Origin of the sequence: Acidovorax sp. A1169, assembly GCF_030704685.1 — a bacterium.
Taxonomy (GTDB): Bacteria; Pseudomonadota; Gammaproteobacteria; order Burkholderiales; family Burkholderiaceae_C; genus Acidovorax.
In genome coordinates this window covers 225,284-331,526 of record NZ_JAUZDX010000003.1, presented here as the reverse complement: position 1 = coordinate 331,526, position 106,243 = coordinate 225,284, and the positions used below count along the sequence as shown (strand labels likewise).

127 protein-coding genes and 1 pseudogene (1 of these 128 only partly in view) are annotated in these 106,243 nt (G+C 66.5%); 71 read left to right on the top strand and 57 right to left on the bottom strand.

Going from position 1 to position 106,243, the window contains the following annotated elements:
* The first annotated feature begins 153 nt into the window (after positions 1-153).
* A complete protein-coding gene (locus tag QYL93_RS07690) occupies positions 154-1,149 on the top strand; it encodes a Bug family tripartite tricarboxylate transporter substrate binding protein (protein WP_305743101.1) in 996 nt (331 codons plus the stop codon).
* 39 nt (positions 1,150-1,188) lie between these two features.
* Here QYL93_RS07690 and QYL93_RS07685 read toward each other — a convergent pair whose 3' ends face one another.
* Entirely contained in the window at positions 1,189-1,764 is a 576-nt protein-coding gene (locus QYL93_RS07685; protein ID WP_305743100.1) for a hypothetical protein, read from the bottom strand.
* Between the two features lie 245 nt (positions 1,765-2,009).
* On the opposite strand from QYL93_RS07685, the gene QYL93_RS07680 reads away from it, so the two are divergent.
* A complete protein-coding gene (locus QYL93_RS07680; RefSeq protein WP_305743099.1) occupies positions 2,010-2,546 on the top strand; it encodes a pyridoxamine 5'-phosphate oxidase family protein in 537 nt (178 codons plus the stop codon).
* A gap of 85 nt (positions 2,547-2,631) precedes the next feature.
* Entirely contained in the window at positions 2,632-3,486 is an 855-nt protein-coding gene (locus QYL93_RS07675) for a YihY/virulence factor BrkB family protein (protein WP_305743098.1), read from the top strand.
* Positions 3,487-3,558: 72 nt separating this feature from the next.
* Here the strand turns inward: QYL93_RS07675 and QYL93_RS07670 are convergent, their stop codons facing one another.
* A complete protein-coding gene (locus QYL93_RS07670; RefSeq protein ID WP_305743097.1) occupies positions 3,559-3,744 on the bottom strand; it encodes a CsbD family protein in 186 nt (61 codons plus the stop codon).
* 400 nt (positions 3,745-4,144) lie between these two features.
* Between QYL93_RS07670 and QYL93_RS07665 the strand changes: the two genes are divergently transcribed.
* Positions 4,145-6,616, top strand: coding sequence for a hypothetical protein (locus QYL93_RS07665; protein WP_305743096.1), 2,472 nt, complete (start codon positions 4,145-4,147; stop codon positions 6,614-6,616).
* A gap of 70 nt (positions 6,617-6,686) precedes the next feature.
* Here the strand turns inward: QYL93_RS07665 and QYL93_RS07660 are convergent, their stop codons facing one another.
* From QYL93_RS07660 to QYL93_RS07650, 3 genes are read right to left on the bottom strand one after another with little or no spacing between them, the layout of a single operon-like run.
* Complete coding sequence (locus tag QYL93_RS07660; protein ID WP_305743095.1) at positions 6,687-7,076, bottom strand: DUF3703 domain-containing protein; 390 nt, start codon at positions 7,074-7,076, stop codon at positions 6,687-6,689.
* On the bottom strand, positions 7,073-7,681 hold the full coding sequence (locus tag QYL93_RS07655) for a hypothetical protein (protein ID WP_305743094.1): 609 nt from the start codon (positions 7,679-7,681) through the stop codon (positions 7,073-7,075). The genes QYL93_RS07660 and QYL93_RS07655 overlap by 4 nt, the downstream gene beginning before the upstream one ends.
* Positions 7,678-9,828 (bottom strand): heavy metal translocating P-type ATPase, encoded by a 2,151-nt coding sequence (locus tag QYL93_RS07650; RefSeq protein ID WP_305743093.1) that lies wholly within the window; start codon positions 9,826-9,828, stop codon positions 7,678-7,680. The genes QYL93_RS07655 and QYL93_RS07650 overlap by 4 nt, the downstream gene beginning before the upstream one ends.
* A gap of 80 nt (positions 9,829-9,908) precedes the next feature.
* Between QYL93_RS07650 and QYL93_RS07645 the strand changes: the two genes are divergently transcribed.
* Positions 9,909-10,370 (top strand): MerR family transcriptional regulator, encoded by a 462-nt coding sequence (locus QYL93_RS07645; RefSeq protein WP_305743092.1) that lies wholly within the window; start codon positions 9,909-9,911, stop codon positions 10,368-10,370.
* Positions 10,371-10,390: 20 nt separating this feature from the next.
* Here QYL93_RS07645 and QYL93_RS07640 read toward each other — a convergent pair whose 3' ends face one another.
* On the bottom strand, positions 10,391-11,536 hold the full coding sequence (locus tag QYL93_RS07640; RefSeq protein ID WP_305743091.1) for a hypothetical protein: 1,146 nt from the start codon (positions 11,534-11,536) through the stop codon (positions 10,391-10,393).
* 136 nt (positions 11,537-11,672) lie between these two features.
* A complete protein-coding gene (locus QYL93_RS07635; RefSeq protein ID WP_305743090.1) occupies positions 11,673-12,092 on the bottom strand; it encodes a hypothetical protein in 420 nt (139 codons plus the stop codon).
* Between the two features lie 310 nt (positions 12,093-12,402).
* On the opposite strand from QYL93_RS07635, the gene xylF reads away from it, so the two are divergent.
* From xylF to QYL93_RS07580, 11 genes are all read left to right on the top strand, one after another.
* Positions 12,403-13,422, top strand: coding sequence for a D-xylose ABC transporter substrate-binding protein (gene xylF / locus QYL93_RS07630; RefSeq protein ID WP_305743089.1), 1,020 nt, complete (start codon positions 12,403-12,405; stop codon positions 13,420-13,422).
* A 145-nt stretch (positions 13,423-13,567) separates the two neighbouring features.
* The gene (locus QYL93_RS07625; protein ID WP_370876951.1) at positions 13,568-14,701 is read left to right on the top strand and encodes a sugar ABC transporter permease; all 1,134 of its coding nucleotides are present in this window, start codon (positions 13,568-13,570) and stop codon (positions 14,699-14,701) included.
* Positions 14,698-15,462 (top strand): ATP-binding cassette domain-containing protein, encoded by a 765-nt coding sequence (locus QYL93_RS07620; RefSeq protein WP_305743087.1) that lies wholly within the window; start codon positions 14,698-14,700, stop codon positions 15,460-15,462. Before QYL93_RS07625 ends, QYL93_RS07620 begins: the two co-directional genes overlap by 4 nt.
* 25 nt (positions 15,463-15,487) lie before the next feature.
* Positions 15,488-16,663, top strand: coding sequence for an ROK family transcriptional regulator (locus tag QYL93_RS07615; protein WP_305743086.1), 1,176 nt, complete (start codon positions 15,488-15,490; stop codon positions 16,661-16,663).
* Positions 16,664-16,679: 16 nt separating this feature from the next.
* A complete protein-coding gene (gene xylB, locus QYL93_RS07610; RefSeq protein WP_305743085.1) occupies positions 16,680-18,128 on the top strand; it encodes a xylulokinase in 1,449 nt (482 codons plus the stop codon).
* 20 nt (positions 18,129-18,148) lie between these two features.
* Complete coding sequence (xylA, locus tag QYL93_RS07605; protein WP_305743084.1) at positions 18,149-19,465, top strand: xylose isomerase; 1,317 nt, start codon at positions 18,149-18,151, stop codon at positions 19,463-19,465.
* A gap of 26 nt (positions 19,466-19,491) precedes the next feature.
* Positions 19,492-20,496, top strand: a complete 1,005-nt coding sequence (locus QYL93_RS07600) for a Gfo/Idh/MocA family protein (protein ID WP_305743083.1) — start codon at positions 19,492-19,494, stop codon at positions 20,494-20,496.
* Positions 20,497-20,679: 183 nt separating this feature from the next.
* The gene (locus QYL93_RS07595; protein ID WP_305743239.1) at positions 20,680-21,480 is read left to right on the top strand and encodes an ABC transporter permease; all 801 of its coding nucleotides are present in this window, start codon (positions 20,680-20,682) and stop codon (positions 21,478-21,480) included.
* Positions 21,481-21,499: 19 nt separating this feature from the next.
* On the top strand, positions 21,500-22,510 hold the full coding sequence (locus QYL93_RS07590; RefSeq protein WP_305743082.1) for an MlaD family protein: 1,011 nt from the start codon (positions 21,500-21,502) through the stop codon (positions 22,508-22,510).
* A complete protein-coding gene (locus tag QYL93_RS07585; protein ID WP_370876949.1) occupies positions 22,507-23,193 on the top strand; it encodes a hypothetical protein in 687 nt (228 codons plus the stop codon). Before QYL93_RS07590 ends, QYL93_RS07585 begins: the two co-directional genes overlap by 4 nt.
* 413 nt (positions 23,194-23,606) lie before the next feature.
* The gene (locus tag QYL93_RS07580; RefSeq protein ID WP_305743081.1) at positions 23,607-23,738 is read left to right on the top strand and encodes a hypothetical protein; all 132 of its coding nucleotides are present in this window, start codon (positions 23,607-23,609) and stop codon (positions 23,736-23,738) included.
* A gap of 86 nt (positions 23,739-23,824) precedes the next feature.
* Here the strand turns inward: QYL93_RS07580 and QYL93_RS07575 are convergent, their stop codons facing one another.
* Positions 23,825-25,111: an arsenic transporter gene (locus QYL93_RS07575; protein ID WP_305743080.1), complete on the bottom strand. Its 1,287-nt coding sequence runs from the start codon at positions 25,109-25,111 to the stop codon at positions 23,825-23,827.
* A gap of 112 nt (positions 25,112-25,223) precedes the next feature.
* On the opposite strand from QYL93_RS07575, the gene arsC reads away from it, so the two are divergent.
* The 12 genes from arsC (at position 25,224) to QYL93_RS07515 (ending at position 35,525) form a co-directional block, all read left to right on the top strand.
* Positions 25,224-25,655 (top strand): arsenate reductase (glutaredoxin), encoded by a 432-nt coding sequence (gene arsC, locus QYL93_RS07570; RefSeq protein ID WP_305743079.1) that lies wholly within the window; start codon positions 25,224-25,226, stop codon positions 25,653-25,655.
* A 46-nt stretch (positions 25,656-25,701) separates the two neighbouring features.
* The gene (locus tag QYL93_RS07565) at positions 25,702-26,079 is read left to right on the top strand and encodes a helix-turn-helix transcriptional regulator (protein WP_305743078.1); all 378 of its coding nucleotides are present in this window, start codon (positions 25,702-25,704) and stop codon (positions 26,077-26,079) included.
* Between the two features lie 109 nt (positions 26,080-26,188).
* A complete protein-coding gene (locus QYL93_RS07560) occupies positions 26,189-26,683 on the top strand; it encodes an arsenate reductase ArsC (protein WP_305743077.1) in 495 nt (164 codons plus the stop codon).
* 43 nt (positions 26,684-26,726) lie between these two features.
* Positions 26,727-27,221 carry an arsenate reductase ArsC gene (locus QYL93_RS07555; RefSeq protein ID WP_305743076.1) on the top strand — a complete coding sequence of 165 codons (495 nt, stop codon included), beginning with the start codon at positions 26,727-26,729 and terminating at the stop codon, positions 27,219-27,221.
* Positions 27,222-27,253: 32 nt separating this feature from the next.
* Positions 27,254-27,967: an arsenical resistance protein ArsH gene (arsH, locus tag QYL93_RS07550; RefSeq protein WP_305743075.1), complete on the top strand. Its 714-nt coding sequence runs from the start codon at positions 27,254-27,256 to the stop codon at positions 27,965-27,967.
* Between the two features lie 97 nt (positions 27,968-28,064).
* Positions 28,065-28,544, top strand: a complete 480-nt coding sequence (locus QYL93_RS07545; protein WP_305743074.1) for a MarR family winged helix-turn-helix transcriptional regulator — start codon at positions 28,065-28,067, stop codon at positions 28,542-28,544.
* A gap of 46 nt (positions 28,545-28,590) precedes the next feature.
* On the top strand, positions 28,591-29,151 hold the full coding sequence (locus QYL93_RS07540) for an arsinothricin resistance N-acetyltransferase ArsN1 family B (protein WP_305743073.1): 561 nt from the start codon (positions 28,591-28,593) through the stop codon (positions 29,149-29,151).
* A gap of 17 nt (positions 29,152-29,168) precedes the next feature.
* Positions 29,169-30,059: a sterol desaturase family protein gene (locus QYL93_RS07535; protein ID WP_305743072.1), complete on the top strand. Its 891-nt coding sequence runs from the start codon at positions 29,169-29,171 to the stop codon at positions 30,057-30,059.
* Positions 30,060-30,366: 307 nt separating this feature from the next.
* A complete protein-coding gene (arsA, locus tag QYL93_RS07530) occupies positions 30,367-32,355 on the top strand; it encodes an arsenical pump-driving ATPase (RefSeq protein ID WP_305743071.1) in 1,989 nt (662 codons plus the stop codon).
* 73 nt (positions 32,356-32,428) lie between these two features.
* Positions 32,429-32,746 carry a helix-turn-helix transcriptional regulator gene (locus QYL93_RS07525; protein WP_305743070.1) on the top strand — a complete coding sequence of 106 codons (318 nt, stop codon included), beginning with the start codon at positions 32,429-32,431 and terminating at the stop codon, positions 32,744-32,746.
* A gap of 66 nt (positions 32,747-32,812) precedes the next feature.
* Positions 32,813-33,226, top strand: coding sequence for an FAD-dependent oxidoreductase (locus QYL93_RS31930; protein ID WP_370876948.1), 414 nt, complete (start codon positions 32,813-32,815; stop codon positions 33,224-33,226).
* 1,096 nt (positions 33,227-34,322) lie between these two features.
* A complete protein-coding gene (locus tag QYL93_RS07515; RefSeq protein ID WP_305743069.1) occupies positions 34,323-35,525 on the top strand; it encodes an MFS transporter in 1,203 nt (400 codons plus the stop codon).
* Here the strand turns inward: QYL93_RS07515 and QYL93_RS07510 are convergent.
* The 4 genes from QYL93_RS07510 to hemP form a co-directional block, all read right to left on the bottom strand.
* A complete protein-coding gene (locus QYL93_RS07510; protein ID WP_305743068.1) occupies positions 35,522-35,923 on the bottom strand; it encodes a VOC family protein in 402 nt (133 codons plus the stop codon). The genes QYL93_RS07515 and QYL93_RS07510 overlap by 4 nt on opposite strands.
* 91 nt (positions 35,924-36,014) lie before the next feature.
* Positions 36,015-36,386 carry a hypothetical protein gene (locus QYL93_RS07505; protein ID WP_082604201.1) on the bottom strand — a complete coding sequence of 124 codons (372 nt, stop codon included), beginning with the start codon at positions 36,384-36,386 and terminating at the stop codon, positions 36,015-36,017.
* A gap of 292 nt (positions 36,387-36,678) precedes the next feature.
* Positions 36,679-36,861 (bottom strand): hypothetical protein, encoded by a 183-nt coding sequence (locus QYL93_RS07500; protein ID WP_305743067.1) that lies wholly within the window; start codon positions 36,859-36,861, stop codon positions 36,679-36,681.
* Positions 36,862-37,496: 635 nt separating this feature from the next.
* Positions 37,497-37,739, bottom strand: coding sequence for a hemin uptake protein HemP (gene hemP / locus QYL93_RS07495; protein WP_082604200.1), 243 nt, complete (start codon positions 37,737-37,739; stop codon positions 37,497-37,499).
* Positions 37,740-38,405: 666 nt separating this feature from the next.
* Between hemP and QYL93_RS07490 the strand changes: the two genes are divergently transcribed.
* A complete protein-coding gene (locus tag QYL93_RS07490; RefSeq protein ID WP_305743066.1) occupies positions 38,406-38,993 on the top strand; it encodes a hypothetical protein in 588 nt (195 codons plus the stop codon).
* A 49-nt stretch (positions 38,994-39,042) separates the two neighbouring features.
* On the opposite strand, the gene QYL93_RS07485 is transcribed toward QYL93_RS07490, so the two are convergent.
* The 7 genes from QYL93_RS07485 to lptF all read right to left on the bottom strand — a co-directional run bounded on the left by QYL93_RS07485 (position 39,043) and on the right by lptF (position 44,958).
* Complete coding sequence (locus QYL93_RS07485; RefSeq protein ID WP_305743065.1) at positions 39,043-39,186, bottom strand: hypothetical protein; 144 nt, start codon at positions 39,184-39,186, stop codon at positions 39,043-39,045.
* Between the two features lie 47 nt (positions 39,187-39,233).
* Positions 39,234-40,406, bottom strand: coding sequence for a pyridoxal phosphate-dependent aminotransferase (locus tag QYL93_RS07480; protein ID WP_305743064.1), 1,173 nt, complete (start codon positions 40,404-40,406; stop codon positions 39,234-39,236).
* Positions 40,407-40,436: 30 nt separating this feature from the next.
* Positions 40,437-41,345 (bottom strand): class I SAM-dependent methyltransferase, encoded by a 909-nt coding sequence (locus QYL93_RS07475; RefSeq protein WP_305743063.1) that lies wholly within the window; start codon positions 41,343-41,345, stop codon positions 40,437-40,439.
* Positions 41,346-41,361: 16 nt separating this feature from the next.
* Positions 41,362-42,303, bottom strand: coding sequence for a CysB family HTH-type transcriptional regulator (locus QYL93_RS07470; protein ID WP_057203169.1), 942 nt, complete (start codon positions 42,301-42,303; stop codon positions 41,362-41,364).
* A 74-nt stretch (positions 42,304-42,377) separates the two neighbouring features.
* Positions 42,378-42,752, bottom strand: coding sequence for a sirohydrochlorin chelatase (locus tag QYL93_RS07465; RefSeq protein ID WP_305743062.1), 375 nt, complete (start codon positions 42,750-42,752; stop codon positions 42,378-42,380).
* A gap of 8 nt (positions 42,753-42,760) precedes the next feature.
* Positions 42,761-43,867 (bottom strand): LPS export ABC transporter permease LptG, encoded by a 1,107-nt coding sequence (lptG, locus tag QYL93_RS07460; RefSeq protein ID WP_305743061.1) that lies wholly within the window; start codon positions 43,865-43,867, stop codon positions 42,761-42,763.
* Positions 43,864-44,958 carry an LPS export ABC transporter permease LptF gene (gene lptF / locus QYL93_RS07455; protein ID WP_057267762.1) on the bottom strand — a complete coding sequence of 365 codons (1,095 nt, stop codon included), beginning with the start codon at positions 44,956-44,958 and terminating at the stop codon, positions 43,864-43,866. The genes lptG and lptF overlap by 4 nt, the downstream gene beginning before the upstream one ends.
* 23 nt (positions 44,959-44,981) lie before the next feature.
* On the opposite strand from lptF, the gene QYL93_RS07450 reads away from it, so the two are divergent.
* The 4 genes from QYL93_RS07450 (at position 44,982) to QYL93_RS07435 (ending at position 48,968) form a co-directional block, all read left to right on the top strand.
* Positions 44,982-46,499, top strand: coding sequence for a leucyl aminopeptidase (locus tag QYL93_RS07450; RefSeq protein WP_305743060.1), 1,518 nt, complete (start codon positions 44,982-44,984; stop codon positions 46,497-46,499).
* Between the two features lie 5 nt (positions 46,500-46,504).
* Positions 46,505-46,939 (top strand): DNA polymerase III subunit chi, encoded by a 435-nt coding sequence (locus QYL93_RS07445; protein WP_007858761.1) that lies wholly within the window; start codon positions 46,505-46,507, stop codon positions 46,937-46,939.
* 35 nt (positions 46,940-46,974) lie between these two features.
* Positions 46,975-47,706 carry a hypothetical protein gene (locus tag QYL93_RS07440; protein WP_305743059.1) on the top strand — a complete coding sequence of 244 codons (732 nt, stop codon included), beginning with the start codon at positions 46,975-46,977 and terminating at the stop codon, positions 47,704-47,706.
* 131 nt (positions 47,707-47,837) lie between these two features.
* The gene (locus QYL93_RS07435) at positions 47,838-48,968 is read left to right on the top strand and encodes a branched-chain amino acid ABC transporter substrate-binding protein (protein ID WP_179680469.1); all 1,131 of its coding nucleotides are present in this window, start codon (positions 47,838-47,840) and stop codon (positions 48,966-48,968) included.
* Between the two features lie 102 nt (positions 48,969-49,070).
* On the opposite strand, the gene QYL93_RS07430 is transcribed toward QYL93_RS07435, so the two are convergent.
* The 3 genes from QYL93_RS07430 to lexA all read right to left on the bottom strand — a co-directional run bounded on the left by QYL93_RS07430 (position 49,071) and on the right by lexA (position 51,557).
* Complete coding sequence (locus QYL93_RS07430; protein WP_305743058.1) at positions 49,071-50,078, bottom strand: D-2-hydroxyacid dehydrogenase family protein; 1,008 nt, start codon at positions 50,076-50,078, stop codon at positions 49,071-49,073.
* A 212-nt stretch (positions 50,079-50,290) separates the two neighbouring features.
* Complete coding sequence (locus QYL93_RS07425) at positions 50,291-50,695, bottom strand: hypothetical protein (protein ID WP_305743057.1); 405 nt, start codon at positions 50,693-50,695, stop codon at positions 50,291-50,293.
* Positions 50,696-50,882: 187 nt separating this feature from the next.
* A complete protein-coding gene (lexA, locus tag QYL93_RS07420) occupies positions 50,883-51,557 on the bottom strand; it encodes a transcriptional repressor LexA (RefSeq protein WP_057203161.1) in 675 nt (224 codons plus the stop codon).
* Positions 51,558-51,640: 83 nt separating this feature from the next.
* On the opposite strand from lexA, the gene QYL93_RS07415 reads away from it, so the two are divergent.
* The 4 genes from QYL93_RS07415 to QYL93_RS07400 all read left to right on the top strand — a co-directional run bounded on the left by QYL93_RS07415 (position 51,641) and on the right by QYL93_RS07400 (position 54,158).
* Positions 51,641-52,594 carry an asparaginase gene (locus tag QYL93_RS07415; protein ID WP_305743056.1) on the top strand — a complete coding sequence of 318 codons (954 nt, stop codon included), beginning with the start codon at positions 51,641-51,643 and terminating at the stop codon, positions 52,592-52,594.
* 22 nt (positions 52,595-52,616) lie between these two features.
* A complete protein-coding gene (locus QYL93_RS07410; RefSeq protein ID WP_305743055.1) occupies positions 52,617-53,036 on the top strand; it encodes a hypothetical protein in 420 nt (139 codons plus the stop codon).
* 20 nt (positions 53,037-53,056) lie between these two features.
* Positions 53,057-53,536 carry a DUF6152 family protein gene (locus tag QYL93_RS07405; protein ID WP_305743054.1) on the top strand — a complete coding sequence of 160 codons (480 nt, stop codon included), beginning with the start codon at positions 53,057-53,059 and terminating at the stop codon, positions 53,534-53,536.
* 133 nt (positions 53,537-53,669) lie between these two features.
* On the top strand, positions 53,670-54,158 hold the full coding sequence (locus QYL93_RS07400; RefSeq protein ID WP_305743053.1) for a DUF3617 family protein: 489 nt from the start codon (positions 53,670-53,672) through the stop codon (positions 54,156-54,158).
* A gap of 101 nt (positions 54,159-54,259) precedes the next feature.
* Here the strand turns inward: QYL93_RS07400 and adk are convergent, their stop codons facing one another.
* From adk to QYL93_RS07370, 6 genes are all read right to left on the bottom strand, one after another.
* Complete coding sequence (gene adk / locus QYL93_RS07395) at positions 54,260-54,916, bottom strand: adenylate kinase (protein WP_305743052.1); 657 nt, start codon at positions 54,914-54,916, stop codon at positions 54,260-54,262.
* A gap of 323 nt (positions 54,917-55,239) precedes the next feature.
* Complete coding sequence (kdsB, locus tag QYL93_RS07390) at positions 55,240-56,031, bottom strand: 3-deoxy-manno-octulosonate cytidylyltransferase (RefSeq protein ID WP_305743051.1); 792 nt, start codon at positions 56,029-56,031, stop codon at positions 55,240-55,242.
* Positions 56,028-56,210 carry a Trm112 family protein gene (locus QYL93_RS07385; RefSeq protein WP_057203154.1) on the bottom strand — a complete coding sequence of 61 codons (183 nt, stop codon included), beginning with the start codon at positions 56,208-56,210 and terminating at the stop codon, positions 56,028-56,030. Before QYL93_RS07385 ends, kdsB begins: the two co-directional genes overlap by 4 nt.
* 157 nt (positions 56,211-56,367) lie before the next feature.
* Positions 56,368-57,426, bottom strand: a complete 1,059-nt coding sequence (lpxK, locus tag QYL93_RS07380; protein WP_305743050.1) for a tetraacyldisaccharide 4'-kinase — start codon at positions 57,424-57,426, stop codon at positions 56,368-56,370.
* Positions 57,427-57,431: 5 nt separating this feature from the next.
* Complete coding sequence (locus QYL93_RS07375; RefSeq protein ID WP_179680460.1) at positions 57,432-57,875, bottom strand: biopolymer transporter ExbD; 444 nt, start codon at positions 57,873-57,875, stop codon at positions 57,432-57,434.
* A gap of 136 nt (positions 57,876-58,011) precedes the next feature.
* A complete protein-coding gene (locus QYL93_RS07370; RefSeq protein WP_179680459.1) occupies positions 58,012-58,653 on the bottom strand; it encodes a MotA/TolQ/ExbB proton channel family protein in 642 nt (213 codons plus the stop codon).
* Positions 58,654-59,006: 353 nt separating this feature from the next.
* On the opposite strand from QYL93_RS07370, the gene xseA reads away from it, so the two are divergent.
* Together xseA and QYL93_RS07360 are read left to right on the top strand one after the other, a co-directional pair.
* Positions 59,007-60,320 carry an exodeoxyribonuclease VII large subunit gene (gene xseA, locus QYL93_RS07365; RefSeq protein ID WP_305743049.1) on the top strand — a complete coding sequence of 438 codons (1,314 nt, stop codon included), beginning with the start codon at positions 59,007-59,009 and terminating at the stop codon, positions 60,318-60,320.
* A gap of 159 nt (positions 60,321-60,479) precedes the next feature.
* On the top strand, positions 60,480-61,061 hold the full coding sequence (locus tag QYL93_RS07360) for a superoxide dismutase (protein WP_305743048.1): 582 nt from the start codon (positions 60,480-60,482) through the stop codon (positions 61,059-61,061).
* Positions 61,062-61,143: 82 nt separating this feature from the next.
* Here the strand turns inward: QYL93_RS07360 and QYL93_RS07355 are convergent, their stop codons facing one another.
* Complete coding sequence (locus QYL93_RS07355; RefSeq protein WP_305743047.1) at positions 61,144-61,644, bottom strand: DUF192 domain-containing protein; 501 nt, start codon at positions 61,642-61,644, stop codon at positions 61,144-61,146.
* Between the two features lie 130 nt (positions 61,645-61,774).
* Positions 61,775-61,984, bottom strand: a complete 210-nt coding sequence (locus QYL93_RS07350) for a hypothetical protein (protein WP_305743046.1) — start codon at positions 61,982-61,984, stop codon at positions 61,775-61,777.
* A 197-nt stretch (positions 61,985-62,181) separates the two neighbouring features.
* On the opposite strand from QYL93_RS07350, the gene icd reads away from it, so the two are divergent.
* Together icd and QYL93_RS07340 are read left to right on the top strand one after the other, a co-directional pair.
* On the top strand, positions 62,182-63,441 hold the full coding sequence (icd, locus tag QYL93_RS07345; protein WP_305743045.1) for an NADP-dependent isocitrate dehydrogenase: 1,260 nt from the start codon (positions 62,182-62,184) through the stop codon (positions 63,439-63,441).
* 176 nt (positions 63,442-63,617) lie between these two features.
* Positions 63,618-64,880, top strand: a complete 1,263-nt coding sequence (locus QYL93_RS07340) for a tyrosine-type recombinase/integrase (protein WP_305743044.1) — start codon at positions 63,618-63,620, stop codon at positions 64,878-64,880.
* Here QYL93_RS07340 and QYL93_RS07335 read toward each other — a convergent pair.
* The 22 genes from QYL93_RS07335 to QYL93_RS07230 form a co-directional block, all read right to left on the bottom strand.
* The gene (locus QYL93_RS07335; protein WP_305743043.1) at positions 64,822-65,085 is read right to left on the bottom strand and encodes an AlpA family transcriptional regulator; all 264 of its coding nucleotides are present in this window, start codon (positions 65,083-65,085) and stop codon (positions 64,822-64,824) included. The genes QYL93_RS07340 and QYL93_RS07335 overlap by 59 nt on opposite strands.
* Positions 65,082-65,330, bottom strand: coding sequence for a hypothetical protein (locus QYL93_RS07330; RefSeq protein WP_305743042.1), 249 nt, complete (start codon positions 65,328-65,330; stop codon positions 65,082-65,084). Before QYL93_RS07330 ends, QYL93_RS07335 begins: the two co-directional genes overlap by 4 nt.
* Complete coding sequence (locus tag QYL93_RS07325; RefSeq protein WP_305743041.1) at positions 65,317-65,799, bottom strand: hypothetical protein; 483 nt, start codon at positions 65,797-65,799, stop codon at positions 65,317-65,319. The genes QYL93_RS07330 and QYL93_RS07325 overlap by 14 nt, the downstream gene beginning before the upstream one ends.
* Complete coding sequence (locus tag QYL93_RS07320) at positions 65,796-66,350, bottom strand: hypothetical protein (RefSeq protein ID WP_305743040.1); 555 nt, start codon at positions 66,348-66,350, stop codon at positions 65,796-65,798. Before QYL93_RS07320 ends, QYL93_RS07325 begins: the two co-directional genes overlap by 4 nt.
* On the bottom strand, positions 66,343-67,323 hold the full coding sequence (locus QYL93_RS07315; RefSeq protein WP_305743039.1) for an NADAR family protein: 981 nt from the start codon (positions 67,321-67,323) through the stop codon (positions 66,343-66,345). The genes QYL93_RS07320 and QYL93_RS07315 overlap by 8 nt, the downstream gene beginning before the upstream one ends.
* Positions 67,320-67,898, bottom strand: coding sequence for a hypothetical protein (locus QYL93_RS07310; RefSeq protein WP_305743038.1), 579 nt, complete (start codon positions 67,896-67,898; stop codon positions 67,320-67,322). The genes QYL93_RS07315 and QYL93_RS07310 overlap by 4 nt, the downstream gene beginning before the upstream one ends.
* On the bottom strand, positions 67,895-68,809 hold the full coding sequence (locus tag QYL93_RS07305) for a DNA cytosine methyltransferase (protein ID WP_305743037.1): 915 nt from the start codon (positions 68,807-68,809) through the stop codon (positions 67,895-67,897). Before QYL93_RS07305 ends, QYL93_RS07310 begins: the two co-directional genes overlap by 4 nt.
* Positions 68,806-69,681, bottom strand: coding sequence for a DNA adenine methylase (locus QYL93_RS07300; RefSeq protein WP_305743036.1), 876 nt, complete (start codon positions 69,679-69,681; stop codon positions 68,806-68,808). Before QYL93_RS07300 ends, QYL93_RS07305 begins: the two co-directional genes overlap by 4 nt.
* A complete protein-coding gene (locus tag QYL93_RS07295; protein ID WP_305743035.1) occupies positions 69,678-70,181 on the bottom strand; it encodes a hypothetical protein in 504 nt (167 codons plus the stop codon). The genes QYL93_RS07300 and QYL93_RS07295 overlap by 4 nt, the downstream gene beginning before the upstream one ends.
* Positions 70,178-70,687, bottom strand: coding sequence for a hypothetical protein (locus QYL93_RS07290; protein WP_305743034.1), 510 nt, complete (start codon positions 70,685-70,687; stop codon positions 70,178-70,180). The genes QYL93_RS07295 and QYL93_RS07290 overlap by 4 nt, the downstream gene beginning before the upstream one ends.
* On the bottom strand, positions 70,684-71,667 hold the full coding sequence (locus QYL93_RS07285) for a phosphoadenosine phosphosulfate reductase family protein (RefSeq protein ID WP_305743033.1): 984 nt from the start codon (positions 71,665-71,667) through the stop codon (positions 70,684-70,686). The genes QYL93_RS07290 and QYL93_RS07285 overlap by 4 nt, the downstream gene beginning before the upstream one ends.
* On the bottom strand, positions 71,664-71,933 hold the full coding sequence (locus QYL93_RS07280; RefSeq protein WP_305743032.1) for a hypothetical protein: 270 nt from the start codon (positions 71,931-71,933) through the stop codon (positions 71,664-71,666). Before QYL93_RS07280 ends, QYL93_RS07285 begins: the two co-directional genes overlap by 4 nt.
* Complete coding sequence (locus QYL93_RS07275) at positions 71,930-72,586, bottom strand: hypothetical protein (RefSeq protein ID WP_305743031.1); 657 nt, start codon at positions 72,584-72,586, stop codon at positions 71,930-71,932. The genes QYL93_RS07280 and QYL93_RS07275 overlap by 4 nt, the downstream gene beginning before the upstream one ends.
* The gene (locus QYL93_RS07270; RefSeq protein ID WP_305743030.1) at positions 72,583-72,954 is read right to left on the bottom strand and encodes a hypothetical protein; all 372 of its coding nucleotides are present in this window, start codon (positions 72,952-72,954) and stop codon (positions 72,583-72,585) included. The genes QYL93_RS07275 and QYL93_RS07270 overlap by 4 nt, the downstream gene beginning before the upstream one ends.
* A 16-nt stretch (positions 72,955-72,970) precedes the next feature.
* Complete coding sequence (locus tag QYL93_RS07265) at positions 72,971-73,435, bottom strand: DUF6378 domain-containing protein (protein WP_305743029.1); 465 nt, start codon at positions 73,433-73,435, stop codon at positions 72,971-72,973.
* Between the two features lie 22 nt (positions 73,436-73,457).
* Positions 73,458-73,793: a hypothetical protein gene (locus tag QYL93_RS07260; RefSeq protein ID WP_305743028.1), complete on the bottom strand. Its 336-nt coding sequence runs from the start codon at positions 73,791-73,793 to the stop codon at positions 73,458-73,460.
* A gap of 40 nt (positions 73,794-73,833) precedes the next feature.
* Positions 73,834-74,748, bottom strand: a complete 915-nt coding sequence (locus QYL93_RS07255) for a DUF2303 family protein (protein ID WP_305743027.1) — start codon at positions 74,746-74,748, stop codon at positions 73,834-73,836.
* Positions 74,749-74,805: 57 nt separating this feature from the next.
* Positions 74,806-75,216 carry a hypothetical protein gene (locus QYL93_RS07250; protein ID WP_305743026.1) on the bottom strand — a complete coding sequence of 137 codons (411 nt, stop codon included), beginning with the start codon at positions 75,214-75,216 and terminating at the stop codon, positions 74,806-74,808.
* Positions 75,213-75,908, bottom strand: coding sequence for a hypothetical protein (locus QYL93_RS07245; protein ID WP_305743025.1), 696 nt, complete (start codon positions 75,906-75,908; stop codon positions 75,213-75,215). The genes QYL93_RS07250 and QYL93_RS07245 overlap by 4 nt, the downstream gene beginning before the upstream one ends.
* On the bottom strand, positions 75,905-76,138 hold the full coding sequence (locus QYL93_RS07240) for a hypothetical protein (RefSeq protein ID WP_305743024.1): 234 nt from the start codon (positions 76,136-76,138) through the stop codon (positions 75,905-75,907). The genes QYL93_RS07245 and QYL93_RS07240 overlap by 4 nt, the downstream gene beginning before the upstream one ends.
* 145 nt (positions 76,139-76,283) lie before the next feature.
* The gene (locus tag QYL93_RS07235) at positions 76,284-76,415 is read right to left on the bottom strand and encodes a hypothetical protein (RefSeq protein ID WP_305743023.1); all 132 of its coding nucleotides are present in this window, start codon (positions 76,413-76,415) and stop codon (positions 76,284-76,286) included.
* A complete protein-coding gene (locus QYL93_RS07230) occupies positions 76,415-76,705 on the bottom strand; it encodes a hypothetical protein (protein ID WP_305743022.1) in 291 nt (96 codons plus the stop codon). The genes QYL93_RS07235 and QYL93_RS07230 overlap by 1 nt, the downstream gene beginning before the upstream one ends.
* A gap of 198 nt (positions 76,706-76,903) precedes the next feature.
* Here QYL93_RS07230 and QYL93_RS07225 point away from each other — a divergent pair, with 198 nt between their 5' ends.
* Positions 76,904-78,193 (top strand): WYL domain-containing protein, encoded by a 1,290-nt coding sequence (locus QYL93_RS07225; protein ID WP_305743021.1) that lies wholly within the window; start codon positions 76,904-76,906, stop codon positions 78,191-78,193.
* 99 nt (positions 78,194-78,292) lie between these two features.
* Here the strand turns inward: QYL93_RS07225 and QYL93_RS07220 are convergent, their stop codons facing one another.
* Positions 78,293-78,790 (bottom strand): hypothetical protein, encoded by a 498-nt coding sequence (locus QYL93_RS07220; protein WP_305743020.1) that lies wholly within the window; start codon positions 78,788-78,790, stop codon positions 78,293-78,295.
* 87 nt (positions 78,791-78,877) lie between these two features.
* Here QYL93_RS07220 and QYL93_RS07215 point away from each other — a divergent pair, with 87 nt between their 5' ends.
* Positions 78,878-79,168 (top strand): Cro/Cl family transcriptional regulator, encoded by a 291-nt coding sequence (locus QYL93_RS07215; protein ID WP_305743019.1) that lies wholly within the window; start codon positions 78,878-78,880, stop codon positions 79,166-79,168.
* A gap of 215 nt (positions 79,169-79,383) precedes the next feature.
* On the opposite strand, the gene QYL93_RS07210 is transcribed toward QYL93_RS07215, so the two are convergent.
* Both QYL93_RS07210 and QYL93_RS07205 read right to left on the bottom strand, forming a co-directional pair.
* Positions 79,384-79,914 carry a hypothetical protein gene (locus tag QYL93_RS07210; protein ID WP_305743018.1) on the bottom strand — a complete coding sequence of 177 codons (531 nt, stop codon included), beginning with the start codon at positions 79,912-79,914 and terminating at the stop codon, positions 79,384-79,386.
* Between the two features lie 75 nt (positions 79,915-79,989).
* On the bottom strand, positions 79,990-80,244 hold the full coding sequence (locus tag QYL93_RS07205; RefSeq protein WP_305743017.1) for a hypothetical protein: 255 nt from the start codon (positions 80,242-80,244) through the stop codon (positions 79,990-79,992).
* A gap of 188 nt (positions 80,245-80,432) precedes the next feature.
* Between QYL93_RS07205 and QYL93_RS07200 the strand changes: the two genes are divergently transcribed.
* From QYL93_RS07200 to QYL93_RS07065, 28 genes and pseudogenes are all read left to right on the top strand, one after another.
* Entirely contained in the window at positions 80,433-80,951 is a 519-nt protein-coding gene (locus tag QYL93_RS07200; RefSeq protein WP_305743016.1) for a phage regulatory CII family protein, read from the top strand.
* Complete coding sequence (locus QYL93_RS07195) at positions 80,951-81,727, top strand: hypothetical protein (RefSeq protein ID WP_305743015.1); 777 nt, start codon at positions 80,951-80,953, stop codon at positions 81,725-81,727. The genes QYL93_RS07200 and QYL93_RS07195 overlap by 1 nt, the downstream gene beginning before the upstream one ends.
* A pseudogene (locus QYL93_RS07190) lies at positions 81,724-81,927 on the top strand (DUF1376 domain-containing protein); the annotation flags it as partial. The gene QYL93_RS07195 and the pseudogene QYL93_RS07190, both read left to right, overlap by 4 nt.
* Before the next feature lie 456 nt (positions 81,928-82,383).
* The gene (locus tag QYL93_RS07185; protein ID WP_305743242.1) at positions 82,384-82,794 is read left to right on the top strand and encodes a hypothetical protein; all 411 of its coding nucleotides are present in this window, start codon (positions 82,384-82,386) and stop codon (positions 82,792-82,794) included.
* Positions 82,795-82,934: 140 nt separating this feature from the next.
* Positions 82,935-83,432 carry a terminase small subunit gene (locus tag QYL93_RS07180; RefSeq protein ID WP_305743014.1) on the top strand — a complete coding sequence of 166 codons (498 nt, stop codon included), beginning with the start codon at positions 82,935-82,937 and terminating at the stop codon, positions 83,430-83,432.
* Positions 83,429-85,594, top strand: coding sequence for a phage terminase large subunit family protein (locus tag QYL93_RS07175; RefSeq protein ID WP_305743013.1), 2,166 nt, complete (start codon positions 83,429-83,431; stop codon positions 85,592-85,594). Before QYL93_RS07180 ends, QYL93_RS07175 begins: the two co-directional genes overlap by 4 nt.
* Entirely contained in the window at positions 85,591-86,016 is a 426-nt protein-coding gene (locus QYL93_RS07170) for a hypothetical protein (protein ID WP_305743012.1), read from the top strand. The genes QYL93_RS07175 and QYL93_RS07170 overlap by 4 nt, the downstream gene beginning before the upstream one ends.
* Before the next feature lie 36 nt (positions 86,017-86,052).
* Positions 86,053-86,271, top strand: coding sequence for a phage head-tail joining protein (locus tag QYL93_RS07165; protein WP_305743011.1), 219 nt, complete (start codon positions 86,053-86,055; stop codon positions 86,269-86,271).
* A 15-nt stretch (positions 86,272-86,286) separates the two neighbouring features.
* Entirely contained in the window at positions 86,287-87,813 is a 1,527-nt protein-coding gene (locus tag QYL93_RS07160; protein WP_305743010.1) for a phage portal protein, read from the top strand.
* A 98-nt stretch (positions 87,814-87,911) separates the two neighbouring features.
* On the top strand, positions 87,912-90,080 hold the full coding sequence (locus QYL93_RS07155; protein ID WP_305743009.1) for a ClpP-like prohead protease/major capsid protein fusion protein: 2,169 nt from the start codon (positions 87,912-87,914) through the stop codon (positions 90,078-90,080).
* Positions 90,081-90,119: 39 nt separating this feature from the next.
* On the top strand, positions 90,120-90,488 hold the full coding sequence (locus tag QYL93_RS07150) for a DUF2190 family protein (protein WP_305743008.1): 369 nt from the start codon (positions 90,120-90,122) through the stop codon (positions 90,486-90,488).
* A 22-nt stretch (positions 90,489-90,510) separates the two neighbouring features.
* Positions 90,511-90,822: a hypothetical protein gene (locus QYL93_RS07145; protein ID WP_305743007.1), complete on the top strand. Its 312-nt coding sequence runs from the start codon at positions 90,511-90,513 to the stop codon at positions 90,820-90,822.
* A 2-nt stretch (positions 90,823-90,824) separates the two neighbouring features.
* A complete protein-coding gene (locus QYL93_RS07140) occupies positions 90,825-91,238 on the top strand; it encodes a hypothetical protein (protein WP_305743006.1) in 414 nt (137 codons plus the stop codon).
* A gap of 26 nt (positions 91,239-91,264) precedes the next feature.
* Positions 91,265-92,053 (top strand): hypothetical protein, encoded by a 789-nt coding sequence (locus tag QYL93_RS07135; protein ID WP_305743005.1) that lies wholly within the window; start codon positions 91,265-91,267, stop codon positions 92,051-92,053.
* Positions 92,054-92,175: 122 nt separating this feature from the next.
* Positions 92,176-94,938 (top strand): phage tail tape measure protein, encoded by a 2,763-nt coding sequence (locus tag QYL93_RS07130; protein WP_305743004.1) that lies wholly within the window; start codon positions 92,176-92,178, stop codon positions 94,936-94,938.
* Positions 94,935-95,336: a hypothetical protein gene (locus tag QYL93_RS07125; protein ID WP_305743003.1), complete on the top strand. Its 402-nt coding sequence runs from the start codon at positions 94,935-94,937 to the stop codon at positions 95,334-95,336. The genes QYL93_RS07130 and QYL93_RS07125 overlap by 4 nt, the downstream gene beginning before the upstream one ends.
* 7 nt (positions 95,337-95,343) lie before the next feature.
* Positions 95,344-98,979: a hypothetical protein gene (locus tag QYL93_RS07120; protein ID WP_305743002.1), complete on the top strand. Its 3,636-nt coding sequence runs from the start codon at positions 95,344-95,346 to the stop codon at positions 98,977-98,979.
* Positions 98,980-98,992: 13 nt separating this feature from the next.
* Positions 98,993-99,406, top strand: a complete 414-nt coding sequence (locus QYL93_RS07115; protein WP_305743001.1) for a hypothetical protein — start codon at positions 98,993-98,995, stop codon at positions 99,404-99,406.
* Positions 99,406-100,170 carry a hypothetical protein gene (locus QYL93_RS07110; RefSeq protein WP_305743000.1) on the top strand — a complete coding sequence of 255 codons (765 nt, stop codon included), beginning with the start codon at positions 99,406-99,408 and terminating at the stop codon, positions 100,168-100,170. The genes QYL93_RS07115 and QYL93_RS07110 overlap by 1 nt, the downstream gene beginning before the upstream one ends.
* Positions 100,167-100,721 carry a hypothetical protein gene (locus QYL93_RS07105; protein ID WP_305742999.1) on the top strand — a complete coding sequence of 185 codons (555 nt, stop codon included), beginning with the start codon at positions 100,167-100,169 and terminating at the stop codon, positions 100,719-100,721. The genes QYL93_RS07110 and QYL93_RS07105 overlap by 4 nt, the downstream gene beginning before the upstream one ends.
* Positions 100,718-102,385: a hypothetical protein gene (locus QYL93_RS07100; protein ID WP_305742998.1), complete on the top strand. Its 1,668-nt coding sequence runs from the start codon at positions 100,718-100,720 to the stop codon at positions 102,383-102,385. Before QYL93_RS07105 ends, QYL93_RS07100 begins: the two co-directional genes overlap by 4 nt.
* Before the next feature lie 16 nt (positions 102,386-102,401).
* Positions 102,402-102,626 carry a hypothetical protein gene (locus tag QYL93_RS07095; RefSeq protein ID WP_305742997.1) on the top strand — a complete coding sequence of 75 codons (225 nt, stop codon included), beginning with the start codon at positions 102,402-102,404 and terminating at the stop codon, positions 102,624-102,626.
* 33 nt (positions 102,627-102,659) lie between these two features.
* A complete protein-coding gene (locus QYL93_RS07090) occupies positions 102,660-102,977 on the top strand; it encodes a hypothetical protein (protein ID WP_305742996.1) in 318 nt (105 codons plus the stop codon).
* A 12-nt stretch (positions 102,978-102,989) separates the two neighbouring features.
* Entirely contained in the window at positions 102,990-103,415 is a 426-nt protein-coding gene (locus QYL93_RS07085; RefSeq protein ID WP_305742995.1) for a hypothetical protein, read from the top strand.
* Positions 103,412-103,693, top strand: a complete 282-nt coding sequence (locus QYL93_RS07080) for a hypothetical protein (RefSeq protein ID WP_305742994.1) — start codon at positions 103,412-103,414, stop codon at positions 103,691-103,693. Before QYL93_RS07085 ends, QYL93_RS07080 begins: the two co-directional genes overlap by 4 nt.
* 2 nt (positions 103,694-103,695) lie before the next feature.
* Positions 103,696-104,178, top strand: a complete 483-nt coding sequence (locus QYL93_RS07075) for a glycoside hydrolase family 108 protein (RefSeq protein ID WP_305742993.1) — start codon at positions 103,696-103,698, stop codon at positions 104,176-104,178.
* Positions 104,179-104,180: 2 nt separating this feature from the next.
* Complete coding sequence (locus tag QYL93_RS07070; RefSeq protein WP_305742992.1) at positions 104,181-104,618, top strand: DUF1353 domain-containing protein; 438 nt, start codon at positions 104,181-104,183, stop codon at positions 104,616-104,618.
* Complete coding sequence (locus QYL93_RS07065; protein WP_305742991.1) at positions 104,615-104,749, top strand: hypothetical protein; 135 nt, start codon at positions 104,615-104,617, stop codon at positions 104,747-104,749. Before QYL93_RS07070 ends, QYL93_RS07065 begins: the two co-directional genes overlap by 4 nt.
* A gap of 50 nt (positions 104,750-104,799) precedes the next feature.
* Here the strand turns inward: QYL93_RS07065 and QYL93_RS07060 are convergent, their stop codons facing one another.
* Positions 104,800-105,105, bottom strand: a complete 306-nt coding sequence (locus QYL93_RS07060) for a DUF3892 domain-containing protein (protein WP_305742990.1) — start codon at positions 105,103-105,105, stop codon at positions 104,800-104,802.
* Between the two features lie 79 nt (positions 105,106-105,184).
* Positions 105,185-106,243: the 3' portion of a Y-family DNA polymerase gene (locus QYL93_RS07055; RefSeq protein ID WP_305742989.1), read on the bottom strand. 240 nt of this gene lie beyond the right edge of the window; only the last 1,059 of its 1,299 coding nucleotides appear in the window; its start codon lies beyond the right edge, outside the window; its stop codon occupies positions 105,185-105,187.

Genomic DNA, 106,243 nt, shown 5'->3' with positions numbered 1-106,243 from the left:
CCCTGGGCAACGATCTGTTCCCAAACTGTTCTGGGCCGCAGTGCACCGGGCGGGTCTGAAACCCGGTGACCTGGTGCAGGCGCAGCCGTAAACTATGGGCGCCCGGCGCTGCCATCGTGCTGCATGTATTTCACAACGAGGAGGAGACAAACCATGACCCTTTCCACATCCCTGTCGCGCCGCGACGCCCTGCAATGGGCCCTGGCCGGCGCAGCGGGCAGCATGCCCTTCCTGGCACAGGCCCAGGCGCTCGACACCGTGAAGATCCTCGCCGGCTTCGCCGCCGGCGGCACGGTGGACACCCTGGCGCGCCGCGTGGCGACCCAGATCACGGGTGGCTATGCCAAGTCGGCCGTGGTGGAGAACAAGACCGGCGCGGGCGGGCAGATCGCCATCACCACGCTCAAGGCCGCCCCGGCGGATGGCGCCACGCTGCTGGCCACGCCCATGTCCATGCTGGGCATCTACCCCCACACCTACAAGAAGCTGCCCTACGACCCGGTGGCCGACGTGACCCCCGTCTCGCTGGGCGTGGTGTTCGACATGGGCTTTGCCGTGGGCCCGCAGGTGCCCGCCTCGGTGAAGACGGTGCCCGAGTTCCTCGAGTGGTGCAAGGCCAACCCCACGGGCGCCAACTTCGGCTCGCCCGCGCCGGGCTCGGTGCCGCACTTCGTGGGCGAGCTGATCAGCCGCGCCGGCAAGGTGGACATGCGCCACGTGGGCTTTCGCGGCTCGCAGCCGGCCATCCTGGACCTGCTGGGCGGGCAGATCGCCGCCGTCTCGGCCCCGGTGGGTGAATTCTTGCCGCACCTCTCAGGCGGCAAGATCCGCGTGCTGGCCACTTCGGGTGCCACGCGCAACAAGTTCATGCCCAATGTCAGCACGCTGACCGAGCAGGGCTTCAAGGACATGGCCTACAACGAATGGTTCGGCTTCTTCCTGCCCGGCAAGGCGCCGGCCGATGTGGTGGCCAAGGCCAATGCCGCCCTGCGCACCGCGCTGGCAGACAAGGACGTGGTCGCCGGGCTGGCTGCCATGGGGCTGGAGGCGCGTTCTTCCACTCCCGCTGAGCTGGCGGCGCTGCTCAAGGCCGACGGGGAGCGCTGGGGGCCGATCGTCAAGGCCATCGGCTTCACCGCAGAATCCTGAGAGCCCACCGCAATCGGGGTCTGCCCGTGCCCCAGCCGGTCAGTTTTTCCCCGGCGGAACAGGGGCCAGTTGCAGCACGGCCAGCGCGTTGCTCAGCTCGCTGCGCCTGCGGGCTGCTTCTTCCTCGCGGATGGGGGCGTTGGCGCGCTGGTGTTCTCCGCGCGCGTTGTTGCGCCGGCTCTTCATCTCGGTGTCGAGCGCGATGCGCTCGGTGAGAAACCGCCCATAGCCCGCCTGGCCCGCATACAGCTGCGAGAGCAGCACGGTGAAGCGCGCGTTCTCTTCCTCCACCAGGTCGGCGTAGGCAGGCGGGGCATTCTTCAACCGGAACTCCGCCCCGGCGTTCACGCAATCCCGGCGCAGGCCCACCCAGGACTGGATGGCCTTCTTTTCGTCGGCACTGGGGACAGCGGTGCTGGTCAGCAGGTCTGGCGTCGCTGTTTGCACATTCGCAGCGCTTCCAATCCGGGGCCTGAGCACTGCCAGCGCGCTGTGCTTGTCCATCCCGGCAAAGCAGATGGCGCTGGGGTCGTCTGCGGCGCTGCGCTGTACCGGCGGGCCTGCCTGGCATCCGGCAAGGACAAGGCAGACGGTTGCGATGTGAAGCATCTTCATTTTTTTGCCTTTCGTTCAAACGGTGCGCCGCCACCTCGGGCATGCGGCGTGCGGTTCGTTTCACTCTACCCAGATTGGACACACACCGGAGCGAAGGGCCGGGCGGACGCGCTGTCCTCCTACACAAGCCCCTGTTGAAGCCCCGCACGTCGCAATGGATGGCGCAGGCCGTTGGTCGCCTCCTACAGGGGCTCGCGCGGGCCGCAGTTCCAATCTCTGGTGCCATCCATCAACCGGAGAGACCCGTGGACTCGATCAACAACAACCAGGCAGAAGAGACACACAAGCATCTCGCAGGCGGCGATGCTGCCAGGCGCATCCAGGACATGGCGCAGGACGCTGGCTCCTGCTTCTTTTGCACCAATGCCCCCGATGGCGAAACGCAGGGCACGCGGCCCATGAGCATCGAGAAGGCGGACGAGGCCGGTCACCTGTGGTTCCTGAGCGCGTCCGACAGCCACAAGAACCGCGAGATCGAAGTCGACCCGCAGGTGCGCATCTTCCTGCAAGGCGCCAAGCACTCGGGTTTTCTGGTGCTGGAAGGTACCGCCACCATCCACCGCGACAAGGCCTTGATCGACGAACTGTGGAACCCGGTCATGAAGACCTGGTTCACCGAGGGCAAGGACGATCCGCGCATCACCGTGATCCAGGTCGTGCCCGCATCCGGCTACTACTGGGACAACAAGCACGGGGGCTTGGTGGCCGCCACCAAGATGGTGATCGGCGCAGCCATCGGCAAGACGCTGGACGACTCCATCGAGGGGCAGCTTCGCCCATGATGCGCCTGGCTGCTTCTTGGTGACGACGGCCATGCAGGGTTTGCGGCGTCTTGGCGAGGCGTTCATACGCATGCCGGTGCTAGGGGTGCTAATCTTGGCGGTGCGCAACTATGTGCTGCACCAGAGCGCCAACCAGGCCGGCAGCCTGGCGTTCTCGTCGGTGCTGGCCATGTTCCCGCTGTTGATCCTGCTGTCCGCCGCTGCCGGTTATTTCGGCCAGCCGGGAGACGCGGCGGCGCTGGCCGAGCGGGTGATGGGCTACGCACCCCAGGTGGTGCGCGAGGCCATGCAGCCGGTGATCCACCAGGTCCTGGCCCAGCGCAACCAGGCGCTGCTGACCGTCGGCCTGATCGTGACGCTGTGGACGGGATCGTCGGGCATGCAGGCCGTGCGCTCGGCGCTGAACCGCTCTTACGGCATCACGCGCGGCCTGCCGTTCTGGAAGGCGCGCATCAAGGTCACGCTGTTCACGGTGATCGTGGGCTTTGGCGTGCTGGTGACCTTCAGCTCCGTCATCATCATGCCGCGCATCTGGCAGTTCGTCGTGTCCAGCGTGGAGGGGGCGAACGAGGTGGTCTGGCTGTACGACAGCGTGCGCTATGGCGCGGCCTGCATCACCCTCACGATGCTCTACGCGCTGCTGTACGGCTGGTTGCCCGACATTCCCCAACGCATCGGCACAGTGCTGCCGGGCGCCCTGGTGGGCGCCGTGCTGTGGGCGCTGGCCGCCGCCACGCTGTCGTACTCGCTGCGCAGCGCCGGCAAGCTCGCCCTGGTTTATGGCAGCTTCGCGGGCGTGGTGGCGACCCTGGTGTTCCTCTACATCAGCGCCACCACGCTGATCTTTGGAGCCGAAGTCAATGCAGTGCTGCGCGAGAAGCACCAGGCGCCATTGCCCGCAGGTGAAGCGTCTGAAGCTGCACAAGGCCATGCAGGCTAAGGATCCGCGGATCCAGTAGCCCAGGCGCAAAAAAAAAAGCGGCCGAAGCCGCTTGTTCTGTGCAGCGCACATTCAAGCCTTGTCGATGGCCTTCTTCACTGCTTCCTTGGCATCACCCACCTTGGCCTGGGTCTTGCCCACGGCTTGGTCGGCCAGGCCTTCGCCCTGCAGCTTTTCGCTGCCCACGAGCTTGCCTGTGGCTTCCTTGACCTTGCCCTTCAGATCGGTGGCGTGGCCGGCAACTTGGTCTTTATTCATGGTTCGCTTTCTGTCGTTGGTTGGCACCGCGAAACGTGCGGTAAGGCAAGGATGAACCTTGCGGCCATGCGCCGCTGTAAGAATGCAACCCATCCAGGTGTCGGCGAAGCCGGTGCGGGGCAAAGGGCATTTCGAAGGACTGGACAACCAGTGTCAGTGTTCGCGTGCAAAACAGGAATTGGTGTCCGGTACGTACTGCACTAAGATATTTGACTGTTGCAAATTTTTGCTTTCGTAACGACATTTTTACCCGAAGAACAGTTTTTCTGAACGTGTCACTGCATGCGCACCCTTGCCAGACAGCCATTGGCCAACGAGGCTGTCAGGAAGGTGCGTTTACCCGCTTCCCATTTTTTAAGTCATGACCACTCCTTCCATTGCTGAACTTCTTGGATCTTCCATGACAGGTCCAGCCGGGCCGCAACTGATCACGCGCGCCATCCTGACGCTGTATGGCAATGTAGGGAGCAATCTGGATACGCGGGACTGGACGGTCATCATGCAGAGCAGCAACCCCCTGGAGGCTGCGGAGAGGGCGCTTGTGCGCCAGTACCAGGACAAGGACTACCTGCTGCGCAACCTGCAGCTGTACAGCGCGCGCGGGGCCCGGCCCGAGCAGGCGGAGTACACCTACCGGCAGCTGGCCGAGCGCATGGGCTTCACGTACGACGCCAACTGGTCCGTCGGTACGCCGTACGAGTACCTGCGGCTGAAGTCCACGGCAGAACTGGCGGGGATTCTCGAACCCATCCTCGATCGCACCATCACGACCACCGCGGGCGGTACATTCAGCGGGCTGGTCGGGGCCACGGACGTGTTCAAGTCCACCATTCCAGCCCTCAACGGGACGACCATCACCGGCGATGCCTCGGACAACGATGTCCTGACCCTGACCACCGCCGGCACGGTCACCATCAACAACGGCAGCACCGGCGGCACCATCAGTGGCATCAAGGTACTGAATCTGGCCGATGGCACCAACACCATCACCTACAACACCTCTGCGGGCTTCACCACCATCAACGGCGGCTCGGGCGACGACACCGTCATCCCCAACGCTGCGCTGCTCCCCATCAAGATCAATGGCGGCGCCGGCACCGACACCATTGTCCTGACGGCCGCCTATGCGGCCACCGCGTCGGGCAGCGGCACCTTTGCCGCCAACGTGACCGGCTTCGAGAAGCTGCGCCTGACCAGCGTGACCAACCAGACCATCGATCTGCAGACACTGGGCAACTACAGCGATGTGACTTTCTCCGGCGCGAACGGTCTCACACTGAGCAATCTGCCAAGCAACGGCAACGTGACGCTGACCGGCGCTGGTACTGCGTTCACCATCTCCAATGCAGGGTTTGCAGGTGGGGTCAATGACATCATCAACCTCACGCTCACCGACGGCAGCACTTCTGGCGTGGCGTTCGCCACCACGGGGATCACGGCCAGCGGTGTCGAGACCGTGAATATCAGCGTCAGAGACACCCAGGCCACACCCACTGGCGTTTTCAACAACAACATGACCTGGCTGGGCAACTCGGTAAAAACCTTCAACGTCAGCGGCAACGCCGGTTTGACCCTGTCGTCCAGCAGCACCTCATTGACCACGGTGGATGCCAGCGGCATCACCCTGGGAGGCTTCACCTGGACCGGCAGCGCCCTGACCGGCACGGCCACCGTCAAGGGCAGCGCCAGCGGCACCAACACGGTCAACATGAACTCCGCGACGGCGGGCGTCAACTACACCGGCGGCTCCGGCAACGACAACGTCACCATCAATGCCACCGTCTCCAGCACGGCGGCACTGGGCAATGGCAACAACTCCCTGGCCCTGAACGGCGTCTCCATCCTGGGCACCTACACCGCGGGCACGGGCACCGACAGCCTGGCGTTCTTCTCGTCAACACCTGACATCAGCAACGCCACCATCACCGGCTTCGAGAACCTGACGGTGACCAACAATGCCAACATCACCGCCACGATCGCGCAGATGTCGCAGTTCACCGGCACCGTCAATGCGGCAGGCACCGAAACCCTCAACCTGACCACCGCCGGCAGCTTCAACGCCTTCAGCACGATTGAAAAGTACAACCTGGCCAATGGCACCAACAACTTCACGTCGGCCAATGTCGCCGTGAGCGTGATTGGCGGCACCGGTTCGGATACCTTCAATTTCACGGCCAACCAGATCATCAACTTCCTGACGACGGTGGATGGCGGCAACGGCACCGACACCCTGAACATTGGCGCCACCACCACCCAGAACATCGACCTGAGCACCAAGGTCGCCAGTATCGAGATCATCAACATCGCAGGCAGCATCGGTACGGCGAGTGTCACCAACCTCAACGGTGCGGGTGTCACCCTCAACTACACCAAGAGCACCGGTGACAACATGATCACCCTCGGGACTGGCGGGCAGACGTTGAACCTCCTGGGCTCCAGCGCTGCCTCCACGACGGTCACGGGTGGAGCGGCGGTCGATGTGATCAATCTGCAATCTTCGGGCTCCGGGTCGGAGACGTTGATAGCCACGGGCGCCAATATGTCGAACCGGACGCAGATCGACGTCGTGGGCAATTTCAATGCCACCGGGACGGACTATTTCAAGACCGGCGTGAATGCAGCTTCTGTCTCGTCGCAAGCACTCCCCACTGCAGATACAGGCAATTACCTGTCTACGATCAATGCCAGCCTGATTCCCTTCCTGAACAGCACCGATCAGGTTTACCTCATTACGATCGCGGGCGGGTCGGCCGCAGGCACCTACTTGTTCCAGAACACGGGTTCGGATACCAGCCAGTTCGATGACACCGACTTCTTCGTCCAATTGACAGGAACTGTCGGCACCATCTCTGTCGGCAACCTCATTGCATAAGGCGCTCATTCCCGAGGCCGCCCGAAATCCGCTTTCAGGCATCAAGACGCCGGGGTTCAAGAAAATTGGGCTAAAGATCGGGTGATCGCATGGCCCGCAAGGCTGCATTGATTCGCTCGGCGGTGTCCGCAGAGGTCGCCATCGGACTGAGCGCCGACACATGCGCCCGCCCGATGTTGCCCAGGGGCAGGCGCTGCAGCAGGTGCCCCAGCGGCACCAGCGCCAGGCGCAGCAACTGGCCGAGCACCTCACTCTCATCACGCAACTGCAGGGCGTAGCGCAGCATGGCGGTGTGCGAGCGCCAGTGCAGGCCCAGCCGGGTCTGGCCCAGCACGTGGGCTGCTTCCAGCCAGGGCCAGCGCGTGGCCGGCGGCTCGCCTGCGCTGGCGTCGAAGCGGGCCAGGAGATGGTCGAACGCCTGGCGCTGCAGCGCGGGAGCCTGGGGTGGGTGGTCGCTCATGCGCATGCCTCGGGGCCTTGCGCGCTGGGCTGGCGCAGCGCGAGTTTCAGCCACCTGCGCTGCCGGTGGCGATAGAAAACCCAGGCAAACACGGCGGACAGCGGCGTCATCACCCACGGCAGGTAACGCGCCCGCACGAAGACCTCATCGGTGTAGCAGGTGCGCCCAGGGGCCCCCGGCAAGCTGTGCACCGTGATGCGGTGGTCCCACACGCGCATGAGCTGGCCGGTGCCGTTGTCACGCAGCAGGGGCCAGGCGCCGGGGATGCCGTCGCAGGGGTGCACGCTGATGCGTGCGGTCTGGCGGCCCATGGGCAGCAGGCCAAAGAGTGCGAAGCGCAGCTCGGTGTCGCCCAGGGGCCAGTGCGTGGGCCAGGGGCCCTGCACGGTGGCGAATTGCAGCAGCGGGGCGGTGATGTAGCGGAACAGGGCCGTGGTCTGCAGCTGTGTGGCCACCCAATCGGCAGGGGCGGGCAGGGTGGTGGTCAGGCGGATGCGCAAGCTGCCGGGCGGGCGCGGCAGGGCGCTGGCGGGCGGGCCCAGGCGTAAACCTGTCTGGGTCGCCATGGCCGCTGGGTGATGGCTGTTGCTGGCTTCGCTGCTCATGCCTGTGGGTCCTGCGCGATGGGGGTCTTGGGGGCCCGCTCGGGCCGCAGCATGCGCAGCCCGTTGGCCACCACCAGCAGGCTGGCGCCCATGTCGGCGAACACCGCCATCCACATGGTGGCCTGGCCCGTGAGCGCCAGGCCGAAGAACACCGCCTTGATGCCCAGAGCGAGCGTGATGTTCTGCACCAGCACGGTGTGCGTGCGCCGCGACAGGCGCACCGTCTCGGCCACGCGGCGCAGGTCGTCGTTCATGATCACCACGTCCGCCGTCTCCATGGCCACGTCGGTGCCGGCCGCGCCCATGGCAAAGCCGATGTCGGCCTTGGCAAGTGCCGGGGCGTCGTTGATGCCATCGCCCGCCATGGCCGTCATGCCGTGCTTTTGCTGCAGTGCGGCGATGGCCGCCAGCTTGTGCTCGGGCAGCAGGCTGGCCTGCACCTCGGCAATGCCGGCCTCTTTCGCGGCGGCCTGGGCGGCGGCGGCATGGTCGCCGGTGAGCATCACCGGCACGATGCCCAGGGCCTTCAAGTCGGCCACGGCCTGCACGGCCTGGGGGCGCAGCGTGTCGGCCACGGCGAAGAGGGCGCGCACGGCACCGGTGTCGGCCAGCAGGGTCACGCTGCGGCCCTGCTCCTCGTGCGCGGCGGCGGCTGCCTCGACCGCGTCGGTCCACAGGTTGCGCTCCTGCATGGCGCGGCGGTTGCCCAGGTGCCAGGTGCTGCCGGCAATGCGCCCCTGCACACCGCGCCCGGCCAGAGCGGTGAAGTCTTCCACCTCGGGCAGCGATGCCTCGGTTTCGCCCAGGCCGGCCACGATGGCCTTCGATACCGGGTGGTCCGAGCGGCCCGCCAGCGCGCGCGCCACGTCGGTGGCGGCATCGCCGCCAAACTGCGCCTGCCCCACCAGCACCGGGCGGCCGGCGGTGATGGTGCCGGTCTTGTCGAAGGCCACGGCGCGGATGCCGCGCGCCTGCTCCAGCCAGGCCCCGCCCTTGACCAGGATGCCGCGCCGCGCGGCAGCCGCCAGCCCGCTGACCACGGTGACCGGCGTGGAGATCACCAGCGCGCAGGGGCAGGCAATGACCAGCAACACCAGCGCGCGGTAGATGGCGTCGAGCCAGCCCCAACCCAGCAGCAGTGGCGCGCCCACGGCCACCACCACGGCCAGCACGAAGACGGCGGGCGTGTAGATGGCGGCAAAGCGGTCCACGAAACGCTGGGTGGGCGCGCGGCTGGCCTGGGCTTCTTCTACCGAGCGGATGATGCGGTCCAGCGTGGTGTTGCCAGCGGCCGAGGTCACCTGCATCAGCAGCTCGGCCTGGGCGTTCAGGGTGCCGGCGTACAGGCGGTCACCGGGGGCCTTGTCCACGGCCAGGCTCTCGCCGGTGACGCTGGACTCGTCCACCGCGCCGCGCCCGGTGGTCACCGTGCCGTCCAGCGGCACCCGGCCGCCGGGGCGCACGCGCACCGTGTCGCCCAGCGCCACCTCGGCCGCTGGCACGCTGCGCCATTCGCCGCCAGGCTGCTGCACGTCGGCCTGCTCCGGGCTCAGGGCCAGCAGCGAGCCGATGGCATTGCGCGCGCGGCCTGCAGCCCCTTCCTCGATGCGCTCGGCCAAGGCATACAGGGCCATCACCATCGCCGCCTCGGGCCACTGGCCGATGGCAAAGGCGCCCGTGACCGCCACCGCCATCAGCGCACTGATGCCCAGTTGCCCGCGCAGCAGCGACCGCATGCCGCTCTTGTACACCCCCAGGCCCGCCAGCAGGATGGCCGCAGCCGCCAGCGCCATGCCCGCGCCGTGCCAGATGGGCGTGTCGGGCCCGAGCAGGTGGGCCAGCTCGGCCCCGGTGGCCGCCACCAGCGCCGCGCCAATGCGGCCCCAGCCGGGCAGGGCGCCGTGCTCGTGGCCTTCATGCTCGCCGCCACGCCCCTCGTGGTCGTGGCCGTCGTGGCTGTGCGGCGCGGCGGGGGCCTTGGCCGGTGCCGCGTCGTCCGAGCAACTGCTGCCAGGGGTGCAGCAAGAGACATTGATCTGCGGCGCGCGGCGCGCCGTGCCCGCCTTGGGCATGGGCAGGGCCACGGGCGCCGGGGATCCTGGTTGCGGCGGGGCTTGGGATGCCGTGGATCGGCTGGTTTCTGTCATGGCTTTTTTCCTTTGCGGGGGCGGATTGCGATCCGCCATGCCATGATTGGAATCCTTGAAGTCACTTGAAGGTCAAGCGCATGCCAACAGACGCAGCCAGGTTACGCATCGGCGAGGCCGCCCAACGCTCGGGCGTCTCCACCGCCAACATCCGCTACTACGAGAAAGAGGCCTTGCTTGCGCCCGGCCCGCGCAACGAGAGCAGCTACCGCCTGTACAGCGATGCCGACATCCACCAGTTGCGCTTCATCCGCCTGTGCCGGGCCATGGACATGTCTCTCGACGAGGTGCGCACCCTGCTGGCTCTCGACCGCTCGGCCGCCGGTGCCGACCACACGGCCTGCGACACGCTGGACGAGCACCTCACCCACGTGCGTATCCGCCTGCAGGAGCTCAAGACGCTAGAGCGCGACCTGATTGCCCTGCGCCGCCGCTGCGACGGCATCGACGGGCACTGCCATGTGATCGACGCACTGCACGAGCGCGCCGATGCCGAGCCGGTGGCGCCGCCCGGGCCGGCGCCGGCCAAGCGGCATGTGTGATGAGATGGCCAGGGACTGACTCAGCGCACGGTCGCCCGTGAAACTGGCTTGGCGTGCGCTCGCAAGTGGTTGCAGACCTTGTTGAGGTCACTTTTCGGGTCAGGCTTGCCACGCGACAGGGCGCGCTCGGTTTGCACCACCATGTCCTCGAAGCGCGGGTTGGATGCAAGGTACGCCAGGATCAGCCGGGAGTAGCCGGTGTCGCCATCGAAATGGCATTGCGTGGCCTCTCCCATCGCGCTGCCAGAGGGGGGGTGGCCGTTGACCAGCGCCTCCAGCGCCACCAGGTCGCGCAGCCGGGCCAGCCATGGCGAGAACGCGCTCTGGAGTTGTGATCGGCATGCGGCCACTTCGGCGGGGGTTGTCAGTGCACTGTCCCCATCCAATGCGCCTGACCAGCGCAGCACCGCCGTCTGCGTGGCGTGCAGCTGCGGCACCGCCTGGTGCATCAGTCCGTCCACATACCGGTTGCACACTTCGGCGCGCACGTCGAAGTACATGACTCCTATTTCCGGCGTCGTCGAGTGGCGCAGGTATACCTGGATCCGTTCATGCTCGGTGGTCTTGGTGAAAAGACCGGGGCGGCTGGCGTCCTCTTGCACATAGCCTGCGGCCTGCAGCACACCCGCCGCAGCGCGCACGAGTTCGCCCAGCGTGGCATCGATGTTCGCGAATCTCCGGTCGAGGCGTGTGAACACGGGTGCAGGCCCGTTTTGTCGCCCACCGTGCCGAAAACCGCACACCTCTTCAGCGAGGGCTGCAGGGACGCCGAAGACGGCATCGTGGCCGTGCTCCGCACGCGATTGGAGCGCTGCCTGCAGCAAGGGTGCCAGCGCCCTGGGCGCAACGCCTTCGATACCGAGGTGATCGCCGCCCTCCGACAAGACATGGGAGACCGTCCACACCCGCGCCCCATCGCGGCAGAGAAACGCCATCGAGGCGTTGGTGCTCTCGTCCTCGGTGCACCCGACGACGATGCAGTTCAGCGACAGGACTTTCATCAACAGCGGATCGATCATCGGATGAAAGAACTCGTTAAAAACGCTAACGTACGTGCCGTTGGCCAAAAGTGCGCCCGCCATGGGCACGGTATCTGGCGGCACGGGCTGTGCGCTGTCGGTCAAGCCCAGCTCGGCAAGAACGTCTGCACCGGCCTTCGCTGCCACGCTGATCCAAGAAACCCTGTAACCCATCGCCTCTCCCTGGCACCGCTGCTGGAAATGCGGCATTAGAGCACGCAAGCCTTGTGCGCCCAGGCCCCAGGGCGCGCCGTGCCAGTTTCCCGCAAGCCGCATCGCCTGCCTACGGCTTGAATCCAGCGTTCTGTCCAACGCAAGTGGGGCCCAGGGAGCCTTCAAAACAGATGGCCATCGGGCTGAAGATTCCGAACTGGACTTGCCCCTGCGCCAACTGCCGCTTGGTCAGCTCGCCGTTGACCACCCTGAACGTCCCCAGCTCGGCACAGCCCTGTTCAGAAAAGCCCCAGCCCCCTTTGGGCCGGTCCCTGCTGGGGCCACACCAGCCCGTCTTCACGGTCGCGTGGGTGCCGTCTGACCGTGCGGGCCCCGTGATGAACGAAACGCTGAGCCGCTCGGTGTCCAACGTGGCATCGATGGCGACCGGGCAATCACCAGATTCCGGCCCGATGCAGGCAATTTTCAGGGTACCGGCAAAGCAAGGGGATGCGGCGCACAGGGCCAGGGCGAAGAGAAGTCGCTTCATGGGGGTTCTCCGGGGAAGTCGGGTGCATTGACAGCACCTGTTTGTGGGGCAGCACACTACACCACCCCCTATACCACCCGTCAATTCGTTATAAGTTCGTTGATCAAACTATGTCGGGTTTATCCCGATGTATTGCATAAACTGCAGCTTCCATAATTTGTTCGTCGTCCGCACTAAATGACTTCATGTCCTGAAGAGGCTGCCTGGGCAAGCTGGGCGCACAGGTCCTGCGGGAGGGCAGGCGGCACGACAAGCATGAACGCCAGATTCAGCAACCAAGGCCCGCACGAGGCCAATCACGGAGACAAAGATGAAACTGAAGACAACGTTGATGGCCCTGGCGCTTGGCTTGGCCAGCGTCGGCGCTTTTGCCCAGGTCGTGGGCGTGAGCTGGTCCAACTTCCAGGAAGAGCGCTGGAAGACCGACGAGAAGGCCATCAAGGAACAACTGGCCAAACTGGGTGCAAGCTACATCAGCGCGGATGCGGGCGGTTCACCGGAAAAGCAGCTTTCCGACGTGGATTCGCTGATCGCTAAAGGCGCCAAGGTGCTGATCGTGCTGGCGATGGACAAGGACGCTATCCTGCCGGCCGTCAACAAGGCCGCGCAGCAGAAGATCCCGGTGGTGGCGTATGACCGCCTGATCGAGGCGGCCGGGGTGTTCTACATCACCTTCGACAACGTCGAGGTCGGCCGCATGCAGGCGCGCGCGGTTTTCGAAGCCAGGCCCAAGGGCAACTACGTGATGGTCAAGGGCTCGCCCACCGACCCGAACGCCAACTTTCTGCGCGCCGGGCAGCAGGAAGTGATCGAGGCGGCCATCACCAAGGGCGACATCAAGATCGTTGGCGAGGAATACACCGAAGGCTGGAAGCCCGAGGTGGCGCAAAAGAACATGGAGCAGATCATCACCAAGACCGGCGGCAAGATCGATGCCGTGGTGGCCTCCAACGACGGCACCGCCGGTGGCGTGGTGGCGGCGCTGACGGCCAAGGGCATCAAAGGCATTCCGGTGTCGGGCCAGGACGGCGACCACGCCGCGCTCAACCGCGTGGCCCAGGGCTCGCAGACGGTGTCGGTCTGGAAGGATGCACGCGACCTGGGCCGCGATGCCGCATCGGCCGCTGTCTCCTTGGCCAAGGGCCAGAAGATTGCCGGCGCGCAGGCTTGGAACGGGGGGGAGAAGAAGGTGTCCTTGCAGGCGCAGTTCCTCAAGCCCGTGCCGATCACGGCGAAAAACCTGGACCTCGTGGTCAAGGCGGGCTGGATCAAGAAGAGCGACCTGTGCAAGGGCGTGGACGCCGCCAAGGGGCCTGAGGCGTGCAAGTGATGGCGTTGCCTGCCTGACGGCTGAAGGCTCCCGGACCGTGGGCCGCCCCTGGCCTGCGGTCCTTTTTTGTTTCTGGCGGAGTGCGCTTGTGAGTCCTGTTCCCAATGTCCTCAGGCAGTTGGCCATCGATTGGCGGCTGGTGCTGATGGGGGTGGTCCTGGTGGCCACGGCCATCGTGTTCAACATCCTCTCCGGCGGCCTGTTCCTGTCGCCCGAGAATCTCTACAACATTGCCCAGCAGACCGCGGTGGTCGGCATCGTGGCCACGGTGGTGGTGCTGGTCATCGTCGCACGCCACATCGACCTGTCGGTCGGCTCCGTCATGGGGTTTGTGGGTGTGCTGATCGCCACGCTGATGTACACCGCCGGCTGGCACTGGGTCGAGGCGTCCCTCGCCGGGCTGGCCGTCGCCATCGGCGTATCGCTTTACCAGGGTGCGCTCACGGCAATGCTGGGGGTGCCGTCTTTCGTGGTCACGCTGGGTGGCCTGATGTCGTTTCGCGGCGCGGCCTTTCTGGTGGCTGATGGCAAGACCCAACCGGTCAGCGACGCCTTCTTTCAAAGGCTGGGCGGTGGTTTTGATGGCGCCATCGGCGTGCAGGCCAGCTGGTGGCTGGCGCTGGCTCTGGTCGTGGCCATGGGGGTCAAGACCTGGCTGCGGCGCCGGGCCAAGGCTGCGTATGGTGTGCCCAGCCCGCCGCTGTGGCTGGATGCCCTGGTGGCCGCCGTGCCAGCGTTGATTGCCGTGGCCTTTGTGGCCACGATGAATGCCTACCAGATCCCCACCAAGGACGCGCCCCAGGGCGTGCCGATCCCCGTGCTGATCTGGGGCGGCGTGGCCGTGGTGCTGTCGTTCATCGTGCGCCGCACACGTTTTGGCCGCTATGTGTTTGCCATGGGGGGCAACCCGGAGGCCGCCGCGCTGGTCGGTATTCCGGTGCGTCGCGTCACCCTGATGCTGTTTGCGTTGATGGGGGTTCTCATCACCATCGCGGCCATGGTCTCCATTGCACGGCTGAACGCGGGCACCAATTCACTGGGCACGGGCATGGAGCTGTTTGTGATCGCAGCGGCCGTGATCGGCGGCACGGCGCTTTCCGGCGGCAGTGGTTCCATTCTGGGATCGGTGCTGGGCGCGCTCATCATGCAAAGCATCGACAGCGGCCTGTTGTTGCTGGACATCTCGATTGGCCTGCGCTACGTGATCATCGGCCAGGTCCTGATTGCCGCCGTGGTGTTCGACGTGGTCTATCGCCGCGTGACGGGAGACGCGGCATGAACGCGCCCCTGGTGGAAATGTGCGACATCGGCAAGTCGTTTGGCGGCGTGAAGGCGGTGGACGGTGTCAGTCTGAACCTGCACCCGGGCGAGGTTGTCGCCTTGCTGGGGCACAACGGTGCAGGCAAGTCCACGCTGATGAAGATGCTGGCGGGCGCCTACCCGATCGACAGCGGAGAGGTGCTGGTGCAGGGGCAAAAATCCCACATCCGTACGCCTGTCGATGCCCAGCGCCTCGGCATCGAATCGATCTACCAGACGCTGGCGCTGGCCGACAACCTGGACGCAGTGGCCAACCTGTTCCTGGGGCGTGAGCTGCTCACACCCTGGCGCACGCTGGACGACCACCGCATGGACGCCGAAGCGCGCAAGGTATTCGAGCGCCTGAACAAGAACTTTCGCAACGTGCGCACGCCGGTGCGGCGCCTGTCGGGCGGCCAGCGCCAGGTGGTGGCGATCTCGCGCGCCATCTATTTCAATGCGCGCATCCTGATCATGGACGAGCCCACTGCCGCGCTCGGTCCTGAGGAAACCGCGATGGTGGGCAACCTCGTGCGCCAGCTCAAGGCCGAGGGCGTGGGCATCCTCCTGATCACCCACGACATGCCCGACGTGTTCGGGCTCAGCGACCGCCTGGCGGTGATGAAGAACGGGCGCCTGGTGGGCACCTACCGCACTGCGGGGGTCACCGAGGACGAGGTTCTGGGCATGATCATCGCCGGCAAACAACCCGAGGGAAAAGCGCAGGCCCACAGCCTTTGAAAACCGGCGCTCCGAAGACCACACCATGAAAACCACCGGCGACCAGCAACTTGTCAAACGCATCAACCGCAGCGTGCTCCTGCGGTTGCTGCGCCAGCGGGGCGGCCTGTCTCGCGCGCAACTGGCCAGCGAGAGCGGCCTGACCAAGTCGACCGTGAGCCTGCTGGTGCGCGAGTTGATCGAAGAGGGCTGGATCACCGAAACCAGCCTGGCGGCCGCGCAGGGCCTTGGCCGCCCCTCCACACCCTTGCAGCTGGACGGCAGCCGCCGCGCCATGCTGGGCGTGGAGATCGGGGTCGAGTCGCTGCGCGTGGTGGGTGTGTCGCTCACGGGCGAGGTACTGTGGTCTGCAGAGGAGCCCCTGGCCGACCGCGCGCCTGGAGCGGTGTGCGGCCAGGTTGCGGCCCTGGCGGTGCGCGCGCATGGCGAACTGGCGGCCAGGCCGGTGCTGGTCTCTGGCATGGGCATCGGTGTGCCCGGCGCGTTCGACGAGGCCACCGGCACCATCCGCTTCGCGCCCAACCTGGGCTGGCGCGATGTGGCCTTCCTGCCGCTGATGGCACGCGCCCTGGCCGAGGCTGGCAGCCCGTCGGTGGCGATGCATGTGCAAAACGAAGCCGACACCGCCGCACTCAGCGAATACGAGTTTGCGGGCGGTGAAGCGACGGATTCGCTGATCTTCGTGACCTGCGGCGTGGGCGTGGGCGCTGGCATCGTGCTCAACGACCGGCTGTTCACCGGGCTGCAGGGCATGGCTGGCGAAATCGGCCACAGCATTCTGCAGATCGACGGACCGGCGTGCTCCTGCGGACGCAAGGGATGTGCCGAAACCTTTCTTGGCGCCCGCGCTCTGGAGCGGCAGGCCGAGCCAGCGCGCGGCGGCGTCTACCTGGGCGTGGTGCTGCAAAACCTGTGGACTACCTTCAACCCGGGCGTACTGGTCGTCGGTGGACCCTCCTGCGAGCGCTATCCCGACATCGTGCGCGTGGCCCGAGAAACGCTGCAGGGCTATGCGGCCAGCGCAGGCATGGCCGCGCCCAGGGTGCGTTCGGCCCGCTACGGGCTGCTGGCCTCGGCCGTCGGCGCGGCGGCACTGGTGCTGCATCACGAGCTTCGGCCCATGCATGCGCCTGCGGTCACTGCGCCACCGGACGAGCCCGAACACCGGCAGGGCGAAGCAGCGCGCCAGTTCCTTCACTGATTGATTGCAACAACCCATGTACATCGGCATCGACATTGGCACCTCCGAAGTCAAGGCCCTGCTGCTGGGGCCTGACCAGCGCGTGGTGGGCTCGGCGGGCGTGGCCCTCACGGTGTCGCGGCCCCATCCGGGCCACAGCGAGCAGGACCCCGCTGACTGGTGGGGCGCCACGCAGGCGGCCCTGGCCAGCCTCCGTGCGGCGCACCCGGGCGAGTATGCGGCGACGCAAGCCATTGGCCTTTCTGGCCAGATGCATGGCGCCGTGCTGCTGGATGCGCAAGACCGCGTATTGCGGCCCGCGATCCTGTGGAACGACACGCGCAGCGCCGCAGAGTGCAGCGAGATGATGCGCGAGCTTGCGGCCCTGAGCGATCTGGGCGGCAGCCTCGCGATGCCGGGTTTCACTGCGCCCAAGCTGCGCTGGGTCGCGCGCCACGAGCCCGAGGTGTTCCGGCGCGTGGCCAAGGTGCTGCTGCCCAAGGACTATGTGCGCCTGATGCTGACAGGGGAACACGTCAGCGACATGTCGGACGCCAGCGGCACGCTCTGGCTTGATGTGCAGCGCCGTGACTGGTCCGACCCCCTTCTGGCGCTGACCGGCCTTGCGCGCCGGCACATGCCCCGGCTGGTTGAGGGCAGCGAGGTCAGCGGGCGGCTGCGGGCCGAGGTCGCGCAGTCGCTGGGCCTGCGGCCTGGCACCGTGGTGGCGGGCGGTGCGGGCGACAACGCGGCCAGCGCCGTGGGCATGGGCGCGGTGCAGCCAGGCCAGGGGTTCCTGTCGCTGGGCACCAGCGGCGTGCTGTTCGTGGTCACGCCCACTTACCAGCCCAATGCCGCCAGCGCTACGCACGCTTTCTGCCATGCCGTGCCCGGCCGCTGGCACCAGATGAGTGTGATGCTCGTGGCGGCCAGCGCGCTGCAGTGGGTCGCGAAGCTGCTGGGAACGCCCCATGTTGCAGACGTGGCGGCACGCGCGGCGGCGCTGGATGCCGCGGGCCGAGAGGCCGCGCCACTGTTCCTGCCGTACCTGAGCGGCGAGCGCACGCCCCACAACGACGCCGGTGTGCGGGGCAGTTTCCACGGCCTGGACTTCGATACCGATGCCGCGCGCCTGGGCTACGCAGTGATGGAAGGCGTGAGCTTTGGCTTGCGCGATGGCCTGGCCGCATTGAACGCCGCCGGCAGCGAGGTCTCGCGCCTGTCGCTGGTGGGAGGCGGCGCCCGCAGCGCCTTCTGGGCCCAGATGCTGGCCAGCGCGCTTGGTGTGGAGATCGTCACCCACGGTGGTTCGGCCGTCGGCGGCGCCCTGGGCGCCGCCCGCCTGGGCGCCCTGAGCGCCGGGGCCCCGATGGCCTCCACCTGCCTGCCTCCCCCCGTGGATACCTTCTACCAGCCCGACCCGGGCGAGAGCACGCTGCTGGCGCCTCGCCACGCCCTGTTTCGCAGCCTGTACCGCAGGCCCTGATGTCCTTAGCCGAGAAACCCATGAGCACCTACTTTTCCGACATTGCCCCCATCGCCTACGAAGGCCCTGAGTCTTCCAACCCGCTGGCCTTCAAGTGGTACGACAAAGACCGCCTGGTGCTGGGCAAACGCATGGAGGAGCACCTGCGTTTTGCCGTCTGCTACTGGCACAGCTTCTGCTGGAACGGGTTCGACCCTTTCGGCTACGACGGCACCTTCGAGCGTCCTTGGCAGCGCACGGCCGACCCGATGGCCGCAGCGCGCATGAAGGCCGATGCGGCGTTTGACTTCTTTGTGCGCCTGGGCGCGCCGTACTACTGCTTTCACGACCGCGACGTGGCGCCCGAGGGCAGCACACCCCGCGAGAGCGTGAACCACTTGCACGAGATGGTCGATGTGCTGCAGGCCAAGCAGGCAGAGACGGGCATGAAGCTGCTGTGGGGAACGGCCAACCTGTTCAGCCACCGCCGCTTCATGTCCGGCGCCTCGACCAACCCCGACCCCGAAATCTTTGCCCTGGCGGCCCTGCAGGTGAAAGAGGCGATGGACGCGACGCTCAAGCTGGGCGGGGAGAACTATGTGCTGTGGGGTGGCCGCGAGGGCTATGAGACCCTGCTCAACACCCGCGTGGGCCATGAGCTGGACCAGATGGGCCGCTTTTTGAACATGGTGGTGGAGTACAAGCACAAGATCGGCTTCAAGGGCACGATCCTGATCGAGCCCAAGCCGCGCGAACCCTCCAAGCACCAGTACGACTTTGACACCGCCACGGTCTATGGCTTCCTGGCCCGCTATGGGCTGGACAAGGAGATCAAGGTCAACATCGAGGCCAACCACGCCACGCTGTCGGGCCACAGCTTCGAGCACGAGATCGCCACCGCCATCGATCTGGGCATCTTCGGCTCGATCGACATGAACCGCGGCGACATGCAGTGCGGCTGGGACACCGACCAGTTCCCCAACAACATCCCCGAGACGGCCCTGGCCCTGTACCTGATCCTTCAGGCCGGCGGTTTCACCACCGGGGGCCTGAACTTCGACGCCAAGGTGCGGCGCCAGTCGCTGGATGCACAGGACATGTTCCACGGCCACATCGGCGGCATGGATGTCTCGGCCCGGGCGCTGCTGATTGCCGAGAAAATGGTCACCGACGGGCGCCTGGCCCGCCATGTCGATGCCCGCTACGCCGGCTGGGGTGATGCGTTTGGCCAGGACCTGCTGGCCGGCCGGCTGGGGCTGGACGAGGTGGCGGCCCGTGCGCTGCAGCGCAACCAGGACACGCGGCCGGTTTCCGGGCGGCAGGAGCTGCTCGAGAATCTGCTCAACAGCTATCTTTGACCCGCCGTTGTGAACGGGGAGTGCCCATGAAACCAGTGGTGTGGGGTGTTCTGAGTACCGCCAGGATCGGCATCCAGCAGGTGATTCCCGCCATGCGGGCCAGCCCGCTGGTCGAGTTGCGCGCGATCGCCTCGCGCTCCCTGCCTGCTGCCGAGGGGGCTGCGCGGTCGCTGGGCATTGCCCAGGCCTACGGGAGCTACGAAGAACTGCTGGCCGACCCGGCCATCGAGGCGATCTACAACCCCCTGCCCAACCACCTGCATGTGCCGCTGACCCTGCAGGCGGCGGCCGCTGGCAAGCATGTGCTGTGCGAGAAGCCGGTGGCGCTCAGCGCGGCACAGGCCGAGTTGCTCAGGGCCGCCAGTTGCCGCGTGCACATCGAGGAGGCCTTCATGGTGCGCCACCACCCGCAGTGGCTGCGCGCCCGCGAACTGGTGCGCGCGGGGCGCATCGGCACACCGCAAGCGGTACAGGTGTTCTTCTCGTACTTCAACGACGATCCGGGCAACATCCGCAACCAGCCCGGCATCGGCGGTGGGGCGCTGTTCGACATTGGTTGCTATGCGGTTCTGGCGGGGCGCTATCTGTTCGAGTGCGAGCCTTTGCGCGCCGTTGCGCTGGTAGACCGCGACCCGCAACTGGGGACCGACCGGCTCACCAGCGCACTGCTGGACTTTGGCTCCGGCAGGCAGGTGGCATTCACCGTCTCGACGCAGAGCGCCCGATTTCAACGGGTGCAGGTGGTGGGCACGCGCGGGCGTATCGAACTGTTCATCCCCTTCAATGCGGTGCGGGGCGGCGAGATGCGTTTGGCGGTGGACGACGGCGGGCAGCTCGATGGCAGCGGCATCACCGTCGAAACCCTGCCGGCATGCGACCAGTACCGGCTGCAGGTGGAGGCGTTTTCCCGCCGGGTACGCGACGCAGCGGGGCCGCAGCCCGATGGTCTTGATGACGCGGTGGCCCAGGCGCGGGTGATGGATGCCCTGTGGCTGTCCGAGCGCACGGGGCGCTGGGAGCCGGTGGCCTGACGACAGAGGGCGCGTCGGCTGCAACGCACGATAGGCCGGTGTTGCCGGGTTTTACCTCCGACCTGCGGGGGCCACCCTGCGTTTGTGGGTACCACCGAGTCTCCCGTCCCTGGCGCAAATGTCCGATGGACCGCACGGGCCATCGGCGTTGGCGAGGGATCCGCCAGCGCTATCATGTCCCGCATGATAAACCGCCTGCCCGGCCTGTCCCTGCCCGAGCGTGCCTGGAGCACGTTGCGCCGCTGGGCCGTGGCGTGGTGGCGCATCCTGTACCTGGGGGCGGTGGTGCTGGTGCTTGTGCTTTCGCCGTCGAGCTACGGGCGCGCCACGCGCCGCTCGCTGGCGCGCCACCTGTACCTGGACACTGCGCCGGTGCTGCTGGGCTTCACGGTGCTGGCGGCGCTGATCAGCCTGGTGCTCACGCGCATCGTGGTGGTCACGGCGCTCAGCTACGGGCTCTCGCGCTACGCCATGGAGATGGTGATCCGCGTGCTGGTGCTGGAGCTGATCCCGCTCACGGCCGCACTCTTCGTGGCCATGCGCGCCACCATCCCCAACGGCACGCAACTCGCGCTACTGCGCCAGTCGGGCCGCTTCGACGAGCTGCGCCGCCAGGGTTCGGACCCGGTGCGCGTGGAGCTGCTGCCGCGCGTGGTGGCCGGGGTGTTCGCCAGCATCACGCTGGCCGCGCTCAGCTGCGTGGTGGCGCTGGTCATGGGCTACCTGGGCGTGTACGGCTTCAACCTGGCCGAGGCGGGGGGTTACACACGCATGTTCGGCCGCGTGTTCACCCCCAGCGTCACCACCTTGTTCGCGCTCAAGACGCTGTTCTTCAGCCTCACCGTGGCGCTGATCCCCATGGCCGCCGGTTTGTACGACGCCGAGGGCCGGGGCCAGCCCGACTCGGAGCTGGGCGGCCTGGCGCGCATGTTTGCCGTGCTGCTGCTGATCGAAGTGGCCTCGCTGATGGGCAACTACTACTAACCCATAACAACAACACCCCATGACCGACCGCACACCACCGCCCGCGCCGCCGCCGCCGACCGAAGGCTCCACGCAGGAGACGCTGCGCCCCGTGGCCTACCTGGAGATCAAGGCCGCGGCGCTGCTGATGTTCACGCTGGCGCTCATCGTCGGCTCGGGCCTGTTCCTGATGTATGCGCGCGGCGTGTTCGAGCCCACGCAGACCCTGGTGCTCACGGCCGACGATTCCGAGGGCGTGGTGGTGGGCATGGACATGACGTTCTCGGGCTTTCCCATCGGCCGGGTGCGCCGCATCGAACTGGCCAACGAGGGCAATGCCCGCATCACCATCGAGGTGCCGAGCAAAGACGCGCACTGGCTGCGCAGCTCCAGCGTGTTCACCCTGGTGCGCGGCATCGTGGGCGGCACCAACATCCGCGCCTACAGTGGCATCCTCACCGACCCGCCGCTGGAGAATGGCGCCGTGCGCCCCGTGCTGCGCGGCGATGCCACGGCCGAGATCCCGCAGCTCATGGCCTCGGCGCGCGAGCTTCTGGGCAACCTGAACAACCTGACCGCGCAGGACGCAGCCCTGGGCAGCACCCTGAGCAACGTGCAGCAGCTGACCGAGCGCCTGAATGGCCCGGGCGGTGTGCTCGGCGCCCTCATGGGCAGCGAGAGCGATGCCAAGAAGCTCGTGACCACACTGGACCGCACCAACACCCTGCTGGCGCGCCTGGATACTTTGGCCGCGCGCGCCGACCGCCAGGTCTTCGGCGCCGATGGCAACAAGGATGCGCTGGTGCCCGAGCTGCGCGCCGCCGTCGGCCAGGTCAATGACCTGCTGGCCGACACCCGCACCAGCCTCAAGAAGGTGGACGCAGTGCTGGTCGAGGCCCAGGCCGTGGGCGCCAATGCCCGCGAGGCCACGAACGACCTGGGTGCCCTGCGCGCCGAGGTCGAAAGCAACCTGCGCAAGATCGACAGCCTGGTCACCGAGATCAACCGCAAATGGCCGTTTGCACGCGACCGGGAGATCAAGCTGCCATGACCCACAAGACGATGCCCTTTGCGCGAAGCCTTCTCGCCGCCACCCTGGTCGGTGCATTCCTTGCCGGCTGCGCGAGCAAGCCACCCGAGCCCGAATGGGAAATGAACGCCCATGGCTCCGCGCAGAAGGCGCTGGACGCCTACCTCTCGGGCAATGCCCGCGTCGACAAGCTCGAATGGGAGCGCGCCCGTGCCGAAGTGGCCCGCACGGGCCGCCCGGACCTGCTGGCCCGGCTGGAGTTGCTGCGCTGCGCCGCCCAGGTGGCCAGCCTGGTGGTGGAGCCCTGCACCGCCTTCGAGGCCCTGCGCCAGGATGCCGCGCCGCCCGAGCGCGCCTATGCCGACCACCTGGCGGGCCGTGCCCTGACCGCGCCCGAGGTGGCGCTGCTGCCCGCCGCCCAGCGCGCCGTGGCAACGCAAGGGGCCAGCGGGGCTGCGCTGGCCGCCATCGAAGACCCGCTCTCGCGCCTGGTCGCCGCCGGTGTGCTGCTGCAGGCCGGCCGGGCCGACCCGGCCGTCATCGCCACGGCGACAGACACCGCCTCCGCCCAGGGCTGGCGCCGCCCGCTCATGGCCTGGCTGCTGCTGCAGGTGCAGCGCGCCGAGGCAGCGGGGGACAAGGACGCGGCAGAGCGCCTGCGCCGGCGCGTGGCGGTGGTGGAACTGGCGGGCGGCAGCAAGTAGGCTGCCGGGAGGGTCGCAGGGCCAAAGCCTTGGGTTTGGCTGGGACGCACGGCTGGGGTACATTCCAGCCGTGCGAAGATTCCTTGCCATCTGCTTGCTGTTGCTGGGCAGTGCTTTCCTCACCCAAACGGTGTCGGCCAGCATGTCGGGCTACGAGCATTGCTGCATTGCCGACTGCGGCACTGCCGATGCCTGCGGCATGGCCGGCTGCCAGCCTTGTGGCACGCCGTTGATGGGCGCCCCGGACGCTCCATGGCTCGGGGTATCACGGGCCTCGATGCATGCCATCGGGGCCGGTCGGCAGTGGGTGTCCTGGGATGCCCCGGTGTGGAGGCCGCCCGATTGAGGTCTGGATGATTTCTCGTTTCCCGTTTTCTATCCAATCCATTCATTTCTCAATCAGGAATTTCCCAATGAAAAAACAACTCTTCAAATTCGGCGTGGCCGCTGTCTTGCTGTCGATGGCCGGCATGGCCATGGCCCAGTCGGGCTGCTGCACGGAACTGGCCAAGTGCTGCCTGGAAATGCTGGGCTGCTGCGATTGATTGATCGCCTGAACCTGGCTGATTGACGGCGGGCCGGCACCCCTGTGTGCCGGCCCGTTTTCACGTGTGTCTTTGTTGCCGCCGTGCTATCGCAGCGAAAGCCGCAGCGCCAGCGCCGCCAGGGTGACCAGCAGCACGGGCAGGGTGATGACCGCCCCCACGCGAAAGTAATAGCCCCAGCCGATGCGGATGCCCTTGCGCTCAAGCACATGCAGCCACAGCAAGGTGGCCAGCGAGCCAATGGGGGTGATCTTGGGGCCCAGGTCGCTGCCGATAACATTGGCGTAAATCATGGCCTCCTTCACCACGCCGGTGGCGGCGGATGCGTCGATGGACAGCGCGCCCACCAGCACGGTGGGCATGTTGTTCATCAGGGATGACAGAACCGCCGTCAGCACGCCGGTCCCCATGGCCGCACCCCAGATGCCGTAGCCGGCAAAGGCGTTGAGCCACTGGCTGATGTACGCCGTCAGCCCCTGGTTGCGCAGCCCGTAGACCACCAGGTACATGCCCAGCGAGAAGACGACGATCTGCCAGGGCGCCTCGCGCAGCACCTTCTTTGTGCTGATCACGTGGCCCCGGCCCGCCACGGCCAGCAGCAGTGCGGCGCCTGCGGCGGCGGTGGCGCTGACCGGTACGCCCAGCGGCTCCAGCCCGAAAAAGCCGACCAGCAGCAGCACCAGGACAACCCACCCCGTCTTGAAGGTGGCCGGGTCGCGGATGGCAGCGGCCGGCAGCTTGAGCTGGTCCTGGTTGTAGGTTGCCGGAATCTCCCGGCGAAAGTACAGCAGCAAGATGGCCAGCGAGGCCGCGACCGAGGCGATGTTCACCGGCACCATGACCGAGGCGTATTCATTGAACCCGATGCGAAAGAAGTCGGCCGAGACGATGTTCACCAGGTTGGACACCACCAGCGGCAGGCTGGCCGCGTCGGCAATGAAGCCCGCCGCCATCACAAACGCCAGGGTGGCGCCGGGGCTGAACCCCAGTGCCACCAGCATGGCAATCACGATGGGGGTGAGGATGAGTGCCGCGCCGTCATTGGCGAACACCGCCGCGACAGCCGCGCCCAGCAGCACGATGAGCGCAAACAGCATGCGGCCGCTGCCGCGCCCCCAGCGCGCCACATGCAGGGCCGCCCACTCGAAGAAGCCCGCCTCGTCGAGCAGCAGGCTGACGATGATGATGGCGATGAAGGCGGCCGTGGCGTTCCACACGATCTGCCAGACCACGGCAATGTCGGACACCTGCACGACGCCGGTGAGCAGCGCCACGGCGGCGCCGGCGCTGGCGCTCCAGCCGATGCCCAGCCCGCGCGGCTGCCAGATGACCAGCGCGATGGTGGCGATGAATATCGACAGAGCCAGAAGCATCTGTTCCCTCTTTCTTGGTGGTGGTTTCGATGAATGTGGCCCGCAGCCGCCCGCGAGAGGGGCAATGCAACGGGTGCTTGAATATTTCAATAATAGTTGTATTATTGATGCCATGCAAGCTTCCACCGACCACACCATCTTCCACAACCCGGCCTGTGGAACGTCGCGCAATGTGCTCGCGATGATCCGCCACGCCGGCATCGAGCCCACCGTCGTCGAATACCTCAAGACGCCGCCCAGCCGCGAAAAGCTCACCGAGCTGATTGCCGCCATGGGCATCCCCGTGCGCGCGCTGCTGCGGCAAAAGGGCACCCCGCATGACGAGCTGGGCTTGCAGGACCCCGCACTGTCCGATGAGCAACTGTTCGATGCCATGCTTGCCCACCCGATCCTTATCAACCGGCCCATCGTCGTGGCGCCCGCCGGCACCCGGCTGTGCCGCCCCTCGGAGGTGGTGCTGGACCTGCTGCCCGCGCTGCCCGGCCCCTTCGCCAAGGAAGATGGCGAGCTGGTCATCGACGCGCAGGGCCACCGGGTCGCTTGATCCCTGGGCCTTCGCCGCCATCCAACCGCTCTTGTATAGTCAGTCCGTGCAAAAAACCGCCGCCACCGCCGTCTTCGAATCGCTGTCCTCCCCGGTGCGGCTCGACGTGTTCCGCCTGCTCGTGCGGCAGGGGCCCGGCGGCATGGTGGCCGGCGAGATCTCGGCGGCGCTGGACGTGCCGCCCACCAACCTGTCCTTTCACCTCAAGGGCATGACGCACGCCTCGCTGCTCACCGTGGAGCAGGAGGGCCGCTACCAGCGCTACCGGGCCAACCTGGCGCTGATGGTCGATCTGATCGCCTACCTGACCGAAGAGTGCTGCGCGGGCAATCCGGGCCTGTGTGCCGAATTGCCCGTCAAGGCTGGCTGCGCGCCAGCTTCGACCGTGGGCAAGAAGCGCCCCAAGGCCACTGCTGCGGCCTGATAGGCCGATCCATTGTCTGTCGTTTCATGGTCATTATTTCAATATTTAATGAAATGTTGAAATTAAACGTTCAACCCGCCGCCGTCGCCACTTCCTGGAGTCTTTCCCCATGACTGAAAAAACCTACAACGTGCTCTTCATCTGCACGCAGAACTCTGCCCGTTCCATCTTGGCCGAGGCCTTGCTCAACCATTTCGGAGGAGGGCGCTTTCGGGGGCACTCGGCTGGCAGCTTCCCCAGCGGCACCGTCAACCCGCTGGCCCTGGCCACGCTGGAGCGGCTGCATGTGCCGTCCACAGGCGCGCGCAGCAAGAACTGGGACGAGTTTGCCCAGGCCGGCGCGCCCGAGATGGACTTCGTGTTCACCGTCTGCGACAACGCCGCCGGTGAGGTCTGCCCCATCTGGCCGGGCCAGCCCATGAGCGCGCACTGGGGCGTGCCAGACCCCTCGGCCGCCGAGGGCACGCCCGAAGCGGTGGACAAGGCCTTCCGCGACACGGCGCTGATCCTCAAGCGGCGCATCGAGCTGCTGCTGGCGCTGCCCCTGGAGAAGCTCGATGCCCTGGCGATCAAGCGCCAGATCCAGGACATCGGGCAGGCGTGAACCCCACCCGGGCTCCCTCACTTTTTCATTCCTTTCCACGACCATGACCACCCACATCCTCATCCTGTGCACGCACAACTCCGCGCGCAGCGTGCTGGCCGAAGGCATGCTCAACCAACTGGCCAAGGTCCGCGGCCTGGACGTGCAGGCCCACAGCGCCGGCAGCGCACCCAGCGGCCGCATCAACCCCTTGGCACTCGAAGCGCTGGCCAGCGCGGGCGTCAAGACGGACGCCTTTCGCAGCAAGAGCTGGGACGAGTTCACCGCCGCCGATGCGCCGGTGACGCGCATCGTCATCACCGTCTGCGACAGCGCGGCCAGCGAGGTCTGCCCGTACTGGCCGGGCACGCCCATCCAGATGCACTGGGGCTACCCCGATCCCTCCAATGCCCAGGGCGGCGACGAGGCCAAACGCCAGGCCTTCGAGATCACCCGCCAGGCCATCGGCTACCGCATGCTGCAATTGCTGGAGCTGCCCCTGGCCGACCTGAGCGACGCCGACCTGCAGACCCAGCTGAACCGAATCGCACACAGCTGAGCAACCACCATTACCGCACCACGGCCTGCCCCATGCTTTCTGACCTGCCCCACATCGACGCGCAACTGCTGCAGGTGCCCGACGCCGCGCGTTTGTCCGCACCGCTGGCGTCCACCCATCCCGCGCGCATCCTCATGCTCTACGGCTCCCTGCGCGAGCGCTCGTTCAGCCGCCTGGCCACCGAGGAGGGCGCACGCATCCTCACGGCGCTGGGCGCCGAGGTGAAAATCTTCAACCCCGAGGGCCTGCCGCTGGCCGACGGCGCCCCGGACACCCACCCCAAGGTGGTGGAGCTGCGCACCCTGGCCGCCTGGTCCGAGGGCATGGTCTGGTGCTCGCCCGAGCGCCATGGCGCCATGACCGGCATCCTCAAGACCCAGATCGACTGGATCCCGCTGGCCCAGGGGGCCGTGCGCCCCACGCAGGGCAAGACCCTGGCGGTGATGCAGGTGTGCGGCGGCTCGCAGTCGTTCAACGCGGTCAACCAGATGCGCGTGCTCGGCCGCTGGATGCGCATGCTCACCATCCCCAACCAGTCCTCGGTGGCCAAGGCCTTCCAGGAGTTCGGCGACGACAACCGCATGAAGCCCTCGGCCTACTACGACCGCATCGTGGACGTGATGGAAGAACTCATGAAGTTCACCCTGCTCACGCGCGACGTGTCGCCGTACCTGGTGGACCGCTACAGCGAGCGCAAGGAGTCGGGCGAGGCGCTGATGCGCCGGGTCAACCAGGCGTCCCTCTGAAGCCCTCACCTTTGGGGATTGCGGCCCATGTAGTTGCTATTGACAACGAAATGGGCCGTAGGTAGTCTGCCGCCAGGTAGTTGCTATACACATCCAAATGACCATTGCCGATTCAGGAAGTCTGCTGCGCGAGGTGGCCCGCATGTACACCCGCGCCCAGCGCGTGGTGGCCGAGTGCAGCCACACCACCAATACGCAGTGCCACCTGCTGACGGAACTGGGGCGCTCAGGGCCCTTGCCACTGTCCGAACTCGGCGCGCGGGTCAGCCTGGAGAAGAGCTGGGTCTCGCGTGCGGTGGAGGCCATGGCCGCGCGCGGCCTGGTGACCAAAGAGCCCAACCCAGCGGATGCCCGCAGCTGGCTGGTCACGCTCACCCCCGAAGGCACTCGCACGGTCATGGAACTCAACACCACCCTGGACGCCCACGCTGCGCAGTTGCTCGGATGCCTGAGCGAGCGCGACCGCGCCGCCGTCGAGAAGTCGCTGCAGTTGCTCATGAAGGCGCTGCGGCAAGACCAGGCCGCGCCTTGCTGCACCTTGCCGCGCCCGCCCAAGGACGCGGGACCGTGCTGCTGAACAGCGCCGTGTTCTCTCTTCAATCCGTACCACCAGACGCTGACCCATGACCATCCGTACAGCCACGCCAGCCGACGCTGACGCCATCACCGCCATCTACGCGCCCATCGTGCAGCACACCAGCATCTCGTTCGAGCTGGAGGTGCCCACCGTGGAGCAGATGCGCGGGCGCATCGCCCAGACCCTGCAGACCTTGCCCTGGCTGGTCTGCGAGGACACGCAGGGCCGGGTCAACGGCTACGTGTATGCCAGCAAGCACCGCGAGCGCCCGGCCTACCAGTGGTCTGTGGACACCACGGCCTACATCCGCGAGGACGCGCGGGGGCAGGGCATTGGCAAGCAGTTGTATGGCGAGCTCAAGCGCATCCTCGTCGGGCTCGGCTACTGCCAGGCATTCGCCGGCATTGCCTTGCCCAACCAGGCCAGCGTGGCGCTGCACGAGTCCGTCGGCTTCGAGGCGCTGGGCGTGTACCGCCAGGTCGGCTTCAAGCACGGGCAGTGGCACGATGTGGGCTGGTGGCAGTGCAGCCTGCAGTCGCCGGCGCAGCCCGCCGTCCCGCTGAAGTTCGATGCCCTGGCGCACCACACCGACGTATTCCAGGCCTGACCACGAAAGGACCGACCATGCCCGTCTTCTTGTCCCGCCATCTCCTGGTTCTGGTCGCTGTGGCCAGTCTCGGTGCGTTCGCCGCCGTCCGCGCTGCCGGGGGCCCGCTGGAGCCCGTGGTGCTCCTCGCCTCGGTTTTGACGCTGCTGCTGGCCAGCGTGCTGGAGCGCTATTTCCCCTACCGGACCCGCTGGAACCAGCCGAACGGAGACCGCGCCACCGACTGGGCCAGCGCAGCCACCCTGGTCGCGGTGGTGGAGCCGCTGCTCAAGCTGCTGGGCACGCTGGCGCTGCTCGCGGTCTATGGGCACGGCGGGCCCGGCAATACAGGCAGCTCGGCGTGGTTGCAAAGCCTGCCCTTTGCACTGCAGGTCCTTCTGGCGGCGCTCTTCATCGAGTTCGGCAAGTACTGGGCGCACCGGCTGCACCACAGGCTGGCGCCGCTGTGGTGGCTGCATGCCATGCACCATGGCAGCGAGCGCCTGTACGCGCTCAACAACCTGCGCTTCCACCCGCTCAACCACGCCCTCAACTTCGCCCTGTCGATGCTGCCGGCCCTGCTGCTGGGCTTCCCGGCCGAGGCGATCCTGTGCTACCTCGCCATCTCGCAACCAGTGCTCATGCTGCAGCACGCCAACCTCGATCTGCGCAGCGGCTGGGCCAACTACGTGTTCAGTACCAACGAGTTGCACCGCTGGCACCATTCCACCGAAAGCAGCGAGGGTGACTCCAACTTCGGCAGCGCCTTCGTGCTGTGGGACCAGGTCTTCGGCACCTTGCGCTACACGCCCGCAGGCAACGACCCGGCGCGGGTAGGCCTGTTTGCGGCCAGCGCGCGCTATCCGGCGCGTGCGGGCTACTGGGTCCAGTTGAAGTCGATGTTCCTGCCGGGGTGCTGCAGGGCGTGAAGACGGTCTCCCTGACCGCCTTGTGCCCCTCGCAGCGCGGATCACGCGCTGCACATGGCGGTCCAGGTGGTCTCAAGTCCGGTTGCCTGGTGCACCCAGGCCACCTCGGTTCGTTGGCGCACAGAGGCAAGGCACCCATGGGCCTATCCTCCCTTCCAGGCGTTCACACGGGAGTTGACCCAGATCAGCCCCCTTGCCTAGCGGGCGGAGCCCAATGGCGGTGCCATGTCGCCCGGTAGATGCTCGGTCGCCACACCGCTCACGCGCTCCCACCCCTTTTTCACCACACTCCACCAAGGCCGCACCCATGCAAATCAAAGTTCTGGGACCGGGCTGCAGCAAATGCCACAGCACGGTCGGCACCATTGAACGGGCCGCACGGGATGCGGGGGTCGAGGTGGAGATCCTTCAGATACAGGACATGGCAGAAATCCGGCGCGCCGGTGTCATGGCCACCCCCGCCGTCATGATCGACGGCCTTGTGGTGCACAGCGGCGGGGTTCCATCGCACCAGCAGGTGCAGGCCTGGCTGAAGCCCATGGGGTTTTTGAGCCATCCCACCCGGCACCTGTTCTTTACCGGCAAGGGTGGGGTTGGAAAGACATCGCTGTCCACGGCCGCTGCGCTGGCGCTGGCCGATGGTGGCAAGAAGGTGTTGCTGGTCAGCACCGATGCCGCGTCGAACCTGGACGAAATGCTCGGCATCGCGCTGCGCAACATCCCCACTCCGGTGCCCGGCGCGCCGGGGCTGTCGGTGCTGAACATCGACCCCGACACGGCGGCAGAGTCCTACCGCCAGCGCGTGCTGGTGCAGATGGGCAGCGGCGCCAGCGATGACGAGCGCGCGACGGTGCGCGAGCAGCTGTCGGGCGCCTGCACCACCGAGATCGCTTCGTTCGACGAGTTCGCCTCCCTGCTGTCGGGCGAGGGCGGGGCGTTCGAGCACATCGTCTTCGACACCGCACCGACGGGGCACACCCTGCGGCTCTTGAGCCTGCCCAAGGCGTGGAGTGGCTTTCTGGATGGCAATGACCGCGGGGCTTCGTGCCTGGGCCCGCACTCGGGCCTGAAGATGCAGGAGGCCCGCTTCAAGGCGGCCCTCGACGCGCTGAGCGACCCGGCCAGGACCACCGTGGTCCTGGTGGCGCGGCCGGACAAGGGAGCCATCGCCGAGGCGGCGCGCACCTGCGAGGAACTGCATGCGCTGGGGCTGAACAACCAGCGGCTCGTGGTCAACGGCGTGTTCCATGCCAGCGAGCGCGCGGATGGGGTGGCCGCCGCCATCGAGAGCCTGGGGCAGCAGGCCCTGGCCGAAATGCCCGACGCCCTGCGCGCCTTGCCCCAGGACCAGGTACCGCTGCGAAGCTTCGACACAGTCGGCCTGCCTGCCTTGCGGGCGCTGCTGTCCACGCAAGTTCACCACGCCGCGCCGCACCCGGCACCGGCCATCGAGCGCACCGACCACCTGCTGGGTCTGTCCGCTCTGGCCGATGAATTGGCCGCTGCCGACCACGGACTGATCATGGTGATGGGCAAGGGCGGCGTGGGCAAGACGACCGTGGCTGCCGCCCTGGCGCTGGGGCTGGTGCAGCGCGGCAAGACGGTGCACCTGAGCACCACCGATCCGGCCGCCCACCTGCAGGGCACGCTCGATGGCCAGGTGCCGGGCCTGCGCGTCGACCGGATCGACCCCAAGGTCGAGACGCAGCGCTACGTGAACAAGATCATGGCCGCCAAATCACCGGGCCTGGACGCCCAGGAACAGGCGCTGCTGCTGGAGGACCTGCGCTCGCCGTGCACCGAAGAGGTCGCCGTCTTCCACGCCTTCTCGCGCATCGTCAGCGAGGCGCGCAGCGCCTTCGTCGTGCTGGACACGGCGCCCACCGGGCACTCCCTGCTGCTGATGGACGCCACGGGCGCCTACCACCGCCAGATGGTGCGCGAGTTTGAAGGGCATGGCGCGGGCCGGCTCGTCACGCCCTTGATGCGGCTGCAAGACGCGGCATACACCAGGATCATCCTGGTGGCCCTGCCCGAGGTCACGCCGGTGTCGCAGGCCGCAGCGCTGCAGGAGGACCTTCGGCGTGCCGGCATCGAGCCCTATGCATGGGTGCTCAACAAGAGCGTTTTGGCGGCGGGCACGCGCGACCCGCTGCTCGCGGCCCGCCTCGATGGCGAGCGCAGGCAGATGGCGCGCATGGCCGACGGCCTGGCCCAGCGCACCTTCATCATTCCCTGGCTGATCCGTACGCCGGTGGGCGTTGCCGAACTGTCTAGGCTGGTCATTTCGGCTTAGCGTGCTCGGCACCCTTGACATGGTTGATCCAAAGATCGATCATTCGTAAAAACACGAATGAAGAAAGCCGCCCATGTCCTGCTGCCCTGGTGAAGAAGAAGACGTCCTGCTCCTGCTCGATGATGACCGCACGGCCGAGCTGGCCATGCTGCTGAAGGCGCTGGCCCACCCGGCCCGCATCCAGCTGCTGCGCCACCTTTCGAGCTACGGCCAGTGCTACTTCGGCAGCCTGGCCGACGTGGTGGGCCTGGCGCCGTCCACCACCTCGCAGCACGTGAAGGTGCTCAAGGAGGCGGGCCTGATCCTGGGCTCCGCCGAGGAGCAACGCACCTGCTACTGCATCAACCCGGCGCGGCTCGCCGAGCTCAAGCAGTTGGTCCAGTCCCTGTGAGGAGGCGCAGGCCTCTTATTTTTGTCATGAATATTCGTTAATCTACGAAATACGAAGGAGATCCATATGGCTGATTCCATATTCCGCTCTTCATTCACGGTGGCCGTGATCGGTGCCGGCCCCATCGGGCTGGCGGCCGCCGCCCATCTGGTCGGGCGCGGCCTTGCGGTGGAGGTCTTCGAGGCTGGAGCCGGCGTCGCCGCCCATCTGCAGTCGTATGGCCATGTGCGCCTGTTCTCGCCCTGGCGCTACAACGTGGACACGGCGGCGCGTGCGCTCTGGAAAGCACTGGCTGGGCCATGCCCGATCTCGATGGCCTGCCCACGGCCGGCGAATTGGTGGAGCGCTACCTGGGGCCGCTGGCGGCGCACAGGGCGCTTGCGCCGCACATCCATTTCGGCCACCAGGTGCTGGGCATTTCGCGCGCGGGCTTCGACAAGGTCAAGACGGCCGGACGGGAGCATGCGGACTTCGTGCTGATGGTCGAGACCTCAGAGGGGGTGAAAGAGATCCGGGCCCAGGCCGTCGTTGATGCTTCGGGCACCTGGGGCCAGCCCAATCCCATGGGCATCCATGGCTTTCCTGCGCTGGGCGAGGGTGCGGCGCAGGAGCACATAGCCTATGGCATGCCGGACATCCTTGGGGCTGCCCGTGGGCGGTATGCAGGTCGCTCGGTGATGGTGGTGGGTGCGGGCCATTCCGCTGCCGGCAACCTGCTGGCGTTGGCAGCACTGGCAGATGACGAACCTGGCACCCGCGTGCACTGGGCGGTGCGGGGCAAGGACCTGCGCAAGGTCTTCGGCGGCGGCAGTGCCGATGGGCTGCCGGCACGCGGCGCTCTGGGCACCCGACTGCGCGATCTGGTCGAACAGCAGCGCATCATCCTGCACCTTGGCTTTGGCGTGCAGGCCGTCGAGCTGCTCGCGGACCGCATGACCGTGCGCGCCATCGATCCGACCGTGGCTCCCGTGGACGGCGTTGACGAAATCATCGTGGCCGCGGGATCGCGCCCTGATCTGTCGCTGGCGCGCGAGCTGCGCACGCGCCTGGATCCCTGGATCGAAAGCACCGAGGCGCTGGCCGACCTGATCGACCCCAACCTGCACAGCTGCGGCACCGTGCGCCCCCATGGCCACAGGGAACTGGCCCATCCGGAGCCCGGCTTCTATGCCATTGGCGCCAAAAGCTACGGGCGCGCGCCCAATTTCCTGATGGCCACAGGCTATGAGCAGGCACGCTCGGTGGTGGCGGCCATTGCCGGCGACTGGGTGGCGGCCAACCAGGTACAGCTCGACCTGCCGCAGACGGGGGTGTGCTCGGTGGACATCGCCGAGCCGTCCACGGTGAGAGCATCTGCTGCACCGAGCTGCTGTGGTGGCCCCGCAGTGCAAGACACATCGACCTGCTGCGCGCTGGATGAGGCGCAGAAGGCCCAAGGCAGCGCGGGATGTGGCTGTACCTCGGCGGTGCCGCCCGCAACGGCCAAGGCCGCATCCTTGCAGCCGGTGGCGCCTGCCAGGGCGCCATGCTGCGGCTGATGCCCATCTCGGCCGTGGCATAAGCGAGAGGAATTCCATTGCAACGCCTTCAATCAGCAACCACCGTCGCCCGCCTGGGAACGGCCCAGACCCTGGCCTGGGCCTCGACCTACTACCTGCCGGCCATCCTGGCCGCGCCCATGGCGCGGGACATGGGCATCTCGGTGGCCATGGTGTTCGCGGCCTTCTCCTGCGCACTCGTGGTCTCGGCGCTCCTGGGGCCGTATGCGGGCCGCAGCATCGACCGCTGGGGCGGCCGGCCGGTGCTGATGGCCACGAGTGGCGTCTTTGCGCTCGGGCTGGCCGCTCTGGCCATGGCCCAGGGGCCGTGGAGCCTGTTTGCCGCCTGGGTGCTGCTCGGCGTCGGCATGGGCAGCGGGTTGTACGAGGCCGCGTTTGCCGCACTGGTGCACTTGCACGGCAAGAACGCGCGCAATTCGATCACCGGCATCACCCTGATCGCCGGCTTCGCCAGCACAGTGGGCTGGCCGCTCTCGATGTGGATGGAGTCGCAGTGGGGCTGGCGCGGTGCCTGCTGGGCATGGGCTGCGCTGCACCTGGTGGTGGGGCTGCCGCTCAATGCGTGGACGCCGCGCAAGGCGGTGGCCGAGGCAGCCCCTGTGGGCACGGCAGCCGGCGCCGCAGCGCCTGTTGCCGATGCGGCGCCTGCCCATGCCCGGCGCGCCACGTTGCTGCTGGCCTTTGTGTTTGCCGCCACCTGGTTCACCAGCACCGCGATGGCGGCGCACCTTCCGCGCCTGTTGCAGGAGGGCGGCGCCACGCTGGCCACCGCCGTGGCCGTGGGCGCACTGGTGGGGCCGGCGCAGGTGGCGGGGCGCCTGCTGGAGTTCGGCCTGCTGCGCCATGTGCACCCGCTGCTGTCCGCGCGTCTGGCAGCGCTCATGCATCCGCTGGGCGCCGGGTTGCTGGCCGTGGCCGGGGCACCGGTGGCGGCCGTGTTCGCGCTGTTCCACGGCGCGGGCAATGGCATCCTGACTATTGCCAAGGGCACGCTGCCGCTGGTGCTGTTCGGCCCGGCGGGCTACGGGCATCGGCAGGGGGTGCTGATGGTGCCGGCGCGCATCGCGCAGGCGGCAGCGCCGTGGCTGTTCGGCCTGTGCCTGGACCGGCTGGGGGCCGGCGCGCTGTGGGTGTCTGCCGGGCTGGGTGTCGCGGCCTTTCTGGCGCTGCTGGCGGTGGCATCACCGGCTGCTGCGGGGACCCGCGCACGCGAAGCCTAAGCTGTCTTGTTTCCGCCCCATGCTGCGCACTGGATGACGACGCGGTAGTCATCGGGGTCTTGGAAGGTGCGACCTGACTGGTTCCAGTAGGGGTTGAATGGCGGCACCTCCACGAAACCTGCGCTGCGCATGGCGTCGCACCGTGCCTGCCAGGCCTGGGCATCGGGTACGTAGAAGACCAGCAGGTCTTCGGGCGTCGGTGCCGGCACGACCGGGTGGTTTTTGCAGACAGTGAACTCGCAGTGAAAGCCGGCCCCGGGTGTGCCGAGCATGGTTCCGTCAAAGCCGTCGTGGTCGGTGAAGCTGCCCAGTTGCACCATTGCGAGGCCTTGCGTGTACTGGGCCACCGAGCGGGCCAGATCGCTCACGGGGCGTGCGATTCGAAGATGGATGTGCATGGGTGGCCAGGGGGCAAAAAGCTGGCATTGCCATGGCATGCCAGGGGCCGCCGCGCTTCATCTTCGCGGGGCCGGGGCGGACCGGGCAAGCTCAGCGCAGGCGCGCTTCGAGTTGCGTTTCGATGTGCTCGCGTTCGGTGTTGAACTGCAGGGCGGTGATTTCGCTGGACTCGTACTTGCGCGCGGTGGATAGCAGCAGCACGGTGTTCTCCAGCCGCGTGTCCTGCTGCATGGAGGGGGGCAGGGCAGTCAGCCGGTCAAAGCTCTGCTTGTAGAACTCGCTCCACATCAGCGCGCCGGCCTGGGCTTGCGCCTTGGCCTTGTCATGCCAGCGGGCAAATTCGTCGAGAGAGCCTTCGCGGGGGCTGGAGCAGCCTGCCAGCAGGGCCGACAGGGAGACCGCCAGGGCGGCAACCAGAACGGCAGGGCTCTTGCCATCAGGGGTCAGGAAACGTGGGTTCACGGTATTCCTCCTACGGGTGTGCAGCGCCGGAAAGTCCGGTGTGCGCGCCAAATGGTACTCTCGTGCTCCTCTTTTTGCCAGCAGGCTCCGCACCGGCGTTGCGTTGGCGCCCTATTTGGGGGTAGCTTGCGCGTGCCCGACGCGCGATAGGGCCAGAAAGGCCCATCACGAAGGCTGTTGGACACAAAGGGGGGAGGGAAAGCCTGCGGCGAATGCGCAGGCAGGGGATCAACAAATCGCCGGGAACACCGGGCACCCCCAGGGCCCCCGTGCTCGCATGTGGCGGGCATCCTTACCCGGGGAAGCCTTGCGTGAGGATCTGCTCCACCCCACCGGGCAGGCGGACCATGGAGTCCACCGACTGCACCGTGATGTCGGGCATCAGGACGGTTGCCGCCGCCAGGAAGGCCAGCACGACGGTCACCACAAACGCGGCAAGGGCACGCGCGCGGGGAGGCAGGTGATGGAACTTCATGGCACTACTCCTGGTGGGTAAAAACAATCCGGGGCAGGGGCCTCAATGACCCCCGAATCAGCCTCAATGGCCGATGGGTAGATTTCAGCAAAGTGTCCCAGTTCCGCGTGTAAGACAACAGCGATAAATGGTCTTGGTGACTGCTGTTACGGGTGGTTGCGTGTGAGCGCGCAGACCACCAGCGGGGCGCGACTACGAGGCGTGTTGTCACCCACCGTAAAAGCCTGCAGCAGGCCTTGCGCAGCGTGTGTTGCAGATGCTTGCAAATGGTGCACGGCCACGCCTCCAGGGCGGTGCAAGGCAGCCCTGAATGGCCGCCGATGCGCCGCCATGTAACGCCATGCTTCATGCGAGCCTGAACGCGACGGCAAAGCGGCAAAAGGGTGAAACGAAAGCGCGCCACGCGCAGCGCGTGCAGGCACGCAGCGTGGCACCGGTGTTCGCCAGAAAGGGGGTGGCGACGGCACCTTCTCTGGCCAGCGGACAGCTGGCACAGCTGCGGCCTGCCAGGTCAGCAGTGGATGCGGGGAGTGATGATGACCGCGGGGAAAAAAAGCATGGCTGCCGGGTTACGGGTGGCTAGCAAAAAAAGACCCTTCGAGACCGAGGTCCCGGGAGTCTCCCCACGATGAAACCTATTTCGTCAGAATCAGCTTTCCGAGCTTGGTGGTCTTGAGCTGGTAGACCGAGCCGTTGTGCAGGATGTTCACGACCTTGGCCGTGCCCAGCATGGTGGCGCTGTTGATGCTGCGCAGAAAACCTGCGGCAGTGGACTCGGCCGGCGCCTGCGCCAGAGCATCATCGGCAACTGCCGACGCGCGTGGCGCTGCGGGGCGCTGCAGTCGAAGGACGGGGCGAGGCATGGCAAGTGTCGACATGGTGTGCAGGAATCGGTTGGTTGGTGGACTGGGTGCGGGTGGTGCTGTCTCTGCGGTATGGATGAAGTATAGGGCAACAAATGAGAATGTGTCTCATTAGCCTTTGAAACAATAGGTAATTCTGCGGAAGCTGCCCTGGCGTCGGATGAGCAGACCTGCTCAGCCATATCAGGCAGGCAACCCCAGACGTCCGCCGCGCGGCCATTGGCGCCCTGATCGGGCTGCACTACCAGTCCAGGCCGCCAATGACGTCCGCGACTTCACCACGACCAACAGCACCCCAGGCGGCGTCCAGATCGGCATGCAGTCCGGCGGATCGGTCAGCACCGTCCGCAAGAAGTAGCTTCACCGCATCACCCAAATGGGGGGAACCTCAGAACTGGGCTGCTTTCCTGACCCAATCGCTTCCCCGCTGGCCTCTCCTTTCGTCACAATGGATGTAACGGAAGAGATACAAATTGATCGAATGCGCGGCGGGGTTGCGGCTTGTCGATGGGATGAAGCCACAGATGAAGACGAAGAACCATGCTGAAGGCGAGGTTCTGGTGGGCTGCAACCGGGGCACCACCAACGTTGGTCAATCTGCTATGCCCGCACCTTGCTGCGGTAGCTGCCAGTACCCGAGCGGCCAAGCGAACAAAACCAACAGGAAGTAGAGAGGGGAGTATGAAAAGCACAACCGTAAGCGCCTTGATAGGCATCGCAGCCCTGGCTGCACTCGGAGGACTGGCCTATCACTGGCAGGAAAGCCGGTCCCCTGCGGCGGCTTCTCGCGAGCTGGTGAAGTCCAAGCTGAACGATCCCGAATCCGCCGTCTTTCGCAACCATGTGCGCGGCAAGCGCGGCGGCGAGGGTATCTGGTGCGGCGAAGTGAACGCGCGCAACCGCATGGGCGGCATGGTGGGCTTCACCAGGTACGTGGCAAACGTGGAGCCAGACCGCACTATGGATTTTCGTGACGAGGTGAACTGCGATAAAGGCAATGACACCTTCGCTGGTAAGTGGCGCCTGATGTGCGAGGGCTCCTTGAATCGCCCCGGGGCGATTCAGACCGCCGCTCCGGTGTGGGAGGCTTTGTCCGAGCTGTTACTAGATCCGGCCGCCTCTGGAGCCCACTGTACCCGCAGCACTAGGCCAAAAAATGCCCACTGGCGCAGGGCCGGGCGCGGATTGGCTGGAAAGCTGCAGCATAGGATAAGCGCCTTCACCCGTCCGGCGTGTTGCGCCGCCAAAGCCACTGCGACAGGGCCCTAAAATGATTCTCCCAGAACTACGAGATCGCCTTCGGGCGGCAATCGGATGTTCACCAGCGATTGCAAGGCATCGCAGCCCAGGGGGGCGGGTAGGTGATCACCGCAATGGCGAACTCACCGTGCAATGCCTTGATGACATCGAAATACACCGTTCCCGTTCCGTCCATACCGGCAAGCATGACAAGCGATGTCATTCGGTTGGCATGCGGGTGGTGTGTCTGGGCGGTGACCGGGGGCCTTCCTAAAGCTTGCGCAGCCGCTCCAGCGCCGCGCGCAGAGTGTCGTCCTTCTTGGCGAAGCAAAAGCGCACCACGCGCTGGTCGAAGCCGTCGCCGTAGAAGGCCGATAGCGGGATGGCCGCCACGCCGATCTCGCGCGTGAGCCATTGGCAGAAGTCCGATTCGCTCTGATCGCTCACGGCCGAGATGTCCACGCACTGGAAGTAGCTGCCCGTGCTCGGCAACAGTCTCAGGCGCGAGCCGGCCAGTCCTTCACGGAACAGGTCGCGCTTGGCCTGGTAGAAGGCGGGCAGCTGCAGGTAGGGGGCCGGGTCCTTGAGGTACGAGGCCAAGCCGTACTGCACGGGCGTGTTCACCGTGAACACGTTGAACTGGTGCACCTTGCGGAACTCGGCCGTCAGCGCGGCGGGCGCCGCCACGGTGCCCACCTTCCAGCCCGTGACGTGGAAGGTCTTGCCGAAGCTCGAGACGATGAAGGCGCGCGCCGCCAGGCCCGCGAAGCGCGCAGCGCTCTGGTGCTGGCCGCCGTCGAACACCATGTGCTCGTAGACCTCGTCGCTGATCAGCAGGATGTCGGTGGGGGCCAGCAGGTCCTGCAAGGCCAGCATGTCCTCGGCGCTCCAGACGGTGGCGCTGGGGTTGTGCGGGGTGTTGATCAGGATGGCGCGCGTGCGCGGCGTGATGGCGGCGCTGATCTTGCCGAAGTCGGGGCGGAAGGTGCCGGGCGTGAGCGGCACGCGCACCGCGCGGCCGCCGGCCAGCTCGATGTTGGGCACGTAGCTGTCGTAGCAAGGGTCGAGCACGATGACCTCGTCGCCCGGGTGCACGATGGCCAGGATGGTGGTGATGATGGCCTGCGTGGCACCGGCGGTGATGGTGATCTCGCTGGCCGGGTCGTAGCGCCGGCCATGCAGGGCCTCGATCTTGGCCGAGACGGCCTCGCGCAGCGCAGGCACGCCGGTCATGGGCGGGTACTGGTTGTGGCCGGCCTGCATGGCCGCAGTGACCGCATCGACCAAGGCCGGGTCGCAGGCAAAGTCCGGAAAGCCCTGGCCCAGGTTCACCGCGTTGTGTTCGGCCGCCAGGGCCGACATCACGGTGAAGATGGTGGTGCCCACCTGGGGCAGCTTGCTGGCAAGGACGGGGGTGCGTGCGGTGTCGGTCGCGAGGGTCATGGGACGGGGGAGGAGAGGAGGGGGAGGAGGTCAATGTGCGAGGCTGGCGGCCTGGCCGCCATTGCGGCGAAAGATCACCACGTCGATGTCGCTCGGGGCGCCCCAGCGCACCAGCGGGTAGGCGGCCACGATGGCCAGCCAGATGAGCGGGGCCAGCCAGCGCAGGCCCGACTTCACGTAGGCGATGCGGGCATACAGTCCATCGAGGTGGACGCTTGCCAGGTGGGCCGAGTCGATGAGGGTCAGGCCGTGCCGCGCACTCAACTGGGTGAGGTTGCGGGCGTGGAAGTAGTGCAGGTGGGGCGAAGGCATGCCCTTTTGCCACAGCCGGTCGAAAAAGGCGCCGGCACCGAAGCGGTGCAGCAGCTTGCTGGCGCGGTAGAAGACGCCACGGCTGGAGGGCAGGTTCAGCACCAGCAGCCCGCCGGGGGCCAGCCGGGCAATGCACTGCGCCAGCAGCGCATCGGAATGCGGGATGTGCTCGAACACGTCGTTGAAGACGATGGCGTCGAACTGCTCGTGCGCGGCTAGCACATCGGGAAAGAAGCCCTCGCGCACCGGCACGCCGCTGCGCTGCGCCTGCTCGCAGACGGCATGGTCCGGCTCCAGGCCCAGGACGGTGAAGCCGCGGTCGGCAGCGGCTTTCACGAACCAGCCGTGGGCGGCGCCCACGTCCAGCAAGCGCGCGCCGGCCGGGGTGATGTGGCGGGCCATGCGGTCCAGCAACTGGTGGAAGTTGGCCTCGCGCAAGGCCTTGAGGCCGGTATCGCGCTGGGCTTCATCGACCTTTTCGTGGGATCGGGCCTCGTTGATCGCGGGCGCCAGCTGCGCCGCTTCATAGCCGCACAGGGGGCACACCCAATGCCATTCCTCCAGGCCGGCGCACAGCGCCTGGCCGCAGCAAACGCAAGGGACTGCCGCGGAGGAAAGAGCGTTCATGGGGTGCTACACCTTCTCAAAGTTCATAGTCGTTGACGTGGCCGCTCATGGCGCGGGCAATCAGCTCGCGGCTGAGGCGGTCGCTCAGCAATTCTGCGAATTTGTACACGAAATTGCGCAGGTAGGCGCCGCGCTTGAAGGCCACGCGCGCCACGCTCTGGCCGAACAGGTGGCCCACCGGGCGCACCACCAGGTCGCCCACGGGGTCGTCGCGCATGGCCATCTCGGCCACGATGCCGATGCCCAGGCCCAGGCGCACATAGGTCTTGATCACGTCCGAGTCGATGGCTTCGAGCGCGATGCGCGGCTGCAGCCGGCGCGCGGCAAAGGCGTGGTCGATCTTGCCGCGGCCGGTGAAGGATGGGTGGTAGGTGATCAGCGGCTCGTGGGCGATGTCATCGAGGCCGATGCGCTCCTTTTGCGCCAGCGGATGGCCCGGGGGCAGCACCAGCACATGCTCCCATTCGTAGCAGGGCAGGGTGACGAGTTCGGGGTAGTCGGCCAGCGATTCGGTGGCCATGCCGATCTCGGCGACCTCGTCGATCACCATGCGTGCCACCTGGTCGGGCGTGGCCTGGTGCAGGCTGATGTTGACCTTGGGGTAGGCCTCGCGCAGGCGCGCCACGGGCACGGGCAGCACATAGCGGGCCTGGGTGTGGGTGGTGGCAATGCTCAGCGTGCCGTTGTCCTGGGCGCTGAACTGCTCGCCGATGCGCTTGAGGTTACCCACCTCGCGCATGATGACCTCGATGCTCTTGAGCACATGCTGGCCGGGCTCGGTGATGCGTTTGAGGCGCTTGCCGTGGCGCGCGAAGATGTCCACGCCCAGCTCTTCCTCCAGTTCGATGATGGCCTTGGAGACGCCTGGTTGCGAGGTGTGCAGGGCCTTGGCGGCTTCGGTCAGGTTCAGGCCGCGCCGGGCGGCCTCCTGGACAAAGCGGAACTGGTGCAGATTCATATCTGATATCGCCTAAAGAGTTGCATCATTATGCTGCAAGCATCTAAGGGATGCCGGACACGGTTGGCAAAAACTCAGCTCGAAGGCAATTCGCAGGCGATCTCGGCCATGAGCGCGGTCATGCGCGGGTCTTCGCCAATGGCAGCCTGCACGCTGAACTGCACGCCGCCGTGGCTGGCACGCAGCTGCTGCAAAAGCACGGGTAGGTCTTCACGCGCATGCTTGCCGGTGCCCAGGAACATGGGCACCACGGTGACCTGGCGGGCGCCTTGTTCCACCAGCGACGCGACAGCGTCGGGCAGGGCGGGGGCGCACAGCTCCAGGTAGGCGCAGGCGACGGGCCGGCCGGGTTGCTGCGCTGCAATGCGGGCAGCTACTGCTTCCATGGGTGCGCGCCACAGGGGGTCACGCGAGCCGTGGGCGAAAAGGATGATGGCGTGGTTGGGCATGGATGTGGCTAGCGTCTGAGTACCAGCCAGCTGAAGGCACCCAGGGACAATAAAGAATAGATAAGCCCCGGCGCTGCCGCCGTGAGCCAGGGCGACCAGTTCTGCAGGTTGCCGGCGTAGCCGAACACGTTGTTGAGCAAAAAGAAGCTGATGCCGGCCATGACGCCGCCAAACACATAGCCCGCGATGCCGCCCGAGCGGAAGTGCAGGTAGGCGAAGGGCAGGGCCAGCACCACCATCACCAGGCAGGACAGGGGGTAGAACACCTTGCGCCAGAACTCGATCTCGTAGCGCTGGGCCGACTGGCCATTGCTGTCCAGGTGGCGGATGTACTGGAACAGGTCCACCGTGGCCATGCGGTCGGGCTTGAGCAGCGAGGCTGCCACCATGTCGGCGCTGATGCGCGTGGGCCACTGCAGTGCGGGCACATTCAGCCGGTCCACGCGGGCCTGGTCTTCGCCGCGCTGCAAAAAGCTGCTGCGCTGCACGTCGGTCAGCTCCCAGCCGCCGCCGTCGCCAAAACGCCCCGATGCCGCGCGCGTCTGCGAGGCGAGCAGCCCCTTGGCGTCGAACTCGAAGATGCGGATGTCGAGCATGCCGCCGTCGGGCGTGAGGGCGCGCACGTTGACGGCGTAGGAATGGTCCTCCTGGCGCTCCTTGAGCCAGGCCCCAGTGGCGCCCGAGGTCAGGCGGCCCAGGTGGCGAACCTTGATCAGCTGCGCAGCCTTGTCGCTCAGGGGCGCGATGTAGTCGCCCACGGCAAAGGTCAGCACCACGAAAAACCCGCCCAGCGTGAGCAGGGTGCGCATGGCCCGCCACGGGCCCATGCCGCTGGTGCGCATGATGGTGAATTCGGAGCTTTGCGCCAGGCGTGCCATCACGAAGATGGTGCCGATGAGCACCGTGATGGGCAGCAGCTCGTACAGGTGGCTCGGTATGCTGAGCACCACGAACAGCATGGCGTGCGAGAGCTGGTAGCCCTGGGGCCCCGTGCGGCCCACCCAGCGCAGCTCATCGACCAGGTCGAAGAAGAAGAACAGGGCCAGGAAGCCGATGGTGACATAGGCGACGGCGAAGAAGGCCTCGCGGTGGATCAGGCGGCGGATGGTTTTCATGCGGGGCTCCGGCGCTGCCACAGGCGGCGCAGGCTCCAGTGGTTGTGGCGCGCGGTCAGCACCAGCAGCGAGAAGGCCAGGATGCCGCCGTGCAGCATGAGCATGAAGCTGGCAAGGCCCAGGCGCCCGGCACCGACCCAGCTGGTGCCCAGGGTCATGAGGTTGTAGTAGACGATGAAGGCGAACAGCGCGAACACCAGGCTGGTGCTGCGCCCCGCGCGCGGGTTGACGGTGGCCACGGCCAGGCCCAGCACCACGAAGTTCAGCGCCGCCAGGGCCAGGCCGATGCGCCAGCCCAGCTCGGCCCGGTAGGCCGGCAGGGGCTGCATCAGCAGCTCATGGGTGGCGCGGGTCTTGACCGAGAGCTCTTCGGCAGAGCCGGCGGGGGCCGAGCCGATGCGGGTGGTGTATTCCTCGAACTCGCTGATCTTCAGGCCCGGCTTGTCGTGCGTGGTCTCCAGGCGCTGCCCCTGGCTGAGCACGGCCATGCGCTCGCCGCCCTGCGTCTCCAGCCGGGCACTGCGCGCGGAGGTGACCGTCTCCTTGTTGCCCACATTGGTGGCAATGAAGATATTGTTGCCCACCATGTTGTCGGGGCTGTCCTTGTCGATGAAGAACACCCGGCTGCCGTTGGCCGACTCCTGGAACTCCCCGGGGGCGATGCGGTCGATGTCGCTGCGCTGCTCGTAGCGGGTCTTGAGCTCCTGGATCTGCGTGTTGGCCCAGGGCCACACCAGCAGCGAGAGCACGGCGATCACCAGCATCGAGGGCCAGGCAAAGCGCAGCAGCGGGCGCAGCAGGCTGATGAGCCCGCGGCCGCTGGCGAACCAGATCACCATCTCGCTGTCGCGGTACATGCGCGAGAGCGTGCCGACCACGGCGACGAACAGGCTCAGCGTCAGAATGGTGGACAGCTGGCCCAGCACCGTGAAGCCCATGACCAGCATCACGTCGGAGGGGCTCACGCTGCCGCGTGAGGCCTGGCCGAGGGTGCGGATCAGCATCATGGTCATCACCACGGTGACCAGCACCACCAGCGTGGCCCCGAAGCTGCGCGCCAGCTCCTTGCGGATGGATGAATCGAATAACATTGGCTATAAGGAAAACACCGATTATGAACTTTGATCTGAAGACCCTTGAATTGCCGGCAGCTGCTTTGGAGAAATGCGACCTGCTGGTCGTGTTGGTCCCGGAGGGCTTCAAACCGGGGCGCGATGCCCTGTCCACGCTGGCGGCCCTGGCGCTCAAGCAAGGCGATTTTTCCGCCAAGCCCGGCAAGAGCCTGGCGCTGTACCAGGTGCCCGCCGTGGCGGCGCGCCGCGTGCTGCTGCTGGGCGTGGGCGATGGCGCGGCCCGTGCTGTGCGCCAGGCGCTCGGCGCGGTGGCCTCGGCGCTCAAGGCACCCCAGACCAAGCGTGTGGTGCTGTGCTTTGCCGGCAGCGCCCAGGCCGATGCGGTGTGCGCTGCGGTGCAGGCCGTGGCCGATGCCAGCTATGTCTACACCACCACCAAGCCCAAGGCCGAGGCGCGCAGCCTGAACCGCGTGGTGGTGGGCGTGCCCGATCCCTCCGAGGTGCGCGTGGCCTTCTACCAGGGCGTGGCCCTGGTGGAAGGGGTGGAGTTTGCCCGCGAATGGGGCAACCGGCCCGCCAACCATGCCACGCCCACCTTGCTGGCGAATGCCGCCAAGACGCTGGCCAAGCAGCCGCGCATCCAGTGCAAGGTGCACGGTCCGGCCGAAGTCGAGCGCCTGGGCATGGGCTCCTTCATGGCGGTGGCCAAGGGGTCCGAAGAACCGCTGCGCTTCATCGAGCTGCGCTACAGCGGTGCGGCCAAGGACCAGGCGCCCGTGGTGCTGGTGGGCAAGGGCATCACCTTCGACACCGGCGGCATCTCCATCAAGCCGGCGGCCGAGATGGACGAGATGAAATTCGACATGTGCGGCGCCGCCAGCGTGCTGGGCGTTTTCCGTGCCCTGGGCGAGCTGCAGCCGGCCATCAACGTGGTGGGCCTGATCCCGGCCTGCGAGAACATGCCCGACGGTCGGGCCGTGAAGCCTGGCGACGTGGTGACCAGCATGAGCGGCCAGACCATCGAGGTGCTCAACACCGACGCCGAGGGGCGCCTGGTGCTGTGCGATGCGCTGACCTATGCCACGCGCTTCAAGCCGGCAGCGGTGGTGGACATAGCCACCCTCACGGGCGCCTGCGTGATCGCCCTGGGCGGCGTGCGCAGCGGCCTGTTCTCCAACAACGAAGGCCTGGCCCAGGCCCTGCAGACCGCGGGCGAGGCGGCGCAGGATCCGTGCTGGCGCATGCCGCTGGACGATGACTACGCCGACGGCCTCAAGAGCAACTTTGCCGACATGGGCAACGTGGCCGGCCGCGCGGGTGGTGCCATCACGGCCGCCAAGTTCCTGCAGAAGTTCGTGGGCGACATGCCCTGGGCGCACCTGGATATCGCCGGCACCGCCTGGAAGGGTGGTGCGGCCAAGGGCTCCACGGGTCGCCCCGTGGGCCTGCTGGTGCAGTATCTGCTGGACCGCGAGGCGCAGGCATCGGAGACCCCCAAGCCGGTTGCCAGGCCCGCCGCCAAGCGCGCCACCCGAGCCACCCGAGCCAAGGCTGCCTGAGCCCGATGACAGAAGTCGCCTTCCATTTCAACGCGCCGGACAAGGTGGCCTACGCCTGCCGGTTTGCGCGCAAGGTGCTGCGCAGCGATGCGCGCCTGGTCATCGCCGGCCCGGCCCACGTGCTGGCGGCACTGGACCGGCAGATGTGGAGCATGGCGCCGCAGGATTTCGTCGCGCATTGCACCGACGCGGCCGACGAGGACCTGCGCCTGGCCTCGCCGGTGCTGCTGACCTCGGACGTGCAGGGTGCGCCGCACCACGAGGTGCTGCTGAACCTGGGCGCCGAGGTGCCCGAAGGCTTTGGCCGCTTCGAGAAGCTGATCGAAGTGGTCAGTGCCCACGATGAAGAAGACCGGGGACAGGCGCGCAACCGCTGGCGCCACTATGCCTCGCGCGGCTACGCCATCGTGCGCCACGATCTGGTGCTGAAGGGCGCTTGATGGCCACCACGCCACCCCGCACTCCGCCCCGTTTCGTGCCCACGCTCACTGAAGTGGTGCAGGTGCCCGGTGCCATGCCCGTGCCCCTGGTGGCGAAGCCGCCTGCGGCAGCGCCTTCTCCGGTTGCGGCGCGCCCGCTTCCTGTGGTGGCAGCCCCTGTTGCCCCTGCCGCAGCTCTGCCCAGCCGCAGTGCAGCGCCCCAGGTAGCCCCGGCGCTGGCGCCTGCTGCGACACCCGCAGCCGCCTCACCGGTGGCGCAGGCGGCCAGCCGTGCCCTGGAGGCCCTGGCATTGCGCCGCGCGCAGATCGCGGCGGCGGCCCCCTCGGTCACTGCCGTCCCTGTGGCTTCGGTGGCGGTGCCGCAGGCCAGGCCAGCCCCCCCAGTCGTTTCCGCACCCGCAGTGCCTGCGGCCTCATCCTTGCCCGCCAGGCCACCAGCCGCTGCGGCGCGGCCTGTGGTGGCTCCGGTCGCCGTGGCCGTTGCAGCGCCTGCAGCAGCCCGCTTGGTGCCGAATATGGGGCAGCAGGCCGCCGTGCGTGCACTGCCAGAGGGCATGGAGGAGTACATGGTGCACCGGGTCATGCAGCGGGTGGACGTGGCGCTGGAGCAGCGCCTGCGCGATGCCATCGCCACGGTGGTGCAGGAGCAGACGCGGTCGGTGCTTCCCAGGCTGCGCGAGGAGATCGAATCCGTGGTGCGCCACGCGGTGTACGAGGCCGTGGCCGATGAGCTTGCAGGCAGCCACACCCTGCCGACAAAGGGATGACAGGGTATTCCCCTGTGGTTTCTCCCTCATTTAATCGTGTTCCCTAATGATCTGGCCCGTAAATTGCGATATGTTCGCCTGCGTTGAGACACAAGACTAATTCTCAGCGTTTATCTTTACTGGAGATTGATATGCAATTGAAGTTGAAACTGACCGTGGTTGCTGCTATCGCGGCTGCTGCTGGTGTGGCCTCTGCACAAGAGCAGGTGGTCAAGATCGGCCACGTGGCTCCGGTTTCCGGCGCCCAAGCCCACTACGGCAAGGACAACGAAAATGGCGCCCGCATGGCCATTGAAGAGCTGAACGCACAAGGTGTGACGATTGGCGGCAAGAAGATCAAGTTCGAGCTGCAAGCAGAAGATGACGCTGCCGATCCGAAGCAAGGCACGGCCGCTGCACAAAAGCTGTGCGACGCCAAGGTTGCCGGCGTGGTCGGTCACCTCAACTCCGGTACCACCATCCCCGCTTCCAAGGTCTACAACGACTGCGGCATCCCCCACGTGACCGGCGCGGCCACGAACCCCAACCTGACCAAGCCAGGCTACAAGACCACGTTCCGTATCATCGCCAACGACAACGCCCTGGGCGCTGGCCTGGCTGCCTACGCCGTGGACACGCTGAAGCTCAAGACGGTCGCCATCATCGATGACCGTACCGCTTACGGCCAAGGCGTTGCCGACGTGTTCAAGAAGACCGCTTCCGCCAAGGGCATCAAGGTGGTGGACGAGCAGTTCACGACCGACAAGGCCACCGACTTCATGGCCATCCTGACCGCCATCAAGTCCAAGAACCCTGACGCCATCTTCTACGGCGGCATGGACCCCCAAGGTGGCCCGATGCTGCGCCAGATGGAACAGCTGGGCATGGGCAACGTGAAGTACTTCGGTGGTGACGGCATCTGCACGGCTGAAATCGCCAAGCTGGCTGCCGGCGCGAAGACCCTGGCCAACGTGATCTGCGCCGAAGGCGGCGCATCGCTGGCCAAGATGCCTGGCGGCACGGCCTGGAAGGCCAAGTACGACGCCAAGTACCCGAACCAGTTCCAGGTGTACAGCCCCTACACCTACGATGCCACGTTCCTGATCGTGGACGCCATGAAGCGTGCCAACTCGGTGGACCCCAAGGTCTACACCCCCGAGCTGCTCAAGTCCAGCTACAAGGGCGTGACCTCGACGATCGCCTTCGAACCCAACGGCGAAATGAAGAACCCTGCCATCACCCTGTACAACTACAAGGACGGCAAGAAGACCCCTCTGAACTAAGTTCTGGGTCTGTTTCCGGGGACATCGCTTTAGGATGGTGTCCCAGGATCAAAAAAGGCTTCCCGCGGGAAGCCTTTTTTATGGCTGCCAGCGCCGTGATATCTAGCGGCGCACCTGCAGCGAACCCGGGTTCACGATGTTGGTGGGCGTGCCCTTGATGAAGTTGATCACGTTGTCGAAGGCTGCACCAAAATAGAGCTCGTAGCTGTCCTGCTCCACATAGCCGATGTGCGGGGTGCAGATGCAGTTCTCGAGGCGCAGCAAAGCGTGGCCCTGCAGGATGGGCTCGCTCTCGAACACGTCCACTGCGGCCATGCCTGGGCGGCCCCGGTTCAGCGCGGCGATCAGTGCATCGGGCTCCACCAGCTCGGCACGCGAGGTGTTCACGAACAGCGAGGTGGGCTTCATGCACGACAGGTCCTCGAGCGAGATGATGCCGCGCGTTTCGTCGTTCAGGCGCAGGTGCACCGAGATCACGTCGCACTGCGAGAAGAATTCTTCGCGCGTGGTGGCAGCCTGGTAGCCATCGGTCAGGGCCTGGGCGCGCGATGCCTCGCGGCCCCACACGCGCACGTTCATGCCGAAGGCCCGGCCGTAGCCGGCCACGAGCTGGCCGATACGGCCATAGCCCCAGATACCCAGCGTCTTGCCACGCAGCACCGTGCCCAGCCCGAAGTTGGGGGGCATGGAGGCCGTCTTCAGGCCCGACTGCTGCCAAGCGCCGTGCTTGAGGTTGGAGATGTACTGAGGCAGTCGGCGCGTGGCCGCCATCACCAGGGCCCAGGTCAGCTCTGCAGGCGCCACCGGCGAGCCTACGCCTTCTGCCACGGCAATGCCGCGCTCGGTACAGGCCGCCACGTCGATGTGGTTGCCGATCTTGCCGGTCTGGGCAATCAGTTTCAGGCGCGGCAGCTTTTCAACCAGCTGGCGGGTGATCTGGGTGCGCTCGCGCACCAGCACGATGATGTCGGCATCCTTGAGCCGGATCGACAGCTGGCCCAGGCCCTTGACGGTGTTGGTATAGACCTTGGCGGTGTATGCGTCGAGCCGGGTGGCGCAATGGAGCTTGCGCACTGCATCCTGGTAGTCGTCGAGGATCACGATGTTCATCCCGACATTGTGCCTTGGAGCGCTGCCGTCTTTGCGCCCCAAGGCCCATCGGGCGCACGGCATTTGCAACGCTGCGTGAATGCCGGGCACCCTGGGGCGCCGATTTGCGCGGAGCGGGGGCACCGCCCCGCACCTGCACTGCGGGCCACGGGCACCCGTGGCCTGGCAAGGCAGGTGCCGGCTTGCCCGCCATGCCCAGGGAATGGAGCTCTTCAGTGCTGCAGTGCCTCGCGGGCGGCCATGCGGTCCAGCTCCGCGCAGACATCGGCCATGCGGCCCGAGATCACGAGTCGCCCAGCATCGGCGCCCGAGGCGGCTGTCCGTAGCACCCGTACCACGCGGCGTGCCTGGGCATGGCTGCACGGGGCTTCGGTGCCTGGGGCTGGGGTTGGCGAGCGGCTTCCTGCTGCTGCCAGCGTGGGCTCGTCACGCGGCATGCGGGCTGCAACTGCACCCGGCCATGCAGGCACCTGGATGGTGGCTGGCAGCGGCGCCTTGCAGGTGCGCGGCCGTGCCGCAGCGGTATCGTGCCCGCCATGCATGGCCGGCTGCAGCCAGCGTGCCAGGGCATGCAGCGGTTGCGAGAAGGCAGAGAAGGTCAAAGAAGCAATTCCCATGTGAAGACTCCGAAGGTCGGTGGTGAACACAGGCAGGATTGCGAGGGATGTGCACGGACCCAGGGCTGACCCGCAGTGGTACGGAAACTCCGCACCCCGCAAGTCAAACGCCCGCCACCTGGGTCGTGCACGCCGGGTCCTTTGCGGCATCCCTGCCTTGCGCAGGGAGTGCCGTGGACCCGTGGCGCTACATGAGCATGGTGTTGCGGATCAGGCCGACCGCCAGGCCTTCGATCTCGAAGGGCTCGCCGGGCTGCACGGTGATCACGGGGTAGTCGGGGTTTTCGGGCAGCAGCTCGATGCCGGTGGCCGTGCGGCGCAGGCGCTTGACGGTGACGTCGTCGCCCAGGCGGGCCACGATGATCTGACCATTGCGCGCCTCGCGCGTGGACTGCACGGCCAGCAGGTCGCCGTCCATGATGCCGGCGTCGCGCATGGACATGCCGCGCACCTTGAGCAGGTAATCGGGCTTGTGCTGGAACAGGCTGTTTTCCACGCTGTAGGTCTGATCGACATGCTCCTGCGCGAGAATGGGCGAGCCCGCCGCAACCCGGCCGATCAGCGGCAGCATCAGCTGCGACAGGCCGGGAATGGGCAGGCTGAACTGGGTGCCACGCGCCGCGTTGATGGAGCGCACGGTTTCACCGCGCAGGCGGATGCCGCGCGACGTGCCGCTGACCAGTTCGATCACACCCTTGCGGGCCAGGGCCTGCAGGTGCTCTTCGGCCGCGTTGGCGGACTTGAAGCCCAGCTCGGTCGCGATCTCGGCGCGGGTGGGGGGGGCGCCGGTGCGCGCAATGGCGGTCTGGATCAGGTCCAGAATCTGTTGCTGGCGGGCGGTGAGCTTGGGGTTGTCGAGCATGGTGGTTTCCAGTGCGTGCCGGTACAGTGGCAATTAACTGTTTTTTAATCCAGTAACTGTATTTTTCACCAGTTTTTCGGAGTATGCAAGTGAGTGCGCAAAAAATTGTGGTTCTGGGTACGGGCGGCACCATTGCCGGCACCGCTGCGCAGGCGAGGGACAACATCGGCTACACGGCCGCACAGGTGGGGGTGGGCGAGCTGCTGGCGGCCGTTCCCGGGCTCGAAACGATGGCTGGCGGGCCCCTGGTGGTCGAGCAGGTGGCCCAGATCGACAGCAAGGACATGGAGGTGGGTGTGTGGCGTGCCCTGGCGCGGCGCTGCGCCGAGTGCATGGACGACCCGGCCGTGCGCGGTGTTGTCATCACCCACGGCACCGACACCATCGAAGAGACGGCCTGGTTTCTGCACTCGGTGCTCCCTGCCTCGAAGCCCGTGGTGCTGACCTGCGCCATGCGCCCATCGACCGCGCTGGTGCCCGATGGCCCGCAGAACCTGCTCGACGCCGTGGCCGTGGCCGCCACCGCCGGTGCGCAGGGCGTGGTAGTGGTGGCTGCCGGCACCATCCATGGCGCGCAGCGCGTGCAGAAGGTGCACCCCTACCGGGTGGACCCGTTCAGCTCCGGTGACGCCGGGCCCTTGGGGTGGGTGGAGGAGGGCGCTGCCCGCCTGGTGCAGGCATGGCCCCAGGCGCCGGGCGGCCAGGCTGCCACAGCCATTGCCGCCTTGCCGGCCGACGCCCCCTGGCCGTGGGTGGAACTGCTCCTGAGCCACGCAGGAGCCAGTGGCCGCGCGGTGGATGCCCTGGTGCGCGAGGGCGTGCAGGGGCTGGTGGTGGCCTGCACAGGCAATGGCACCATCCACCATGCGCTGGGGGACGCGCTGGCACGTGCGCAGGCGGTGGGGGTGCGTGTGGTGCGCTCCACGCGCTGCGCCGAAGGGCAGTTGCTGCCCACGCCCGGCGATGCCTTTGCGGCTGCGCCCGGCCTGTCGCCCGTGAAGGCCCGCATCACGCTGATGCTCGAGCTGTTGCACTGATCACCACGCCAGGAAGCCCTTTATGTTCGCTGCCCTGCGCTCCCATGTATGGGCCTATCCGGCGCTGGAGGTGGTGCACATCGTGGGCATTGCGCTGCTGCTCGGTAACTTGGTGCTGCTGGAGCTGCGGGTGTTTGGCCTGGGTGCCGCGCTGTCGCCCCGGGATCTGGCGCGCCTGAGCCTGTCGCTGGCACTGTGCGGCTTTGGCATGGCGGCCCTGTCGGGCCTGGTGATGTTTGCCACGCAGCCCCAGGAATTGCTCGCCAACCGGGCCTTCACCCTGAAGATGCTGTTGTTGATGCTTGCCGGCTGCAACGCGGCGTGGTTTCATGGGCGTGGTTCGCTCGCACGGCTCGATGGCCTGGCGCGGGCGCAAATGCTGCTGTCCACCCTCGTCTGGCTGGCCATCGTCGCCTGTGGCCGGTGGATAGCCTACCTCTGACATTCGAAAGGAAAAATCCCATGCCTTTGCAGCGTCGCCAGGTTCTCGCCGTGGCCAGTGTCCTTCCCTTGGTTCCCTTGGCGGCCCATGCGCACCACGGCTGGAGCAGCTTCGACGCGGACCGCCCGATCTACCTCGAAGGCACCGTGCGCAAGGTGCGCTGGCAGAACCCGCATGCCGAGCTGGAGCTGGAGCTGCCCGCCAACCTGGCATTGCCGCCCAACCTGGCGCAGCGCGCCTTGCCCGCGCAGACGGCACCGGTCGATGGCAAGGCCCTGCTGGCCCGGGCCGTGCTGCCCACGCGCAAGGACCGCAAGTGGGAGATCGAGCTGGCGCCGCTGACGCGCATGCAGGCCTGGCAGGTGGCCGAGATCAAGCCGGGCGCAGCGATCTCGGTACTGGGCTTCACGCTGCGCGAGGAAAAGGGCGATGCGGTGCTGCGGGTCGAGTACCTGTTCGTGGATGGCAAGGTCTACGGGCTGCGCTCAAGCCCGGCCTGATCTCTGATGGCCCGGCAGGTGGGCGCCGGGATCGTTGAATAGTGCACGTTTCGTTTCCTTGATGTGCTTCGCTGCGTGCAGCGCTGGGGTTTACCGCCACTATCATCCGGCACATTACTTTGCAGGAGTCGTTATGCGCTGTTTCTCCCTTTCTCTCGCTGCCGCTGCCGTGGTCCTGGCCACCTTGCCCGCACAGGCCCTGGAGTTGCCCAAGCGCAAGCCGGGGCTGTGGGAGCTCAAGGCGACTTCCGGTGAGGGTGCGCCCCCTACCGTCATGCAGCAGTGCACGGATGAAGCCTTCGAGGCACAGATGCAGAAGACGGCCCTGGAAACGTCCAAGACCATGTGCAGCAAGAACGACATGAAGCGCGACGGAAACACCATCACGGGCAATGCTGAATGCAAGATGGGTTCGGTCAACATAACCTCCCGTACCGTCACCACGGGTGATTTCACCAGCAACTACAAGGTCGTGGTGAACAACACCTACAGCCCACCAATGATGGGTAAAACCAATGAAACCACCGTCTTGGAGGCGCGCTGGCTGGGGGCCTGCGCCGCAGGCCAGAAGCCAGGTGCCATGACGATGCCGAACATGCCCGTGGCCCCCAAGTCCAAGTAATCGCCTTCCGATCAAGCTGGCCCCAGCGGGTCAGAAACAACAAAGCCGGGCATTGCCCGGCTTTGTTGTTGGTGCCGCCGAAAAATCAGCGGGTCAGATGGTTAGCTGGCGAGGGCCGCAAAGGCCCGATGCGTGATGTCGTCCACGCTGCCCATGCCGCTGATGGCGTGGTATTGGGGGGCGGCGGTGGGGTCGGCCTTGGCCCACTGGCTGTAGTAGTCCACCAGGGGGCGGGTCTGGTCGCTGTACACCTGCAGGCGCTTCTTGACAGTCTCTTCCTTGTCGTCGTCGCGCTGGATCAGGTCTTCACCGGTCACGTCGTCCTTGCCTTCCACCTTGGGCGGGTTGAACTTGACGTGGTAGGTGCGGCCGCTGGCGGGGTGCGAGCGGCGGCCGCTCATGCGTTCGATGATGGCCTCGAAGGGCACATCGATCTCCAGCACGTGGTCGAGCTTCACGCCCGCAGCCTTCATGGCGTCGGCCTGGGGGATGGTGCGGGGGAAGCCGTCGAACAGGAAACCCTTGGCGCAGTCGGGCTGGGCAATGCGTTCCTTGACGAGGTTGATGATCAGGTCGTCGCTGACCAGGGCGCCCGACTTCATGATGGCATCGGCCTGCAGGCCCAGCGGGGTGCCTGCCTTGACGGCTGCGCGCAGCATGTCTCCGGTGGAGATCTGCGGAATGCCGTACTTCTGGCAGATGAACGTGGCTTGCGTGCCCTTTCCGGCGCCAGGCGCGCCCAACAGAATCAGTCTCATGAAGGTCCTCGAAGGTTAGAAATCGGCTGGCAATGCTGGCTGGGGCTGCACCACGCGCGGGCGCTCGATCACGGCCATGGCAGCAAAAAAAGACCGCAGTGCTCCACGGATGGGGCGGGGCTGCGGGGGTGTGCTGCAACGGCAGTGCTCGCGCAGGCGCTTGTGGGGCCCGGGATGCAATGCTCTCGTTGCGGTCGAGGATAGCATGTGACCGCCTTGCACTGGCTTACACGCGCGATATGACATGCGTATAAATGCGTAGGATGGCCCCTTCGCGCACCAGCATGGGGCGTTTGCCGGCCCCTGCGGGGGTGTCCGCCGGCCTACGCCAACAGGGCGCGCACGCGCTCCAGGTCCTGCGGCGTGTCCACGCCTGGGCCGGGCGCGGTATCGGTGACGTGCACTGCAATGCGGTGGCCGTGCCACAGCGCGCGCAGTTGCTCCAGCGCTTCCATCACCTCGGTGGGGGCCTGCGTCAGGGTGGGAAAGGCGCGCAGAAAACCCGCGCGGTAGCTGTAGATGCCGATGTGGCGCAACGGGGCAAAGCCGGCGGGCACGGTGCCCGTGGCGTTGTCCCACCACGCAGTGCCCGCATAGTCGCGTGCCCACGGAATGGGCGCGCGGCTGAAGTAGTGCGCCAGGCCGCGTGCATCGAGTACGACTTTCACCACGTTCGGGTTCTCGTAGTCAGCCAGGGTGGCGATGGCGTGGGCCGCGGTGCCCATGCTGGCCTCGGGGCGCGCGGGCAGCAGGGCCGCCACGGCATCGATGAGGCCGGGGTCCATCAGCGGTTCGTCGCCCTGCACGTTGACCACGATGTCGTCGCCCGCCAGGCCCAGTTGCTCGCAGGCCTCGGCCAGGCGGTCGCTGCCGCTGGCGTGGTCGGTGCGGGTCAGGATGGCGGGTACGCCATGCGCCTGGCAGGCCTGCAGCACGCGCGCGTCGTCTGCTGCCACCACCACGCGGGCGGCGCCACTCAGCGCGGCGCGCTGCGCCACGCGCACCACCATGGGCAGGCCGGCAATGTCGGCCAGGGGCTTGTCTGGCAGGCGGCTCGAGGCCATGCGCGCCGGAATCACGACGGTGAAGGCTTCGGGTGCGGCCACCGCGCTCATGCCTCGATTTCTTCGTCGGTCAGCGTGCGCGCCTCGTTTTCGAGCAGCACCGGGATGCCGTCGCGCACCGGGTACGCCAGGCGCGCGCTGCGCGAGACGAGCTCCTGGTGCTCGCGGTCAAAGGTCAGCGGGCCCTTGGTGACGGGGCAGACCAGCAGTTCAAGCAGTTTTGGGTCCATGGCGGCAGCTTTCCAGCAAACGTTCGTTCAATCACCCTGGGAGCCTGTCGGACTTGGAAATCGTCGGCTGCTAATCGGCCGCAGCGCTGCAAATCCGGCAAAAAATGTCCTCCCTGAGGCCAATTTTCGCTTTCGACGCTCCAAGTCCGACAGGCTCCTAGGGGGCGGGCAGGGGCGATGATAGCGAGGGTGGCGGTACCAATGAGGCCAACCGGGCGTCTACCGCTGCGAAAAAGGCCGGGGCCAGACCCACCTCCAATGGCACCGCCAGGGCGTCGGGGCGCAGTGGCCAGAGCTTCACGGCATCCTTGGCGGTGCACAGCAGGGGCAGCTGCGCGCCCTGCGTTGCGCCATCCCCATCGCTCCAGCCGGTGAAGTCGTGGTGGTCCGGCAGGGCTGTGGTGCGCGCCAGGGTCAGCCCCCCGGCCCGCAGCATGCCAAAGAAGTCCTCGGGCCGGGCAATTGCCGCCAGGGCATGCACGGGCTGGCCGCGCAGCGATTGCAGGGGCAGGCGGCTGCCGTCGGCGCGCACGGCGTGGTCGGCCAGGCCGCGCCGCAATTCAAACGCGGGTGCCGTGCCGGCAGGGGCTGCCGTGGTATCGGGGTGCAGCACCCAGTCCACTGCACGCGGCCAGGGCTCGCGCAGCGGCCCGGCCGGCAGCAGAAAGCCGTTGCCCACGCCCTGGTCGTTGAAGACGCAGACCTCCAGGTCGCGCTGCAGCGCCAGGTGCTGCAGGCCATCGTCGCAGACGATGACATCGGTGTCCGGGTGCCTGGCAAGCAAGGCCCGCGCCGCAGTGGTGCGCTGGCGGTCCACGAAGACCGGCACACCGCAGCTGCGGGCGATCAGGGCGGGCTCGTCGCCTACCTCGCGCGCCGGGCTGTCGGCCAGCACCTCGCGGCAGTCGGTGGTGCTGCGGCCATAGCCGCGCGAGATGACGCCGGGCTTGAGTCCGCAGGCCTTGAGGTGCTGCACCAGGGCCATCACCACGGGGGTCTTGCCGGCACCACCGGCAATCACGTTGCCCACGACAATGGTCGGGCGCCCGGGGTGTTCGGAGCGCAGGGTGCCGTGGCGGTAAAGGGCCCGGCGCAGCCGCACCAGAAAGCTGTAGGGCAGAGAGGCGGGCCACAGGGCCCAGGCGACGAAGCCCCGGGATTGCCAGGCCCGTACCAGGCCGGCAGAAGGGGGCGGCTGCGGCCCGGCGGCAGCCATGTCCGCTAGCGGCCGCCGTTGCCTGCGCGCGCGCCAGCCGACGACTGGGTGGCAAAGGTGATCTGCGTGAGGCCCACGCGGCGCGCGGCCTCCATCACCGTCACTACCGCCTGGTGGGGCGACATCGCATCGGCGCTGATGATGACCACGCTGTCCTTGCCGATGGCGGCAGACGCCTCGCGCAGGGCGCGGGCCACGGCGTCGACGCTATTGCCCTCCACGCCGGTCTTGTTGACCGCATAGCGGCCATCCGCCGCCACCGCGACCACCACTTCCTTGGGGTGGTCGCGTTGCTGGTCGGCATCGGCCACGGGAAGGGTCAGCTGCAGCTCGGTGAACTTGCTGTAGGTGGTGGTCAGCATCAAGAAGATGAGGATCACCAGCAGAACGTCGATGAACGGGATCAGGTTGATCTCGGGTTCTTCCTTGGCACGGGGGCGGAAATTCATCCCGGAGACCTTTCAAACAACTTGGGCGCTGCCTCTAGGGCGCCATGTTTTGCCGCCGGGCCGCCCCAAGGCAAAACGCGGCCCCCTTGGGGGGCAGGGAGCCACACGCAGTGGGCGACCGTGGGGGCCATCGCCGTCACTTCTTGTGGCGCAGGATGTGGCGCACGAACTGTTCCGAGGCCAGTTCCAGGGTCAGCAGGTAGGCATCGACGCGGCCACGGAAGTAGCGCCAGAAGATCAGCGCCGGGATGGCCACGATCAGGCCGAAGGCCGTGTTGTACAGGGCGATCGAGATGCCGTGCGCCAGCCGGGCAGGGTTGCCCCCGCCCATGGCCTGCCCCACGCCGCCGCCGCCGGTCTGCGAGCCGAAGATCTCGATCATGCCGATGACCGTTCCCAGCAGGCCGAGCAAGGGGGCTGCCGAAGCAATGGTGGCCAGGGCGCTGAGGTATTTTTCGAGCCGGTGGGCGACGGAGCGGCCGGTGCCTTCCATGGCGGCACGCAGATCGGCCTCGCTGCACTGCGGGTTGCTGTTGAGCGTGCGCAGGCCGCTGGCCAGCACCTCGCCCAGGGCAGAGTTCTGCGCCAGCTGGTTCACCACATCGGGTGTGGGCAGGCTTTTGGACGAAACGGTGATGGCTTCGTCGAGCAGCTTGGGCGGCGCGACACGGGCCGTCTTGAGGGCCACGAAACGTTCGATAACCAGGGCCATACCAAGGATGGAACACACGATCAGCGGCCAGATGGGCCAGCCTGCGGCTTGTATGATGGACAGCAAATCTCTCTCCGCGCAGATGAGGGGCAATCGGCGATTATGGCCCAGCTTGCTGGCCGCTTTTCGTCACAAACCGTTACCTTGGCGGATGCCCCAGGTGACCGCAGCTTCACCCACAAAATCTGTGGATAACTTTGTGGGCAACCGGGTCGCTCAGGCCCGCAAAGTGGCTTGGCGCCGTGCTTGCAACAGATTGATGAAAAATTGCGCAGTGAAAAATACATATAAATCAATGACTTGCACGTGTTCTCGTGATTTGCTGTGGGTAAATGGTTCTCAGGCGTTGGTGGCCGCTGTATCGCCGCTTCTGTGGAAGACTCGGCCCTCCAATGGGGCGCCAATGGCCGCCGTTGCTCATGTTTGAGCGTGGAAACCCCACAGTGGCGCCCCGTGTGTGGGAAGTCGGCGCGCTGTGCCGCGCCATTGCTGATGCGCTGGAGGCGCGCTTCAATCCTGTAGCGGTGCGCGGCGAGATCACGGGCTTCTCGCGCGCATCCAGCGGGCATTGCTACTTCTCGGTAAAAGACGCCCAGGGCCAGTTGCGTTGCGCCATGTTCCGCCGCGCCGCCAGCCTGCTTGACTTTTCGCCGCGCGATGGCGAATTGGTGGAAGTGCGCGGCAAGCTGGGGGTGTACGAGGCCCGCGGCGACCTGCAGTTCATTGTGGAAAGCATGCAGCGCGCCGGCCAGGGCGCGCTGTTCGAGCAGTTCCTGCGCCTGAAGGCCCAGTTGGAGGCCGAAGGCCTGTTCGATGGCGCCCGCAAGCGGCCACTGCCCGTGCAGCCGCGTGGCATTGGCCTGGTCACCTCGCTGGGTGCTGCCGCACTGCACGATGTGGTCACGGCGCTGCGCCGCCGGGTGCCGCACATCCCCGTGGTGCTGGCACCCGCCCAGGTGCAGGGCGCAGCCGCGCCGCAGTCCATCATTTCCGCGCTGAACCGGCTGTACCGGCTGGCGGAGCAGGGGCCTTCGGCCAGCCAGCCGGCCATCGACACCATCCTGCTGGTGCGCGGCGGCGGCTCCATCGAGGACCTGTGGGCCTTCAACGACGAGCACCTGGCCCGCACCATCGTGCAAAGCCCGGTGCCATTGGTCAGCGGCGTGGGGCACGAGACCGATTTCACCATTGCCGACTTCTGCGCCGACCTGCGCGCGCCCACCCCCACCGCTGCGGCCGAGCTGGTGGCGCAGCCGCGCGAGGTGTGGCTGGGTGCCCTGGACCTGATCGAAGGCCGCATCGCCGACGGACTGCAGCGCCAGCTCGATGCCCGCCACCAGCGCCTGGACCAGGCGGCCGCCCGCCTGGGCCGCCCCTCGGGCCTGGTGGCGCGCGAACAGATGCAGATGGCGCGCATGGCCCAGCGCATGCGCCACGCCGTGTTGCTGCGCCTGCAGCGCATGGAGCAGGCCCAGCAGGCAGTTGCTGCGGCACTGCCCGTGCAGGTGCAGCGCCGCATCGACGGCCTGCGCGACCGGGTGGACCGCGCCGCGCTGCGCCTGGAGCTGCTCGACCCGCGCCTGGTGCTGCAGCGCGGCTATGCACTGCTTGCCGATGCGGATGGCCACGCGGTCACCAGCGTGCGCCAGGTGCATCCCGGCGATGCGCTGCGCGCCACGCTGGCCGATGGCGTGGTCGACGTCACCGCTGCGGCCCAGGCGCGTTTGCTGTAGGACAATCGCGGCATTGTCATGGACTATGACGAATCGTTGCACCCTTCGCTGCACGGGTCGCATGTTCTTCCTACAATGCCCGTTCACCCGCAGGCACGCAGCGTGGAACTCATGGCGCAGCGGGCCCACCACAATTCAAACCACCACGAGGAAAACACCATGGAACATACCCTTCCCCCGCTGCCCTACGCCATCGACGCCCTGGCCCCGAACTACAGCCAGGAAACGCTGGAGTACCACCACGGCAAGCACCACAATGCCTACGTGGTGAACCTCAACAACCTGCAAAAAGGCACGGAATTCGAGGCGATGACCCTTGAGGAAATCATCAAGAAGGCCAGCGGCGGCATCTACAACAACGCCGCCCAGATCTGGAACCACACCTTCTTCTGGAACTGCATGGCACCCGCCGGCGGCGGCGAGCCATCGGGCGCGCTGGCTGCAGCCATCACCGCCAAGTGGGGCAGCTACGCTGCCTTCAAGGAAGCGTTCGTCAAGAGCGCCGTGGGCAACTTCGGTTCGGGCTGGACCTGGCTGGTGAAGAAGGCCGACGGCAGCGTCGACATCGTGAACACCGGCGCCGCCGGCACGCCCCTGACCACCGCCGACAAGGCCCTGCTGACGGTGGACGTGTGGGAGCACGCTTACTACATCGACTACCGCAACATGCGCCCCAAGTTCGTCGAAACCTTCCTGGACAAGCTGGTCAACTGGAAGTTCGCCGAAGCCAACTTCGCCTGATTGCCGGCTACCGGCCTGCCTGCCCTTGCCGGGCGGGCACAAAAAACGGCCCTCGGGCCGTTTTTTCATGCGCGCAGCAGGTTCACTTGCGCGAGAAGGGCGCGCCACCGAGCTTGAAGCCCGCCTTGATGCCCTTTTTGGCGAACCAGCCCTGGTTCATCTCCAGCACGAAGCGCACGGGCTTCTTGGAGCAGTGCGACTCCAGCGTCTGGGGCTTCATGTCCTCCAGATTGACGATGGTGCCGTCGTCCGCGACGAAGGCGGCCGTCAGCGGCAGCAGCGTGTTCTTCATCCAGAAGCACTGCTCGCTGGGCTGCTCGAAGACGAACAGCATGCCCTCGTGCTGGGGCATCTCGGGGCGGTTCATCAGGCCGATCTGGCGCTCCAGCGGCGCCAGCGCCACCTGGGCATCGATGCGGTGCATGCCGGCGGAGAGCTCCACGCGCTGCAGATTCAGCTGCGGGCCTTCCTGTGCCCGGCCGGTGGAGGCCATGCCCATCAGCGATGCGGCCAGCAGGGCAGCGGCCAGCAGACGGCGGGAGACAGGAGCGGGTAGGGCGGTTGCAAGGCTCGGGCTGGGCATGGAAGGGGTCTTTCGGCGAGGAGGGGTGGGCAGCAGGCGGGCGCCGGAAACGAAAACGCCCGCAGATGCGGGCGATTTTGAGGCAAACCGGTGGACGGGGGTCAGTGGATCGCAAAAACCCCCGGCTCCATCAGGCGGCGGCCTTCTTGGCGTGCTTCTTGGTCTTCTTTTGCGCCATTTTCTTGGACTGCTTGTGGGCAGGTGCGGCCTTGGCCTTGGGGGCTGGGGCTGCCGCAGGTGCCGCGGCGGGGGCGGGTGCGGCAGCAGGGGCGGCTGGAGCCTGTGCGAAAGCACCGGCAGAGAACAGACCAGCCATCAGGACAGCGAGGAGTTTTTTCATATATGCCATTTCCTAGACGAACTATCGGGTTGAGGGCTTTGCAAAAAACTCGCAAAGCTCCACCTGCAACGATAGCAGCCCAGGCAAGGTTGACAGGGGGTTTCGGTATATTTTTGTCGATAGAATCGTGCCGGTTGAGAGCGCATCGCCAACCTGCTGAATCCCTGTTTCAGCATTCCAACGGAGACCTCCCGTCCATGACCAGCTACCAGCACATCAAGGTGCCTGCCCAAGGGCAGAAAATCACCGTCAATGCCGACATGTCCCTGAACGTGCCGGACGAGCCGATCATCCCTTTCATCGAAGGCGACGGTACCGGTCTGGACATTACGCCGGTCATGATCAAGGTGGTCGATGCCGCCGTGGCCAAGGCCTATGGCGGCAAGAAGAAGATCCAGTGGATGGAGGTCTATGCGGGCGAAAAATCCACCAAGGTCTACGGCCCCGACGTGTGGCTGCCCGAGGAAACGCTGGCCGTGCTGCGCGAGTACGTGGTGTCCATCAAGGGCCCGCTGACCACCCCCGTGGGTGGCGGCATCCGCTCGCTGAACGTGGCCCTGCGCCAGGAGCTCGACCTGTACGTCTGCCTGCGCCCCGTGCAGTACTTCAAGGGCGTGCCTTCGCCCCTGAAAGAGCCCGAGAAGACCAACATGGTGATCTTCCGCGAGAACTCGGAAGACATCTACGCTGGCATCGAATTCGAAGCCGAATCCGACAAGGCCAAGAAGCTCATCAAGTTCCTGCAGGACGAGATGGGCGTCAAGAAGATCCGCTTCCCCAACACATCGGGCATCGGCGTCAAGCCCGTCTCTCGCGAAGGCACCGAGCGCCTGGTGCGCAAGGCCATCCAGTACGCCATCGACAACGACAAGCCCAGCGTGACCATCGTGCACAAGGGCAACATCATGAAGTACACCGAGGGGGGCTTTCGCGACTGGGCCTATGCCCTGGCGCAAAAGGAATTCGGCGCCGAGCTGATCGACGGCGGCCCCTGGTGCAAGTTCAAGAGCCCCAAGTCGGGCAAGGACATCACCATCAAGGACAGCATCGCCGATGCCTTCCTGCAGCAGATTTTGCTGCGCCCTGCGGAGTATTCCGTGGTGGCCACGCTCAACCTCAACGGCGACTACATCTCCGACGCGCTGGCCGCCCAGGTCGGCGGCATCGGCATCGCGCCGGGCGCCAACATGTCCGACTCGGTGGCCTGCTTCGAAGCCACCCACGGCACGGCCCCCAAGTACGCCGGCAAGGACTATGTGAACCCCGGCTCCGAAATCCTCTCGGCCGAGATGATGCTGCGCCACATGGGCTGGATCGAGGCGGCCAATTTGATCATCAGCTCGCTGGAGAAGTCGATTGCGTCGAAGAAGGTGACCTATGACTTCGCGCGGCTGATGGATGGGGCCACGCAGGTGAGCTGCTCGGGCTTCGGGCAGGTGATGATCGACAACATGTGATCGCGTTTGGTAGGGTTCCTTGAGTACCCGCAGAACAGGCCCGCTCCTATGGAGTCGGGCCTTTTTTCTGCCCGTTCGGTTCTTGAAAGTTCCATGGTGTTCCATCGAAATCGTTCCATGTTCTGTACCATGCTGTTCCATGGCCCCAGGGCTGGTTTTTTCATGGAACACTTCTGATGGCCGATAGCCGCGCAATCAACTACAAACTCAAGTCCTCGCAGCTCAATGCTGCCAAGCCCAAGGACAAGCCCTACCTGCTGCTTGACGGGGGCGGGCTGTATGTCGAAGTGCTGACCACGGGCAGCAAGATCTGGCGCTACATCTATTCGTTCGAGGGGCGGCGGCCTAAGTGGACCATTGGCCCATATCCTGAGATCGGCATTGCCGAGGCGCGTGATGCGCACGCACTGCTACGAGCGAAGCTGGCCAAGGGCGTCGACCCTGTCGAGGAGCGAAAGCGTTCGGAGCAGATCGACGCTGATGCCAAGCGCCGCAGCGTGACTTTTGAGGACTTTGCCCAGGTGTGGGTGCGCGAGACGCTGTTCTATCGCTCGGCGGCCTACCGCACCCAGGTCGTGCGGTTCCTGGACTCGTACATCAACCCGGGCATTGGCCAAAAGGCGCTGCACCAGGTGAAGGCGGGCGATGTGCTGGCCATCATGGAAAAGCTGCTGCATGTGCCGGTGACGGCCGACCGCTGCCGTGTGATCGTGCAGCAGGTTTACAACTTCGCCATCCGCAAGCTGATCGTTGAATCCAATCCGGCACTGGCTGTGCGCGGCGCCGTGGCCGTGCCACCGGCAAAGCACCACGTGCATCTGCGGGAGCCTGAGCTGGTGCGGTTTTGGGGTGAGCTCGACAAGCAAAGCGGCACCAGTGCGCTGACCGTCTACGCGGCCAGGTTGCTGGCGTACACCATGGTGCGCAAGTCAGAGCTGATCAAGGCCAAGTGGCCCGAAGTGGATTGGAAAAAGGGGGTGTGGACGGTGCCGGCCGAGCGCATGAAGATGCGGCGCGAGCATCGCGTCTACCTGCCGCGCCAGGCGGTGGCCCTGCTGCGCGAGCTGCACCGGATGACTGGGCATGGCGAATACCTGTTCCCCATGCGGTTCCTGGGTGGCAAGGGGCGGCCGATGTCAGATGCCACGCTGAACCACATGATTGGCCGGCTGGACTTCGGGGTGCCTGAGTTTGCGCCGCACGGCCTGCGTTCGACGGCGGCCACCATCCTCAAGGAACACCGGGTGGTGCAGCAGGATGTGATCGAGCTGCTGCTGGCCCATGAGGAAAAGAAAGAGGTGGTGGCCGCGTACACGCGCGCCGAGCTGGCGGAAGACCGGCGCCGGGCGCTGCAGTGGTACGCGGACCACATCGATGCACTCACTGCGGCGGCCCGCCCGCCTGCTGCGCCTGCAGATCCTGCTCAGCCAGCTGCCTGATGGCCGAGTAGGGCCACAGGGGAGTGCCGCTGATCTTGCGGCCTTCGGGCACCAGGCCCTGGTCCACCCAGCGATAGAACGTTGTCTTGCCGATGGGCAGCACGCCACGTCGGCGCGGCGTGCTGAAGATATCGGAGGCGCGCAGCAGCGAGCTGTCGTTGTAGTGGGGCAGGGCAGCAGTTGGGGCTTGAGCTGTGGCGTTCATGGCAATTCTTTCTTGGCGCTGGCCTGATTGAGCGCAAACACGCAGTTGCTGTGGCTGTCACGGCCTGCCGGGCGCAGGGTGCCGTCGCTGGCCAGGCGCTGGGCCTGGCGCTGGTCGCACTCCAGTTCGCGGCTGCTCTGGATGATGAAAAAGCGCTGCGTCTTGGGGCTGAGCTTGAGCACGCCGCCAGCGCGCAAGCTGTTCAAGATGTTGGGTTGTGCGGTGGCGGGGTTAAACATGTTCACGGTCGGTGGTCCTTTCCTCTTGCTCGGCGCGGGCGATGCGGTCCAGGTGGACCTGGGCATGCAGCTCGCTGGTGATGGTGCGGTTGACGGCTTCCACGGCCGCCTGGGCGAAGGCCCTGGTGGGGGCGTCGCGCCACTCGCGGATGGCTTCCCAGGTGGCGGGCCATTCGCGGGGTTGGGGCGGCGGGGTGTGGGTGGTGCGGGCTGGCGCCAGAGCGCGGTCGCGGCGCTTGCGGAATTCGTAGATGTCGCGGCGCAGGCCGCCGTGGAACTCAAGGACCAGCTCGCGGGCCTGGAACAGGTCGTCATCGCTGATGTCTTCGCCATCGTCCAGGCGGGAGAGCAGCTCGCCCTGGTGGTTGAGTGCCTGCAGCAGCTCTTCGGCGCCGCGTGCCAGGTACTCGCCGAACTCGATGGCGTAGTCTTTGGCTGTGCGCTCGGGGCGGCGGGGTTGGGTGGCGGTGCTCATGGTGCTGGTGCTCCGGTGCACAGCGCTTCCCACTCGGCCATCTGGCGCTTTTTCTCGGTGACGCGAAGACGGATGGCGTTGTAGTCCAGGCTGAAATGCCCGATTGACTTGTTTACCTGGGTGAGGGTGTCCGCGACCGCTTCGATAAAGCGTACGCGGTTGGTTTTGCCGCTCGATGGGTCGATCTCTTCGATGCCCTGGATGACGCAGCGGGCCACGACTGCCTGCAGCACCCCCAGTATTCGCAGCAGGCTGGTGTGGTGGCTTGGGGTTGTGCCGCGACCAACTGGGTTCAGGGACATGTGCAGCGATTCAGACATGCGCATGGCCATCACATCTCTTGGCAGGTCAAACTGCGCTACAGCCAGTTCCACCTGCGCCAGGACATCGGCCGTCTCGTCTGTGAAGGCCTTGCGGTGGCTGTAGGGGTTTTCAATGCTGGCAGCCACAGCAGTGGTCAGCTCGCCCAGTTCTTCCTGCAGCTTGCCCAGGCGGCGCAGGGTGCGTGGGTCGGTGGTGGGGGTCCAGGGGTTCATGGTGGTGTCAGGCATTTCCGCCCTCCTGTGCTCGCAGCTCGGCACGGATCTCCATCCACAGCTTGCCCAGCATGTTCTGGCCGTCGCGGTTGGGGCCCCAACCCCAGAAGGCATCACGCCAGGAGTCTTCGACCAGCTCGCGGTTGCCGGTGGCCAGCAGTTTGCGGCGCACGTATTTGTGCTGGTTGGCCTTGGCGCGCAAGATGGTGCGCATGATGTCCACCTTGACCGCATCCCAGTCGGGGCGGCGGTGCTCCTTATTGCGTTCGGCGATTTTGTAAGCCTCGTGCGCTGACGGCGCTACCAACACCTCGTAGGCAATCCCCGCGCAGCAGGCCGCGCCACCTACGAACTTCTCGTAGTGGTAAGCCGCCTCGCTGGTGTCAAAACGTAGGTTGCGCCAGTCCAGCGTGAAGGCGCTGAAATTCGATAGCACGTAGCAGTCCTGCTCGTAGAAGTGCACTGTGGTGGCGTTGTCCGGTTTCACATTGCCGGGGACGCGCCTCGCCCCGCTGTCGGAGTTCTGGGCTGCGAGCACAGCGCCAGCGCGGGACACCAGCGGCGCCAGCGCGCCGATGAAATTGCTGTAGGTCAGGCCGGCGACCGGCGAATGCTCAGTCAGGCCGTGCTCGTCGTGGGTTGTGACGGTCAGATCGTCCAGCAGGTGCTTGCACTGGGCGTGGAGTTGGGCCAGCAGGTCTGGGTCGCCGGGGGTGTTGAGGCGCTCTGCCTTGGTCAGCAGCTCGGCCGCCAGACGTTGCAGCTCGGTGCGCACCTCGACACAGATCACCTCGTAGTGCGAGTAGCGCCCGCCTGGGAACCGCTTTCGCTGGTCGTCAAGCCAGGCGTGGGCATCCTCCTCGGGGGTGAGGGTGTCTGAGCGGTCGTAGCTCATGCAGTAGGCTTTGGTGGCCGGATCGGCCACGCGCCATTCGATCCGGGTGGCGCTGGCCAGCTTGCGCAGGCGGGCGATGTTCTGGGGGGTCATGCTGCTGCTCCTGCTGGTGAGTGGCCAGACCGCAAGGCCGCAAGGGTCCTGTGGTGCGCCTTGAGTGCTGTTTTGTAGGTGGCCTTGGCCGCCTTCTTTGTGGGCATCCATTCGCCCTGCACGTCGCGGTGCTTGGGGTAGTCGCGGTCGATGAAGACGGTGCGGTACATGCGGTACTCCCACACCGTCCCGCCCTTGACGTGCTCGTGGCGCATCTCCAGCTGTGGAACTCTCTCGCCGCACAGGTGTTCGGCAAAGCTGTCTCCCGTGCAGCCATCAGCGTCCAGGAAGTCGCGGTACTGGTGCTGTTTCGGTGGTGGCGGCGGCTCTGGAAGTTCTGCCAGTGCCAAGGCCTTGCCGGTTTCCGTGACGTGGAACACTTCGTCGGTCGGATCCAGAAACCTCGGCGTTGGGCTGCGCGCCATCAGGCCGGATGCGACCAGGGCCTGCAGGTCGGGCTGGTCGTGATGCCCGGGCCCGGCCACGAAGTGATTGCGGTGCGCCTCGCGGCGGTCGGGCCGTAGGCCCAGTGTGTGGTGCAGCAGGTTGATCTGCTGGGCGGTGGGGTGCGTCATGCTGCCGCCCTCAATGCGTGGATCAGGTCGCGCGCCTGGGGTGGGCACACGGCGTTGCCGAGCATGTGCACGGCGGTCTTGTGGTCGGCGGGCAGGTGGTAGCCAGCCGGGAAGCCCATGGCGGCGCGGCACTCTTCGGCCGTGAGCATGCGCATGCGGTCGCCGTCGATCACAGACCAGCGGTCGCGCGTGGTGATGGTGCCCAGGGGGCGGTGCAGGCTGCGGCCTGTTTCACCCGAGCCACTGCCGTAGTAGGGCGCCACGAACCTGTGGCCGTGCCGCAGCCGGCCAGCGGCGATGCGCGCCAGGGTGTTGCAGGACCGGCCGGGCTTGTCGATAGCAGACCATCGGCCCGCGCTGAAGTCGATCACATCGGCAGCGGTGGCCATGGCGGCGCGCGGCAGGTCGAGCGTGATGGGGTGCGCGCTGCGCGTGCCCACGATGAAAAGGCGCAGGCGGTGCTGTGGCACGCCGTGGTCGGCGGCGTCGAGCACCATGGGCGCCAGGGCATAGCCCAGGGCGTTCATAGCAGCGCACCACGCGGGGTAGAGCGTCCACGCGGCGAAGGCGGGCACGTTCTCGACCACGAAGACGGCAGGCCTGTGGCACTCTGCCGCCGACACCACGGCCCACGCGGTGGAGCGCAGGGCATCGTGGTGGGCCTTCTCTTTGCCTCGCGCCGGGCTGTGCCCCTGGCATGCGGGGCTTGCCAGCAGCAGGTCGTGCTGTGGCACCTGCGTCCAGTCCTGCTGCTGCAGATCCTGGCAGGCGTGGAGTGTGCCGGGGTGGTTGATCGCGTGCGCGTCCACGGCGGCTTGCCAGTGGTTGCCAGCCCACACGACCTGGCAGCCCGCCATGGCGGCGCCGGTGCTGAATCCGCCGGCGCCGGCGAAGAGGTCGATGGCTCTCATGCTTGATCCGTCTCGGCGAATAGGCCGCCGTGAGAGCGCTCAAGGGCTGCGGCGCATGCCGGGTTGAGCCAGAGCACTTCGGTGCGCGTCCGGGCGCCATCAGCCAGGGCCTTGCGCTCATGGCGGGCCCAGCCGTTGTACAGCTCGCGGTCGTACAGGTCGCACGGGTAGCCGGACAGCACCACCATGCCCTTCACGCTGTGAAGCAGCTCGGCCAGGCTGCGGTGGTCGGCGTCGGTCAGCTCGTGCCGGTAGCCGGACCAGTTGCTGTAGCTGGGCTGGGTGAGCATCCGCGTGCGGGTGCTGAACACGTAGGGCGGGTCCACGTAGATCAGGGTGCGCGGGCCGTCGTGCTGGGCGATGACCTGGGCTGCGTCGCGGCATTCCAGCGTGACGCCGCGCAGTCGCTCGGTGATGGCGGGCAGCGCATCGGGGTAGTTCACCCAGTCGTGCGCCGGCGTGGTGTGGCTGCGTGAGCTGTTGCAGCGAAAGCCTGTGCGCTTGCCGCTGGCGCCGCCAGATCCGAAGCCCATGAACGAGCGCACCACCGTGCGGCGGGCTTGTTCCAGCGTGTCATCGGCCGGCAGGTAGGCTTGCTCGAACTCGGCCCGGGAAAAGGGCGTGAGGTACAGCGCGTCGCGCAACTCGGCGCCACGGTCGCGCGCCACCGCAAAGAAGTTGTTGAGCTCGGCGTCGAGGTCGTTGTAAATCTCGGCATGGCTGCGCTTTTTGAGCAGCAGCACGCTGGCGCCACCACCAAAGGGCTCGACGTAGACCATGTGGGGCGGGAAGAATGCCTCAATCCACTTGGCCAGGCGGAACTTGCCGCCGTGGTATCGCAGGGCTGGGCGGGTGATTGCAAGCGCGGTCATGCCATCAGTCCCGCAAATGGATTGTTGGCCCGAGCCCGCCATTGGCCAGTGCGGACGGCGTGAGCGTGGCCCTTGCTCATGCCGGCCTTGGCGGCGGCTTTGGCGCAGGAATCGGGGGAGTTGCGCACCTGCTCGATCACTTCCTCGGGGAAGCGTGAGGCGGCGCGCCGGGTGGCTGTGCGCTTGGCAATGGCGGCCGGTGTGTTCAGGTGGCCGCGCTCGATCTGGATTTGGCGGCTGCGCTTGGTGCTGACCTTGATGGAGCATTGGGGCGAGACGCACCGCAGGTTGTCGCAGCGGGCTACCGCTTCGAGCCTGCCGGGGATGGGCCTGCCGTCCACCAGTTCGCGCACCACGCGCCGCACCTTGACGACCTTGCCGCCGTGGCGCACCTTGGGCGCCTCGGGTTTGCCGTGCGGGTTGGAGCTTGCTGGCCACAGCCAGCAGTCGCCCTCCAGGGTGCAGCGGGCCTTGATGGTGTCGAGGGTTTCGAGCTTCATGCTGGCTGGCCCTCCGCGCGCAGCTGCAGCGCGCGCTCCACGTCGCCAGTGCTCATGCCCTCGGTGCGCTGTAGCAGGTCGTCCAGCGTCTGCGCCCCGTGGGCGAGCTGCAGCTCGGTCAGGCTGGGGAGCAGACGGGTGCAGGCGGCCAGGCCGCTCTGGATGGCACCACGGTGCAGCTCCAACTGCTCGGGGTGGGCCTGCAGGTCGCCCAGGGCACTGGCGGCGCCGCGCAGGATGTTGACGTCGGCGCCCTCATGGATGCCGGCCAGGCCGCAGGCGTGGGCGACGATGTAGACGATGCGCCCGGCCAGGTTGGTGGTGTTGGCGGCGTGCTGGCCCGTCCAGGCGTGCAGGCTGGCGCCACGCAGCAGGGCGGCCACGTCGTGGGCGATGCGGGCGCGCTGGATTTCGGTGGTGACCGGGTGCGGGGTGTTGGCCTTGGCCTGGCGGGCCTGGTTCTGCCGGCGCTGCAGGCCGGCGAGGCGTGATGTGGTGCGTGTCATGCCGATTCCAGTTCTGCCTGCTCGCACAGGCCGTATGAGCTGCTACAGCCGCCTGCACCGTCGTGCTCGGTGGCGTCCAGCAGGTTGAATTGCTTGCCGCCGCGCGTGGTCTTGGACCATTCGATGCGGCTCCAGATGTTCAGATCGGCGAATACTTGGCGCCGGTCTTTTCCGGGGTGGGCGTCGGCCATGAAGGTGGAGCCGCCGCGCTTGCTGCACATGCTGACCAGCACTTCCCATTCGGCTATACGCTCCAAATGCTGTGGAAAGCGCGTGGCGATCTGGCGCAGCTCTGCCTTGTTGCAGTTGATGCAGGGCATGCATCCCACACGGCCCATGCCCTGCAGGTGCAGAGGGTTGGGCTGCAGGCCGCGCGCGGCCGAGTAAGCGAAAACCTGCGCGGCGGTCCATTCCACGATGGGGCGGCAGATGCGCAGGCCGCCGCCCACGCGCTCGAATTTCTTCGCGTTGCGGCGGTTGTGCGATTCGTCGCGGCGCACGCCCTGCCAGCTGATCACGCGGTGGCCGGCTTCCATGAGGTCGAGCTGGTAGCCGACGGCCATGTTGCGCTTGAGCTCTTCGGTGCAGAACTGGGCTTTGCGGCTGGGAAAGCGGCCTTTCCACATGCACAGGTCAAGGAATGGGTTTCCGCTGGGGTGCATCACCGACAGCGCGCGGCGCTTGGCCTTGTTGGACCAGCGCAGGCGGCGGCCAGCCTTGTCGCGGCCGGTGCGCACGTCGCGCGCGATGAACATGCGCTTTACCAGGAGCTGGCGCGAGAAATCGGCCTTGAGGCGAATGATGGTGATGCCGAGGGCTTGCTCCAGATAATCCAGGTAGGCGTAGGTCTGCTCGTGCTCGTTGCCGGTGTCGCAGAAGATGGCGACCACAGACCCGGCAGGGCAGCGCTCCATTGCAATGAGCAGCGTGGCCAGGCTGTCCTTGCCGCCGGACACGGAAATGACGTGGATGGTGCTCATTTGCCTGGGAACCTTTCCTTGCGGCCATCGGGGTAGTGGAGCCAGTCGCCCACGCGGCTGGGCTTGGTGAAGGCGGCGAAGCGGGCATCGGGCACGCCGGCATTTCGGTGCAGCTCGTGGCCCTGGTAGTCGCTGGAACTGAGGTGAGCGCTGGGGCCGCTGGTAGTGATGGGGCGGGACCACGCGCGCAGCAGGCTGCTCGTGCGCGCCTTGCGGCGCGGGCGGGGCTGGTGCATGGGGGTGGGGTCTTGGGGCAGGGCGCTCATGCTGTGGGCGCCTCCTGCGTTGCAATCCACACGGGCTGGCGGCAAAGGGCATCGAGTCGGTGATACCGTTCGATGAATGCATCGCGCCAGGCATTCCAGGGCATCTTCTCGCGCGCCTTGTTGGCAAGATCGATGTCCTTGAGTGGTAGAACTCGCGCCGGGCCAGGGGTGTCGATGACCGACCAGGCGCGGTTGCGACCGGCCTTGAATGGCATGAGGTCGCGCCGCTCAGTGGCCAGCGCAACCAGGTCGGCCTGGCGTACGGCTTTGCCGTGTGCGGCGTGGGGCGCGCGCAGGTTGTAGGTGGTACGCACCAGCAGGGCGAGCGGGTGTTCGAACTCGCCCCACAAGATGCCGAGCACCAACTTGACCATGGTGTTCACGTCGCCGCACATGCACTCATGCGCGTCGTGCATCAGGGCCAGGCGCTGGGCGTGGTGGTCCAGGCCCATGTTGGCGACGATGTCGGCCACCAGCAGGCTGTGCTCGGCCACGCTGTAGGGGCGCGCTGCGTGGCCTGTGAATCGATTGAGCTGGGCCAGGCTGTGCGCGATCACCTCGACGCTCGGCGCCTTGGCGGCAAAGAGCTTGAAGCCGCTGATGGGCTGCTCTTTGCCGTCCGAGAGCAGGATTTCTTCGTGGATGGGGTTCATGCTGGCTCCTGGGGTGCCTGGGCGTCTGGCTGCACTTGCGGACGGCGCTTGAGGATCACCGCGACGTCTATGGGCGGGAGGTCCACAGGCTCGGGCCGGGGTGGGTATTGGATGTACAGCCCGGCCAGCTTGAGCAGCGGCACCACGGCGTGGCCTGCCTCGGTGAGGCGGGCGGTGGTGCTGAAATGCTCGTCCGCGTTCTTCTCGCGCACGCGCTCAACCAGGCCTTTGCGCGCCAGAGCGTCGAAGGTGGTGAGCAGCATCCAGGTGTCGCCGAACTGGTGAAGCTGGCTGATGCACTCGATCTGGCGGCGCGAGATCGTGAGTGCGAATGCCGTGCTGGTGACGTAGTCGCGGAAAGTGCTCATGCTGGCCGTGCCTCGCTCAGTTGCGGAAGGTGGCTTCAACAGCCGCTTCGGACTCGGCGGCTTCGTGGGCCAGCGCTGCGTAGGCGGCCCCATCGGTGTAGTCGTCAGTGTTGAACAGGCCGTTGCGGGCGCTTGTGGCGGCGCGGACCATCTTGAGGGTCTGCATGAAGGCCCAGCCCTGCGTTTCGGTCAGGGTGGTCTTGTGGATGGCGTTGAACGCGGCCACGGTGGCGGCCATGCTGCGCTCCTGCGGTGCGGTGGCCTGGCCGGTGGCGGTGTCGCGCTGTGCGCCGCGCTGGGTGATGACCTCGGCGGCATTCCGAAGGACGCCTTGGGCCAGAAGCGGGCCAATGGCGGCGGTCAGGGGTGTCACGTTGCTGGCGGCTGCGGCCACCGGCGCGGCTTGGCCAGGCACGGCGCGGGCGATGGTGGTGCGGGCACGGGGTGCGGCGACTTTGCGGGTGTTGTTGGGCTTGCTCATGGGATGCCTTTCGGGCTGGGGGTTATGCAGCGGCTGCTGCGGGGTGGTGGGTGCGCTTGGGGATCACCTGGGCGCGGACCACGCGGCCGCGCAGCTCAGGGATGGGGGGGCGAGTGGCGCCGGTGTGGGCGCGCAGGTGGGAAAGCTCCACGTCCAGCACCGCGCCGGGCACCAGGTTGTTGCGCTGGGCGTTCCAGAAGGCTTCGGCCTCGGGGCCGAGCCACCGCACCTGGTAGGCCTCCATGCCTTCGCTGCCCAGGTTGTCGAGCAGGCGCAGCACCAGCCGAAACTGGCCCTGGTCGTTGCGTCCGACTTCGGGGCGGGTCTTGCTCATGAAGAGGGTGCCGGTGGCGCGCATGGTGGGTGCCTCGCTGCGGTGGGGTGTGGAGTGGAGTGGGTCAGCTCGCCTTGGCGTAGCTGCCCAGCAGCACGGGCATGGCGCCCTTCATGGCGTCGTGCACCAGGCCGGCCAGCTCGCCGCCCATTTGCTCGATGTGCGTTTCCAGGTTCTGGATGCGCAGCACCAGCGCCGGTTTGTCGCCGGTGGTCAGGATGGACAGGCGTAGCATGAAGTTGCGCGGTTTCAGGTCCGCATAGGGCTGGCAGACGAAACTGATCACCGTGGGGATGGGCTCGGCGCTGGTGGCGGCCACGCTCTCGAAGGCGGTGCGGCTGGCGCTGAGGGCCTTCTCTTCGTTGTCGACCTTGCGGGCCGATTCGATGGTGATGCGGCGGATGGCGGCCAGCGCCTGGGCGTGTGTGATGCTGGGGGTTTGCTCGTTGGCGAAGGTCATGGCCGCCAGCACGCCCCAGTCCTCAAAGAACTCGGCCAGGGCCTGCTGGCTCTTGGCCTGGCCGTTGACGCTGCACAGCGCAGCGTAGGCAGCTGTCTTCTTGGGCGACAGCACGGCCAGGTTGCCGGCGTGGCCGGGCTTCTCGACGGTGCCCAGGTCCAGCACGCCGGTGGCGGACATTTCGTCGGCATTGACAAACACCACGGCGCCGGGCCCTGCGTAGGCGGTGGTGTAGTCGGCGAACGGTTGCACGTAGGCCGTGGTCATCTTGCCGCGTGCGCGGCGGCGCTGGGGGAGAAAGGCCTCCAGGTCGTGCAGCTTGAAGTGCTCGGGCAAGCTGATGACGGCGCCGGGCTGGTCCAGCGCGGCGGTGGTGGCCAGGTGGGCGGCGGTGATTTCCTGGCCTTCCTCCAGCGCCTTGATGAAGGCATCGGGGATGTTGACGGCTGGAGCGAAGGCAGCGCCGGTCTGCAGCAGCTCGGCGGTGGCGGTGTTGTTGTTGTCGGCTTGCGGGTCCATGGTGGTCCTTGTGGTGGTGGATGGATGGGGCGGGTGGTGCTGGGCGCGCGCTGCGCGTCAGGCGCTGGGGTTGCCCTGCGTGGTGCTGGGCTGGGGTGCGCTGGGCGGCATGGGGGTGCCGCTGCGGTCGAACATGGCAAGCTGGCTTTCGGGCGCGAGGGTGAGGCGGCCGAACTTGCCGACGTGCAGGGCGGTCTTGCGCGAGGCCTCTTCGCTGGCCCGGCCGTTGATCGTTGGGCGCGAGAATTTGAGGATGTGTTTGCACAGCACCTGGCTGCTGCCGGGGATCTTCTCGAAGACGAACTTGATGTTCACTTCGCCCTTGGCGTCGTTGTCCACCGTGCCGGCGGCCACCTGGCTGAGGGCAATGGACAACATGCGGTCGAACTGGCCGCCGTCGAGGTCGGTGATGAACTCGGCCACGTCGGTGGCGGCGGTGGTGCTGGAGTGCTGGGGGGTGGTGCTCATGGTTGGGCTGGGGTGGTGGTGGAAGGGAAGCCGAGCACCCATACGAAGGGGTTGCTCTCGACCGAGCCCGCGCCGTTGATGTGGTCCCACAAGGACCAGTAGCAAATGCGGGGATCGGTGGCGTGGTAGTGGGTGGTGTCGGCCAGGCCGTAGCCGCCGTCGGGCTGGCGCACGATGCCTTCGGCCAGGGCGTCGGCTTCGCTGATGTCCTGCAGGCGCTCGACGCGGACGCTGGCGAGTTCGAGCGTCAGGCGGCTGGCCCAGCGGGGCATGTGGATGCTGGGGCGCCAGCGCTGTTGCAGGTTGTCGTCGAGGTCGAAGAACTCCGGGGCGGGCCCACCATCAGCGGCGTAAGCGCAGTGCGCAGGGTTTTGGTACTGATGGATGCGCGCTGGTGTGTGCCAGTCGGCGTCCGCATCTGTCTCGAATTCCTTAAGCAGTGGGCCCTGCCACGTTTCGCGCACCCAGAGCCGGTCGCCGCGCCCGCCATAAGGGCATGCAAACTGCACTTCGCCGTCTTCATCGCCAAAGTGCGAGCCGTTGTAAACCTGCCCGCGCTCCGCCGGGTCCGGCACTTCAACTACCGCTGAAAGGTTGGCGGCAGGCTTGCAAATGCGGCGTGTTTGGGTCTTGCTGCCATTCAGCAGCGCGCGCACCATTGCGCCGCTGAAAAGGATGGGGCGCTCTTTCATGGCTGGCCCCCGAAGGTCGGAAACATCGCGCAGACAGCAGCGCCCAGGGCGATGAGCAGCAACCCGTGCACCTGCTCTCCCACCGTGGCGGGCGTGGTTTCCAGCGGGTCGGGTGCCTCGCAGGCCTGCGGGGCCGGGCAGGCCTGGGCGGTGGTGCCGGCGCAGGCGCTGCAGCCGGGGCCGCGTGGGCGGGCGCGGCGGTCGCCGGTGGCGGGGGGCGTGCTGTTCATCGCAGCACCCCGCACAGCACTGCGACGCCGAAGCCCAGGACGAAGGCGACTACTGCGCCGCTCCACCAGCCGGTAAGCCATGCGGCGTCGGCGTCGGTGCGGCCCTGTAGGCGGGGCAGGGGCGTGGGTTTGCGCAGGCCGGGCATTACGCTGCCCTCCGGGCGCTGACGCGCATGCAGCCGTGCACGGTGATGGCCTGGCAGATGGCGGCGCAGGCGCTGGTGGCCCAGGCGCGGTAGGTGAGGGTGCCGACCTTGACGGTGTAGGGGTGCAGCATCAGTGCGCTCCTGCGGCCTCGGCCCGGCGGGCCAGCTCAATCTCGGACTGCAGCGCGATCTCGCGCACTCGGGCTTCGTGCTCGCGTGCTTTCGCTTCGCACTGCCCGGGCGTGAGGCCATTGGCGGGCTTGGCCTTGGCGCGACGCCAGTGGCGGGCCTGGCCGGCGTGGTGCGCGGCGTTGGTGAAGGCGCTGATGTCGGCCAGGTGGGCGGCTGCCGTCTTGGCCTGGTTGGTGGCGACGGTGTAGGCCGTGAGGGCGCTGGCGAGTTGGGCGGCGGTGGTGGACATCTGGTCTCCATGGCGCTGGGTGCGCGATGGAAGTAATATTACTGCACGGTAATGCAATGTCAATACCTGTGAGTAATATTTCTCACTTCACCCGTTTGGGCTAGATTGCAATGTTTTGTTACGTATTCCGACGGTTGCGTGCTAGCCTGCACCAATAGGAGGAGGTCTATGCGGCTTTGGCAGCGAGGCAGATGGGGGTTGGTCGGCGTAGTGCTGGCTTTGGGCGTGGGTGTGGCGCAGGCGCAGCTGCGGTGCACCATGCCCAATGGTGCAAAGATCACTCAGCAACTGGGGGCCTGCCCGCGCGGTGCGCTGGCGGCGGAAAAGCTCGATGGCACGCCTGTGCCGCTTGACCAGGCGGCGCAGGCCTCGCCAGCGCCGGACAGGCCCGCCCCTGTGTTCGTGCCAAAGGTCAAGCCTGCAGCCCCCGCGCCATCGCAAGCGCAGGAGTCGAGCGGGCTCTCGTTTGGCGGCTGGCTTGTGGTTGGCCTGCTCGGGTTTGGCTTGGTGGCTGCTGTGCGGGGTTCGGCGGGCACATCGGGGCCGGTGCGCTACTGCACCAGCTGCGGTCATGAGGGCAAGGGCAAGACGCGTACGCGCGGCTCGCTGCTCATCGAGATTGTTTTGTGGCTGTGCTTTCTGATCCCGGGGTTGATCTATTCGATCTGGCGGCAGAGCAGCAAGTACAAGGCATGCGCACGCTGCGGTGCGTCCACCTTGGTCCCCGTCAACTCACCGGTTGCGAAGGCGGCCAAGCGCGAGACGGCAGAGCCGGTCAAAGACGTGCGTAGCGCTGCGCAGCCTGAGGGTGATGCCTGGGAGGGCTCGTTCTACGATGTGATGGCGCAGCGCAGCGTCAAGAAAAGTGTGCGCATCAAGTACCGCGACGGCGATGGCACTGTGACTGAGCGGGATGTGGACATCAAGGCATTCGAGCCTCAAGGGCATGAGTGTTTGGTGCTGGGCTGGTGCCATCTGCGCAAGGCCAAGCGCACCTTCCGGTTTGACCGTATGGAGCGCGTGGTCGACCTTGGCACTGGCGAGGTAGTGCCCAATCTGCAGGCCCTTCTCAATGCCGAATGGGAGGCATCGCCCGAGCCTGTGCTGGATGCGTTGTACGCGCAGTATCGGGATCTGCTGCGCATGCTGCTGTTTGCGGCCAAGGCGGACGGCGCAATGCGTGCGGCAGAGGTGGGGGTGATCGTTCGCCATTGCGTCGAGTTGACGGGTGATGACCGGATCGACGCGGCCATGGTGAAGGGGTTGCTTGAGTACGTCGATGTGCCCACCATCGCCGGGTTCATCCGCGCTTACAACAGGCTGCGCCGCGAGGCCCCGCGCGATGCTGAGCGCGCGGCCATGGCCTGCAGGGAGATTGTGGCCACTCAGGCCGATGTGCATCCGTCTGAGCAGGCGATGCTTGATGCTCTCGCCCGGCCGTTGCCCGAGGTCAGGGCCCCCGCGCGTGGATCGCCCGTGGCCTCATAGGCTCCCGGTTTTTATCCTCGTCTTGTTCAGGCTGGCCCTAGGAGGTCGCCGGGGCCGGTGCGTCTGTGGTGCACAGGGAAGTGGTAGATCTTCGCTGTGCTATGCGGCGCTTTTTGCCGGCGATGCGGCGCGCCGCTCCCACTTGCTGACGACTAGTTCCAGTGTCTCGTCGATGTCCTGCATCGCCTGGGTGCCGGCACGCACGCCCAGTTGCTTGCGCAGCTCAACGATGCGCGCAAGGGTCACTCTACTGAATGGCCAGCCAACCGGCGGCCTGGGGGTGGGCGCGTCTTCTGCTGGATAGCCGATGGGCTTGGCGGGCTGCTGCACCTTGATCGGTGATGCCTCCACCTGTTTGCCTGGGGGTTCTTCGAGGTACCGGGGCGGCATGTGGGCCATGGCTTCTAGCGACCTGGCCCGGCGCTCGCCGAATGTCTTGTTGCGCAGCAGGGCGGACAGCTCGCCCTGGTTCATCTGCTTTTCACCGTTGTTGGTGGAGGCGATGAAAAGGGTGTGCGAGCCGCCGAAGTGCGTGTCTATCCACTCGCGAAGGCGCGCGCGGCGGTTGGCAATAGCTGGATCGTCTTGCGGAAGCATGAGGGTTTGCATTGTTGGGCCTCATTACCAGCAAGTAAAACACTGCAGGGTATTGGCTTTTGTATTACCGTGTAGTAATATGGTCCGATGCATGAGATCCTCGACTACCTGCGCAACCTTCCGCCGCCCGAGCGTGATGCCTTCGCTGAGCGCTGTAAAACGACGGTCGGCTACCTGCGAAAGGCCGTTTCCACAAAGCAGCAACTCGGTGTAGAGCTGTGCATCAGCCTTGATCGCGAGAGCGGTGGAGCGCTGCGCTGCGAACGGCTTTGCCCTGGGCTCGATTGGGACTATCTGCGCAAGGCGGCGCTTAGGGAGGGTGCTGCCAACGACCCCGCGACGGCCCTGGCCCAGCGGCAGGAGGTGGCGCATGCGTAGCGGCGACATCTTCACCCGCATTGCCGATCTGGACCGCGTGTATGGCCGTGTCTCAATCCGCCGGCTGTATGCGTTGGCGTTGCCGCAATTGGGTCGCGCTGGCGATCCGCCTGCAGATCCTTCCCCGCTGCCCGTGATGGCTGGCCCGCGATTGCCGCTGGCTGGGCCTGGGCGGGCTGCGGTGGTGGAGGTCTGCGGTGATTGCTGAGCTGCTTTTACCAGTTGCGCGCAAAGGGGTTGTCTGGCTCTGGGCGACCGCTGTCGGGCAAGGCGCCGCCAAGGGAAAGGCTGTGTTTGCGCTCCATGGGGCAGTTGAGCCACGCTTCGACGTGCACGCGCGGCTTGCTGTACTGCAATGGAATCTCGCGTTTCTCGGCATAGCAGGTTGCGCAAAAGTAAGCTGTGCTCTCGGGGCTGCCGGTTTCGGAGCCTGGCGCCGTGTATGCCCACTTCCCTGGGGCCGGCTGGGCGAGCACATAGCCACGGCGCTTTTCGATCTCTCGTACGAGCTCCAGATTTTTGCCCTTCGTCTCTACGAGTTCCGTACGGAGCTTTTGCGTCTCCAGTTCCAAAGCGTGCATGGTCTGAACCTGGGAGAGCGTGGTGTTTAAAGCGCTCGTGAGCCGCTCGTTCAGTTCCTGTTGTGCGGATTTGATCTTCGCCTCGTCGCGCGCTGCAATCGCAACCGACAAGAGGTCGTACGAAAACCTGGCCGCCGATATCGCAGCGGTAATTGGGTCTGCCATGTCCGCCCCCTCTGGTGATGGCTGTGTAGGAGCTTCCATCGTAAGCCAGGGGAGGGCGGGCGCCATGTTGCAGTGTCAGCTCAGCACCCGGCGCTGCAGCGCCGCCAGCGCCTGCTGGGTGCCAGGCTGCGTGCTCTGCGTGACTGCCATGCGGTCGCGCGCTATGTCCATCCACCTGCCCAGGGCCTCGGCCGTGAAGTGGGTTTCGCACTCCACCACCAGCACCAGGTGCTGCATGAACAGCTCCAGGGCCTCCACGCGTTGGTCGAGGGTGGGCGCGGCCATTGGCGCCGTGGCTGGGGCTGCGGTGGGTGCTTGCGTGGATGGCATGGCGGGTGGTCTCGCTTTCGGTTTCGTTGGTGTTCAAACAATCAGATTTATTCCCTGCGCTGTCACCAAAGCCGCCATGCGGCCGGGGCGCCTCCTCGCTCCTTTGATCGTGGGCCGCTGCGCACGGGCAGGTGTGCGGCGTTCCGCCTGGCGGGGCGGCGTTGGGATTTTTTACAAGGGGTGGAGTCATGGGGTTTACTGTCTCAATTCCGGAGGCGCTTGCCTACGGCGAGGATGAGCCGCTACCGTCCGGTGGCAAGCCCCAGCCTGATGTGCTGGTGGCTGTGGCCAACATGCTGCGGGGCCGGGTAGGCTCGGTCGCCAAGCGGCTGGGCTGGTCTGAGAGCACTCTGCAAAAGAAGATCAGCGGGCGCGAAACCCACGTTTTCAGCGTGCGCGATCTGCAGCTGGTGCAGCACCTGCTGGGCGATGTCTCGCCCACGATGATGCTGGCGGCGGCGCAGGGGTATGTGTGCGTGCGTGTGAACCCGGTGGAGGTGTCGAGCCTGTCAGAGGGTATGGCGCGTGTGCTGCAGTGCCTGGGCGACCTGGCGGCGGCAGCACATGAGGCGAATGCCGATGGCCGGGGTGTGTCGACCAATGCGCGCAACCGCATCGAGCAGTGCCGTTCTGAGTTGCTGGGGGCGGTGAATGCCTATGGTGACTGTGCGGTGCGGCAGATGGCCCAGCCGCCTGGGGGCGCCTGATGGTTCAGGTTTCCATCGGCGTTCGCAATCTGGAGGCGGTGCAGGCCGAGCTGGCGAAGCTGGCCGGGCCGCAGGCGCGCCAAGCCTATGCCAAGGCGCTCAATGACACGGGGTTTCAGGTGCGCCGGCAGATGCAGGCGGAAATGGCGCGTGTGTTCGATAGGCCCACTCCCTATGTCCTGAAGAGCAGCTTTGTGCAGCAGGCCACGCCCAATAAGTTGAGCGTGCGCATCGCGCCCGAGAACCAGCGCGACAGCCCTGGGGTGGACCCGCAGAAGATCCTGCAGGCGCAGGAGTTCGGCGGGCGGCGGCGCGACAAGCGCAGCGAGGTGGCCCTGCGGCGCGCTGGCATCTTGCCCAGCGGGTACCAGACCAGCATCCCGCGTGTGCCTTACCCGGGCAGCGATGACGGGCGGGGCAACCTGCGCGGGGCGTTCATGGTGCAGCTGATCAGCTACTTTCAGGCATCGCCCGAACAGGGCTACAGCGCCAACATGTCGGACAAGCGCAAGCGCGCTATCCACACGGGCAACAAGCGCACCACTGGGCGCCGCTACTTCGTGAGCTATGGCCGCCTGCGTGGCCACCACCTGGCCCCAGGCATCTGGGCTGCCAGTGGCACGGGTGGGGTTGACGTGAAGCCAGTGGTGATGTTCGTGCGCGTGGGTACGTACAAGCCACGGCTGAGCATGGAGCGCATCGCCCAGGGGGCGGATGTGCAGAACTATCTGGACAAGCGGGTGCGGTTTCGCATTCGGGAGGCGGCGGGCGTATGAATCACTACCCCCACCACATTGGTGACTTCAACACAGCGACACGGCACCTGTCACGGCTGGAACGTGCCGTGTACCGTGACATGCGTGACATGTACTTCGACAAAGAGCAGCCGCTCGACGGGTCTGACTTCGATAGGCTGGCGAGGCGGCTGGTATGTGTCACGCCAGATGAGATCGCGGCCCTTCAGTTTTTGCTGGATGAGTTCTTCGAGCAGGACGAAGAAGGGTTTTGGATCCACCACGAATGTGAGCAGGTGATAGCCACTTATCGCGCCCAGCAAGAGGCCAGCAGCATTGTCAAGTCGAACGAGAATGACCGCCAAATCCGCAGCCGTGCTAGGCGTGCTGCTATCTTTTCTGAGTTGCGCAAGGTGGGAGAGGCGCCCGCCTGGAACGCCAAGATGCGTGACCTGCTGGCCCTGTGTCGTCAGCATGGCATTGCCATACCCACGGATGGACCTGTCACGCCACCTGTCACGGGGCCTGCCGTTACACCGCCCGCACCTGTCACGGCTAACCAGAACCAGAACCAGAACCAACTAATACCCCCCAACCCCCCTGCAGGGGGGGCGGGCGCGGTGGATGCTGCGCCTGGTCGGGCAGGGGGGAGGGTGGGGCAGGCAGGGCAGGGGGGCGCTGTGGCGTCTGCTGCAGCCATGGCCACGGCAACCGCCCTGTTCGCCTACTTCCCCGACCAACGCCGCACCCGCATCGCCGATGTGGCACGCAAGATCGAGGAGCTGCAGGGCATTGGTGAGGTCACGGCCGAGCAACTGCTCAGGGCTGCTGCACAGCAGGCAGACAGGCTTGGCAAGGAAGAGGGCAAGGCCTGCCCATCGGTGCTGCGATGGTTGCGCGATAGCCGCTGGCTCGATGCGATTGCGGATGCGGGCCAGGCAGGCAGCATCCCCGACAACTGGCGCGACACGCGCAGTGGCGTCGAGGCCATGGGTGTGCGCCTTGGGCTTGGGCCATGGGACCAGGACAAGGAGAAGCTGTTCGCATCGTACGAACGCCGGGTGGTCGAGGCCTATGAGGCATCGCTCGGGCTGGGGGTGCCAGCGTGACCCGGCCCGCCCGCCCGTCCGCCGCCCGTCGATGGACGGACCGCCCCCCCCATCGCGGGTCCTTCCCGGAGAGGTGCCGTACGGGTAATTCGCACCCCGATTTTTGTCTAGTCGTCCATTCGCTCAAGGGGTAAGTAAGCATGAGAGTGAAAGGGCAGGAGCAGATAGCGGCCATGTTCGGAGTGGCGCCAAAGACCATCACCGAGTGGCAGGTGCTGGGGTTCCCGGTCGCCTTCCAAGGTGGGCCGGGGGTGTCCAGCGAATACGAAGCGCCCGAGTGCGTGAAGTGGCTGGTGGACCGCGAGATCCGCAAGGTGCAATCCGAGTCGCCCAAAGACCGCGTGCTGCGCCTGCAGGGCGACAAGCTCGAAAAGGAATTGCTCGAAGACGCCAAGCTACTGATCCCCGCCTCCGAGGTGGAGCCTCTGTGGGCCAGCGCCGTTCTGAGCGCGCGCGAGTTCCTGCAGGGCGAGCCCGCGCGCCTGGCATCGTTGGCCATCGGCATGGAGAAGCCGGCATTGGAGGAATTGCTCCGGGCGTCCTTCGGTGAGTTCCTGGGCCGACTGGCCAACTGGCGCGCTGCCGATGACGATGACGAAGACGCCGAAGACCAGGGCGATGAGGACGAACAGGCATGAACTACGCCGACTCGGCTAACGACCACGAGGGCAGGGCGGCCCTGGCGCTGCGCGCCATGCATGCCCGCGTGTGGCGCCGGCTGCGCCCCCCGCCCAAAATGTCGGGCGCCGAGTGGGCCGTCAAGTACCGCGTGCTGAGCAATGAGGAATCCTCCCTGAAAGGCCGGTTCAGCTGGGACGTATCGCCCGCGCTGCGCGGCATCGCCGAGGCCGCCACGCTGCCCGCCACCCGCAAGATCGTTGTGCAGAAGAGCGCCCAGGTGGGATACACCGTGGGCATCGTCTGCAACATCATCGGGTACCACATCCACTATCGGCCCAGCGTGATCGTGGCCGCGTTCCCCCGGACCATGGCCGCCAAGGACTTCGCCAGCGAGAAGCTCGACCCCATGATCCGCGCGTGCAAGGTCCTGCGCGCCCGCATCAACCTGAAGAGCCGCGCCGACGGCAACAGCCTGCTGCGCAAGCGCTTCCCCGGCGGCCTGGCTAAATTGGTCGGCACCAACAGCCCCAGCGATGTGAAGTCCACCAGCGCCCGCGTGGTGGTGGTCGAAGAGCCCGACGACGCGGCCACCGACGTGCGGGGCCAGGGCAATTCCATCAAGCTGCTGGAAGAGCGGGTCAAGACCTACGGCGACCACCTGATCCTGATCGGCGGCACGCCCACCGCCAAGGATGCCAGCGCCGTCGAGGCCGAAATGCGCAAGACCGACAAGCGCTATTTCCACGTGCCCTGCCATTCGTGCGGCGAGACCCACGTCATGCACTGGGACAACGTCACCATCCCCGAAGACGAAGACGCCCAGCCGCGCGATATCTACGGCCGCCACCAGCACGAAAAGGCCTACTACACCTGCCCCCACTGCGGCACCACGTGGACCGACGATGAGCGCATTGCCAACCTGCGGCGCGCCGAGCGCGACGGCGGCGGCTGGGTGCCCACCGCGCAAAGCGCCATCCCGGGCTTCTACCTGAACGAGCTGCTCAGCACCTTCGATGAATCGCGTGTGCCCGTGCTGGCCCGCAAGTACCTGGAAGCAAAGTTCAAGCTCGACAACGGCGACCCGAACGACATGATTGCGTTCTGGAATTCCACGCTGGGCATCACCTGGGAGTACCGTGGCGAGCTGCCCGAAGAGGACACCCTTCGCAAGCGCGCCGAGCACTACGCCGAGTGGAGCTGTCCCGTGGGCGGCCTGGAAATCTTCGCCACCATCGACGTGCAGCACGACCGCCTGGCCGTCACCGTTTGGGCCTTCGGCCGTGGTGAAGAAATGTGGCTGGTGTACTGGGGCGAGCTGTACGGCCAGACCATCGTGGCCCACGCCGGCGCATGGGTGGATCTGGAGATCCTGCTCGGCCGCCGCGTGCGCCACGCCACAGGGGCTGCTCTGGCAATTGGCGCCGCAGCCATCGACTGCTCGGACGGCCAGACCAGCGATGCCGCCTATGCATTTGTTCGTAAGCACAGTCGCCCCGACCGAGAAGTGATCGCGGTCAAGGGCGCGCCTGACGCCATTGGCAAATTCGAGATCTGGACCCCCCCTAAAAAGGTCGACCCAAACAAGCGATCTACGAAGGCCTCCCGCGTCGGAGTGTCCATCCATATCGTCGGAACAGCGAAAGCCAAAGACCTGATCCTCGGATGGTCCGAAAACGCTGGGCGTGTGCGCCTGGAGGGCGACGGCCCTGGCCGGATGCACTGGTTTGAAGCCGTGCGCGACGACTTCTACGAGCAGCTGCTCAGTGAAATCAAGATCCCCAGCCGCCTCAACCCTGCCAAGCGCGAATGGAAGCCCCGCACTGACCGGCGCAATGAAGCCCTCGACTGCACCGTGTATGCCATCTACCTCTATCGCCACAAGCGCCTGCATCTGCGCAGGCCGGCCATGTGGGATTTGGTGGAGCAACGCATCCGCCAGGCTCCACTGATGCTTGAGGGTGATGACGGTGTTTTTGAGCTGCCCGCTGTCATGGCGAGCCATGAGCACCCTGGCGGCCAGGGCGAACGCACACCAGACGATCGCACCCCAGACCTCTCATCTCCTCCGAAAGTGACGGCAAGTCCGACACCCGTAGTGATTTCGAATATCAAGCCGCGACCGGTTCAGGCGCGCTTGTCATCCCCCTTCGCCTCCGACGACTGGAACAGCCGCCTATGACCTCCATCCACCTGATCAACCCCGCCCCCCGAGCCATCACCCCCGGCCAGGCCGACGACGCAGTCATGCAGCTCGAACAGGACTTCGTCGAGATCGTCCGTGAAGAGCTGGGCATGCACGAGGTGCCGGCACAGGCCCTGGCCAGCGCCTTGGTGCGCGGCATGCGCAAGCGCTACGGCGGCATGCGCCTGGGGGGCAGGGGGCATATCTACGTGCCGGCGCCCAGCAAGTCCGAGCGCGATGAGGCCATCCGCCAGGCGTACAACGGCACAAACGCGGCAGAGGTGATGAAGGCCCACGGCATTCGCCGATCGCGCCTGTTCGAAATCGTCAGCGCGCGCCCGGCTGGTGCAGCACGCATCGGAGTGTCGGGCCCCAAGAGTCCACTTTCTCCCCATGAAAGTGGACCGGACAACGGCTAGTTTCTGGCATCCACCACCGACACCAGCAGGCACACCATGGCATTCACCCAGACCGACCTCGACAACGTGGAGCGTGCCATCGGCAGTGGCGAGCTCACCGTCAGCTACAACGGGCGCACCGTCACCCACCGGTCCATGAGCGACCTCATGGCCGCCCGCGATCTGATCGCCAAGACCCTGGCCAGCCAGGCGCCTAACGGCCAGCCCACTTTCGGCGGGCGCAGCTACGGCCTGGCCAGCTTCAACCACGACTGAACGCGGGCCCGCACCATGAACCTCATCGACCGAGTGGTTGCTCTGTACAACCCTGTGCGCGCTGTCGAACGCTACAAGGCCCGCACCGTGCTGGCCCACTACGAAGCCGCCCAGCCCACGCGCCTGCGCAAGCGCCGGGCCGACAACACCAGCCCCAACAACCTGGTGGAAAAAAGCGCACGCACCCTGCGCAACCATGCCCGCTACCTGGAGCGCAACCACGACCTGTCCCGTGGCGCCCTGCGCGTCATGGTCAACAACATCGTGGGCCCGGGCGGCATCGGTATCGACCCCCAGCCCCTGCGGCTGGATGGCACCATCCACAAGGAATACGCCGAGGCTCTCCGCGCGCTGCACCAGCGCTGGTGCCTGCGGCCCGAAGTTACGGCCCGTATGTCAGACCGGCAAATGCAGCGCATGGTGGCCTACACCTGGCTGCGTGATGGCGAGTGCTTCGAGCAGAAGGTCATTGGCAACGTGCCTGGCTTGGTGCATGGCTCTGCCTTGCCGTTTAGCCTGGAGGTGATGGAGCCAGATTTCGTGCCGCTCGAATACACCGACACCAGCCGCAGCATCCGCCAGGGCATTCAGGTCAATGCCTGGGGCAGGGCCACGGCTTACCACGTGTTCAAAGGCGACCCTCGCGAGGGGGGGTCATGGATCTCGCAGGGCGACATGAAGGTCATCCCTGCGGCCAACATGCTGCACGTCAGCACCATGGACCGCCTGCACCAGTGGCGCGGTGTGTCTGAATTTGCCAGCGTGCTCACCCGCACCGAGGACCTCAAGGACTACGAAGAAAGCGAGCGCATCGCAGCCAAGGTGGCCGCCTCGCTTACCGCCTTCGTCAAGCGCACCAGCCCCGATGGATACGACCCTGCTGGCATGGCCACCGATGACCAGGGCAACCTGGTGCCCCGCGACCTGCAGATGCGCCCCGGCATGATCCTCGACAACCTCGCCGTGGGCGAAGAAATCGGCCTCATCGACAGCAACCGGCCCAACCCCAACCTGGTCACCTGGCGCGCGGGACAGCTGCGCGCCTACGCCGCCGGCATCGGGGGCAGCTATTCCAGCATCGCGCGCGACTACGGCGGCAGCTACGCCGCCATGCGGCAGGAGCTGGTAGAGCAGTGGGTGCACTATGCCGTGCTCACCGACGAGTTTGTCAGCATGCACAGCCAGCCGGTGTGGCAGACCATCGTGGCCGTGGCGCACATCAGCGGCGTGCTGCGCATCCCTTCGGACGTGATGCCCGGTACCGAGGCCGATTGCCTGTTTCTTGGCCAGTCCATGCCCTGGATCGACCCACTCAAAGAGGCCAACGCCTGGTTGCTGCTCACGCAGGCCGGCTTCGCCAGCGAGGTGGAAGTCATTCGCCGCCGTGGTGGCAACCCGCGCGATCTGCTCAACCAAGTGGCCCAGTGGCGCGAGGAGACTGACGGCCGAGGCGTGCGCTTCACCAGCAACCCCAGCACCCCGGCTGCAGGCGCGCCCCAGGCAGCGCCACCCCCGGCACCAGCGCCGGAAGGCGACGACTGAAAAACTTTCGCTCAACCTGCAAATAGTCCACTTTCTCCCCTAAAAAGTGGACTCTCTTTTTTGGAGACTGCCTTATCGCAACGAGCAAGGCAGTCTCCATGAGCAGCAAGCAAAACCCCTGGTACGCCATCCGCCGCCGCACCGCAGTGGCCGCCGCTGCACTGGGCGTTGCTGCAGCCGCCGAGATCTACGTCTACGGCGATATCGGCGAGAGCTGGTACGAAGAAACGATCAGCGCCGCCCAGTTCGTGCGCGACCTGAATGCGCTCGATGTGGACCAGATCACCATCCGCATCAACAGCATCGGCGGCAGCGTCCCCGACGGCCTGGCCATCTTCAACGCCATTCGCCGGCACCGCGCCACCATCACCACTGAAATCGATGGCATGGCCTTCAGTATCGCCAGCCTGATCGCCATGGCCGGTGACGTGGTCAACATGGCCAGCAACGCCATGCTGATGATCCACGCGCCGTGGACCTACACCGCCGGCAACAGCGCCGAGCTGCGCGAGACGGCTGACCAGCTCGACACCTGGGCGGCCGCCATGTCCACCAGCTACGCCGCCCGCACGGGCGACCAGCCCGCCATGCTGGCCCTGCTCACCGATGGCAAAGACCACTACTACACCGCCGCCGAGGCCGTGGCCGAGAAGTTCGTCGATGCCGTCACCGACGCCATGCCCGTGGCCGCCAGCGCCACGCGCGACTTGCCCCTTTCCCGTTACCGCTCTCTGCCTGCTGCCCTGCAGGCGGCGGGCACTTCCGCGGCTGACGCCGCACCTTCCGCTGATGAGGATCCCATGAACAAGTTCCGTACCCATGTGCTGCTGGCCGCCCTTGGTGCTGCCGGTGCCGCTGCGGCCGGTGGCGGAAGCGCCGTCCCGGCCGCCGCTGCTGTCCCTGCAGCAGCAGCAGCTCCCGTTGCAGCCCCTGCAGTGCCTGACGGCACGGTCACCCCCGAGGCTCGCGCTGAGGTGCTGCGCGTCGAATCCTCGCGCCGCCAGTCGGTGCGCGCCAGCTTTGCCCCGTTCGCCGCCCACCCTGGCGTGGCCGAACTGCAGCGCACCTGCGAGGATGACGCCGCGATCACCCCCGACGCCGCTGGCCAGCGCCTGCTGGCCCACTTGGGCGCCCAGGCCACGCCCATTGCTGGCGGTGGCATCACCACCGTGCAGGACGAAGCGGACAAGCGCCGCAGCGGCGTGGTTGCTGCCCTGCTGGTGCGCGCAGGCCATGCCAGCAAAGAGCAGATCGCTGCCCACGGCGCCAACCCCTTCCGTGGCATGACGCTGCTGGAGCATGCCCGCGCCAGCCTCGAAGCCGCGGGCGTCAACGCCCGGGGGATGGACAAGCGCGAGATCGTCGCCGCCGCCTTCACGCAGAGCACCAGCGATTTCCCTGTGCTGCTCACCGATGCCATCCACCGCACCCTGCTGTCGGCCTATGCCGTGCAGGCCCTCACGTGGCAGCGCTTTTGCAAGCGCGGCAGCGTCAGCGACTTCCGCGCGCACAACCGTTTCCGCGTCGGCTCGCTGGGCAATCTGCAGCCCAAGAACGAGCTGGGCGAATACAAGTCGGTAGCCATCCCTGATGGCGAACGCTCCACCATCTCGGCGCTCACCAAAGGTTTCATCATCAACCTGAGCCGCGAAATCGTCATCAACGACGATCTGGGTGCCATCACCGACCAGTCCGCCGCCATGGGCCGCGCAGCTGCACGCACGGTCGAGGCCGACGTGTACGCCCTGATCAACTCCAACGGCGGCCTGGGCCCGGTGCTGGCCGATGGCAAGACGCTGTTCCACGTCGACCACGGCAACATCGGCACCCCTGGCGCCATGTCCACCACCACCTTCAACGAGTTTCGCGTTCTGATGGGCTCGCAAAAGGACGTGTCGGGCAACGACTACCTCGACATCTCGCCTGCCGTGCTGCTGGCACCGCTGGGCCTGGAGGCCACTGCTAAGCTGCTCAACCAGGCGCAGTACGAGCCCAACACCGGCAAGAACGCCTACACGCCCAACATCTCGCTGGGCCTGTTCCGCGACATCGTCGGCACGCCGCGCCTCACCGGCACGCGGTACAGCGCCTTCGCTGATGCCAACGAAGCGCCTGCCATCGAGGTGGCCTTCCTCGACGGTATCGACACGCCCTTCCTGGAGCAGGAAAGCGCCTTCACCACCGATGGCACCAGCTTCAAGTGCCGCCTCGACTACGGCGTGGCCGGCCACGACTATCGCGGCGCAGCCACCAACGCTGGCGCGTAAGCGCGGGCCTGGCACATCTCAACTTCTGGAGAACCTGACATGGCAAGCAATCACGTACAGCCCGGCAAAGTGCTGGACTTCGCCAACGCCACCGGCGGCACCATCCTTTCCGGCAAGGTCGTCGCGGTGGGCCAGATCCTGGGCGTTGCGCTCAAGGACATTCCCAACAACACCACCGGCTCGGTCGCGGTCGACGGTGTCTTTGCGGTGCCCAAGGTGTCCGGCGCCGTCATCGCTGCAGGAGAGTCCCTCACCTGGGATGCATCCGCTGCAGCCTTCGACGACAACGCCGCCACCCCGGCCACGGGCGACATCACCGGCGCAGCCGCTGTCGCCTTCCAGGCTGCGGGCAACGGCGTCACCACGCTGAACGTCAAGTTCACCGGCGTGCCCGGCACCAAGACCTAAGCCGCTACCCAGGCCCGCCGCCATGTCCCTCAACCCCTTCGCCGCCCTCGAAGCCCGTGTCAACAGCACGGTGCAGGCGCGCCTGTCCAACGCCATTGCGGTGTACCAGGGCGGGGCGGAGTTCGGGGTGATCTTCGAGCGTGCGGTAGCCGATCCCCTGACCGGCGCCGTTGACACAGCCCAGCACACCTGCAGCTTTTGCATTGCCAACACACCAGGCCTGCATGAAGGCTCGGAACTGGTGATCAACGGCACCACCTATGTCGTGGCCACGGGCGTGCAGCCCGATGCCGGTGGCTGGGTGGACCTCGACATCTACCCCAAGGCAGGTTGACCATGCTGGCCCTCGAACCCGTCATCAAAGCCCGCCTGGTCGGCCTGTCCGCGCTCACGGCCTGGGCTGTGCGCGGCATGACCGACACGGTGGACCGCCGGACTGTGCCGGCTGTGGATTTGAGCATCCGCAGCGTGGCTGCGCCCGACAGCAAACAGGGCGCGGTGATGGTGGCGCCTTCGTGGTCCATCACCCTGATCGTGCAGCGCAGCGATGTGGCCGCCGAGCAGCTTGACGCAGCCATGCACCAGGTCATTGGCCGGCTGCAGGGGTGGGCGCCAGGCGAGGCGGGCGGGCGCAAGTGGGAGCAACTGCGCCTCGATGGCGTGAGCGTGCCCGACTTCTTGCCCGAGGGTCAGGCCGCCATTGAACTTTCCTTCGCCACGGGCGGCGCTTATCGCGCGCTCGCCACCTGAAACCCCATTCTCTGGAGCTACTCACCATGGCACTCGTTCACGAAGAGCAGAAATACACCATCCCGCGCGGCCGGGCCTACTTCAACCCCGAGGACGCCAACGGCGTGCTCACCGGCGAAATCGCCTTCGGTAACTGCCCCGAAGTCACCGTCACCATCGAGACCGAGAAGGCCGAACACTTCAGCTCCATGACCGGCCTGCGCGAGAAGGATGCCTCGGTCGTGGTGCAGATCGATCGTACGGGCTCCCTGGTGTGCGACAACATGTCCGCCAGCAACTTCGCGCTGTGGATGTCCGGCACCCGCGAGGTGGTCACCCAGTCCGCCGTGGCTGTCACAGCCGAGCTGCGCGCCGTCATCCCGGGCCGCTTCTACCAACTGGGCTCCACCGCAGGCAACCCCCTGGGCGTGCGCAACGTCACGGGCGTCACGGTCAAGAACGAAGCCGGTGCCGTCACGTACGACGCGGGCGAGGATTACAACGTGGACCTTGAAACCGGCCGCATTCAGATCATCGAAGGCGGCGCCATCACCGCTGGCAATGTGAACTTCGGCTACACCCCCGTGGCCTCCACCTTCGAGCGCGTCAAGACCGGCAGTGCATCGGAGATCCGTGGCGCCCTGCGCATCGTGTCCGACAACGCCACCGGCGGCGAGCGCGATTTCTACATGCCCAAGGTCACCCTGACCCCTGATGGCGACCTGCCCATCATTGCCGAGGGCACCGACTTCGTGCAGCTGAGCTTCGGCCTCGAAGTGCTCAAGCCAGCCAACGCCGAAGCCATCTACGCCGACGGCCGCCCGGTCGTTCCGTAACCCCTTCCACCCCTGACCGCACGGCGCCCAGCGCGCCCTGCGGCTCCATGTGGCGCTGCCATCCCGGCGCCAGATGAAGCCGCTGCATTGCCCGAACCACACCACCAGGCCCCGCACCCACCATGGCATTCAAGCCCATCGAGATCCTGATCAACGCCAAGGACAACGCGTCCGGGGTGTTCGGCAAGGTGCAGGCTGCGGCCGGGGCGCTGGGTGCTGCGCTGCTGGCCTACTTCGGTATCAATGCATTTGCAGGGGTGGTGAAGGGCGCTGCTGACTTCGAGCAGTCACTCAGCCGCGTGCAGGCGGCCACTGGCGCCACGGCTGAGGAAATGGCGCAGCTTAAAAAGGCTGCAGAGGATGTCGGGGCCGCTGGCAAGTTCAGCAGCGTTGAGGCTGCTGGCGCAATTGAAAACCTCGCAAAGGCTGGCCTGAGTGCGAAAGAGGCCATTCAGGCGCTGCCCGCAGTGCTCTCGCTGGCGGCAGCTGGCGATATCGAGCTGGCCACCTCCGCTGAATACGTCACCAAAGCGGTGAGGGGCTTGGGCCTGGCGTTCACCGATGCCGGCAGGGTGGCAGATGTACTGGCGCTGGGTGCCAATGCCACCAACACCAGCGTGAAGGGCCTGGCCGAAGCGCTGAGCTACGCCGCGCCCGTGGCCAACAGTCTGGGCATGAGCCTGGAATCCACGGTGGCCATCATCGGCAAGTTTGCTGATGCGGGCATCGACGCCAGCCGCGCTGGTACCGCGCTCAACAGCATCCTGAGCCAGTTCTCGGACCCGGCCAGCAAGTTCCGGGGCGAGCTCGCGGCGGTGGGCATCTCCACCAACGATTTCGACAAGGCGCTGCGCCAACTGGCGGCTTCTGGTCCGCGTGGTGCCCAGGCCATTTCTGCTGTTGGCCAGGAGGCAGGCCCAGCCCTGCGTGCGCTGCTTAACCAGGGCGTGGGCGCGCTCGATGAGCTGGTGGGCAAGCTGCAAAACGCCGAGGGCAGTGCCGCTGCTACTGCGGCGGTCATGCAGAACAACCTGAACAGCTCGGTGGGGGCGTTGGGCAAGGCCTGGGAGTACCTCACAAACACGCTTGGCGCTCCTGTGCTCCCGGTCATCAAAGATGCGGTTGACCAGTTGGCTGCATCACTGCGTGGTGCAGTGGCAGATGGCACGGTCGGCAGGTTTGGCGAAGCCATTGCCACCGCATTTTCCACGGGTGTGAAGTTCGTACGTGAGTTCGTCTCCACCATTGACTTTGGGGTTGTCATTCAGCGTATCAGCACTCTGGCTGATGATGCCAATGCTGCATTCACCAGGCTGAGCGAATACGCCACCAATGCCGGCAACGCGGTAAAGCTGGCATGGGGTGTCATGGCGACAGGTGCGAATGCGCTGCTCGCTGTGACCTACAAGACAGCCGAGTTCGTCGTCGGGCACATTGCATCGATTCAAGCAGCGTTTGCTGTCTGGAACGATATTCTTGCAAAGTTCTCGTTTGGCGGTATCTCCAAGCGATTCAAAGAGGTTGCCGACGAGGTTCGGCTGTCGTCCGCAGCCACCGGTGCTGCGGCTGATGCATTGGGCCAAAAGGCAAGTGCAGCATTTGAGGCTGCGGCTCGCGGTGCCAAGTTGGCGCAAGAGGGTTGGGCTGGTTTCACCAAAGCCGTGGAGGATGCGCCTCCCGCCGTCCGCGAGGCCGCGAAGGCCTCCGAAGAAATGAGCAAGTCCATGGACCTTGCTCGCGAAACGACGGAAACCGCACAGCGTGCGATAGACGCAAAGGCTGCATCGGACATTGCCGCCGCTGGCGCCATCGGTAAGCTGCGTGCGGAATATCAGGCTGCGGTCGACACCGGCAACTGGCAGGCTGCAGCAGAGGTGCAGGAACGCCTCAACGCGGCGCTTCGCGGTACCGGTGGTGGGGCAAAGGAGGCGGCGCTTGCGGTTGATGCCGCCTTCCGCACCTTGGGCCTGAAAACTACCGAGGCCCTCAACAAGACTGCGGCTGACAACCAGCAAGCCTGGGACACCATCACCGCTGCTGGCGTCAAGTCCGCCGACACCCTTCGTGAGGCCTTCGCTGCCTATGCCAATGCCGCCATGGAAGCCGCGCAGCGCCAGGGCGATGCAGCCGTGCGCACCACCCGTGCGCTGCTGGAATCCAAGGCGGCCGCCGCCGGCCTCAAGCTGGAGGTGACCGACACCGGCAACGTCATCGTCAAATCCATGCGCGATGCTGCCGGCGCCACAAAGGGGGCTGGCGACGCTGCCCGCCAAGCCGCAGGCGGTTATCAGCAGATGGGCCAAAGCGCTGAAGCTGCCGCCGCTGCAGCCAAGAAGCTGCAGGCCATCTACGACCGCAACAAGGTCGGCGATGGCTCCGACCTGGTGGGCAAGTCTGGCGACGTGCGCGAGGCCGCTGTCCTCGAAACCGACATCACTGCCGACATCGTGAAGCGCTACGGCGAGGACATGGCCGACAGCGACAACGCGCGCAAGGCCTGGGCGTTGCGCCAGCAGCTGCAAAACTACCAAAAGAGCTATGGCAACGTCACGCGCAGCCAGGAGAGCCTGAACCAGCAACGCAACATCGCCGCTGAGCTGGCCCGGGTCGAGGGCTTGATCGAGGCCGAGCGCAACGGTGGCAAAGCCAACGGCGGCACCACGGCCGCCAGCAAGCCCACAACCAACACGCCCACAGCGCCAACCACTTCCAGCGGTGGCAGTTCGCGCACCCCGGGCGGCTCGGGCATCAGCGGCCCCACCAGCACGGTCGTCTTCGACCTCAAATCCGGCCCGCAGTCCATCGAGGGCATGACGCCCCGCGACGTCACCGTCATCAATAGCGTGATCCAAGAGCTGGCGCGCGGCAAAGGTACTGCCCGATGAGCACCACCCACCACACCCTCGGCCTCGTGCAGATCCGGCGCCAGATGGTCTGGGTCGATGAATTCGCCTGGTCCCCGGTCGAGAAAACCACCGAGTACAGCACCACCGGCGCGCTGCTGGTGGACGTGGGCGAGCGCCTGGCTGGCCGCCCCATCACCCTGCAGGCTACCGACCAGCACGGCTGGCTGGCCCGCTCTGCGGTCGAAGAGCTGCGCGCCCTGGCGGCAGACCCCGAGGGCGTCTACGTGTTCACCCATGCCGATGGCCGCGAGTTCACGGTCATGTTCGCGCCCGATGACCCGGTGAGCGCCATACCCATCCAGAACACCCGGCCCGAGCTGCCGGGCGACGACTACCCCTACGTCACCACCGTGCGCCTGATCGAAATCGAGGCCTGACCCCACCATGACCATCACCTCCACCAGCATCCGCCTGCTCGAATCCGAGCGCATGGCCGACACCAGCGACGGCGGCGGCCGCCGCACCAACCGCGTCGTGCCCGACGGCGTGGCCGGCAACGTGTTCCCCAAGGTCAGCCGGGTGGACGCGGTCTATGGCCGCGTCAACCTGCGCAAGCTCTACGGCCACGTCAACACCGCCACGGTCGAGATGTATGCCGGCGCCCACTGCATCATCACCGACGCGCCCGACAACCCACTCATCGGGGTGCTGCTGTTCAGCACCGGGTCGGACTACCACGTGCGCGCCGATGCCCGCGACCGCATCGAGTCGTATGTCATTGCCGGCCCCGAAAGCCGCATGGTTGTCTATGGCCGCCAGCTCAAGGGCGCATCGGCCGTGCTGGTGTACCAGCGCATCGAGGAACCCCTGCCCGAGGTGGGCGATGTGTACTGCCTCAGCGATGAGCCCGCCGGCGTCACGGGTAGCCAGCAGTTCGTGCGCGTGCAGGACGTGAGCCACGAGCTGCGCACCTTCGACGACAACGGCGCCGAGTTCCAGCGCAGGGTGGTCACCCTCAAGATCGGCGCCCCGCTGCGCCAGGAGTTCAAGGGCATCAGCAGCCCCAGCCGCAACAGCAGCGCGCGCGGCAACACCCTCATGCGCTCCACCACCGTGGCCGATGCCTCGCGCTACTTCGGCATCCAGCCCCTGACCTCGGCTGCGCTGCTGGGCGCACTGGAGGTGATGGTTGCCAGCGTGTTCGCCCCCATCGTGCCCACCACCCAGAGCGAGGCGGCTGTCTCGCTGGCCAGCATCAGCGGTGCAGCAGCGTTTCTGGATTCGGGCACTGCTGAATTCGTCGATGGCCCATTCGACCCGGGCAGCTCGCCGGGCCAGTCGTTCGTGTTGCGCACCGCCCTGGCCATGAAGCCGGGCACCATCAGTGTGCAGTTTGCGGGCGGTGGGTCTTTCGTCTCGGTGGATGACGGGGCCGGCAACATTGCCCCCGATGGGGGCAACGGCTGGACCGGCACGGTGGACTATGCCAACCGCCAGCTCAACCTGACGCCCACCTTCTCGGGTGAGTCGGTGGTGACGGTGCGGTACATCCCGCAGGCCGAAGTCTCGCAGGCCGCGCACACGCAAGAGATCGTGATCACCCTGGCCACGCGCGGCACGGTGTACGCCCCGGTGCTGGCCCCGCTGCCCGCCCCGGGGTCGCTGCGCGTACAGTACCGCGCCCTGGGTCGCTGGGTTGAGCTGCGCGACAAAGGCGATGGCGAGCTGGTGGGCGACGACGTCGCCTATGGCACCGGCCTGGTGGACTTCATCACCGGCGCGGCCACCGTCACGCTCGGGGCGTTGCCTGATGTGGGCAGCAGCATCATTCTCGTGTGGGGCAGCCCCACCCACTACGAACAGCGCCTGGCCGACACTGGCGGCACCGCCTATCAAGACTTCGTCCTGGCCAACACACCGGTGCAGCCCGGCGAGCTCGATATCGCGTATGTGGCCGATGGCACCCCCTACACCGTCAGCATGGATGCCAATGGCGTCCTGTCCGGTGGCGGTGCCTCGGGCCGGGTGGACATGTCCACCGGCCGTGGCCGCATCGAATACGCCGCCCGCCTGCCCGACTTCGACAGCAGCCTGGCCATCACCTACAAGACCTGGGCGCTCGACCCCAGCCAGGACATTGTCGACACACCCACCAACACCGAGCTGCTGGCCAGCCCGTTGACCATCGGCAAGGCCGTGCTGGCCGCCTCGGTGTCTGGCGTGCTCACCATGACCCTGGCAGTCAGCAATGACCAGGTGACCGACACAACCGCCGCCAGCCAGGTACCGTTCCGGGTCGATGGCTCGGGCGCGCTGCTGGCCGCCCAGGCCGTCAGTCTGCGCGGCCCCCGCGCCACCGTCACCATGGCTGCCGGCACCGTGCTGGGCCTGCTCAACGCCGGCACAGGTGCCATCACCTACAACCCCACCATGACGCTGCCCACCAGCTGGTACGTGGCGGGCGGCGACCACCCAGGCTGGACGCAGGGCGCCTACCTCAGCACCGCCACGGTATCGGCCGCGTCGGTCACCTACACCCCGGCCACCTACGCGGTCGAGGGCGGCGGCACCATCCCCGCGGGCTCGGCCGTGCGCATCTACACCGACCGCACTGAGGACCTCACCATCGCCAGCGATGTGCCCGTGCGCGTGGACCTCACCCGCACCAGCAGCGCGCAGCTGGTGGCCGGCAGCGTGGCATTCACCCTGGCAGGCAAACGCTTCATCGAGCGCAGCGGCACCCTCTACATCGACGCGCTGTACAACGGCAGCGCCACCGCCGCCGGCACGCTGGACTACGCCACCGGCGTGGCCACCCCCACCCTGTGGACGCGCGGCGCCGCCCTGGGCCTGGCCGTGCAGTCCGCGCTCATCAAGCTGGGCGACTGGCTGGCGGTGTCGGCGTTCTTCCGCACAGCCGGTAGCCCTGTGCGCCCGGCCTCCACCTACGTGCAGGTCACGGCGGTGGATGGCACCGCCATCAGCGGCACCACCGACGTCAATGGCGTGATCGTTGGTACGTTGATCCGGGGCCAGGTCGAGCAATCCATGGGCGTGGCCCGCGTGTGGTTCGGCGAGTGGCTGCCCGTGGCCGGCAATGAGACTCAGCCCTGGTTCGATCCCGCCAACGTGGTCGGCTCCAACGTGTGGAAGCCACGCCCCGTGCAGCCGCAGACCCTGCGCTACAGCACGGTGGTGCTCACCAGCCTGCCGCTGTCGGCAGACATCCTGGGCCTTGACCCGGTGCGCCTGCCCAGCGATGGCCGCGTGCCCATCTACCGCCCCTCCGATGTGGCGGTGATCCACCACACGGGCAGCGTCGATGCTGGCACGCCCACGGCCGGCCAGGTCATTGGCGTGGGCCGTGGCTACCTTGATCAGATCTGGCTGGAAGACTCGGACCGCAAGAAGCTTGCCGCCAACCTCTACGCCGTGAACCTGGAGGCCGGCCTGGTCACCATGGACGCGGCCCTGTCGCTGGCCGGCTACGTGCCCCCCATCGCCGTGCGCCACCGCATCGAGGAAATGGTGCAGATCAGCGACGTGCAGATCAACGGCCAGATCAGCCTGGGCGCAGCGCTCACGCGTGCGTTCCCCATGGGCAGCCAGCTCAGCGGGGCGCTGCTGTTCGGTGACCTGTTCGCCCGGGTCGAAAACGTTTTTGACCAGCGCACGTGGAACGGTGTGTGGAGCGACACGCTCATCGGTGACCCGGTCGATTTTGAGTACGACGAACTCAATTCGCCCATCGAGGTGCTCAACGAAGGCGCCGTCAACGACCGCCTGCGCGTCCATTTCACCAACGGCACCGGCAACTATCAGCTCATCTCCGAAAACCTCGGCGTGATCGCCACCGGGAATATTTCCGCCGACATCGCCCCCGTGAACCCGCTCACCGGCAAGACCTACGTGGTGATCCGCAAGGAAGGGTGGGGCCCCGTGCCATGGCCGGTGGGCTCGCAGCTGCGGCTGAACACCGTGGCCGCCGCCCCCGGCTTCTGGCTCGCCCGCACCGTGCTGCGTGGCGCCACGCTGGCCGGCGACTCTTTCGACGCGCAGCTGCGCGGTGATTCCGACTGATCAAGGAAAAAGCATGCTCGTCCGATTCGACAATTTCACGCGCACCCTGCTGGCGGCAGCGCTTGCCGATCTGCTCAACGCCGGCACCGGCCCTGTCCAGGTTCGCTTTTACACGGTCGCGCCGCCTGCCACCCCGTTGACGGCCATCACCACGCAAACCCTGCTGGGCACCCTGGTGTGCAGCAGCCCGGCCGTGTCGGCCTCTGGCCCTGTGGTGACGTTCATCGACATCGGCGACGACCCGACCGCTGACGCCAGCGGCACCGCTGCCTGGGCGCGCGTGATTTACGACGATGGCGCCAAGGCCCTTGACGTGGACGTGACCAACAACGCCGGCACGGGTGCGATCAAGATCAACACAGTCACCATCGAGGCGGGCGGGCCGATTCAGATCACCTCGTTCACCATCACAGTGGGTGGTGCCTGATGCCAGTCAGCATCCCTACCGGCTGGAACCCGTCCGCGCTCGGCTCGGTGCTGACGCTGAACCCCGATGGCGTCACCCTGACAAAGACATTGGGTGCAGGTTTCGCCAGGTCCATCACCTCGGTGACCACAGGCAAGTGGTACGTCGAGATTCTGCGCACCACGCTCTCCACCTGGATGCCGGGGCTATCCAGCGCCTCCAACCCATTGAACCAGTACCCCGGGCAGAGTGGCAGCACGTCCATCGGCATGGAAAACGGCACCATCTACGGTGGTGGGGGCGGCGGCGCTGGTGGGCTGGCCGTCACCGGCTGGATCGGTCTGGCGGTAGACGCCGACGCGAGAAAGCTGACCTACAGCAACGCCAGTGCATCGGCCATCACCAGCATCCCCTGGTCCGGTGCAATCTACCTGGCGGGCGGGGCCGACAGCGGGGCAACGTCGGGCAGCCTGAAACTCAATGCCGGGCAGACCAGCTTTGCCTACTCGGTTCCTTCGGGGTACACGGCGGGCTTTCCGGCAATCGTCTTTTATCAGCTGACCGGCCCGGCTGTAACCGATGACTCGGGCGCACCGGCCCAAAGGGCAATCTGGGCGCTGCGCCGCGACACCATGGTGCCCATTGCCAACACGCTGAGCGATGCCACCACGGGTGACTGGTCCATCCTGACCGCGTACACCGGCGAGGTCCTGGTGCTGTGCCTTGACGATGCGTCTGGCACCCAATACAACCTGCTCGCCTTCGACCGGGTGCTGGCGGTATGAGCTACACCCCGCCAGCCGGCAATGCCATTGCCTTCGCGTGGGTGGGCGGCTCGGCGTACACGCCGCCGGCTGGCAATGCCATTGCCTTCTCGTTCGCCTCAGGCGGCCCCACACCGGTGGTGGGCGATGGCGCGATCACGCTGGATTTCATGGTGGAGGCGACCGCCATCCACGGTGTCGCGGTCACGGGAGTGGGCGCGGTGGTGCTCGACTTTGCTGTCGCCGCCGCTGGCGCGCATGGCGTGGCGGGTGCTGGCGCCTTGTCCCTCGACTTTGCGGTCGCCTGCACTGCGGTGCACCCCCGCTACGAAGTGCGCGGCGTGGTGCGCACTGGTGGCGTGCTGCTCAACCGCCGTGTGCGGGCCTATGACCGCGACACAGGTGCGCTGCTGGGGCAGGGCGACACCGTGGCGGGCCAGTTCCGCGTGCACGCCGGTTTTGCCGAGCGCGAATGCTGCGTGCTGCCCATCGACCTCAGCCCCGGCGCTGTGGACTGGCGCCCGCCAGCGGCCAACCGTGTGCTGAGCAAACTTGCGGACGACACGGCATGAGCGCGCAAGACGGCGGCAGCCTGGTGCTCGACTACGGCCCGCAGGGCGCCCAGCAGGACGGCGGCGCCCTGGTGCTCGACTACGCCGACGCGGCCACGCGCCGCCGCGTGGTGGCCAGCCTGCATGCACCCTGGGTGCAGGGCCACGCCGTGGCCACAGAGCTTCGCGCGCCCAGCCTGCCGACCGATGCGCTCGATGTGGCCTGCCGCGCCCCCTGGGGCCGCGGGCATGCCGTGCAGGCAGAGCAGCGCGCGCCCTGGGTGCTGCTGCGCCGGGTGGATGATGCGTGCCGCGCCCCCTGGGGCCGCTACACCGCCAGGCCCGCGCAGGAGCCGCGCGCCCCCTGGGGCGTGGCCCGCAGGCTCGATGACGACACCCGCGCCCCCTGGGGCAGCTATGCCGCCCGGCCCGCACAGCAGCCGCGCATGCCCTGGGGCGTGCCCCTGTTTATCGATCTGCAGCGCCGCGCACCTTGGGGCCAGTACGCAGCCCGGCCCGCCCGGGCCCTGCAGGCCCCATGGGTGCGCGTGCGCCGGGTGGATCTGGAGCAATGGCTCCCCTGGACAAAGTTTTCGCGCCAGCTCAATCCGGGCTGGGGCGTGGTCGTGCCCGGCGGCGAGCCGCCCGTGGACGAAAACGGCACGGTCATCGTGCCCGTGCGAAAGGTGTATGTGGTCAAGAATGAAATCACCCTGATGCGCGTAGACGGTGGCCTGGCCATCCCGGCCTATGCCTTCCAGATGGGGCTGGATGCCGATAGCTGGACCTGGTCGTGGTCTGCCACCGTGCCCGCCAGCGCGCTCGATCTGGTGCAGCCTGGGCCCGATGGCGACCCCATCGACGTGCTGGCCACCGTCAATGGTGTTCCCTTCCGCCTGGCGGCTGAGGAAGCGGGCGAGGCGCAGGCGTTTGCCAACAACCGCGTGACCGTGAAGGGCAGGGGCAGGGCGGCGGTGCTGGATGACCTGTATTCGCCCGTGCTCAACCACGGCAACTCCAGCGCGCGCACCGCGCAGCAACTCATGGGCGACGTGCTCACGCTCAATGGCGTGCCTCTGGGCTGGGATGTGGACTGGGGCATCACCGACTGGCTGGTGCCCGGCAACGTGTGGACGCACCAGGGCGCGTACATGAGCGCCCTGCGCGATATCGCCGAGGCGGCCGGGGCCTACCTGCAGCCGCACGACACCGACCCAACCTTGCTGGTGCGCGCCCGCTACCCCCTCATGCCGAGGGATTGGACGCTGGACATGGCCGACGTCGAGCTGCCCGGGCACGTGGCGGCAGAGGTGGGGCGCGAGTGGATGCGCAAGCCCGCTTACGACCGCGTGCATGTAAGCGGCACAACGGCGGGCGTGCTGGCCGAGATCAACCGTACCGGCGGCGCCGGTGTGCTGGTGGCGCCAATGGTCACGCACCCGCTCATCACCCATGTGGACGCGGCGCGACAGCGCGGCCTTGCAGTTCTGGCCGACACAGGCCGCCAGGCGCAGATCACCCTGCGCCTGCAGGTGCTGGAGGAAACCGGCGTCATCAAGCCCGGCGCAATGGTGCGATTCCTTGATCGCGGCACCACCCGCCTGGGCCTCGTGCGCAGCACCTCGCTCGAATGGTCGCGGCCCAGCCTGCGCCAGACCATCACTCTCGAAACCCATCCCGACTGAACAAGGTGCACCAGCCATGGCCCGCAACCCTTTCCGCGCCTTCAAAGAAATCTTTCCCGACCCGCCCCTGCAGGTGGCCACCGTCATCGCGGTGGACGGCGACACCGCCACGGTCGAGCTGCCGGGCGGCGGCGTGCTGCAGGTGCGCGGCACCACGGCGGTTGATGCCCGGGTGTTCGTGCGCGACGGCGTGATTGAGGGCGACGCGCCCGCGCTGACGGTGGTTTCGATAGACGTTTGACCCAACACACACAAAAGGGAAGGGGTGACCCCGATGGAGCTGATCTTTACAACCGCGCTCGCGCTGCACCTGCTGGCCCCGCCCAGCGCCATGCCCGTGCAGTACACGGCCACCAGCCCGGTGCTGCCCTACACGCTCAACTTCGACCCGGCGCGCGGCTGGGTGGGCACAGAGCAATGCCCCTGGGGCTGCTACGTGGCGGCCGGCGTGCCGGTGCAACTGCTGCAGGGCGAGGTCGATGTCGAGGCGCTGGCCAGCCTGGAGGTGACCATCCGCCGCGATGGTGTGCCGGTGGTGGATTGCTTTCGCTTCTATGGCGGCGTGCCGGTGTGCATGCCCAGCGGCAATTGAACCGGGGCACCAATGCCTGAACCTACCTCTGCCGCCGCCGGCATCGCCACCATTGCGATGGCCGCCGCGTCTACTACCGCTGTCACCATCTTCGGCATCCCCCTTGGGCTGCGCGCTGATCTGCTGGTGGCCGGCCTCTTCGGCGGCCTGGTCGCCATCGTCGTCATGAACACCGTGCCCAGCACCGGCGACACCTGGCGCGAGCTGCGGCGCACCACCGTGCGGCGTATGTGGGTGGCCTGCGCCAGCAGCATCACCGCCGGTTACATCACCCCCCTGGCCATGCTGATCATGTCGGTGCCCGAGCCGCTGCAGCTGTGCACGGCATTCGTTGTCGGCGCCTTCGCGCAGCGGGCGCTGATGCGGGTCCGCGACCGCGTGCTCGGGCCCGACAAGCCAGAGCCCAGGCCAGGCATGGACAACGGGGGCGCGCAATGACATTCGCCTTGCACCTCATCTACTGGGCCGCCGGCTTCATCGTGCTGGCCGAGGCCTTGAACAAGCTCGAGCGCACCGCCCCATGCCGCCGTGGCCTGGCTTGGCGCGTGCGCACTACCGAGTGGTTAAAGGCCATCGCCTGGATGCTGCTCGCCGTGGGCGGCGCCGGTGCGCTGGCCAGCCCGTTTCTTCCCAATGCCGCCCCCAGCCCGCAGGACGTTTGCATCGTGCTTGGCTTCGCGGTGCTGATCGTTCGAACCCGTGTGAAAGAAGGTTGACCATGACCATGTTCCTGGACCTCATCGACCGCGTGCTCTCCCATGAGGGCGGCTACGTCAACGACCCGCGCGACCCGGGGGGCGAAACGAAATTCGGCATCTCCAAGCGCAGCTACCCAGCGGTGGACATCAAGGCCCTGACGCGCCCGCAGGCCATCGCCATCTACGAGCGCGACTTCTGGCAGCGCGTGCAGGGCGACAAGCTGCCCCGGCCTTTCGTGTTCCAGGCCCTGGATGCGGCGGTCAACCACGGCATCGGTAACGCGGTGCGCTGGATGCAGCGCGCGGCCGGTGTGGCAGACGACGGGCAGATCGGCCCGCTGACCCTGGCTGCCATCGCGCGCGCCGAGCCTGCCGACCTGGTGCTGCTGTTCAATGCTGAGCGCCTTGAGTTCTATGCAATGTTGGGAAAATTCGACGTGTACGGCCGGGGCTGGGTCAATCGCACTGCCGGTAATCTGCGGTACGCCGCGCAGGACAACTGACCATGGCGCTCAAGCCCCTGGCCCTTGGTGGCGTCGAATTCCTCAGCGACCCGGGCCTCAGCCCGCGCGGTAGCGGGGCCGACTATGCGCTGCTGGCCGAGTGGACCTTTCGCACGGCCAGCGTCGAGGGCGAGCTGCTCACTCTCAGCGTTCCGGCTGGCTTTGTCACCGACCTGGCCAGCGTGCCCCGCCTGCCATTCGCCTACTGGGCCTTCGGCAACCGCGCCCGTCGAGCGGCCATCCTGCACGACTGGCTCTACACCGAGGGCTGGGAGCGCGAGTGGGCTGATTCTGTGTTCTACGCCGCGATGCTGGCCGAGGGCGTGGCCCCGGCCACGGCGTGGGCCATGTGGCTTGCTGTCCGGGTGGGCGGCGCCGCTTACTACCGTGAGGCCGGCACGTCGTCCGTCCATCCTGAAACCGAAAGAGAAGCTCCATGAAAACCATCGCCATCACCATCGCCGCCATCGTCCTGGCTGGATGCTCCAGCTTCAAGATGGGCGCCGGCTGCTACATCCCGCACGGTGTGAGTGGCCAGTGCACTGCTGCAACGGTCGCGCCAGTCAAATAAAAAGCCGCCCGGCATTGCTGCTGGGCGGCTTTGCGCGTGTTCTTGACTATTTAAAACTGTGGCAAATTTTCAAGATTGTCTTTAGCTGAGGTGTCTTTTACGGTTTTCAGGTAATCAGTGGCAACCTGGATAACTTCCAACTGAGCGCCGGTGTACCATTTTTTATCCTTGCCTTGGGTAATTGAGGCGAAGGTTTTCTTTTTCTCGATCAGTGACACCACGTGTGGGCGGGTGACCTCTTCTCCTGTAAGTTTCCATCCGCCTTCAGCATCGATTGGGTGTATCCGAAGCTTTGCTATATGGGTGCTGTCTTTGTTGTATGAAACAGCGGACACGTAGTAGTCGAACTTTGCCATGCTTTAAATTCCATAAAAATTGAAAAAACAATATATACGTGTGGTTACAAAAGACAAAGCAATTTTTGGCACTTAGGGCTTAGGCGCGCGCTACCGGCACATCTTCCCACCGCGTCGTGTACTGCGGCGTCCGCCGCTCCTGCCGCATCCCCCACTCGCGCACCTTCTCCGTCGCCCCGGTGCTCGCCACGTGCACCGTCCCCTTGCCATACCGCCCGTTGATCGCGTCCATGGCCGTCATCAGCTTGCTGCGGTCTGCGCAGTCGTCATCCTCAAGATCCAGCTCGTGCTGCAGCACGCTGCCCGGCACCAGGTCCAGCAGCATCACCCCGGCCTTGATCAGGTCGAAGCCCTCGGCATAGATGCGGCGGATGCCATGGGTGGCGGCCAGCACCAGGTCGCCGGTGTCGGCCGTGGGCCTGCGCAGCGGCACCACCACCGACTTGTTGAAGCGCGGCCCTGGCCGGAAGGGGCTGGTGTGGGCGAACACCAGCACCTCACTGGCCAGACTGCCCTGCGTGCGCAGCTTCTCGCCCGCGCGGCTGGCGAACTCGCTCACGGCCTGCAGCAGTGGGCCCAGGTCGGTGATGGGCTTGCCGAATGAGCGGGTGCAGGCAATCTCTTTCTTCGGGCTGGGCGCATCGTCCAGCTCGATGCAGGGCATGCCTTGCAGCTCACGCACGGTGCGTTCCAGCACCACGCTCCAGCGCCGGCGCACGGTGGCCGGGTCCATGCGCACCAGGTCCAGCACGGTGTGGATGTCGCCCTCGTGCAGCTGCGCCGCGATCTTGCGGCCCACGCCCCACACTTCTTCCACCAGGGTGGTGCCCAGCACCGCATCGAGGTCCGAGGCGGGCAGGGCGGCCAGGTTGCACACCGTGGCCAGGTCGGCGGGGTAACTGCCGGGCTTGCGCTCGGCGGTTTTGGCGATGTGGTTGGCCAGCTTCGCGAGGGTCTTGGTCCGGGCAATTCCGATGCCGCAGGGGATGCCGGTCCACTGGTTGATGCGGTCGCGCACCGCGCGGGCCCGCTTCGTCAGGTCGCCGCGTACGCCGTGCAGCCCAATGAACGATTCGTCAATGGAGTAGATCTCCTGCGTGGGGCCCAGGCCGGCCGCTAGGCTGTGCATGCGGTCGCT

What these genes read in the sequence shown, in the direction of transcription:
- QYL93_RS07690 (WP_305743101.1), top strand. Translation starts at nt 154, where the DNA reads ATGACCCTTTCCACATCCCTGTCGCGCCGCGACGCCCTGCAATGGGCC.
- QYL93_RS07685 (WP_305743100.1), bottom strand. Translation starts at nt 1,764, where the DNA reads ATGAAGATGCTTCACATCGCAACCGTCTGCCTTGTCCTTGCCGGATGC.
- QYL93_RS07670 (WP_305743097.1), bottom strand. Translation starts at nt 3,744, where the DNA reads ATGAATAAAGACCAAGTTGCCGGCCACGCCACCGATCTGAAGGGCAAG.
- QYL93_RS07665 (WP_305743096.1), top strand. Translation starts at nt 4,145, where the DNA reads ATGACAGGTCCAGCCGGGCCGCAACTGATCACGCGCGCCATCCTGACG.
- QYL93_RS07660 (WP_305743095.1), bottom strand. Translation starts at nt 7,076, where the DNA reads ATGAGCGACCACCCACCCCAGGCTCCCGCGCTGCAGCGCCAGGCGTTC.
- QYL93_RS07655 (WP_305743094.1), bottom strand. Translation starts at nt 7,681, where the DNA reads ATGAGCAGCGAAGCCAGCAACAGCCATCACCCAGCGGCCATGGCGACC.
- QYL93_RS07650 (WP_305743093.1), bottom strand. Translation starts at nt 9,828, where the DNA reads ATGACAGAAACCAGCCGATCCACGGCATCCCAAGCCCCGCCGCAACCA.
- QYL93_RS07645 (WP_305743092.1), top strand. Translation starts at nt 9,909, where the DNA reads ATGCCAACAGACGCAGCCAGGTTACGCATCGGCGAGGCCGCCCAACGC.
- QYL93_RS07635 (WP_305743090.1), bottom strand. Translation starts at nt 12,092, where the DNA reads ATGAAGCGACTTCTCTTCGCCCTGGCCCTGTGCGCCGCATCCCCTTGC.
- xylF (WP_305743089.1), top strand. Translation starts at nt 12,403, where the DNA reads ATGAAACTGAAGACAACGTTGATGGCCCTGGCGCTTGGCTTGGCCAGC.
- QYL93_RS07625 (WP_370876951.1), top strand. Translation starts at nt 13,568, where the DNA reads ATGGGGGTGGTCCTGGTGGCCACGGCCATCGTGTTCAACATCCTCTCC.
- QYL93_RS07620 (WP_305743087.1), top strand. Translation starts at nt 14,698, where the DNA reads ATGAACGCGCCCCTGGTGGAAATGTGCGACATCGGCAAGTCGTTTGGC.
- QYL93_RS07615 (WP_305743086.1), top strand. Translation starts at nt 15,488, where the DNA reads ATGAAAACCACCGGCGACCAGCAACTTGTCAAACGCATCAACCGCAGC.
- xylB (WP_305743085.1), top strand. Translation starts at nt 16,680, where the DNA reads ATGTACATCGGCATCGACATTGGCACCTCCGAAGTCAAGGCCCTGCTG.
- xylA (WP_305743084.1), top strand. Translation starts at nt 18,149, where the DNA reads ATGAGCACCTACTTTTCCGACATTGCCCCCATCGCCTACGAAGGCCCT.
- QYL93_RS07600 (WP_305743083.1), top strand. Translation starts at nt 19,492, where the DNA reads ATGAAACCAGTGGTGTGGGGTGTTCTGAGTACCGCCAGGATCGGCATC.
- QYL93_RS07595 (WP_305743239.1), top strand. Translation starts at nt 20,680, where the DNA reads ATGATAAACCGCCTGCCCGGCCTGTCCCTGCCCGAGCGTGCCTGGAGC.
- QYL93_RS07590 (WP_305743082.1), top strand. Translation starts at nt 21,500, where the DNA reads ATGACCGACCGCACACCACCGCCCGCGCCGCCGCCGCCGACCGAAGGC.
- QYL93_RS07585 (WP_370876949.1), top strand. Translation starts at nt 22,507, where the DNA reads ATGACCCACAAGACGATGCCCTTTGCGCGAAGCCTTCTCGCCGCCACC.
- QYL93_RS07580 (WP_305743081.1), top strand. Translation starts at nt 23,607, where the DNA reads ATGAAAAAACAACTCTTCAAATTCGGCGTGGCCGCTGTCTTGCTGTCG.
- QYL93_RS07575 (WP_305743080.1), bottom strand. Translation starts at nt 25,111, where the DNA reads ATGCTTCTGGCTCTGTCGATATTCATCGCCACCATCGCGCTGGTCATC.
- arsC (WP_305743079.1), top strand. Translation starts at nt 25,224, where the DNA reads ATGCAAGCTTCCACCGACCACACCATCTTCCACAACCCGGCCTGTGGA.
- QYL93_RS07560 (WP_305743077.1), top strand. Translation starts at nt 26,189, where the DNA reads ATGACTGAAAAAACCTACAACGTGCTCTTCATCTGCACGCAGAACTCT.
- QYL93_RS07555 (WP_305743076.1), top strand. Translation starts at nt 26,727, where the DNA reads ATGACCACCCACATCCTCATCCTGTGCACGCACAACTCCGCGCGCAGC.
- arsH (WP_305743075.1), top strand. Translation starts at nt 27,254, where the DNA reads ATGCTTTCTGACCTGCCCCACATCGACGCGCAACTGCTGCAGGTGCCC.
- QYL93_RS07545 (WP_305743074.1), top strand. Translation starts at nt 28,065, where the DNA reads ATGACCATTGCCGATTCAGGAAGTCTGCTGCGCGAGGTGGCCCGCATG.
- QYL93_RS07540 (WP_305743073.1), top strand. Translation starts at nt 28,591, where the DNA reads ATGACCATCCGTACAGCCACGCCAGCCGACGCTGACGCCATCACCGCC.
- QYL93_RS07535 (WP_305743072.1), top strand. Translation starts at nt 29,169, where the DNA reads ATGCCCGTCTTCTTGTCCCGCCATCTCCTGGTTCTGGTCGCTGTGGCC.
- arsA (WP_305743071.1), top strand. Translation starts at nt 30,367, where the DNA reads ATGCAAATCAAAGTTCTGGGACCGGGCTGCAGCAAATGCCACAGCACG.
- QYL93_RS07525 (WP_305743070.1), top strand. Translation starts at nt 32,429, where the DNA reads ATGTCCTGCTGCCCTGGTGAAGAAGAAGACGTCCTGCTCCTGCTCGAT.
- QYL93_RS31930 (WP_370876948.1), top strand. Translation starts at nt 32,813, where the DNA reads ATGGCTGATTCCATATTCCGCTCTTCATTCACGGTGGCCGTGATCGGT.
- QYL93_RS07510 (WP_305743068.1), bottom strand. Translation starts at nt 35,923, where the DNA reads ATGCACATCCATCTTCGAATCGCACGCCCCGTGAGCGATCTGGCCCGC.
- QYL93_RS07500 (WP_305743067.1), bottom strand. Translation starts at nt 36,861, where the DNA reads ATGAAGTTCCATCACCTGCCTCCCCGCGCGCGTGCCCTTGCCGCGTTT.
- hemP (WP_082604200.1), bottom strand. Translation starts at nt 37,739, where the DNA reads ATGTCGACACTTGCCATGCCTCGCCCCGTCCTTCGACTGCAGCGCCCC.
- QYL93_RS07490 (WP_305743066.1), top strand. Translation starts at nt 38,406, where the DNA reads ATGAAAAGCACAACCGTAAGCGCCTTGATAGGCATCGCAGCCCTGGCT.
- QYL93_RS07485 (WP_305743065.1), bottom strand. Translation starts at nt 39,186, where the DNA reads ATGACATCGCTTGTCATGCTTGCCGGTATGGACGGAACGGGAACGGTG.
- QYL93_RS07480 (WP_305743064.1), bottom strand. Translation starts at nt 40,406, where the DNA reads ATGACCCTCGCGACCGACACCGCACGCACCCCCGTCCTTGCCAGCAAG.
- QYL93_RS07475 (WP_305743063.1), bottom strand. Translation starts at nt 41,345, where the DNA reads ATGAACGCTCTTTCCTCCGCGGCAGTCCCTTGCGTTTGCTGCGGCCAG.
- QYL93_RS07470 (WP_057203169.1), bottom strand. Translation starts at nt 42,303, where the DNA reads ATGAATCTGCACCAGTTCCGCTTTGTCCAGGAGGCCGCCCGGCGCGGC.
- QYL93_RS07465 (WP_305743062.1), bottom strand. Translation starts at nt 42,752, where the DNA reads ATGCCCAACCACGCCATCATCCTTTTCGCCCACGGCTCGCGTGACCCC.
- lptG (WP_305743061.1), bottom strand. Translation starts at nt 43,867, where the DNA reads ATGAAAACCATCCGCCGCCTGATCCACCGCGAGGCCTTCTTCGCCGTC.
- lptF (WP_057267762.1), bottom strand. Translation starts at nt 44,958, where the DNA reads ATGTTATTCGATTCATCCATCCGCAAGGAGCTGGCGCGCAGCTTCGGG.
- QYL93_RS07450 (WP_305743060.1), top strand. Translation starts at nt 44,982, where the DNA reads ATGAACTTTGATCTGAAGACCCTTGAATTGCCGGCAGCTGCTTTGGAG.
- QYL93_RS07445 (WP_007858761.1), top strand. Translation starts at nt 46,505, where the DNA reads ATGACAGAAGTCGCCTTCCATTTCAACGCGCCGGACAAGGTGGCCTAC.
- QYL93_RS07435 (WP_179680469.1), top strand. Translation starts at nt 47,838, where the DNA reads ATGCAATTGAAGTTGAAACTGACCGTGGTTGCTGCTATCGCGGCTGCT.
- QYL93_RS07430 (WP_305743058.1), bottom strand. Translation starts at nt 50,078, where the DNA reads ATGAACATCGTGATCCTCGACGACTACCAGGATGCAGTGCGCAAGCTC.
- QYL93_RS07425 (WP_305743057.1), bottom strand. Translation starts at nt 50,695, where the DNA reads ATGGGAATTGCTTCTTTGACCTTCTCTGCCTTCTCGCAACCGCTGCAT.
- lexA (WP_057203161.1), bottom strand. Translation starts at nt 51,557, where the DNA reads ATGCTCGACAACCCCAAGCTCACCGCCCGCCAGCAACAGATTCTGGAC.
- QYL93_RS07415 (WP_305743056.1), top strand. Translation starts at nt 51,641, where the DNA reads ATGCAAGTGAGTGCGCAAAAAATTGTGGTTCTGGGTACGGGCGGCACC.
- QYL93_RS07410 (WP_305743055.1), top strand. Translation starts at nt 52,617, where the DNA reads ATGTTCGCTGCCCTGCGCTCCCATGTATGGGCCTATCCGGCGCTGGAG.
- QYL93_RS07405 (WP_305743054.1), top strand. Translation starts at nt 53,057, where the DNA reads ATGCCTTTGCAGCGTCGCCAGGTTCTCGCCGTGGCCAGTGTCCTTCCC.
- QYL93_RS07400 (WP_305743053.1), top strand. Translation starts at nt 53,670, where the DNA reads ATGCGCTGTTTCTCCCTTTCTCTCGCTGCCGCTGCCGTGGTCCTGGCC.
- adk (WP_305743052.1), bottom strand. Translation starts at nt 54,916, where the DNA reads ATGAGACTGATTCTGTTGGGCGCGCCTGGCGCCGGAAAGGGCACGCAA.
- kdsB (WP_305743051.1), bottom strand. Translation starts at nt 56,031, where the DNA reads ATGAGCGCGGTGGCCGCACCCGAAGCCTTCACCGTCGTGATTCCGGCG.
- QYL93_RS07385 (WP_057203154.1), bottom strand. Translation starts at nt 56,210, where the DNA reads ATGGACCCAAAACTGCTTGAACTGCTGGTCTGCCCCGTCACCAAGGGC.
- lpxK (WP_305743050.1), bottom strand. Translation starts at nt 57,426, where the DNA reads ATGGCTGCCGCCGGGCCGCAGCCGCCCCCTTCTGCCGGCCTGGTACGG.
- QYL93_RS07375 (WP_179680460.1), bottom strand. Translation starts at nt 57,875, where the DNA reads ATGAATTTCCGCCCCCGTGCCAAGGAAGAACCCGAGATCAACCTGATC.
- xseA (WP_305743049.1), top strand. Translation starts at nt 59,007, where the DNA reads ATGTTTGAGCGTGGAAACCCCACAGTGGCGCCCCGTGTGTGGGAAGTC.
- QYL93_RS07360 (WP_305743048.1), top strand. Translation starts at nt 60,480, where the DNA reads ATGGAACATACCCTTCCCCCGCTGCCCTACGCCATCGACGCCCTGGCC.
- QYL93_RS07355 (WP_305743047.1), bottom strand. Translation starts at nt 61,644, where the DNA reads ATGCCCAGCCCGAGCCTTGCAACCGCCCTACCCGCTCCTGTCTCCCGC.
- QYL93_RS07350 (WP_305743046.1), bottom strand. Translation starts at nt 61,984, where the DNA reads ATGAAAAAACTCCTCGCTGTCCTGATGGCTGGTCTGTTCTCTGCCGGT.
- icd (WP_305743045.1), top strand. Translation starts at nt 62,182, where the DNA reads ATGACCAGCTACCAGCACATCAAGGTGCCTGCCCAAGGGCAGAAAATC.
- QYL93_RS07340 (WP_305743044.1), top strand. Translation starts at nt 63,618, where the DNA reads ATGGCCGATAGCCGCGCAATCAACTACAAACTCAAGTCCTCGCAGCTC.
- QYL93_RS07335 (WP_305743043.1), bottom strand. Translation starts at nt 65,085, where the DNA reads ATGAACGCCACAGCTCAAGCCCCAACTGCTGCCCTGCCCCACTACAAC.
- QYL93_RS07325 (WP_305743041.1), bottom strand. Translation starts at nt 65,799, where the DNA reads ATGAGCACCGCCACCCAACCCCGCCGCCCCGAGCGCACAGCCAAAGAC.
- QYL93_RS07320 (WP_305743040.1), bottom strand. Translation starts at nt 66,350, where the DNA reads ATGCCTGACACCACCATGAACCCCTGGACCCCCACCACCGACCCACGC.
- QYL93_RS07315 (WP_305743039.1), bottom strand. Translation starts at nt 67,323, where the DNA reads ATGACCCCCCAGAACATCGCCCGCCTGCGCAAGCTGGCCAGCGCCACC.
- QYL93_RS07310 (WP_305743038.1), bottom strand. Translation starts at nt 67,898, where the DNA reads ATGACGCACCCCACCGCCCAGCAGATCAACCTGCTGCACCACACACTG.
- QYL93_RS07305 (WP_305743037.1), bottom strand. Translation starts at nt 68,809, where the DNA reads ATGAGAGCCATCGACCTCTTCGCCGGCGCCGGCGGATTCAGCACCGGC.
- QYL93_RS07300 (WP_305743036.1), bottom strand. Translation starts at nt 69,681, where the DNA reads ATGACCGCGCTTGCAATCACCCGCCCAGCCCTGCGATACCACGGCGGC.
- QYL93_RS07295 (WP_305743035.1), bottom strand. Translation starts at nt 70,181, where the DNA reads ATGAAGCTCGAAACCCTCGACACCATCAAGGCCCGCTGCACCCTGGAG.
- QYL93_RS07290 (WP_305743034.1), bottom strand. Translation starts at nt 70,687, where the DNA reads ATGACACGCACCACATCACGCCTCGCCGGCCTGCAGCGCCGGCAGAAC.
- QYL93_RS07285 (WP_305743033.1), bottom strand. Translation starts at nt 71,667, where the DNA reads ATGAGCACCATCCACGTCATTTCCGTGTCCGGCGGCAAGGACAGCCTG.
- QYL93_RS07280 (WP_305743032.1), bottom strand. Translation starts at nt 71,933, where the DNA reads ATGAGCGCCCTGCCCCAAGACCCCACCCCCATGCACCAGCCCCGCCCG.
- QYL93_RS07275 (WP_305743031.1), bottom strand. Translation starts at nt 72,586, where the DNA reads ATGAACCCCATCCACGAAGAAATCCTGCTCTCGGACGGCAAAGAGCAG.
- QYL93_RS07270 (WP_305743030.1), bottom strand. Translation starts at nt 72,954, where the DNA reads ATGAGCACTTTCCGCGACTACGTCACCAGCACGGCATTCGCACTCACG.
- QYL93_RS07265 (WP_305743029.1), bottom strand. Translation starts at nt 73,435, where the DNA reads ATGAGCAAGCCCAACAACACCCGCAAAGTCGCCGCACCCCGTGCCCGC.
- QYL93_RS07260 (WP_305743028.1), bottom strand. Translation starts at nt 73,793, where the DNA reads ATGCGCGCCACCGGCACCCTCTTCATGAGCAAGACCCGCCCCGAAGTC.
- QYL93_RS07255 (WP_305743027.1), bottom strand. Translation starts at nt 74,748, where the DNA reads ATGGACCCGCAAGCCGACAACAACAACACCGCCACCGCCGAGCTGCTG.
- QYL93_RS07250 (WP_305743026.1), bottom strand. Translation starts at nt 75,216, where the DNA reads ATGAGCACCACCCCCCAGCACTCCAGCACCACCGCCGCCACCGACGTG.
- QYL93_RS07245 (WP_305743025.1), bottom strand. Translation starts at nt 75,908, where the DNA reads ATGAAAGAGCGCCCCATCCTTTTCAGCGGCGCAATGGTGCGCGCGCTG.
- QYL93_RS07240 (WP_305743024.1), bottom strand. Translation starts at nt 76,138, where the DNA reads ATGAACAGCACGCCCCCCGCCACCGGCGACCGCCGCGCCCGCCCACGC.
- QYL93_RS07235 (WP_305743023.1), bottom strand. Translation starts at nt 76,415, where the DNA reads ATGCTGCACCCCTACACCGTCAAGGTCGGCACCCTCACCTACCGCGCC.
- QYL93_RS07230 (WP_305743022.1), bottom strand. Translation starts at nt 76,705, where the DNA reads ATGTCCACCACCGCCGCCCAACTCGCCAGCGCCCTCACGGCCTACACC.
- QYL93_RS07220 (WP_305743020.1), bottom strand. Translation starts at nt 78,790, where the DNA reads ATGCTTCCGCAAGACGATCCAGCTATTGCCAACCGCCGCGCGCGCCTT.
- QYL93_RS07215 (WP_305743019.1), top strand. Translation starts at nt 78,878, where the DNA reads ATGCATGAGATCCTCGACTACCTGCGCAACCTTCCGCCGCCCGAGCGT.
- QYL93_RS07210 (WP_305743018.1), bottom strand. Translation starts at nt 79,914, where the DNA reads ATGGCAGACCCAATTACCGCTGCGATATCGGCGGCCAGGTTTTCGTAC.
- QYL93_RS07205 (WP_305743017.1), bottom strand. Translation starts at nt 80,244, where the DNA reads ATGCCATCCACGCAAGCACCCACCGCAGCCCCAGCCACGGCGCCAATG.
- QYL93_RS07200 (WP_305743016.1), top strand. Translation starts at nt 80,433, where the DNA reads ATGGGGTTTACTGTCTCAATTCCGGAGGCGCTTGCCTACGGCGAGGAT.
- QYL93_RS07195 (WP_305743015.1), top strand. Translation starts at nt 80,951, where the DNA reads ATGGTTCAGGTTTCCATCGGCGTTCGCAATCTGGAGGCGGTGCAGGCC.
- QYL93_RS07185 (WP_305743242.1), top strand. Translation starts at nt 82,384, where the DNA reads ATGGCCACGGCAACCGCCCTGTTCGCCTACTTCCCCGACCAACGCCGC.
- QYL93_RS07180 (WP_305743014.1), top strand. Translation starts at nt 82,935, where the DNA reads ATGAGAGTGAAAGGGCAGGAGCAGATAGCGGCCATGTTCGGAGTGGCG.
- QYL93_RS07175 (WP_305743013.1), top strand. Translation starts at nt 83,429, where the DNA reads ATGAACTACGCCGACTCGGCTAACGACCACGAGGGCAGGGCGGCCCTG.
- QYL93_RS07170 (WP_305743012.1), top strand. Translation starts at nt 85,591, where the DNA reads ATGACCTCCATCCACCTGATCAACCCCGCCCCCCGAGCCATCACCCCC.
- QYL93_RS07165 (WP_305743011.1), top strand. Translation starts at nt 86,053, where the DNA reads ATGGCATTCACCCAGACCGACCTCGACAACGTGGAGCGTGCCATCGGC.
- QYL93_RS07160 (WP_305743010.1), top strand. Translation starts at nt 86,287, where the DNA reads ATGAACCTCATCGACCGAGTGGTTGCTCTGTACAACCCTGTGCGCGCT.
- QYL93_RS07155 (WP_305743009.1), top strand. Translation starts at nt 87,912, where the DNA reads ATGAGCAGCAAGCAAAACCCCTGGTACGCCATCCGCCGCCGCACCGCA.
- QYL93_RS07150 (WP_305743008.1), top strand. Translation starts at nt 90,120, where the DNA reads ATGGCAAGCAATCACGTACAGCCCGGCAAAGTGCTGGACTTCGCCAAC.
- QYL93_RS07145 (WP_305743007.1), top strand. Translation starts at nt 90,511, where the DNA reads ATGTCCCTCAACCCCTTCGCCGCCCTCGAAGCCCGTGTCAACAGCACG.
- QYL93_RS07140 (WP_305743006.1), top strand. Translation starts at nt 90,825, where the DNA reads ATGCTGGCCCTCGAACCCGTCATCAAAGCCCGCCTGGTCGGCCTGTCC.
- QYL93_RS07135 (WP_305743005.1), top strand. Translation starts at nt 91,265, where the DNA reads ATGGCACTCGTTCACGAAGAGCAGAAATACACCATCCCGCGCGGCCGG.
- QYL93_RS07130 (WP_305743004.1), top strand. Translation starts at nt 92,176, where the DNA reads ATGGCATTCAAGCCCATCGAGATCCTGATCAACGCCAAGGACAACGCG.
- QYL93_RS07125 (WP_305743003.1), top strand. Translation starts at nt 94,935, where the DNA reads ATGAGCACCACCCACCACACCCTCGGCCTCGTGCAGATCCGGCGCCAG.
- QYL93_RS07120 (WP_305743002.1), top strand. Translation starts at nt 95,344, where the DNA reads ATGACCATCACCTCCACCAGCATCCGCCTGCTCGAATCCGAGCGCATG.
- QYL93_RS07115 (WP_305743001.1), top strand. Translation starts at nt 98,993, where the DNA reads ATGCTCGTCCGATTCGACAATTTCACGCGCACCCTGCTGGCGGCAGCG.
- QYL93_RS07110 (WP_305743000.1), top strand. Translation starts at nt 99,406, where the DNA reads ATGCCAGTCAGCATCCCTACCGGCTGGAACCCGTCCGCGCTCGGCTCG.
- QYL93_RS07105 (WP_305742999.1), top strand. Translation starts at nt 100,167, where the DNA reads ATGAGCTACACCCCGCCAGCCGGCAATGCCATTGCCTTCGCGTGGGTG.
- QYL93_RS07100 (WP_305742998.1), top strand. Translation starts at nt 100,718, where the DNA reads ATGAGCGCGCAAGACGGCGGCAGCCTGGTGCTCGACTACGGCCCGCAG.
- QYL93_RS07095 (WP_305742997.1), top strand. Translation starts at nt 102,402, where the DNA reads ATGGCCCGCAACCCTTTCCGCGCCTTCAAAGAAATCTTTCCCGACCCG.
- QYL93_RS07090 (WP_305742996.1), top strand. Translation starts at nt 102,660, where the DNA reads ATGGAGCTGATCTTTACAACCGCGCTCGCGCTGCACCTGCTGGCCCCG.
- QYL93_RS07085 (WP_305742995.1), top strand. Translation starts at nt 102,990, where the DNA reads ATGCCTGAACCTACCTCTGCCGCCGCCGGCATCGCCACCATTGCGATG.
- QYL93_RS07080 (WP_305742994.1), top strand. Translation starts at nt 103,412, where the DNA reads ATGACATTCGCCTTGCACCTCATCTACTGGGCCGCCGGCTTCATCGTG.
- QYL93_RS07075 (WP_305742993.1), top strand. Translation starts at nt 103,696, where the DNA reads ATGACCATGTTCCTGGACCTCATCGACCGCGTGCTCTCCCATGAGGGC.
- QYL93_RS07070 (WP_305742992.1), top strand. Translation starts at nt 104,181, where the DNA reads ATGGCGCTCAAGCCCCTGGCCCTTGGTGGCGTCGAATTCCTCAGCGAC.
- QYL93_RS07065 (WP_305742991.1), top strand. Translation starts at nt 104,615, where the DNA reads ATGAAAACCATCGCCATCACCATCGCCGCCATCGTCCTGGCTGGATGC.
- QYL93_RS07060 (WP_305742990.1), bottom strand. Translation starts at nt 105,105, where the DNA reads ATGGCAAAGTTCGACTACTACGTGTCCGCTGTTTCATACAACAAAGAC.